The 110,322-nt window shown below is 64.0% G+C and carries 114 protein-coding genes and 6 pseudogenes (1 of these 120 only partly in view); 60 read left to right on the plus strand and 60 right to left on the minus strand.

The annotated features are described in order from the left end of the window. Together O7A60_RS23275 and O7A60_RS23280 are read right to left on the minus strand one after the other, a co-directional pair. Window positions 1-215: PAS domain-containing protein (locus tag O7A60_RS23275; protein ID WP_337108173.1), on the minus strand; the 215-nt coding region annotated here is incomplete at its 3' end. Between the two features lie 270 nt (window positions 216-485). Next, window positions 486-1,952, minus strand: coding sequence for a coiled-coil domain-containing protein (locus tag O7A60_RS23280; protein ID WP_337108174.1), 1,467 nt, complete (start codon window positions 1,950-1,952; stop codon window positions 486-488). Between the two features lie 206 nt (window positions 1,953-2,158). Here O7A60_RS23280 and O7A60_RS23285 point away from each other — a divergent pair, with 206 nt between their 5' ends. Further along, complete coding sequence (locus tag O7A60_RS23285; RefSeq protein WP_337108175.1) at window positions 2,159-2,806, plus strand: sulfotransferase family protein; 648 nt, start codon at window positions 2,159-2,161, stop codon at window positions 2,804-2,806. Window positions 2,807-2,890: 84 nt separating this feature from the next. Here the strand turns inward: O7A60_RS23285 and minE are convergent, their stop codons facing one another. From minE to O7A60_RS23345, 12 genes are all read right to left on the minus strand, one after another. Further along, window positions 2,891-3,163: a cell division topological specificity factor MinE gene (minE, locus tag O7A60_RS23290; protein ID WP_027144293.1), complete on the minus strand. Its 273-nt coding sequence runs from the start codon at window positions 3,161-3,163 to the stop codon at window positions 2,891-2,893. Beyond that, entirely contained in the window at window positions 3,160-3,975 is an 816-nt protein-coding gene (minD, locus tag O7A60_RS23295) for a septum site-determining protein MinD (protein WP_027144292.1), read from the minus strand. The genes minE and minD overlap by 4 nt, the downstream gene beginning before the upstream one ends. Before the next feature lie 158 nt (window positions 3,976-4,133). Further along, the gene (minC, locus tag O7A60_RS23300) at window positions 4,134-4,976 is read right to left on the minus strand and encodes a septum site-determining protein MinC (RefSeq protein WP_337108176.1); all 843 of its coding nucleotides are present in this window, start codon (window positions 4,974-4,976) and stop codon (window positions 4,134-4,136) included. Between the two features lie 211 nt (window positions 4,977-5,187). Next, a complete protein-coding gene (locus tag O7A60_RS23305) occupies window positions 5,188-6,951 on the minus strand; it encodes a retron Ec67 family RNA-directed DNA polymerase/endonuclease (RefSeq protein WP_337108177.1) in 1,764 nt (587 codons plus the stop codon). A 309-nt stretch (window positions 6,952-7,260) separates the two neighbouring features. Then, window positions 7,261-7,410 carry a hypothetical protein gene (locus tag O7A60_RS23310; RefSeq protein WP_140509404.1) on the minus strand — a complete coding sequence of 50 codons (150 nt, stop codon included), beginning with the start codon at window positions 7,408-7,410 and terminating at the stop codon, window positions 7,261-7,263. A gap of 54 nt (window positions 7,411-7,464) precedes the next feature. Continuing rightward, window positions 7,465-7,752, minus strand: coding sequence for a hypothetical protein (locus tag O7A60_RS23315; RefSeq protein WP_027144288.1), 288 nt, complete (start codon window positions 7,750-7,752; stop codon window positions 7,465-7,467). Between the two features lie 241 nt (window positions 7,753-7,993). Beyond that, window positions 7,994-8,317 carry a DUF2934 domain-containing protein gene (locus O7A60_RS23320; protein WP_027144287.1) on the minus strand — a complete coding sequence of 108 codons (324 nt, stop codon included), beginning with the start codon at window positions 8,315-8,317 and terminating at the stop codon, window positions 7,994-7,996. A 116-nt stretch (window positions 8,318-8,433) separates the two neighbouring features. Further along, a complete protein-coding gene (locus tag O7A60_RS23325; protein WP_337108178.1) occupies window positions 8,434-9,033 on the minus strand; it encodes a BA14K family protein in 600 nt (199 codons plus the stop codon). 107 nt (window positions 9,034-9,140) lie between these two features. Further along, window positions 9,141-9,650 carry a DoxX family protein gene (locus O7A60_RS23330; RefSeq protein WP_337108179.1) on the minus strand — a complete coding sequence of 170 codons (510 nt, stop codon included), beginning with the start codon at window positions 9,648-9,650 and terminating at the stop codon, window positions 9,141-9,143. Window positions 9,651-10,006: 356 nt separating this feature from the next. Next, window positions 10,007-10,486, minus strand: coding sequence for a tetratricopeptide repeat protein (locus O7A60_RS23335; RefSeq protein ID WP_337108180.1), 480 nt, complete (start codon window positions 10,484-10,486; stop codon window positions 10,007-10,009). Window positions 10,487-10,516: 30 nt separating this feature from the next. Further along, window positions 10,517-11,488, minus strand: coding sequence for an MBL fold metallo-hydrolase (locus tag O7A60_RS23340; RefSeq protein WP_337108181.1), 972 nt, complete (start codon window positions 11,486-11,488; stop codon window positions 10,517-10,519). 121 nt (window positions 11,489-11,609) lie between these two features. Beyond that, complete coding sequence (locus O7A60_RS23345; protein WP_337108182.1) at window positions 11,610-12,050, minus strand: DUF680 domain-containing protein; 441 nt, start codon at window positions 12,048-12,050, stop codon at window positions 11,610-11,612. Between the two features lie 63 nt (window positions 12,051-12,113). Between O7A60_RS23345 and O7A60_RS23350 the strand changes: the two genes are divergently transcribed. From O7A60_RS23350 to O7A60_RS23365, 4 genes are all read left to right on the plus strand, one after another. Further along, a complete protein-coding gene (locus O7A60_RS23350; protein WP_337108183.1) occupies window positions 12,114-12,251 on the plus strand; it encodes a hypothetical protein in 138 nt (45 codons plus the stop codon). 201 nt (window positions 12,252-12,452) lie between these two features. Next, a complete protein-coding gene (locus O7A60_RS23355) occupies window positions 12,453-16,571 on the plus strand; it encodes a Pls/PosA family non-ribosomal peptide synthetase (RefSeq protein ID WP_337108184.1) in 4,119 nt (1,372 codons plus the stop codon). A 26-nt stretch (window positions 16,572-16,597) separates the two neighbouring features. Then, window positions 16,598-17,044 carry a GNAT family N-acetyltransferase gene (locus tag O7A60_RS23360; RefSeq protein WP_415926847.1) on the plus strand — a complete coding sequence of 149 codons (447 nt, stop codon included), beginning with the start codon at window positions 16,598-16,600 and terminating at the stop codon, window positions 17,042-17,044. Further along, window positions 17,041-17,685 (plus strand): 4'-phosphopantetheinyl transferase family protein, encoded by a 645-nt coding sequence (locus O7A60_RS23365; RefSeq protein ID WP_337108186.1) that lies wholly within the window; start codon window positions 17,041-17,043, stop codon window positions 17,683-17,685. The genes O7A60_RS23360 and O7A60_RS23365 overlap by 4 nt, the downstream gene beginning before the upstream one ends. An 8-nt stretch (window positions 17,686-17,693) precedes the next feature. Here the strand turns inward: O7A60_RS23365 and O7A60_RS23370 are convergent, their stop codons facing one another. The 3 genes from O7A60_RS23370 to O7A60_RS23380 all read right to left on the minus strand — a co-directional run bounded on the left by O7A60_RS23370 (window position 17,694) and on the right by O7A60_RS23380 (window position 19,975). Continuing rightward, on the minus strand, window positions 17,694-18,794 hold the full coding sequence (locus O7A60_RS23370) for a KamA family radical SAM protein (protein WP_337108187.1): 1,101 nt from the start codon (window positions 18,792-18,794) through the stop codon (window positions 17,694-17,696). Window positions 18,795-18,899: 105 nt separating this feature from the next. Next, window positions 18,900-19,796, minus strand: coding sequence for an NmrA family NAD(P)-binding protein (locus O7A60_RS23375; RefSeq protein ID WP_337108188.1), 897 nt, complete (start codon window positions 19,794-19,796; stop codon window positions 18,900-18,902). Beyond that, window positions 19,793-19,975 carry a DUF1127 domain-containing protein gene (locus O7A60_RS23380; RefSeq protein ID WP_337108189.1) on the minus strand — a complete coding sequence of 61 codons (183 nt, stop codon included), beginning with the start codon at window positions 19,973-19,975 and terminating at the stop codon, window positions 19,793-19,795. The genes O7A60_RS23375 and O7A60_RS23380 overlap by 4 nt, the downstream gene beginning before the upstream one ends. 215 nt (window positions 19,976-20,190) lie before the next feature. Here O7A60_RS23380 and O7A60_RS23385 point away from each other — a divergent pair, with 215 nt between their 5' ends. Continuing rightward, complete coding sequence (locus tag O7A60_RS23385; RefSeq protein WP_337108190.1) at window positions 20,191-21,102, plus strand: transcriptional regulator GcvA; 912 nt, start codon at window positions 20,191-20,193, stop codon at window positions 21,100-21,102. A 71-nt stretch (window positions 21,103-21,173) separates the two neighbouring features. On the opposite strand, the gene O7A60_RS23390 is transcribed toward O7A60_RS23385, so the two are convergent. Beyond that, window positions 21,174-21,626, minus strand: coding sequence for a winged helix-turn-helix transcriptional regulator (locus O7A60_RS23390; protein ID WP_337108191.1), 453 nt, complete (start codon window positions 21,624-21,626; stop codon window positions 21,174-21,176). A gap of 114 nt (window positions 21,627-21,740) precedes the next feature. Here O7A60_RS23390 and O7A60_RS23395 point away from each other — a divergent pair, with 114 nt between their 5' ends. Next, a complete protein-coding gene (locus O7A60_RS23395; RefSeq protein WP_337108192.1) occupies window positions 21,741-22,037 on the plus strand; it encodes a YciI family protein in 297 nt (98 codons plus the stop codon). Between the two features lie 48 nt (window positions 22,038-22,085). Then, on the plus strand, window positions 22,086-22,901 hold the full coding sequence (locus O7A60_RS23400; protein ID WP_337108193.1) for an oxidoreductase: 816 nt from the start codon (window positions 22,086-22,088) through the stop codon (window positions 22,899-22,901). A 169-nt stretch (window positions 22,902-23,070) separates the two neighbouring features. On the opposite strand, the gene O7A60_RS23405 is transcribed toward O7A60_RS23400, so the two are convergent. Continuing rightward, a complete protein-coding gene (locus O7A60_RS23405; RefSeq protein ID WP_337108194.1) occupies window positions 23,071-23,283 on the minus strand; it encodes a tautomerase family protein in 213 nt (70 codons plus the stop codon). 76 nt (window positions 23,284-23,359) lie between these two features. Next, on the minus strand, window positions 23,360-24,115 hold the full coding sequence (locus O7A60_RS23410; protein WP_337108195.1) for an SDR family oxidoreductase: 756 nt from the start codon (window positions 24,113-24,115) through the stop codon (window positions 23,360-23,362). Window positions 24,116-24,219: 104 nt separating this feature from the next. Here O7A60_RS23410 and O7A60_RS23415 point away from each other — a divergent pair, with 104 nt between their 5' ends. From O7A60_RS23415 to O7A60_RS23440, 6 genes and pseudogenes are all read left to right on the plus strand, one after another. Next, window positions 24,220-25,113 (plus strand): LysR family transcriptional regulator, encoded by an 894-nt coding sequence (locus O7A60_RS23415; protein WP_337108196.1) that lies wholly within the window; start codon window positions 24,220-24,222, stop codon window positions 25,111-25,113. Window positions 25,114-25,260: 147 nt separating this feature from the next. After that, window positions 25,261-25,708: pseudogene (locus tag O7A60_RS23420) on the plus strand (AMP-binding protein); the annotation flags it as partial. A 170-nt stretch (window positions 25,709-25,878) separates the two neighbouring features. Beyond that, window positions 25,879-26,619 (plus strand): ATP-binding cassette domain-containing protein, encoded by a 741-nt coding sequence (locus tag O7A60_RS23425; RefSeq protein ID WP_337108198.1) that lies wholly within the window; start codon window positions 25,879-25,881, stop codon window positions 26,617-26,619. A 55-nt stretch (window positions 26,620-26,674) separates the two neighbouring features. After that, complete coding sequence (locus O7A60_RS23430) at window positions 26,675-27,736, plus strand: ABC transporter permease (protein WP_140508635.1); 1,062 nt, start codon at window positions 26,675-26,677, stop codon at window positions 27,734-27,736. A gap of 52 nt (window positions 27,737-27,788) precedes the next feature. Further along, complete coding sequence (locus tag O7A60_RS23435) at window positions 27,789-28,793, plus strand: sugar-binding protein (RefSeq protein ID WP_027144265.1); 1,005 nt, start codon at window positions 27,789-27,791, stop codon at window positions 28,791-28,793. Between the two features lie 54 nt (window positions 28,794-28,847). Further along, the gene (locus O7A60_RS23440) at window positions 28,848-29,597 is read left to right on the plus strand and encodes a glucose 1-dehydrogenase (protein ID WP_140508690.1); all 750 of its coding nucleotides are present in this window, start codon (window positions 28,848-28,850) and stop codon (window positions 29,595-29,597) included. Between the two features lie 60 nt (window positions 29,598-29,657). Here O7A60_RS23440 and O7A60_RS23445 read toward each other — a convergent pair. Further along, window positions 29,658-29,890: pseudogene (locus O7A60_RS23445) on the minus strand (LysR family transcriptional regulator); the annotation flags it as partial. Between the two features lie 118 nt (window positions 29,891-30,008). Here O7A60_RS23445 and O7A60_RS23450 point away from each other — a divergent pair. Next, on the plus strand, window positions 30,009-30,548 hold the full coding sequence (locus O7A60_RS23450) for a hypothetical protein (protein WP_337108199.1): 540 nt from the start codon (window positions 30,009-30,011) through the stop codon (window positions 30,546-30,548). A gap of 712 nt (window positions 30,549-31,260) precedes the next feature. Here the strand turns inward: O7A60_RS23450 and O7A60_RS23455 are convergent. After that, window positions 31,261-32,151 carry a LysR family transcriptional regulator gene (locus tag O7A60_RS23455; protein ID WP_337108200.1) on the minus strand — a complete coding sequence of 297 codons (891 nt, stop codon included), beginning with the start codon at window positions 32,149-32,151 and terminating at the stop codon, window positions 31,261-31,263. A 192-nt stretch (window positions 32,152-32,343) separates the two neighbouring features. On the opposite strand from O7A60_RS23455, the gene O7A60_RS23460 reads away from it, so the two are divergent. Both O7A60_RS23460 and O7A60_RS23465 read left to right on the plus strand, forming a co-directional pair. Further along, on the plus strand, window positions 32,344-33,285 hold the full coding sequence (locus O7A60_RS23460) for a DMT family transporter (protein ID WP_337108201.1): 942 nt from the start codon (window positions 32,344-32,346) through the stop codon (window positions 33,283-33,285). 42 nt (window positions 33,286-33,327) lie between these two features. After that, window positions 33,328-34,050: a haloacid dehalogenase type II gene (locus O7A60_RS23465; protein ID WP_337108202.1), complete on the plus strand. Its 723-nt coding sequence runs from the start codon at window positions 33,328-33,330 to the stop codon at window positions 34,048-34,050. Between the two features lie 53 nt (window positions 34,051-34,103). On the opposite strand, the gene O7A60_RS23470 is transcribed toward O7A60_RS23465, so the two are convergent. Then, on the minus strand, window positions 34,104-36,113 hold the full coding sequence (locus tag O7A60_RS23470; RefSeq protein ID WP_337108280.1) for an ABC transporter ATP-binding protein/permease: 2,010 nt from the start codon (window positions 36,111-36,113) through the stop codon (window positions 34,104-34,106). 174 nt (window positions 36,114-36,287) lie between these two features. Here O7A60_RS23470 and O7A60_RS23475 point away from each other — a divergent pair, with 174 nt between their 5' ends. The 6 genes from O7A60_RS23475 to O7A60_RS23500 all read left to right on the plus strand — a co-directional run bounded on the left by O7A60_RS23475 (window position 36,288) and on the right by O7A60_RS23500 (window position 43,522). Then, entirely contained in the window at window positions 36,288-37,172 is an 885-nt protein-coding gene (locus O7A60_RS23475) for a hypothetical protein (protein WP_337108203.1), read from the plus strand. Between the two features lie 214 nt (window positions 37,173-37,386). Next, the gene (gene htpG / locus O7A60_RS23480) at window positions 37,387-39,279 is read left to right on the plus strand and encodes a molecular chaperone HtpG (RefSeq protein ID WP_337108204.1); all 1,893 of its coding nucleotides are present in this window, start codon (window positions 37,387-37,389) and stop codon (window positions 39,277-39,279) included. Window positions 39,280-39,543: 264 nt separating this feature from the next. Beyond that, a complete protein-coding gene (locus O7A60_RS23485; RefSeq protein ID WP_337108205.1) occupies window positions 39,544-40,380 on the plus strand; it encodes an ABC transporter permease in 837 nt (278 codons plus the stop codon). Window positions 40,381-40,393: 13 nt separating this feature from the next. Beyond that, window positions 40,394-41,236: an ABC transporter permease gene (locus O7A60_RS23490; RefSeq protein ID WP_337108206.1), complete on the plus strand. Its 843-nt coding sequence runs from the start codon at window positions 40,394-40,396 to the stop codon at window positions 41,234-41,236. Further along, complete coding sequence (locus O7A60_RS23495) at window positions 41,233-42,375, plus strand: ABC transporter substrate-binding protein (protein WP_027144254.1); 1,143 nt, start codon at window positions 41,233-41,235, stop codon at window positions 42,373-42,375. The genes O7A60_RS23490 and O7A60_RS23495 overlap by 4 nt, the downstream gene beginning before the upstream one ends. Beyond that, complete coding sequence (locus O7A60_RS23500; protein WP_337108207.1) at window positions 42,368-43,522, plus strand: ABC transporter ATP-binding protein; 1,155 nt, start codon at window positions 42,368-42,370, stop codon at window positions 43,520-43,522. Before O7A60_RS23495 ends, O7A60_RS23500 begins: the two co-directional genes overlap by 8 nt. 19 nt (window positions 43,523-43,541) lie before the next feature. On the opposite strand, the gene O7A60_RS23505 is transcribed toward O7A60_RS23500, so the two are convergent. Continuing rightward, entirely contained in the window at window positions 43,542-44,522 is a 981-nt protein-coding gene (locus O7A60_RS23505; protein WP_337108208.1) for a GlxA family transcriptional regulator, read from the minus strand. Between the two features lie 497 nt (window positions 44,523-45,019). Between O7A60_RS23505 and O7A60_RS23510 the strand changes: the two genes are divergently transcribed. The 3 genes from O7A60_RS23510 to O7A60_RS23525 all read left to right on the plus strand — a co-directional run bounded on the left by O7A60_RS23510 (window position 45,020) and on the right by O7A60_RS23525 (window position 47,324). Beyond that, window positions 45,020-45,724: a hypothetical protein gene (locus O7A60_RS23510; protein WP_140771349.1), complete on the plus strand. Its 705-nt coding sequence runs from the start codon at window positions 45,020-45,022 to the stop codon at window positions 45,722-45,724. 647 nt (window positions 45,725-46,371) lie between these two features. Continuing rightward, a complete protein-coding gene (locus O7A60_RS23520) occupies window positions 46,372-46,812 on the plus strand; it encodes a lipid-binding SYLF domain-containing protein (RefSeq protein ID WP_027144247.1) in 441 nt (146 codons plus the stop codon). 74 nt (window positions 46,813-46,886) lie between these two features. Then, a complete protein-coding gene (locus O7A60_RS23525) occupies window positions 46,887-47,324 on the plus strand; it encodes a nuclear transport factor 2 family protein (RefSeq protein WP_337108210.1) in 438 nt (145 codons plus the stop codon). A 33-nt stretch (window positions 47,325-47,357) separates the two neighbouring features. Here the strand turns inward: O7A60_RS23525 and O7A60_RS23530 are convergent, their stop codons facing one another. Beyond that, window positions 47,358-48,980 carry an ABC-F family ATP-binding cassette domain-containing protein gene (locus O7A60_RS23530; protein ID WP_337108211.1) on the minus strand — a complete coding sequence of 541 codons (1,623 nt, stop codon included), beginning with the start codon at window positions 48,978-48,980 and terminating at the stop codon, window positions 47,358-47,360. A gap of 272 nt (window positions 48,981-49,252) precedes the next feature. On the opposite strand from O7A60_RS23530, the gene O7A60_RS23535 reads away from it, so the two are divergent. Next, on the plus strand, window positions 49,253-49,567 hold the full coding sequence (locus tag O7A60_RS23535) for an EthD family reductase (protein WP_015316871.1): 315 nt from the start codon (window positions 49,253-49,255) through the stop codon (window positions 49,565-49,567). 130 nt (window positions 49,568-49,697) lie between these two features. Beyond that, window positions 49,698-50,009, plus strand: a complete 312-nt coding sequence (locus O7A60_RS23540) for a hypothetical protein (RefSeq protein ID WP_337108212.1) — start codon at window positions 49,698-49,700, stop codon at window positions 50,007-50,009. A gap of 94 nt (window positions 50,010-50,103) precedes the next feature. Here O7A60_RS23540 and O7A60_RS23545 read toward each other — a convergent pair whose 3' ends face one another. Together O7A60_RS23545 and O7A60_RS23550 are read right to left on the minus strand one after the other, a co-directional pair. Then, complete coding sequence (locus tag O7A60_RS23545; RefSeq protein WP_337108213.1) at window positions 50,104-51,228, minus strand: transporter substrate-binding domain-containing protein; 1,125 nt, start codon at window positions 51,226-51,228, stop codon at window positions 50,104-50,106. 219 nt (window positions 51,229-51,447) lie between these two features. After that, complete coding sequence (locus tag O7A60_RS23550) at window positions 51,448-52,140, minus strand: SDR family NAD(P)-dependent oxidoreductase (RefSeq protein ID WP_337108214.1); 693 nt, start codon at window positions 52,138-52,140, stop codon at window positions 51,448-51,450. A 171-nt stretch (window positions 52,141-52,311) separates the two neighbouring features. On the opposite strand from O7A60_RS23550, the gene O7A60_RS23555 reads away from it, so the two are divergent. After that, complete coding sequence (locus tag O7A60_RS23555) at window positions 52,312-52,941, plus strand: glutathione S-transferase family protein (RefSeq protein WP_337108215.1); 630 nt, start codon at window positions 52,312-52,314, stop codon at window positions 52,939-52,941. A 5-nt stretch (window positions 52,942-52,946) separates the two neighbouring features. Here O7A60_RS23555 and O7A60_RS23560 read toward each other — a convergent pair whose 3' ends face one another. Next, window positions 52,947-53,546, minus strand: coding sequence for a YdeI/OmpD-associated family protein (locus O7A60_RS23560; protein WP_337108216.1), 600 nt, complete (start codon window positions 53,544-53,546; stop codon window positions 52,947-52,949). 197 nt (window positions 53,547-53,743) lie between these two features. Between O7A60_RS23560 and O7A60_RS23565 the strand changes: the two genes are divergently transcribed. Further along, a complete protein-coding gene (locus O7A60_RS23565; protein WP_140713916.1) occupies window positions 53,744-54,088 on the plus strand; it encodes a VOC family protein in 345 nt (114 codons plus the stop codon). 26 nt (window positions 54,089-54,114) lie between these two features. On the opposite strand, the gene O7A60_RS23570 is transcribed toward O7A60_RS23565, so the two are convergent. Then, window positions 54,115-54,588 (minus strand): cupin domain-containing protein, encoded by a 474-nt coding sequence (locus tag O7A60_RS23570; protein WP_337108217.1) that lies wholly within the window; start codon window positions 54,586-54,588, stop codon window positions 54,115-54,117. Window positions 54,589-54,653: 65 nt separating this feature from the next. Between O7A60_RS23570 and O7A60_RS23575 the strand changes: the two genes are divergently transcribed. Together O7A60_RS23575 and O7A60_RS23580 are read left to right on the plus strand one after the other, a co-directional pair. Then, window positions 54,654-55,109 carry a MarR family winged helix-turn-helix transcriptional regulator gene (locus O7A60_RS23575; protein ID WP_337108218.1) on the plus strand — a complete coding sequence of 152 codons (456 nt, stop codon included), beginning with the start codon at window positions 54,654-54,656 and terminating at the stop codon, window positions 55,107-55,109. A 129-nt stretch (window positions 55,110-55,238) separates the two neighbouring features. Continuing rightward, complete coding sequence (locus O7A60_RS23580; RefSeq protein ID WP_337108219.1) at window positions 55,239-55,967, plus strand: SDR family oxidoreductase; 729 nt, start codon at window positions 55,239-55,241, stop codon at window positions 55,965-55,967. Here O7A60_RS23580 and O7A60_RS23585 read toward each other — a convergent pair. Next, a complete protein-coding gene (locus O7A60_RS23585) occupies window positions 55,964-56,950 on the minus strand; it encodes a LysR family transcriptional regulator (RefSeq protein WP_337108220.1) in 987 nt (328 codons plus the stop codon). The genes O7A60_RS23580 and O7A60_RS23585 overlap by 4 nt on opposite strands. Window positions 56,951-56,972: 22 nt before the next feature. Beyond that, window positions 56,973-57,878, minus strand: coding sequence for a S1C family serine protease (locus O7A60_RS23590; protein ID WP_337108221.1), 906 nt, complete (start codon window positions 57,876-57,878; stop codon window positions 56,973-56,975). A 248-nt stretch (window positions 57,879-58,126) separates the two neighbouring features. Between O7A60_RS23590 and yghU the strand changes: the two genes are divergently transcribed. After that, window positions 58,127-58,993: a glutathione-dependent disulfide-bond oxidoreductase gene (yghU, locus tag O7A60_RS23595; protein WP_337108222.1), complete on the plus strand. Its 867-nt coding sequence runs from the start codon at window positions 58,127-58,129 to the stop codon at window positions 58,991-58,993. A 77-nt stretch (window positions 58,994-59,070) separates the two neighbouring features. On the opposite strand, the gene O7A60_RS23600 is transcribed toward yghU, so the two are convergent. Then, window positions 59,071-59,370: a DUF1236 domain-containing protein gene (locus O7A60_RS23600; RefSeq protein ID WP_027144231.1), complete on the minus strand. Its 300-nt coding sequence runs from the start codon at window positions 59,368-59,370 to the stop codon at window positions 59,071-59,073. A 527-nt stretch (window positions 59,371-59,897) separates the two neighbouring features. After that, complete coding sequence (locus O7A60_RS23605) at window positions 59,898-60,143, minus strand: exopolysaccharide production repressor protein (protein WP_337108223.1); 246 nt, start codon at window positions 60,141-60,143, stop codon at window positions 59,898-59,900. 216 nt (window positions 60,144-60,359) lie between these two features. Here O7A60_RS23605 and O7A60_RS23610 point away from each other — a divergent pair, with 216 nt between their 5' ends. Further along, the gene (locus O7A60_RS23610; RefSeq protein WP_337108224.1) at window positions 60,360-61,100 is read left to right on the plus strand and encodes a sulfotransferase family protein; all 741 of its coding nucleotides are present in this window, start codon (window positions 60,360-60,362) and stop codon (window positions 61,098-61,100) included. A gap of 1,165 nt (window positions 61,101-62,265) precedes the next feature. Here O7A60_RS23610 and xth read toward each other — a convergent pair. Together xth and O7A60_RS23620 are read right to left on the minus strand one after the other, a co-directional pair. Then, window positions 62,266-63,036, minus strand: a complete 771-nt coding sequence (gene xth / locus O7A60_RS23615) for an exodeoxyribonuclease III (RefSeq protein WP_337108225.1) — start codon at window positions 63,034-63,036, stop codon at window positions 62,266-62,268. 6 nt (window positions 63,037-63,042) lie between these two features. Then, entirely contained in the window at window positions 63,043-63,687 is a 645-nt protein-coding gene (locus O7A60_RS23620; protein ID WP_337108226.1) for an alpha/beta hydrolase family protein, read from the minus strand. Window positions 63,688-63,922: 235 nt separating this feature from the next. Here O7A60_RS23620 and O7A60_RS23625 point away from each other — a divergent pair, with 235 nt between their 5' ends. Next, window positions 63,923-64,882: an IS5 family transposase gene (locus tag O7A60_RS23625; RefSeq protein ID WP_337108227.1), complete on the plus strand. Its 960-nt coding sequence runs from the start codon at window positions 63,923-63,925 to the stop codon at window positions 64,880-64,882. A 148-nt stretch (window positions 64,883-65,030) separates the two neighbouring features. On the opposite strand, the gene O7A60_RS23630 is transcribed toward O7A60_RS23625, so the two are convergent. The 7 genes from O7A60_RS23630 to O7A60_RS23660 all read right to left on the minus strand — a co-directional run bounded on the left by O7A60_RS23630 (window position 65,031) and on the right by O7A60_RS23660 (window position 74,108). After that, a complete protein-coding gene (locus O7A60_RS23630; RefSeq protein WP_337108228.1) occupies window positions 65,031-66,164 on the minus strand; it encodes a tetratricopeptide repeat protein in 1,134 nt (377 codons plus the stop codon). After that, window positions 66,161-67,066 (minus strand): non-homologous end joining protein Ku, encoded by a 906-nt coding sequence (ku, locus tag O7A60_RS23635; RefSeq protein ID WP_337108229.1) that lies wholly within the window; start codon window positions 67,064-67,066, stop codon window positions 66,161-66,163. Before ku ends, O7A60_RS23630 begins: the two co-directional genes overlap by 4 nt. Before the next feature lie 266 nt (window positions 67,067-67,332). Continuing rightward, a complete protein-coding gene (gene ligD / locus O7A60_RS23640) occupies window positions 67,333-69,828 on the minus strand; it encodes a DNA ligase D (protein WP_337108230.1) in 2,496 nt (831 codons plus the stop codon). 248 nt (window positions 69,829-70,076) lie between these two features. Beyond that, window positions 70,077-70,301, minus strand: coding sequence for a hypothetical protein (locus O7A60_RS23645; RefSeq protein ID WP_337108231.1), 225 nt, complete (start codon window positions 70,299-70,301; stop codon window positions 70,077-70,079). 109 nt (window positions 70,302-70,410) lie between these two features. Further along, on the minus strand, window positions 70,411-71,631 hold the full coding sequence (locus O7A60_RS23650; protein ID WP_337108232.1) for a GNAT family N-acetyltransferase: 1,221 nt from the start codon (window positions 71,629-71,631) through the stop codon (window positions 70,411-70,413). A gap of 9 nt (window positions 71,632-71,640) precedes the next feature. Next, window positions 71,641-72,942: an MATE family efflux transporter gene (locus O7A60_RS23655; protein WP_337108233.1), complete on the minus strand. Its 1,302-nt coding sequence runs from the start codon at window positions 72,940-72,942 to the stop codon at window positions 71,641-71,643. Further along, window positions 72,939-74,108 carry a glycosyltransferase gene (locus O7A60_RS23660; protein WP_337108234.1) on the minus strand — a complete coding sequence of 390 codons (1,170 nt, stop codon included), beginning with the start codon at window positions 74,106-74,108 and terminating at the stop codon, window positions 72,939-72,941. The genes O7A60_RS23655 and O7A60_RS23660 overlap by 4 nt, the downstream gene beginning before the upstream one ends. Window positions 74,109-74,549: 441 nt before the next feature. Between O7A60_RS23660 and O7A60_RS23665 the strand changes: the two genes are divergently transcribed. Both O7A60_RS23665 and O7A60_RS23670 read left to right on the plus strand, forming a co-directional pair. After that, window positions 74,550-75,719, plus strand: coding sequence for a glycosyltransferase (locus O7A60_RS23665; protein ID WP_337108235.1), 1,170 nt, complete (start codon window positions 74,550-74,552; stop codon window positions 75,717-75,719). Next, entirely contained in the window at window positions 75,716-76,984 is a 1,269-nt protein-coding gene (locus O7A60_RS23670; protein WP_337108236.1) for a glycoside hydrolase family 5 protein, read from the plus strand. The genes O7A60_RS23665 and O7A60_RS23670 overlap by 4 nt, the downstream gene beginning before the upstream one ends. Before the next feature lie 8 nt (window positions 76,985-76,992). On the opposite strand, the gene O7A60_RS23675 is transcribed toward O7A60_RS23670, so the two are convergent. Further along, window positions 76,993-78,339 carry a VpsF family polysaccharide biosynthesis protein gene (locus O7A60_RS23675; protein ID WP_337108237.1) on the minus strand — a complete coding sequence of 449 codons (1,347 nt, stop codon included), beginning with the start codon at window positions 78,337-78,339 and terminating at the stop codon, window positions 76,993-76,995. Between the two features lies 1 nt (window position 78,340). After that, window positions 78,341-80,485 carry a GumC family protein gene (locus O7A60_RS23680; protein ID WP_337108238.1) on the minus strand — a complete coding sequence of 715 codons (2,145 nt, stop codon included), beginning with the start codon at window positions 80,483-80,485 and terminating at the stop codon, window positions 78,341-78,343. Between the two features lie 283 nt (window positions 80,486-80,768). Between O7A60_RS23680 and O7A60_RS23685 the strand changes: the two genes are divergently transcribed. The 7 genes from O7A60_RS23685 to O7A60_RS23715 all read left to right on the plus strand — a co-directional run bounded on the left by O7A60_RS23685 (window position 80,769) and on the right by O7A60_RS23715 (window position 87,232). Beyond that, complete coding sequence (locus O7A60_RS23685; RefSeq protein WP_337108239.1) at window positions 80,769-82,292, plus strand: glucosamine inositolphosphorylceramide transferase family protein; 1,524 nt, start codon at window positions 80,769-80,771, stop codon at window positions 82,290-82,292. A gap of 98 nt (window positions 82,293-82,390) precedes the next feature. Further along, the gene (locus O7A60_RS23690) at window positions 82,391-83,599 is read left to right on the plus strand and encodes an NAD(P)/FAD-dependent oxidoreductase (RefSeq protein ID WP_337108240.1); all 1,209 of its coding nucleotides are present in this window, start codon (window positions 82,391-82,393) and stop codon (window positions 83,597-83,599) included. A gap of 205 nt (window positions 83,600-83,804) precedes the next feature. Then, window positions 83,805-84,008, plus strand: a complete 204-nt coding sequence (locus O7A60_RS23695) for a hypothetical protein (RefSeq protein WP_140508552.1) — start codon at window positions 83,805-83,807, stop codon at window positions 84,006-84,008. Window positions 84,009-84,074: 66 nt separating this feature from the next. Continuing rightward, a complete protein-coding gene (locus O7A60_RS23700; RefSeq protein WP_140508676.1) occupies window positions 84,075-84,269 on the plus strand; it encodes a hypothetical protein in 195 nt (64 codons plus the stop codon). A 351-nt stretch (window positions 84,270-84,620) separates the two neighbouring features. Continuing rightward, complete coding sequence (locus tag O7A60_RS23705) at window positions 84,621-85,652, plus strand: hydroxyacid dehydrogenase (RefSeq protein ID WP_337108241.1); 1,032 nt, start codon at window positions 84,621-84,623, stop codon at window positions 85,650-85,652. 195 nt (window positions 85,653-85,847) lie between these two features. Continuing rightward, window positions 85,848-86,225: a hypothetical protein gene (locus tag O7A60_RS23710; RefSeq protein WP_337108242.1), complete on the plus strand. Its 378-nt coding sequence runs from the start codon at window positions 85,848-85,850 to the stop codon at window positions 86,223-86,225. A 332-nt stretch (window positions 86,226-86,557) separates the two neighbouring features. Further along, the gene (locus O7A60_RS23715; RefSeq protein WP_337108243.1) at window positions 86,558-87,232 is read left to right on the plus strand and encodes a GntR family transcriptional regulator; all 675 of its coding nucleotides are present in this window, start codon (window positions 86,558-86,560) and stop codon (window positions 87,230-87,232) included. A 48-nt stretch (window positions 87,233-87,280) separates the two neighbouring features. On the opposite strand, the gene O7A60_RS23720 is transcribed toward O7A60_RS23715, so the two are convergent. Then, the gene (locus O7A60_RS23720; protein ID WP_337108244.1) at window positions 87,281-88,282 is read right to left on the minus strand and encodes an NADP-dependent oxidoreductase; all 1,002 of its coding nucleotides are present in this window, start codon (window positions 88,280-88,282) and stop codon (window positions 87,281-87,283) included. Window positions 88,283-88,436: 154 nt separating this feature from the next. On the opposite strand from O7A60_RS23720, the gene O7A60_RS23725 reads away from it, so the two are divergent. From O7A60_RS23725 to O7A60_RS23735, 3 genes are all read left to right on the plus strand, one after another. Next, complete coding sequence (locus tag O7A60_RS23725) at window positions 88,437-89,072, plus strand: TetR/AcrR family transcriptional regulator (protein ID WP_337108245.1); 636 nt, start codon at window positions 88,437-88,439, stop codon at window positions 89,070-89,072. Window positions 89,073-89,414: 342 nt separating this feature from the next. After that, a complete protein-coding gene (locus O7A60_RS23730) occupies window positions 89,415-89,717 on the plus strand; it encodes a hypothetical protein (protein WP_337108281.1) in 303 nt (100 codons plus the stop codon). Between the two features lie 199 nt (window positions 89,718-89,916). Beyond that, window positions 89,917-90,252, plus strand: a complete 336-nt coding sequence (locus tag O7A60_RS23735) for a hypothetical protein (RefSeq protein WP_027144208.1) — start codon at window positions 89,917-89,919, stop codon at window positions 90,250-90,252. Window positions 90,253-90,334: 82 nt separating this feature from the next. Here O7A60_RS23735 and O7A60_RS23740 read toward each other — a convergent pair whose 3' ends face one another. The 3 genes from O7A60_RS23740 to O7A60_RS23750 form a co-directional block, all read right to left on the minus strand. Next, on the minus strand, window positions 90,335-90,928 hold the full coding sequence (locus O7A60_RS23740) for a DUF6456 domain-containing protein (protein WP_337108246.1): 594 nt from the start codon (window positions 90,926-90,928) through the stop codon (window positions 90,335-90,337). Between the two features lie 80 nt (window positions 90,929-91,008). After that, window positions 91,009-91,314, minus strand: a complete 306-nt coding sequence (locus O7A60_RS23745) for a hypothetical protein (protein WP_337108247.1) — start codon at window positions 91,312-91,314, stop codon at window positions 91,009-91,011. Further along, window positions 91,235-91,885, minus strand: a complete 651-nt coding sequence (locus O7A60_RS23750) for a YdaU family protein (protein ID WP_337108248.1) — start codon at window positions 91,883-91,885, stop codon at window positions 91,235-91,237. The genes O7A60_RS23745 and O7A60_RS23750 overlap by 80 nt, the downstream gene beginning before the upstream one ends. 92 nt (window positions 91,886-91,977) lie before the next feature. Between O7A60_RS23750 and O7A60_RS23755 the strand changes: the two genes are divergently transcribed. After that, a complete protein-coding gene (locus O7A60_RS23755) occupies window positions 91,978-92,259 on the plus strand; it encodes a DUF982 domain-containing protein (protein WP_140508531.1) in 282 nt (93 codons plus the stop codon). Window positions 92,260-92,352: 93 nt separating this feature from the next. Continuing rightward, window positions 92,353-92,661: a DUF982 domain-containing protein gene (locus O7A60_RS23760; RefSeq protein ID WP_032935350.1), complete on the plus strand. Its 309-nt coding sequence runs from the start codon at window positions 92,353-92,355 to the stop codon at window positions 92,659-92,661. Window positions 92,662-92,776: 115 nt separating this feature from the next. On the opposite strand, the gene O7A60_RS23765 is transcribed toward O7A60_RS23760, so the two are convergent. Continuing rightward, window positions 92,777-93,412: a GcrA cell cycle regulator gene (locus O7A60_RS23765; RefSeq protein WP_337108249.1), complete on the minus strand. Its 636-nt coding sequence runs from the start codon at window positions 93,410-93,412 to the stop codon at window positions 92,777-92,779. A gap of 584 nt (window positions 93,413-93,996) precedes the next feature. Between O7A60_RS23765 and O7A60_RS23770 the strand changes: the two genes are divergently transcribed. The 3 genes from O7A60_RS23770 to O7A60_RS23780 all read left to right on the plus strand — a co-directional run bounded on the left by O7A60_RS23770 (window position 93,997) and on the right by O7A60_RS23780 (window position 95,384). Next, a complete protein-coding gene (locus tag O7A60_RS23770) occupies window positions 93,997-94,692 on the plus strand; it encodes an XRE family transcriptional regulator (RefSeq protein ID WP_027144203.1) in 696 nt (231 codons plus the stop codon). Between the two features lie 93 nt (window positions 94,693-94,785). Then, window positions 94,786-95,076 (plus strand): ribbon-helix-helix domain-containing protein, encoded by a 291-nt coding sequence (locus O7A60_RS23775; protein WP_337108250.1) that lies wholly within the window; start codon window positions 94,786-94,788, stop codon window positions 95,074-95,076. Continuing rightward, complete coding sequence (locus tag O7A60_RS23780; protein ID WP_337108251.1) at window positions 95,073-95,384, plus strand: type II toxin-antitoxin system RelE/ParE family toxin; 312 nt, start codon at window positions 95,073-95,075, stop codon at window positions 95,382-95,384. Before O7A60_RS23775 ends, O7A60_RS23780 begins: the two co-directional genes overlap by 4 nt. A gap of 22 nt (window positions 95,385-95,406) precedes the next feature. Here the strand turns inward: O7A60_RS23780 and O7A60_RS23785 are convergent, their stop codons facing one another. Continuing rightward, window positions 95,407-95,709 carry a hypothetical protein gene (locus O7A60_RS23785; RefSeq protein WP_337108252.1) on the minus strand — a complete coding sequence of 101 codons (303 nt, stop codon included), beginning with the start codon at window positions 95,707-95,709 and terminating at the stop codon, window positions 95,407-95,409. A 180-nt stretch (window positions 95,710-95,889) separates the two neighbouring features. Between O7A60_RS23785 and O7A60_RS23790 the strand changes: the two genes are divergently transcribed. Continuing rightward, the gene (locus O7A60_RS23790) at window positions 95,890-96,252 is read left to right on the plus strand and encodes a hypothetical protein (RefSeq protein WP_337108253.1); all 363 of its coding nucleotides are present in this window, start codon (window positions 95,890-95,892) and stop codon (window positions 96,250-96,252) included. A gap of 100 nt (window positions 96,253-96,352) precedes the next feature. On the opposite strand, the gene O7A60_RS23795 is transcribed toward O7A60_RS23790, so the two are convergent. The 4 genes and pseudogenes from O7A60_RS23795 to O7A60_RS23805 all read right to left on the minus strand — a co-directional run bounded on the left by O7A60_RS23795 (window position 96,353) and on the right by O7A60_RS23805 (window position 100,146). Continuing rightward, entirely contained in the window at window positions 96,353-97,369 is a 1,017-nt protein-coding gene (locus O7A60_RS23795; RefSeq protein ID WP_337108254.1) for an ABC transporter permease, read from the minus strand. Further along, window positions 97,366-98,454: a sugar ABC transporter ATP-binding protein gene (locus O7A60_RS23800; RefSeq protein WP_415926848.1), complete on the minus strand. Its 1,089-nt coding sequence runs from the start codon at window positions 98,452-98,454 to the stop codon at window positions 97,366-97,368. Before O7A60_RS23800 ends, O7A60_RS23795 begins: the two co-directional genes overlap by 4 nt. Before the next feature lie 42 nt (window positions 98,455-98,496). Continuing rightward, window positions 98,497-98,877, minus strand: a pseudogene (locus O7A60_RS31995) (ATP-binding cassette domain-containing protein); the annotation flags it as partial. Window positions 98,878-99,198: 321 nt separating this feature from the next. Continuing rightward, window positions 99,199-100,146: a substrate-binding domain-containing protein gene (locus O7A60_RS23805; RefSeq protein ID WP_337108256.1), complete on the minus strand. Its 948-nt coding sequence runs from the start codon at window positions 100,144-100,146 to the stop codon at window positions 99,199-99,201. A 306-nt stretch (window positions 100,147-100,452) separates the two neighbouring features. Between O7A60_RS23805 and O7A60_RS23810 the strand changes: the two are divergent. Beyond that, window positions 100,453-100,853 (plus strand): annotated as a pseudogene (locus O7A60_RS23810) (type II toxin-antitoxin system HicB family antitoxin). Between the two features lie 128 nt (window positions 100,854-100,981). Here O7A60_RS23810 and O7A60_RS23815 read toward each other — a convergent pair. Further along, the gene (locus tag O7A60_RS23815; RefSeq protein WP_337108257.1) at window positions 100,982-101,869 is read right to left on the minus strand and encodes an SDR family oxidoreductase; all 888 of its coding nucleotides are present in this window, start codon (window positions 101,867-101,869) and stop codon (window positions 100,982-100,984) included. 90 nt (window positions 101,870-101,959) lie between these two features. On the opposite strand from O7A60_RS23815, the gene O7A60_RS23820 reads away from it, so the two are divergent. Next, the gene (locus tag O7A60_RS23820; RefSeq protein WP_337108258.1) at window positions 101,960-102,808 is read left to right on the plus strand and encodes a helix-turn-helix transcriptional regulator; all 849 of its coding nucleotides are present in this window, start codon (window positions 101,960-101,962) and stop codon (window positions 102,806-102,808) included. Between the two features lie 220 nt (window positions 102,809-103,028). Continuing rightward, window positions 103,029-103,460 carry a YybH family protein gene (locus O7A60_RS23825; protein ID WP_337108259.1) on the plus strand — a complete coding sequence of 144 codons (432 nt, stop codon included), beginning with the start codon at window positions 103,029-103,031 and terminating at the stop codon, window positions 103,458-103,460. Between the two features lie 377 nt (window positions 103,461-103,837). Here O7A60_RS23825 and O7A60_RS23830 read toward each other — a convergent pair whose 3' ends face one another. Next, window positions 103,838-104,134, minus strand: a complete 297-nt coding sequence (locus tag O7A60_RS23830) for a DUF1236 domain-containing protein (RefSeq protein ID WP_027146294.1) — start codon at window positions 104,132-104,134, stop codon at window positions 103,838-103,840. 896 nt (window positions 104,135-105,030) lie between these two features. Between O7A60_RS23830 and O7A60_RS23835 the strand changes: the two genes are divergently transcribed. Continuing rightward, on the plus strand, window positions 105,031-105,258 hold the full coding sequence (locus O7A60_RS23835) for a hypothetical protein (RefSeq protein ID WP_027146293.1): 228 nt from the start codon (window positions 105,031-105,033) through the stop codon (window positions 105,256-105,258). Between the two features lie 113 nt (window positions 105,259-105,371). Continuing rightward, window positions 105,372-105,593, plus strand: a complete 222-nt coding sequence (locus O7A60_RS23840) for a hypothetical protein (RefSeq protein ID WP_027146292.1) — start codon at window positions 105,372-105,374, stop codon at window positions 105,591-105,593. A 91-nt stretch (window positions 105,594-105,684) separates the two neighbouring features. Here O7A60_RS23840 and O7A60_RS23845 read toward each other — a convergent pair whose 3' ends face one another. The 4 genes and pseudogenes from O7A60_RS23845 to O7A60_RS23860 form a co-directional block, all read right to left on the minus strand. Continuing rightward, on the minus strand, window positions 105,685-106,305 hold the full coding sequence (locus tag O7A60_RS23845) for a GGDEF domain-containing protein (protein ID WP_337108282.1): 621 nt from the start codon (window positions 106,303-106,305) through the stop codon (window positions 105,685-105,687). A 24-nt stretch (window positions 106,306-106,329) separates the two neighbouring features. Further along, window positions 106,330-106,407 (minus strand): annotated as a pseudogene (locus O7A60_RS23850) (hypothetical protein); the annotation flags it as partial. 104 nt (window positions 106,408-106,511) lie between these two features. Then, a pseudogene (locus O7A60_RS23855) lies at window positions 106,512-107,597 on the minus strand (PAS domain-containing protein); the annotation flags it as partial. Between the two features lie 161 nt (window positions 107,598-107,758). Then, complete coding sequence (locus O7A60_RS23860) at window positions 107,759-108,664, minus strand: LysR family transcriptional regulator (RefSeq protein ID WP_337108260.1); 906 nt, start codon at window positions 108,662-108,664, stop codon at window positions 107,759-107,761. Between the two features lie 93 nt (window positions 108,665-108,757). Here O7A60_RS23860 and O7A60_RS23865 point away from each other — a divergent pair, with 93 nt between their 5' ends. Continuing rightward, window positions 108,758-109,639 (plus strand): aldo/keto reductase family oxidoreductase, encoded by an 882-nt coding sequence (locus O7A60_RS23865; protein WP_337108261.1) that lies wholly within the window; start codon window positions 108,758-108,760, stop codon window positions 109,637-109,639. Between the two features lie 193 nt (window positions 109,640-109,832). Then, window positions 109,833-110,322: the 5' portion of a pseudouridine synthase gene (locus O7A60_RS23870; RefSeq protein ID WP_337108262.1), read on the plus strand. 263 nt of this gene lie beyond the right edge of the window; only the first 490 of its 753 coding nucleotides appear in the window; it begins with the start codon at window positions 109,833-109,835; its stop codon lies beyond the right edge, outside the window.

A 110,322-nucleotide genomic window follows, 5' to 3' on the forward strand; every position in this document is an offset into this window, starting at 1 on the left:
TTCTGGGCGAGCTTGGCCGCCTTCAGACCGGACAGTTTCTCGAACTCCGGATTGGCATAGACGACACGTTCCTGCCCGCTGACATCCGAAACGGCGATTGCAATTGGCACCTGGTCGAGGAACTTCTTGAACTGTTCGCTTTCAAGCGCGCTGGCAAGGTCCGGCGTTTCGAGCAACTGCTCGACCGTCTCCGCCTTATCTGAATTCGATGTCATCTGCTCATCCAGGAATTTTCTGATGCTATCAATATCAGCGAAGTATTGCGCGGGCTATCGCCAAAGCGGCATTGCCACTGGCACAATGAGCAGGCCGGCACCAGCCTGGTCTCACGCAACGGTAGCGCCATGGAGCGCGGTCAATACCGAAGACCGGTAGGTGATGAAATACTGGTCGCGATGCGCCTGGCGGCCTCGACGGCCGCTTTCGACTGCCCGGCAGCGCACGCTGAGCCCGAAGCGCTGGGGCAACGAGAGCTGCGAAGCTAGCTACGACGTGGCGCGCAGGTTCCTGCGGATGGGCCGCCTGCCCGTTGCACGGGCTTTCTCGGCCACCACGGCGGCGATCTCGACCACCTCGCCTTCGCGCGGTTTGCCGTTGGTGGCCTTGTGGAGCCGCTCGTAGGGCAGCAATTCCTTGATCCGGGCATTGAGCGACGCGATTTCGGCCCGCAGATCCTCGCATTCCTGCCGTTGGACATCCCGTTGTATGTCCTCCGACGCCTGCTGCAGCGTGAGCTGCGAAAGAGTGGCGTTCGCCCTGGAAAGGCTCAGCTTGTCGGCTTCGTTCTCATCCGTGAGCGCGGACAATTTTTCACCGGCGATCTTCTTTTCGGCCACTGCGTCGTCCAGCTCGGTCTTGAGCCTGGCCATCTCGGCGGCGGCCGCGCTGTTCTCGTTCGAGACCCGCTCCAGCCGCGATTCCAGATCTTGTATCTCGGAACGCAATCCGCGCATTTCCGTCTGGCCGCGAGCCCGTTCGGCTTCCCAGTCGCCTTGCATCATGCTGGCCGACTCGGTCTTTTCCGCCAGCTTGGCCTGTGTGGCCTCGAGCGCCTTCTGCAGCCGGATCTCCTCTTTCTCGCTCTTGCCGAGCGCCGCCATCAGTTCGGCAAGGCGCGCCGCTTCGCTGGCGTGGATTGTCGAAAGCTCGTCCAGCCTGTGGCGCGCCTGGGTCTCCCGCTTCAGCACCTTGTCGAGCTCGGCTGACAGGCTGACATGTTTTTCCCGCAGCATCTTGCTCTCGCGCAAGCGCCTGTTGGCTTCGACCGTCCTGGCCGTCAGCCGGTTGGCGATGTCCCCGAATTCGGCGTCGCGTTTGGCGCTGGCATTGGCCGTCTCCGTGAGCTCGAGCCTTACCGCCGCGAGCGTTGCGCGAAGCGTCTCCCGGTCCTGGACCAGGCTTGTCTCGCGCTGCTGCAGCAATTCGCACGCGCCGTCACGCTCGCGCAGCTTTGCCGCCGTGTCGTGCAGCTTGTCCGACAGCGTCCTTTGCTCCGCGACCAGGCCGGCATTCGCGAGCTCCAGCTCGTTGGCGCGAAGAATGTCGGTGTGGAGGATGTTGAGGAATTCGCGCGTCAGATGGTGCGAAGTCGAGATCTCCGACAGTTTGCCGTTGATCTCATCCAGATAATCCCTGGCGTCGTGGAACATCCCTTCGAAGGCATTCAACGCCGCCAGCCGGGTCTGGGCATGGGGGGTCAGTCGCGGCGCGGTTTTGGCGGTTTCGGCATTGCCCGCGTCATCCGGATTGTCCGCGGCATCCGCGTAATCGGCATCTGCTTGTGGTGGCGAGGCATCGGCGCCTGACCCGGCATCGGGGACACCGTCGCCCTTTGGCGGTGACTCGAATTCGCTGTCGAGGCTGGCATCCAGGGCGTCCGCAAGATCGTCCTGCAACTCCTGGAGGGCATTATCTACGTCTTCAGCACGCTTGATCAGGCTCTTGAAGTTCATACGGAACTCCCTCTTACGCAACCAAAACCGGATATTTAACAAACTGCTAATATGCATCCTTACATCCGCTTATTCCGCAGGGGAAGCCCCCCTTGGAAAATGTAAATTTCCGACATTGGCGATTTGGATGCCGCAGGCAGCCAGTGCCGAGCCTCCGGCGCGGACCGCGGCGTTCGCGACGGTGTGAAGGTGGTGTGCGGCCTGATATGCTGCCGGCAAACGGCTTGCAGGTCGAACGGGAGGGCGTGGAGATGTCGATCAAGGTGATCGGAACCGGCTTCGGCCGAACGGGCACGGATTCGATGCGCGAGGCGCTGGCCATTCTCGGCTTCGGCCCCTGTCATCACATGCATGAAGTGAACGGCAACGAGGAGCAGAAACGGATGTGGCGCGCGCTGGCCCAAGGTGCCACGCCGGACTGGAACCAGCTGCTCTCGGGCTATGTCTCCTGTCTGGACTGGCCCTCGGCGTACTACTGGCGCGAACTGATCGAATTCTATCCGAATGCCAGGGTGATCCTGACCTACCGTTCGGCCGAAAGCTGGTGGGAGAGTTTTGAAAAAACGATCGCGGCGGGACTTGAGCAAAGCGTGGATCAGGAATCGCTGGGCCTTGCCCTGATCGCCAGGCAGGTGTTCGGCGGCCGGCCTGGCGATCGAGCGCATGCCATTGCCTGCTACGAGGCCAATGTCCGTGCGGTGTACGCCGGGGTGCCACCGGAGCGGCTGCTGGTCCACGCTCTTGGCGATGGCTGGGAACCGCTGTGCACCCATCTCGGCGTTGCGATACCGGATCAGGACTATCCCAATCGCAACAACGCCGCGGGCTTCAGGTCGAGATTTTCGCTGAACTGATCTGGACGAATACCCGCGGTGCCGGCCCGGCAAAATCCGGGTTCCTCGCCCTCTGGAGTGGGGCGAGGAAAAAGCGCGGCGTTTTTACCCGGCCATGGCCAGCGGCACGGCGCTCTTGTTGGGGATCTGGATGTCGATTTCCAGCGTCGACATGGTCTCGCCGCGGTCCATCGAGACCTGGAGGTAGTCCTGGTCGATCTGCACATGCCTGGCGATCACAGCCATGATCTCCTCGCGCAGGATGGAGACGAGATCGGGCTGGCCACGGCTGCGGCGCTCATAGGCGAGCAGCACCTGCAGCCGCTCGCGCGCCACCGGCGCGCTGGTGCGCCGCTTGAAGAGGTCGAGGATGCTCATGCGGCCCTCCTTCCGAGCAGACGGTCGAGAAAGCCCTTGCGTTCGAAGGGCACCACCACCGGCAAATCTTCGCCTTCCAGCCGCCTTGCCGCTTCGAGATAGGCTTTGGCGGCGTTGTTGAGCGGTTCCGACAACGTCACCGGCGAACCGAGATTGGAGGCGCGCAGCACATCCTGGCTTTCCGGGATGATGCCGAGCAGCGGCACCGACAGGATTTCCAGCACGTCGTCGATCGAGAGCATTTCGCCGCGCGCGGCCCGCGCCGCGTCATAGCGCGTGACCAGCACGTGCTTGGCGATCTGCTCGCCTTGTTCGGCGCGCATGGTGCGGGCGTCGAGCAGGCCGATGATGCGGTCGGAGTCGCGCACCGACGACACTTCCGGATTGGTGACGATGACCGCCTCGTCGGCGAAGCGCATGGCGAGCTGCGCGCCGCGCTCGATACCGGCCGGGCTGTCGCAGAAGACATAGTCGAAGACCGATCGCAGCTTGTCGATCACTTCGCCGACGCCCTGCTCCGTCAGCGCATCCTTGTCGCGCGTCTGCGAGGCCGGCAGCAGGAACAGCGTGTCGACGCGCTTGTCGCGGATCAGCGCCTGCGACAGCTTGGCTTGACCCTGGATGACGTTGACGAGGTCGAACACCACGCGCCGCTCGGCGCCCATGATCAGGTCGAGATTGCGCAGGCCGACGTCGAAATCGACCAGCGCCACCTTCTTGCCGGTCTTGGCGACCGCGGCACCCAGCGCGGCCGTCGAGGTGGTCTTGCCGACGCCCCCCTTGCCCGATGTGACGACCACTACCTTGCCCATGGAAAAAGCCTCCGTTGCCTGTTGTCGTTTGTTATGCCGTGCGCCGCACGGTCAGAGCCTGCCATCATGCCATCCCAAACCGGTCCGAAGCTTGCGCGCGGTGCCTCGGCGCTTGTCCGGACCGGAACCGTGAAACCGGGTGTCAGCATCGCGCCGCCCTAGTTCAGCGGCACAACGGCGAGCATGTCGCCTTCGAGGAAGGCCTGCACGGCCTTGCCGCGCGAGACGCCTTCCATCTCCTCGGCGGTCGTGTACCAGCCGTCGACCGAGATCAGCTCCGCCTCGTTCCTGCGGCAGAAGATGCGCGCCGACCGATTGCCCTGCGAGCCGGCGATGGCGCGGCCGCGCAGCGTGCCATAGACATGGATCGAGCCCGCCGCGATGATCTCGGAGCCGGACGCGACCGAACCCAGCACGATGACATCGCCATGCGGATGGAAGATCGACTGGCCCGAGCGGATCGGCGACTTGACCATCAGCGTGCCGGCCTGGACCGCTTCCACCACGCGGGCTTCCGCCGCCTTGGCAGCCTTGCCCTTGCCGGCTTCGGCCTTGATTTCGACCGGCTTGCCCTCTTCGGGCTTGCCGGCATCCTTGCCGCGATCCGAAAACACCGTCTCCAGCTTGCCGGCTTCTTCCAACGCCTCCGCCTTGCCCTTGCGGCCGGAAAGCAGGCCGTCCGAAGTCGCCTCCTTGGCGCCGGTCAAAAGCGGCGGCAGGTCAAGCCCCAGCGAAGCCCCTTCGAGCTCGATGGCATAGACCCGGATACCGCGCGCACCAAGCGAAGCGACCAGCAGCGCGATGTCGGCGACCTCGGGCTTCAGCACATTCAAATCGAGCACCACCGGCCGCCCGGCAAAATACCCCGGCGAATTGCCGATCCAGTGATCCAGCCCCTCCAGCCAGGCCGAAATCGGCGCCTCCGGCGTGAGCGAAAAGGCCACGAAAGAACGGGCGCGAAAACGAATGGATTTTGTTTCAACGGGGGCGGCAAAGGTCACGGCCAGCGAATCCTTACTGAGAGGTAAACGCTAGCGAGGGAATGGTTAACGAATGGTTAACGGACAACTCACCAGACGCGCGAAATAGTCGAGGAGGAATAGGCGCCATCGGCCAAGCGGGCTCCGGAGCGCGACGATGGTGCCGGGCGAAGTTCTACACCGCTCGGGCGCGCGGTCGACACAGTGTGGTCATCACCATTGATCCACGAGACTATGGGGCTTTAGCCGCCACCGGCGCAACGGCTGCTGCGAAGGGCAATGCCGTTTTGGTCTTATGGTGTTCAATCACTTCAACAACGGTCGCCAAGAGAGGGTCGAAGCCGCTGAAGTTGATCGTACCTTTGTTGGCAGCGACAACTTTCGTTGCAAATACCTTCTTGCCGAAGAACTTAGACCCGTCCTTTTCGGAGTTTGTTATATCGAACGCCTTTCCATCGAAGGGCGCGTCGAGGAGCGCTTGGGGAAAGAGGCGCTCAATCGGCGTATCGACCCCGCCCACTTTCGGAATCGGGACGATGTAGAGATTTTTGTCCCAGTGAAACCACGGCTGGGTGTCGATCTTCTTGCCAGTCTTTTTCTCGACCTCCTTGAAGATGATTTTCGAACCTTCGTCGAAATCCACGATTACGATAAGGGGATGTTTGCCGCCCGCTTTAAAATTTTTCGTACGCAGATGGTATTTCGTGATGAGCTTGAGCAGTTCCCCGCTCCCTCCGCCCAATTGCTGCACTGCCGTCGAGGTTTTGGTGTACTTGAAAAGCTTGACCTTAAGTTCTCCGGCGGGACTGGTGAGAGTAGGGTAGGCAACGGCGAGAGCCTGAATCGCTGACTTGATGTAGATGTTGTCGGTGACGCCCTCGCACAGGACGAGAGGGCGGTCGACCGCGTACAGGTCGGCGTAGTTCAGGAAACGCTCGAATAGATTGAAGCTGGCCCAAAATTTCTGGGTGCCTTTCAGTTCCCCATCCTCGCCCTTTTGTATGACTTTTGGCCCCTTGCCGCGGACTTGATAGATGTAAGCTAACCGACCCCGCAACTTCTTGATGTGAAACGGCTGCTTTGTGCCTGAAATCTTGGTGAAGCACTCGCCATCCATGAAGAGGTGGTGACACATGGCGGCGACTTCGGCGTAGTAATCCGCAGCGATGTTCACCTTCTGATTGACGACTACGCCGGTCACTTGCTGTCGGGAATAACTGTGCTGCATACGTGTCTTAGTCGGGTTCAGCTCGAATCCCGCACGCTGAATGACCTTCAATAGCTTCGGTCCTGCTTCCCAAAGGTTGATGCTCTCGAGTTCGCGCCGGCCTATCGCGGTGGGGAAGTTCCGTTCGCTGGTCGAGAACGTGATGTCGTCGGCATACCGCGTGTAGGTGCAGTTATATCGATGGGCCAATTCGTTGAGCCGTACATCGAGAACGCTAGCGATGAGGTTGGAGATAACAGGCGAGCAGGGACTACCCTGAGGCAGTTCGTTGTTGTGACAAGCAATCTGCGCAAGGAGCGTGGCGACAGACTCATGCAATTCGAAAGCCTCGTGCTTCATGAAGAAGCCGCGAACCCGGCCGAAATTGATGGTCGGGAAGAAGTCTTTCAGGTCAATATTGAACACGTGCCGGCGATGACGATGGTTCTCTCCATTGGTCATGATGGAGAGCTTTTTCTTGAAGCCGTGTGCGAGGACGCAGTCCGATTTTTTTATCCGCGTCGCTTCGAGCTGTTGCTCTATCATCAGGAGGTCTTGAGCCAATCGCTTCTGGACCGCCTTTAGGGCCTTGTGGGGGGCTTTGATGGTGCGTACGCCACCAGCTTTCTTGGTTATACTAAACTCACTATATTTCGGCGCGAAGCCGGGTTTGTCGAGCTTGTACAGCGCAAAAGAGATATGCGCCGGCTCCAATGCCAGAATATGAGCGATATCAATGAGGTTGATTGCCTTCCGGTATTGCTCAAGTTTCAGCGATACGATGCTCATAGGCGGCTTGCGGATACTCCTACGCGAATTCGCGTATTGCCATTATACCGTTGTATGCTGCTTCTCGTCGTCGCATTCGGGCAGCACTAAGGCCGTGTTGGTTTCACCTGTGAGGAACCCCCACAGAAAAATCTATCCGCAAGCCAATGTTGGTTGAGCAAACCGCAATTTCCAATGCAAGAGAATATGTCTACTTATCAACAGGCGTCTGCTAACAGCCATAAATCTGAATGCAATCACGTCTTAGCCATGAAGCGCGTCGTATACCGTCATCGCCGCCACAGACCCTGATAATACAAACAATTTTCCTCATCCCCTCTTGAAATACTGCACCTCCCGCTCATGCTTCTCCGCCGCTTCCCGCGTATCAAACGTCCCCAAATTCCGCCGCTTGCCCGTCTTCTCGTCCTTCTTCCTTGAATAAAGCCGGTATTTTCCGTCTTTCAGCTTCCTGATCATCGGTCTCTCCTTGGAAAGACGAAGGGTCCGGCGATCGCCGAGCCCTTCCTGTTGTCAGTCGCGGTGTTCGGGCATGGCTTTCAGCTGGTCCTTGGTCCAGCTGGTCACGGCGTGGACGTCGCCGTCCTCGTCGCGCATGAAATCGAGTTCGTTGGCGGCGACGGCGACCGGTTTGGCGCCGATGCCGAGGAAGCCGCCGACATCAATGACGACCTGGCCGCTGCCATGCATATGGTCGACGGAGCCGATCTTCTCGTCGTTGGGGCCGTAGATGGTCGCGCCTTCAAGCGTGTCCGGCGTCAGTTCGGCGGGGCGGAGCCTTACGTGGTTTGCGTGGTCCATGAGTGCATCTCCTCTGGGGGTTGGGACAGGGTGAACCTCCGAGGCGGCCAAGGGTTCCGACATTGCCGCGGATGACGGAAGTAGCGGGCGCAGATGACGGAGGACAGCGCTCTACCCCCCTCTGTCCGGCAGGACAGAGGGGGGCGTCGTAGAGAACCGCCTTCGCGCATTTCGAGGGCCGGCTCGATGAATCATCTTCTCATCAAGCCGCGCCAACGCATTGTCTCGAAATGCCTCGCGTTCAGCGCCTGCGCTTGGCCTTGAGGTTGCGCGCGGCCTGCTCGATCGCGGCGCGGTCGGTGCCCAGCCTGTCGATCAGCTCCTGCGCCTCGTCACCCGATATGCCCGTGCGGGCCGCCAGCGCTTCAACCTGCAGAACGTCGGAGCTGGCGATCTCGCCGGTCTGCGGCAGCGCGTCGTCGGCCGTCAGCGGCAGGGCGGCTTCGCGGTCGATCTCCATCTCGGCCTGGCGCCAGTGCCGGTCATGGTCGCCATGCGCGCCGCCTTCGCGCTGCCAGATCTCGTAGGCGCGGTTCCTGATCTTGTCGTCGCGGTCGTCGCTCATATCCATTCCTCCACTCATGTGAGGCATGAACGCCGCGCTTATCCGAACGATCCAAAAAATCTGCGTGATAGGTGAGGTCACAAGTCGCCGCCCTTCAGCCGCCCCGCATCCGGCGGCTATTCGCACTGGCGCCTGGGTCCGCCGGAATAGGGCTGGTAGCTGTTGTCCTCGGGCCGGTAGGAGCGGTAGCGGTTGAAGCAGGAATCGACATGGTCGGCGGAAAGCCCCGCCGTGGCGGTGGAAACGGCGTCGCCCGTTTCGGCATAGCTGACTTCGGCTGAAGGCTTTGCGCCCTGGTCGGCGCCGGCGTCGAGATAGGGCGAGACGCAGGGGCGCAGCCGCCCGCTATAGGACAAGTAGCTGTTGTCGTCGGGATGGTAGGAGCGGTAGCGGCTGGCGCACCACTGGAGATGGGACGCCGGCAGGACCGCGTCGCTTGCGGCGGGCTCGATCGAGCCAGTCGCGGCCGGATCGGGTGCCGGCTCCTTGGCGGCGATGTCGGGCGGGGCGGGCTGGTCGGCCGGCAAGCGTTCGAGGTTCTGCCCCGCCTTGTTCACCGGCCGCGCGTTCCTGGTCCAGAGCTCCGCCACGCTGACGGTCGGCCTTGCCTCATGCGCGGGCTTGGCGGCGAGCAGCCACGCGGCAAAGGCGAGCCCGCTGCCGAAAACCGCCAGCGTCAAAACGAAGCCGCTGACCAGTGCCAAGATCGCTTTCACGTCACGCTCCTTCAGCCCCTGCTTATAGAATGCGGAGCATCAAGGCTGGTTCCAGCAAAGTGCGTGTCGCAAGCGTGCTTGGACGAGGCGCGCGGGCTCGGCCCCGCTCAAACCGGCAGCCTCAGGGAAAACTGGTTCTCCACCGCCAGCAGCGCCGCCACCATATCCTTGTCGCGCCGCCGCTGCCGCAGGTAGCCGGCCAGGAGCCAGTCCAGCGAGAACCTGCCGGCGCCGACCGCGGCCAGCACGAACATGCCGCCTGATATGGCCAGATCCTTTTCAAAATGCAGCAGTTCGTTCTGGCTGGCGAAGTCGGTGTGGAACAGGGTTGCCGTGGCAAGGCAGAACAGGCCGAGCCCGACGGCGCCCAGCCGCGTCAGCAGGCCTGTTGCGACGGAAAGCCCTGCCCCCAGTTGCAGGGCCACGGTGGCGATGAACAGCGGCAGGCCGACGCCGAGGGCCGCCATCGCCTTGGGGGCGCCTTCGAAATGGGTGGCCAGCGTGACGCCCTCATGCAGGAAGATGAGGGAAAGCAGCAGGCGGCCGGCGAGCAGCGCCACGTCCCTCAGATACAGTCTGGTGGCGAGCAGCTTCGCGGCGCGTTCGTTCAGGATCATGGTCGGGCTCCGATATTTCTGGCACAGGACGCCGCGCGGGGTGGCGCCTGCCGAATGTGATGTTTGAAAGGGCCGGAGCCGGCGCGAGGGAGAGGTGCCGGCTCCGGCAATGGGCGCCAGCCACGAGCGCCCGAACTTGGTTCATTTCGCGTTGAGGTTGGCGCCAAGGCCCCTCATCCGGCCGCTGCGCGGCCACCTATGCCGGGGCGAGTCACGGGCCTCGCCCGTCCTTCGGACCCCCGGCGGGGAGAAGAGGCAGGCGCCAACGCTGGCCTCCTCCTCTCCCCTCGGGGAGAGGTCGGATTGCCCCGAATTGCCCTTCGCAATTCGGTTGGCAATCCGGGTGAGGGGGGAACTTACTTCGTCACCTTGGTGTCGATGGCCTTTTGCAGGTCGGAAAGCTCCTCGCAGCCGGCGGGGCAGAGTTTCTGCAGCGACGCCAGTTGCTGACTGGCCTTGGCCATGTCGCCGGTCTCGACATAGAGCTCGCCCAGATATTCGCGGGCGGCCTTGTGGTCTGGCTTCAGCTCCAGCGCCTTGTTGTAGTAGGTCAGCGCGGTGTCGAAATCGCCGGTCTTGCGCAGTGTGAAGCCGAGCAAATTATAGACGTCGGCCTGCTGGTTGTCCTGCGCGAGGTCCCGCAGGTCGGCCAGCGCGCCCTTATAGTCCTTGGCGTCGAGCTTGGCCTTGACGGCGGTGAGATCGGGCGCATCGGCCCCCTCGATGTCGTCGACCGCAAAGGCCGGCATGATTGTGGCGACGGGAACCACGGTCAGCACGGCAATCGCGCCGAGCAGGCCGAACAGGGCGTTTCTGCCCAAAAAGGATTGTTTCATTGTCTGTCTCGCTTGGTTGAGTGCTGGCGCTCAAATCTGGACCGGAGTGAAGCCATAGGCGCTGCCGTCCTTCACAAAGACGCCGGTGCCGGGGAACGGGAAGTGCGAGCCGGAAATGCGGATGTTGTCCGCGATCACCCGGTCGATGATCTTGTGGCGCGTGGCGATCGCCGTCGGCCCGTCCTGGTCGTAGGCGCCCTGCCACTCCGGGTGCGGCGCCAGCAGCGCCGGCACATACATGGTGTCGGCCGAGATCATCAGTTGCTCCTTGCCGGAGTTGGCGAGGTACACCGAATGACCCGGCGTGTGGCCCGGTGCGGCGATGATCTGGATACCGGGCACGACCTCGGCGCCGTCCTCGACCAGCTTCCAGTTCTTCCATTTCGGGAAGTTTTCCGCGATGCGCTTGCCCGCCGGCTTGCGGCCCTCGGGCAGCTTGGCCAGACGGCTGGGATCGGTCCACCAGACGTACTCGGTGGCGTTGACGATCAGCTCGGCATTGGGGAACACCGGCGTGTTGGTGCCCTTCTCCATCAGGCCCCAGACATGGTCGGGGTGGAAATGCGAGATCATGATGGTGTCGATCGCCTTGTAGTCGATGCCGGCGGCGGCCATGTTGGCCGGCAGATGCGTGGCGTTGGCCTGCCACTGGCCGACGCCGGAGCCGGCATCCATCATGATCATCCTGCCGCCCATCTTGAGCACGGCGACGGTGAGCGGAATGGGCATGAAGTCGGTGGTCAGCCCGGCCTTGGCGAGTGCCGCCTTGGTGTCGTCGACCGAGACATCCCTGATGAAGGCCGGGTCATGCGGCTTCTTCCAGATGCCGTCATAGATGGCGGTCACCTCGATGTCGCCGACCGAGTATTTGTAGAAGCCGACGGTGGGCTCCACCGACGTCTGCGCGAAGGCGGGCCGGGTGAATTCCAGCTTGCCGGCAAGGCCAAAGGCGGCAGCGGCGGCGGCGGATTGAAGCACTGTGCGGCGTGACATGCTGAACATGGTGATCTCCTCTGTTGAGTTGTGGCTGCTTTTGAAGGAATGACGGAGGGTCGCTGGCCCTCCGTCGCTGACCGCGGATTGGCGCGGGCACCGTCGGGATTCCGCCGCCGGCCCCATGAACTCAGCGGCCCCAGATGCCCTGACCGGGTTCCTCCGCATCAGATTTCATCGTCGCCTGCACGCCGTGGCGGACCATGTCCGGCTTGGCGGTAGAGGCGGTGTAGGTGTTGTCGACCGTTACGGAGGCCGGCGTGAGGGCGCTCGTGCCGAAATGGTCGCTGCCGGCAAAGGCAGAACTCGAGGCGAGCAACATCGCAGCCACGCTGAAGGCGAGCTTGGTCATTTCGGTAAATCCTTGTTTCGTTTTCCAGGGGTCGCGGCCGCAAGATTGCCCCGCTTGCAGAGAAGACCCGGAAGGGCCGTGCTTTATTCCCGGGGGCGGTGAGATTTTTCTGGAAGGGCCGAAACCGGCGGCAGCGGCCATGCGGAAGGGCGCACCCAGACACAATCCAGAAACAAGTTTCAACAGTTCGGAAAAACTGGCGAAAAGATCGGATGGCATAAGCATTCCTCAACGGCCGGAAATCCGGCCGCCGCACAGGCATACGGGGTTTGGATACGGGCGATGCAACGAGGTTCGAACGGAGGGATGGGTGCCCTGCCCGGCATGTCGCTCGCCGCCGGCAGCGCCCAGGCGATGCGCACGCCTCCGCCCCGAGCCGATGCTCCCGAACATGTGAAGACGGAGCGGTCGATACTGTGATAACCGCCCGGCCAAAGAGGACCCGGCGGTCAGCGATCGCCGGTCGGGATACCGGAATCTTCCATTTTGGAAGCTTCGGTCATTCCAGCTCCATCAACAACGATCAAATTGCAGTGGCGGCGCAGCCGACAATGCCTGCTCGAGCGGCGGCATGATCGAGATGTGCCTGTGAAAGCTTCGCCAGGACGAGAAAGTTTGGACATGGACCACGGTATCGATATCGCCGAACTGGACAGGGAAGCGGCAAGATCGGGCGGAGAGCCCGCGACCAGCCCCGACAGCGCCGATGCACTTGCAGAAGTTGCCTCGGTAGCGCGCAGCCAGGTCCTGGTGGGTGCCGATTTTGCCCGGGCAGGTCAGCCGGGCGAGCGGCTCGACAAGGTCTTCGAGCAACTCGCCGAAACATTCGCCACGCTGCCGGCGGTGATCTCCGAGGGCCGCGGCTGGACCTATCAGGAGCTGGACAAGCGCGCCAACCAGTTCGCCCGCCTGCTGGTCAAGCGCGGCGTGCGACCGGGCGACCGGGTCGGCCTCATCCTCGACCGGTCCGCGGAAACCTACGTGGCCCTGCTCGCCGTGGTCAAGGCGGGGGCCGCCTTCGTGCCGCTGGCCACCGCCTTTCCCGAAGAGCGCATGGCGCTCATCATCGAAGACGCCAGCGTCAGCCTGATCGTCACCATCGCCACCTACGCATCGCGGGCCGACCAGCTGCCGGTTCCGCATCTGTTGATCGACAGCGCCGCCGCCGAAATATCGGCCCAGTCCGACGCGCCGCTGAAGCCGCCCAAGGCGCCGGCCCCCACTGCGATCGAAGACATCTGCTATATCCTCTATACGTCGGGCACGACCGGCCGGCCCAAGGGCGTGGCCATCCGCCACCAGAGTTTTGTCAACTTTATCCGCGTCGCCGCCGCATCCTACGGCTACCGGCCGGGCGATCGCGTCTACCAGGGCATGACCATCGCCTTCGACTTTTCCTCCGAGGAGATCTGGGTGCCGTTCGTCGCCGGGGCGACCGTCGTGCCCGCACCGGGCCAGATGCCTCTGGTGGGCGAAGAGCTCGCCGATTTCCTGCGCCATCACGACATCACCTGCATGGCCTGCAGCCCGACGCTTCTGTCGTCCATGACATCGGACGTGCCCAGCCTGCGCACGCTGCTGGTGGGGGGCGAGGCCTGCCCCCACAATCTGGTGGCGCGCTGGTCGAAGCCCGGCCGGCAGATCCTCAACACCTATGGCCCGACCGAGGCGACCGTCACGGCAACCATGGGTGCGCTGACGCCGGACCGGGCGGTGACGATCGGCGCGCCGCTGCCCACCTATTCCATCGTCATTCTCGACCCTTCGCTGCCGCAACTTGCCGAGCCTGGTGAACTGGGCGAGATCGGCATTGCCGGCATCGGGCTGGCGGTCGGCTATCTCAACAGGCTAGACCTGACCGAACAGAAGTTCATCGCCGATTTCCTCGGCCTGCCGAACAACCCGTCCAAGCGCATCTACCGCACCGGCGACCTTGGCCGGATCAACGACGCCGGCGAAATCGAGTATGCCGGGCGCATCGACACCCAGGTGAAGATCCGCGGCTATCGCATTGAACTCGGCGAGATCGAGGCCGTGCTGCTGGACCAGCCTGAAATCGCGCAGGCCGCCGTCACCACCTGGGAGATCGAGCCCGGCCGCGTCGAGCTCGTTGCCTATTACGCGCCCAAGGCCGGCCAGCCGGCGCTCTCGCGCGCCGACATCGCCCAGACGATGAAGCGGCGGCTGCCGGACTACATGGTGCCCTCCTATCTCGAGGAACTGCCGGCGATCCCGATGACGGTCTCCAACAAGGTCGATCTTCGCCAGCTTCCCAAACCGACGACCGTCCGGCTTTCGGCCGACCGCGCCATGGTGCCGCCCGGCAACGACGACGAGCGTTTCCTGGCCGACGCGCTATGCGCCGTGCTGAGATTCGACGACGTGTCCGTCGAGGACAATTTCTTCGACGATCTCGGCGCCAACTCGCTGCTCATGGCGCATTTCTGCGCCCGCGTGCGCACCCGCAAGGAATGGGCGACGACGTCCATGCGCGACATCTATCTCTATCCAACCGTGGCGCGCCTGGCCAAGCACCTCAGCGTGGCGGAAGAGATGACGACGGCCACCAACGAGCCAGTTCTCACCCGCCAGGCGTCCAACCTCGTCTACTGGACCTGCGGCGCGGCGCAGCTGCTGTTTTACGCACTCTACAGCTACGTGGCGCTGTGGGCGGTCAATGACGGCCTCAACTGGGTCTATGACACGCTCGACGACCCGCTTCAGCTATATGTCAGGTGCGTGGTGCTCTCGGCCGGCGTGTTCTTCGGCATGTCGGGCTTCGCCGTTGCCGCCAAATGGGTGCTGGTCGGCCGCTGGAAGGCGGAAGCGTTCCCGATCTGGGGCCTGCGTTACTATCGCTTCTGGGTGGTCAAGACCTTGATCCGCACGGCACCTGTCGTGCTGTTCCGCGGAAGCCCGCTCTACAGCCTGTACCTGCAGCTTCTGGGAACCAGGATCGGCAAGAACGTGGTCATCGAATCCCGTGCCGTGCCCGTTTGCACGGACCTGATTTCGATCGGCGACCGTACGATCCTGCGCAAGGAATCGCTGATCCTCGGCTATCGTGCCCAGGCCGGCTATATTCACACCGGGCCGCTGACCATCGGCCGTGACGCTTTCGTCGGCGTCGGCTGCACGCTCGACATCGACACCGCGATCGGCGACGGCGGGCAGCTCGGCCATTCGTCCTCGCTGCAGCGCGGGCAAAGCATCCCGGACGGCGAACACTGGCACGGATCGCCGGCGGTGCCGACCACGGCGGATTATTGCAAGGTGCGCAACGTCAACCCTCCCCGCATCCGGCGCTTCCTCTACGAAGCCGTGCAGCTGATAGGGCTGTTTGCCATCGTCACCCCGCTGCCGCTTTTGTTCCACAGCTATTGGGAGAATGTCGGCGACGACTATCAGGAGACGATCGGCATTGTGGCGATCGGCACCACGGTCACGCTTTTCGGCTACATCGCCTCGGCCTTCCTCGCCGCCACGGTGGTGCCGCGCCTGTTCAGCCTGATCCTGAAACCCGGCCGCACCTACACGCTTTACGGCTTCCGCTACTGGCTGCAGACGGTCGCCGAGTTCTCGAGCAACTCACGCGTGCTCGGGCTGCTGTTCGGCGACAGCTCGGCCATCGTCCACTACATGAGCGCCATCGGCTGGAACCTCAACAAGGTGGTGCAGACCGGCTCCAATTTCGGCTCCAACCAGCAGCATGAAAACCCGCTGCTGTGCGAGATCGGCACCGAGACCATGGTGTCGGACGGGCTTTTCATGATCAACATGCACAAGTCCGCCTCCGCGTTCCGGCTCGAGCCGACGCGGATCGGCGAGCGCAACTATCTCGGCAACAACATCTACTATCCGCCGGATGGACGCACGGGCGACAACGTCCTGCTCGGCACCAAGGTGATGGTCCCGATCGACGGGCCGTTGCGCGAGAATGTCGGCCTTCTGGGTTCGCCGCCCTTTGAAATCCCGCGCATGGTGAACCGCGACAAGGAACTCATCGCCGGCATCGACGAGGCGGACCGGCGCCAGCGCATCCCGCTCAAGAACCGTCACAATCTGGTGACGATCCTCCTGTTCATGGCCACGCAATGGGTCATGCTGTTCGCCACGCTGGCGATCTGGGACCGGGCGCTCAACTATTATACCGAATGGGCGGAAATCGCCCTCTTCGCGGCGGTGCTTCTGACCTCGGCGATCACCATTCCGTTCTACATCTTCGTCGAGCGGGCAAGCCTTGGTTTCCGCAAGCTGAAGCCGCGGATAACGACGATCTACGACGTCACCTTCTGGCGCCATGAGCGCCACTGGAAGTTGGCGGATTCGCCTATCGTGCGCCTTTTCGCCGGCACGCCGTTCCGGCCGATGATCCTGCGCATGCTGGGCGTCAAGGTGGGCAAGCGCGTCTATGACGGCGGCGCCAATCTGACAGAGCGTTCGCTGGTGGAGATTGGCGACGATGTCACGCTCAACGAGGGCTGCGTCATCCAGGCCCATTCGCTGGAGGAAGGTGCGTTCAAGTCCGATTTCATCCGCATCGGCGATGGCTGCACGCTCGGGCCATCCGCCTTTGTCCATTACGGCGTTGTGATGGGCAGGGGATCGATGGTCGATGCCGATTCCTTCGTGATGAAGGGCGAAGAGCTGGAGCCAAACTCCATCTGGCGCGGCAACCCGGCCAAGCTGCACCGGTTCGTCGAGCCGATCAATGAGGACTCCGGGGCATCGGCGTCTTGAAGGGCGGCGCGCCTGGCACAGTGGACATCCGTATCGCTCCCGTGACCAAGGCCAATCGCGCTTTGGTCACCGCGTTGCGGCTGGCGCCGGAGCAGATGGATTTCGTCGCCAGCAATGCGGATTCCCTGCGCGAAGCCAGATCCGATCGGGACGCGCGGCCGCGCGCGGTGACGGCCGGGGACCAGCTTGTCGGATTCCTGATGTACGAGGCGCCGCGGGACGACGACGAGGCGCGCATCTACCGCTTCATGATCGACCGCGCCTGGCAGGGCCGGGGCTACGGCAAGGCGGCGCTGCGGGCGGTGCTGGAGGAAATCCGCGGGCTCGGCCACATCAGGCACGTGTCGATATGCTACGAACCGGAGAACGAGGCGGCACGGCGGCTCTACCGCAGCGCCGGTTTCGTCGAGGAGGGGCTCGATGAGGACGGCGAAATGATCGCCGATCTCGTTCTCCCGACCGGCGACCGATGACGCCATCAGCCGATCCGTCCGAGGAAACCGCCCTGGCGCGCGCCATGGCCGCCATGGCCCCGGCCGGGGTCCGCACCGGCTGCCGGCTGATCCACGAAGGTGACGAGGCCCATCTGTTGCCGGCGGAGGCAGGCTCCATCCCCGCCCGCCAGCCGGCCATGCGGCGAGCCAGCGGCGCGGCGCGCTGGATCGCGCACCGGCTGCTGGCGGACGTCGGCTTCGACGGTTTCGCCCTCTTGCGCACGCCATCAGGTGCACCCGCATGGCCGGAGGGGATAACGGGCTCGCTCGCGCATGATGACGACATGGCGGTGGCGGCGGTCGCGCCCGTTGCCGGCATCGGCTCGCTCGGCATCGATGTCGAGCCGACGCTGCCCCTGCCCGACGACATTTTCTCGCTCGTAGCCATTCCCGCCGACCGGATAGGTGCAGCCGACCGGCAGCTCGCCGGCCGCATCCTCTTCGCCGCCAAGGAAGCGGTCTACAAGGCTGCCTATCCGCTGGATCGCGAGGTGCTGGGCTATGAGGACATCGCCGTGGACCTCGAAACCGGCCACGCGACAACGAGGATGCGCCGCAAGGTCAGCATCGCATACTGCATCGCCCCGCGCGTGGTCGTGCTGGCATTTATTGCAGAATAGGCATCGGCCTATTCGCCAACTATCTCGCGATAATCCCTCACCTCGCCGTCCAGCCCGCGTATCCGCCAGCTCTGCCCGTCCTGCCCCTCGACATGGCAAGGTCCGAGCGGCACCTTGCCTCCCCCATCCGGCAGGTCGATGACATAGACCGGATTGCAGATGCCCGACAGGCGGGACCGCAGCGCTTCCACCAGCGCCTGGCCTTCGGCGATCGTGGTGCGGCGGTGCGCCATGCCGCGCGCCAGGTCGCCATGGTGCAGGTAATAGGGTTTTATCCCCAGCCGGTACATCAGCTCGCGGCAGAGCTCTTCCAGCACCTCGACCGTATCGTTGACGCCCTTGAGCAGAACGCTCTGGTTAAGCAGCACGAAGCCCGCCTGCCGCAAGGTGCGGCAAGCCGCCTCAGTCGCGGATGTGATCTCGCGCGCGTGGTTGAAGTGGGTGACCACCGTCACCATCAGCCGGCCCTGCAGTGCCGCGACGAGCCCTGGCGTGATGCGCGAAGGCAACGCCACCGGCACACGCGTGTGGATGCGCAAGAGCCGCAGATGGGGGATGGTCTCGATGCGGTCACGGATTTCGGCAAGCGCCGCATCGGGCAGCGACAGCGGATCGCCGCCGGTCAGGATCACCTCGCGGATTTCGGGGTGGCCGGCGATATAGGCCAGCGCCGGCTCCAGCGCCTCGCGCGTATAGCCCCGGCCGATCGAGGTCAGCGATTCCTTGCGGAAGCAGAACCGACAATAGACCGCGCATTGATAGGTCGGGAATAAAAGCACCCGGTCGGCATGGCGATGCGTCAGCCTGGGCACCGGACTGAATTCATGGTCGGCGATCGGGTCGCCAAGCTCGCCCTCCGTCTCGTCCAATTCCCCAGGCGACGGGATCACCTGCGCCCGGATCGGATCGGCGGGATCGTTCCAGTCGATCAGGTCGAGATAGCTCTTTGGCGCGCGCACCTTGTGGAGCGTGGCGGCGGCCTGCGCGGCTTCGCGCTCGGCCGGCGAGAGCGGCAAGGAGGAGAGGTCGCGCACATGGCGCACGCCGGCGCGGACATCGTCCTGCCAAGCGGTGTCGGCGGCGCGGGTTGCATCTCTGAGGTTTGGCATCGGCAGGTCTCGGGCTGTTCGCGCGGACCTATCGGCTGGATGGGCTGTCGGGTCAACCGCCGAAGCCAACGACACCCGCCGCGCCGTAGAGCACCGCCTTTGCCTTCACAACCTCCGCCCACCCGCGCCCGCCATCGCCACAAAGGCGCTTTCTATGCTTTCGAACCTCAGCTCCGGATAGAGCGTCCTGGCTTCAGGCGTGGCCGTCTCAAGCGCGGTCTCGCCGCGGATCCAGAATGCCCGCAGCAATCCAAGGCCGGGAACCGCCGCGATCAGCGCCTCAAGCTCCTCGGGGCTCATCTGCTTGACGCGCGGCGAGCGGCCGCTCACTTGCCGCCACAGCTCGATCATCGCACTCTGCGTGATCTTGTTCTGCGCGATCCGGATTTCGCCGCGAACGGCGTCGGGATCCTCCAGCGCACGCAAGGTGACCGCCGCGATATCCTTCTCGCTGACAAACGTCGCCGGCACATTGCCTTCGCCATAAAGCGTCACCTCGTCGGGCGGCAGCGGCGACGAGCCGAAGCGCGTGAGGTCGCCCAGTGTCGCCACCCAGGTCGAGAAGAAGCCGTTGGTGTAGATCACCGTATAGGGCAGGTCGGCCTCCCTGACCGCGTCGAAGACGGCCCGCTTGATGTCGAGCGGTTCGATCGAGCCGGGTGCGGCGGCGGCAAAGTCGAGGCCGAAACCGGCGGACGGCACATAGCGGGAGACGCCGGCATCCCTGACGGCGCGCACCAGCGTCATCTCGCTGGCCGACCCGACATGCACCGAACTGATGACCCGATCGACCTTGCCGACAGCGCGCACAAGGCTGTCATAATCGTCGAGATCGCCGACATGCACCGTGGCGCCGAGCTCCTTCAGCGGGTGCATCCGCGCTCCATTGGCCGATGTGGCGGGCCGGACGAGGACGTGCAGGCTGTCGCCATTGCGCGCGCTGGCCTTCGCCATCTCGCTGCCGAGAAGTCCGGTCGCGCCGATGATCAATGTGCTGGTCATATTCCCCTCCCATTGCCGAGAATGGAACCGTCCCAGTCGCGTTCGAGGCCGATGTCATGCAAACGGCGATCGGAAAGCCGGGAGATCTGGCGCAGCGTGCGGCGGCGCTCGAACGCTGCCGCGCCTCGCATGGCAAGGCCGCTCATCGCGGCCCCGATGGGTCGAAGGGTCAAGGTCATAATCCGTCTCCTGTGTTTCACTGGGCGCAAGTCTGCCGATGTCGCCCGGGCGGGGCGAGCATGACGATTGCTCACACTTGTCTGGTCAATTCGGCGCATCGATGAACCGGAAGTCCGGTATGGATGCTTGGTACGCCTGAATATTGGGTCATTCGCGGCTAGACGACAAACGACTCTTTGTGCAGGATTTGTGAGCAACGCTCACAGGTCGAACCATGCCGCGCAGATTGCCGCCCCTCACCGCTTTGCCCGCCTTCGACGCGGCCGCGAGACATTTGAGTTTCTCCAAGGCCGCCGAAGAGCTCAACCTCACCCATGGCGCGGTCAGCCGCGCCATTCGCAACATCGAGGACAGGCTGGGCATCCAGCTCTTCGATCGCGGCACGCGCTCCGTGCGCCTCACCGCTGTCGGCGCGGCCTATGCGGCGGAGGTCGGCAAGGCGCTCGACCAGATCGCCGCCGCCACCATCGCCGCCACGCCCGACCGCTCGACCCGCGTCCTCAACGTCAGCACATCGGACGGCTTCGCTGGCCGCTGGCTGGTGCCGAGGCTGCATCGCTTTCATCGCGCCAATCCCGACATCGACGTGCGGCTGGCGACCTCCGGCGTGCTGGCCGATTTCGTCAGCGACGGCATCGACATATCCATCCGCTACGGCCGTGGCGGCTATACCGGGGTGACGGCGGAATTCCTCGCTGATGAAGAGGTCTTCCCCGTCTGCAGTCCCGAACTCCTGGAAGGCGACCATCCGCTGCGACAGCCCGCGGATTTGAAGCACCACAAGCTGATCCACGATGCCTTCCGCATCGACTGGGCGACATGGCTTGAACAGGCCGGCGTCGAAGGCATCGACCCCAAACGCGGCGTGCGCTTCGATTCCGCCACCTTCGCCGTCGAGGCCGCCGTGCATGGCGAAGGCGTGTTGCTCGGCCGCAGCGCGCTGGTTTCGGCCGACCTCGCGGCAGGCCGGCTGGTCCGGCCCTTCGACCTCGCGTTGAAATCAGCGGCCAGCTACTACGTCGTCTATCCCGAAGGCGCGCTGCGCCAGAAGAAGATCAGGGCCTTTCGCGACTGGCTGTTCGCCGAGATCGCGGTCGACTGGGTCGGCGCGAAGAAGAGCGGCTGATCCGAACGCCCGCCTTCCCTCTTACCGGCGAGATATCGCCGTCCGTTCCGGAGCGGAGGCTACGCAGCCAGTCAGTCCGACGGCTCGTCAGGCCGCTTGGGCATCACGATCTGGATGGGACGGCTGCCTATCGGCGCTCCGGTCCCGCGATCGATGCTGACCGGGTCGATTTCGGTTCCTGTCTCGGCGTCGAAGAACCGGGTGAAATTGCCACCGCCCCGGTGCCTTGCCCCCCATGCGGCGAGCGAAAACAGCACGGGAAGCAAATCCTGACCCGCCTGGGTCAGCACATATTCATCGCGTGGCGGCCGCTCTGAATATCGCCGTTTCTCCAGCAGCCCTTCCTCCGTCAGGGTTGCCAGCCGGCTGGTCAGCATCGTCGGGGCGATGCCGAGGTTCTTGCGAAATTCGTCGAAACGGCTGAGCCCCGCATGGGCGTCGCGCATGATCAGCATGCTCCACGTGTCGCCCACCGAGCCGAGGCTGCGGGCGATCAAACAGGGCTGGTTGGAAAGATTCTTCACGTCGATACCATTTTGATAGTGACTTACTACTAATTTGATAGTATCTGATCCCGCCAGGCCGTTCCACCGAAAAGTGAAGGTGACGGCGGGACATCGCGCCGCTGGAGTTCCCATATGAAGTTCTATCTGTGCAAGTACATCCCGCCCCGCGTCGACTTTCTCGCGACCATGACCGGCGACGAGCGGGAATGGATGAAGCAGCATGGCGCATTTCTGGACGAACTGCTCGATCGCGGACTGATCGTCGCCCATGGTCCGGTGATGGATCCAGGCGGCGGCTATGGCCTGTCGCTCTACCGGATCGCCGAGGACCAGGACATCCAGGCGATAACCTCGCAAGACCCCATCGTGAGGAATGGCGCCGGCCATTACGAACATCACCCCATGCTTCACCTGAGCGTGCGCGGCTGACAGGTCCGTCAGCACAAGCGCCATGACCATGCATCTAAGGATATTGAAATGAGTACCAAAAATCGCGGCGTTGCCGTCGTCACCGGGGCAGCCGGCGGTATCGGGCTTGCAACGGCCAAGGCCCTTCTGTCGGCCGGCTACCGCGTCTTCGGCACGAGCCGGAAAGCCACAACCGGGTCGCCGGCTGGGATCACCATGCTGAGCTGCGACGTGACCGATGCGGACTCCGTCGCACGCATGGTGTCGGAGGTCGTAAGCCAGGCCGGGCGCATCGACCTGCTCGTCAACAATGCCGGCAATGCACTGATCGCGGGCGCCGAAGAATCGTCGGTCGAACAGGCAAAGGCCCTTTTCGACGTCAACGTCTTCGGTCTCATCCGCGTCACAAACGAGGTCCTGCCGATCATGCGGCGCCAGGGCAGCGGCCGGATCGTCAACATCAGCTCGGTCCTCGGCTTTGTCCCCAGCCCGTTCAGCGCGCTCTATACATCCACAAAACATGCCGTCGAGGGCTATTCCGAATCGCTGGATCATGAGGTCCGTCCCTTCGGTGTTCGCGTCCTGCTGGTCGAACCGGCCTTCACCCGCACCGCTCTCGATCACAATGCGACGAAGCCGGACAGGATGATGAGCGTCTATAATCAGGCACGGGCAACGGCGACCGCGGTCTGGAACAGTGCGATCGAAGCCGGCGATGCTCCCGAGATCGTCGGCCAGGCGGTCGTCACCGCGGCCACCGCGACATCGCCGAAGCTGCGCTATCCCGCCAGCAAGCAGGCGCGCCGCCTGTACCTGCTGCGACGGTTTGTTCCCGCGAATGCTTTCGACAAAAGCCTTCGAAAACAGATGAACCTGCCGGCGTGACAAACGCCACCGTTCGGCGGGCCAGTTTTGAGACGCCGCCCTGAACGAAGCGAGACAGGTGGACAGCCAAGAGCTGCCCACCCGGCCCCCGCCACCATACCCCCACGAACGGGCGGACGTTGGTGCGCGCGGCCACAGTCGTCATATGACGGGTATCGCGTTCGGAGGCCTATTGCTTGGCGCGAAAAGCTTCCGGCACGATGAAAACCTCATCGGCGCGGCCATAGCCGCCGTCGGCGACTTCCTCCACCAGCACCATCGTGTAGGGCCGCACGCCCTCGCCGAAAAAATCGACGAACATGGCTGTGGTCCGATGGATGAGGTCTTCCTTCTGCGCCTTGGAGAGGGCCGCCTGCGGCATCTTGATATTGGCGAACGGCATGATCGTTCCTTGTTTCTGGAGGTTGGTTTGAGGTTTTGGGATGGAGCCGGTCGGCAGGCAGCAGCGGCCCGCCGCCTCAGATCACGCCGCCATTGGCGCGGATGATTTGTCCGTTGACCCAGCCGCTGTCCGGCCCGGCTAGGAACGAGACCACGCCGGCAATGTCGTCGGGCTGGCCGAGCCTGCCGAGCGGGATCATTTTGGCCGTGACCTCGATCTGCGCCGCGCTCTTGCCGTCCGTGAACAGCGCCGTCTCGACCGGCCCGGGCGCCACCGCGTTGACGGTGATAGCGCGCGCGCCAAGCTCCTTAGCCAGGATGTGCGTCATCGCCTCGACGGCCGCCTTGGTGGCGGCATAGACGCCGTAACCCGGCTGGTAGAGGCCGACGACGCTGCTCGAGAAATTGACGATGCGGCCGCCATCGCGAAGGCGTTTTGCGCCTTCGCGCATGCCACGGAACACGCCGCCGAGATTGATCGCGACCTGGGTGTCGAAGAAGGTGTCATCGGCCTGTGCGATCGGCGAAAGCTTCATGATGCCGGCATTGTTGATAAGGATGTCGATGCCGCCGAACGCCTTCTCGCCGGCATCGAAAAGGCTGGCGATGCCGGCCGGATCGGCGATGTCGGCCTGCACGGCGATCGCCTTGCCGCCATCGGCTTCGATGGCGCGCACCAGCGCCTCGGCCTCCGTCTGTCCGCGCGCATAATTGACGACGACGGCGATACCGTCGCGGGTGAGCCGCCGCGCGATCGCCGCACCGATGCCCTTGGAGGCGCCGGTCACGATCGCCGCCCTGGTTTGTCCCGTACTTGTTTGGTCAGAAGTCATGGAAGTCTCTCCGTTTTCTCGGTGAGACGGATATAGGCGAGGCCAATTTCCGGATAATCAACCATCTCTTGACATAACTATTCGGAAACTGCGAACAAAGGCCCATGGATCGGCTCGATATGATGCGGCTCTTCGTTCGCGTGCTGGAACGGCGCAGCTTCACCGCTGCCGCCGCCGATCTCGGCCTGCCGCGCTCGACAGCGACGGAAGCGGTCCGGCGGCTGGAAGAGCACCTTGGCGCCCGGCTGCTGGAGCGCACGACGCGCCAGGTGAACGCCACGCAGGACGGCGAGGCCTTTTACCGGCGCTGCCTGTCGATCCTGGCCGAGATCGAGGATGCCGAGGCCGCCTTCCGCGATGCCGAGCCGTTCGGCCTGCTGCGCATCGACGCCAGCACGCTGCTCACCCGCACCTTCCTGTTGCCGCGCCTGCCGGAATTCCTCGTCCGCTTTCCCCGCATCGATTTGCAGATCGGCCAGAGCGACCGGCTGGTCGACCTCGTGCGCGAGGGTGTCGACTGCGTCATCCGCGTCGGCGAACCGCCCGACAGCGGCATGATCATGCGGCGCCTTGGCATGATCCGCGAGATGACCTGCGCCAGCCCCGCCTATCTCTCTCGCCACGGCACGCCCGCCTCCCCCGACGCGCTGGATGGCCATCAGGCGGTCGGCTTCGTCTCCTCGCGCACCGGCGAAGTGCTGCCCTTCGAATTCACCGTCGGCGGTAAGACGCGCGAGGTCAGGCTGCCCGGCCGCGTCGCCGCCAACAATTCCGACACCGCCGCCGACTTGGCGCGGCTCGGCCTCGGCCTCATCCAGGCGCCGCGCTATCGCTTCGAGAAGGACCTCGCCGACGGCACGCTGGTCGAAGTGCTGGCCGAGTACCCGCCTTCGCCCACGCCATTGTCGGCGCTCTACCCGCAGAACCGGCAGCTCTCGCCGCGCCTGCGCGTTTTCCTCGACTGGGCGGCAGGCATCTTCGCCGAGGCGAACTTGTAAGAGCAATTCCAGGAAAAGTGTGTAGCGGTTTTCCGTCCGGAATTGCGTCAACACAAAGGAACAGGCACCCATCGTTGCCCATCGGCGCCGTCTGGTGTCAATGTCGCCGTGACAGCGCGCCACGGGACATGGAGCGCCGCCAGGAGGATTTTCATGAGCACGACACAAGCCGGCTTGCCGCGCTATGACGATGCCGTTGCGGGCTTTCGTATCAAGGATGAGATCGCCAGACTGCGGGGTGACCCTGCGACCGGCATCAACGCCTATGTCGAATGCTGCGGCCGGCACACCGGCGCGTGTCGGCACTGAAGCGGTTGGGCGTCGGCCCGGCGATGTCGTTGCCGGCATGCTGCCGCGCATTCCCGAACTGGTGGCGCTGATCCTCGGCGCCTGGCGCATCGGCGCCGTCTACCAGCCTCTGTTCACCGCCTTCGGCCCGAAAGCGATCGAGCATCGCCTGGGCTACAGCGGCGCAAAGCTGGTGGTCACCAATCCCGCCAATCGCGGCAAGCTCGACGAGGTCGCGAACCCTCCGCAAATCGCCACCATCCTCGGTGCGGGCGATGCGGTGGCTGAAGGCGACATCGATTTCCGCACCACCCATGGGCTGAAATCAATCCGCCAGACCGAACCTCTCCCGCCGTCTCAGTTAAGGTGATCGCCGGAAATCCTAATCCAATAAATCATTGTGTTGAAAGCGTTTCGCTGATTAGCTGTCCTGCATATGGCCGGGACAATTGGCAATGTTGTCCGGAGAGGACCGCGATGCCGGTACTTGAGGTTCGTCACGTCTCCAAGAATTTTGGGGCCATCCAGGCCCTGACGGACGTTAGCTTCCAAGTGGAGCGAGGCGAAGTCGTGGGGCTGATGGGGGACAACGGTGCCGGCAAGTCGACGATAGTCAAAACGGTGGCCGGGAATTTCCCGCCGAACGACGGCGAAATTGTCGTGGACGGCGAGGTTTGTCACTTCCATAAACCCGTCCAAGCGCGGGCCAAAGGTATCGAAGTCGTCTATCAGGATCTCGCGCTCGCCGACAATTTGACGGCCGCGCAGAACGTCTTTCTTGGCCGCGAGATGAAGAAGGGCTTCTGGCCAATCAAGGTGCTCGATAAACAGGCGATGATCGAGCGTTCGGCATCGCTGTTCAAGGAACTGAAATCGGAAACCCGGCCGAGCGACCTCGTTAGGAAGATGTCGGGTGGGCAGCGTCAGGCGGTAGCCATCGCGCGGACACGGCTTTCAAACGCCAAGCTGGTGCTGATGGACGAACCGACCGCCGCTATTTCGGTGCGTCAGGTGGCGGAAGTGCTTGAATTGGTCCGACGCCTCAAAGCGCAAGGGGTTGGCGTCATGTTGATCAGCCATCGCATGCCTGACGTTTTCGCTGTCTCAGATCGTATCATTGTGCTCAGGCGGGGTTCGAAGGTTGCCGACAAGGATGCCGGCGACACATCACCCGAGGAAATCACTGGACTAATAACGGGGGCCATCCGTGGCGAATAGTGCTCGGGAGTCAGTTAGCGTCAGGGAGTCCGCCCGGGAAACCAGCCGACCGGGCATGTCTGAGTTCGTCCCGACCAAGGAAAAGACCGCGCTCCAAAGTGTGATGTCAAGTCAGCCCTTCTGGGTGACGATCGCGCTCATTGCACTCGTCACCTGGATGACTGCCATGGAACCGAGCTTCGGGACTTCCGAAAACGCCGCCAACGTCACGCGCAACTTCGCACCTTTCGGCATCATGGCGCTCGGCATGACGGTGGTGATCATTACTGGTGGCATCGATCTGTCGGTCGGCTCGATCATGGGCCTCGTGGTCATTGTCGCCGGCCTGTTTCTGACCTGGCACTATCCCTGGTACGTGGCCTTCGCCATCGGCCTTTTCGCCGGTATGGCTTGCGGCGCGGTCAATGGTTTCTTCGTCGCTTATGTCGGAATGCCATCCTTCGTGGTCACCCTGGGCATGCTGTCCGCGGCGCGCTCGCTCGCCGTCGTATTTTCGGCCAACCAAATGCTCTACCAATTCGGCCCCGATGCTCCAATCGTGAAAGCGATCGGTCAGTGGAGATGGCCGCTGCATGGGCCCGAGCACTGGGCACCGCACTGGATACCAGAACTGTCATCGCAATTCTGGACCATGGTGGTTCTGGCCCTGATCGTCGGCTTCGTGTTCAATTTTACTGCCTGGGCCCGGCATCTCTTCGCCATCGGCGGCAATGAGGACGCGGCACGGCTCACCGGCGTTCCGGTCGACTGGATCAAATTCGAGGCCTACGTCTTCTCGGCTTTCACCGCCTCGCTCGCCTCTCTCCTGCTCCTCGGCTACAACGGCTCAGCCATCAACGCCATGGGCCAGGGGTACGAACTGCGCGTGATCGCCGCGACAGTCATTGGCGGCGCCAGCCTCATGGGCGGCGCCGGCACGGCCTTCGGCGCGATCATCGGTTCAGCCTTCCTGGAGGTGATCAGGAACGCTCTGCTGATGGCCGGCATCGATTCAAATTGGCAGGGTGCCTTCGTCGGCGCCTTCATCGTTCTTGCGGTTCTCCTGGGCATGCAAACCGGCGGCAAATCCATTCTCGCCAAGTCGCTGGCCGTCTTGATGCCCAAGAAAAGCCGCTAGAAACCCGCCGGCGGGAGGCCTGCGGGACGTCCAGCTAGGAGGAGAACGTGACATGAAAAAACATCTGCTGACGGCGGCCGTGGCGCTTGGCGCAATGGTGCTCGCCGTTTCCGGCGCCCAGGCGAAATATACGTTCGCCCTGGTACCGAAGAACATGAACAATCCCTTTTTCGACCAGGCACGCGACGGTTGCAAGAAAGCCGAAGCTGAATCGAAGGGCGCCGTGGAGTGCATGTATATAGGCCCCGGCGAGCATGGCGGCGGCGACGAGCAGGTTCAGATCGTGCAGGATCTCGTAGCCAAGAAGGTGGACGGCATCGCCGTGTCGCCATCGAATGCCGCGGCGATGGCGGTTGCGCTGCAGGCCGCCAAGGAAGCCGGTATCCCGGTGCTCACCTGGGATTCCGACCTCCTGCCCGAGAATAAGGAGCTTCGCGCCGCCTATATCGGCACCCACAATTATGAGATCGGTGTGAACCTTGCCAAGCTGGCCATGCAGGTCAAGCCCAAGGGGGGCACGATCTGCATCCAATCGGGCGGCGCGGCGGCGGCCAACCACAATGAACGCATGCAGGGCATTCGCGATACGCTTTCGGGCACCAAATCGGCCGCCTCACCCGGGGACCGGCTAACCGGCCAGAACGGCTGGACCGAAATCGAAGGCTGTCCGCTCTATACCAACGATGATTTTCCTCTTTCGGTGCAGCAGTTTGAAGACATCATGGCGAAGAACCCGAATCTCGACGCGTTCATCCCAACCGGTGGTTTCCCGCAGTTCATCCCCGACGCCAACCGTGCTGCGGTCGCACCGTACAAGGACAAGATCGCCAAGAAGGAACTGGCGCTGGTCGTTGCCGATACCTTGCCCACCCAAATTGAACAAATGAAGGAAGGATACTCCCTCGGGCAGGTTGGCCAGCGCCCGTTCGAAATGGGCTACAAGACGATGATGGCACTGAAGGATATGAAGGACGGCAAGGCTCCGCCGGCTGACCCGACCTACACGGGCCTCGACGTTTGTACTCCACAGACAGCGGATACCTGCGTCGCCAAATAGTGCTTTTGTCTAAAGGGCGGGAGGAAGCTCCCGCCCCTTGCTACAGGAACCTTTATGTCGCAATTGTTCTCGCTCAAGGGCCGTGTCGCATTGGTGACGGGCGCTTCGCGTGGACTCGGCTTCGCCATGGCCAAGGCACTTGCCGAGAACGGCGCGACGGTGATCGTCAATGCCCGCGACATCCACGCCCTGTCAGCAGCGGCGGAAAGGATCGGTGCCGAAGCCCTGCCGTTCGATGTCACCGATGCGGCGATCTCGAAGGCATCGCTCGAAGGAATGGTCGAACGCCATGGCCGTCTGGATATTCTGATCAACAACGCTGGCATCCAGCATCGCAGGCCGTTGGTGGAATGGGAGGACGAGGATTTCGACAGGGTGATTGCCGTCAATCTTTCGTCCTGCTTTCGAATGATCCGCGACGCCGTGCGCTTGATGCTGCCCAACAAGTTTGGGCGTATCATCAACACCGGATCGGTTGCAGGGATCCTTGGCCGTCCCACCATTCATGCCTATGTGGCCGCGAAGGCGGGCCTGCATGGATTGACACGCTCCACTGCAGCTGAGATGGGCCGTCACGGCATCACGATCAACGCGATCGCGCCCGGGTATTTCGCAACGGAACTCAACACCGCGCTAATGAACGACGAAGCCTTCACCAAATGGGTCGAAGCGCGGACCCCTGCAGGCCGCTGGGCCCGGGCTGAGGAACTCGGTGGAGCCGCGGTGTTTCTCGCCTCAGATGCTGCCGCCTACGTCAATGGACATGTATTGGCCGTCGACGGAGGTCTATCGGTTTCGCTCTGAACCGCTAGCTGCTTTCACCATCTGTCGGGGCGTGTGCCAGGGCGATAGAGATCGCCTGCCACTAAAAATTGCCGAAGCCCTCGAACATTCGAACACCGTTCCCTCGTCCTGGCCGAGATCGAGACCCCATCGGCGATAGAAGCAGTTGTCGAAAGACAGGAACAGGAACGGGTCCCCTTTCGCCAGGATCAGCTCGGGCGACTTCACCCAATGCAGGCTCTCGCGGAAGAGCAGGATGTCGGTGGGCCGGACCTCATGCTGAACACCTGGATGATGGCCGCATCGAGCGCCCCCCAACAGGAAACTTCCGAGACCGCAGAGAGCGCGGCATCATCATGATTGCGATCGGAAGGAACAATGCGGAAAGGGCCTCGTTGGTGGGGTGGCACGTTTGCTTGTAGGTTGCTGCCGATGAAACTCGAGGACGAAGCCCGCCACAAATCCGAAGATGTGGACAATGCAGTCCTCACAGACGTCGTGCTTGCCTTGCAGCGGCGGGTCGAGGTGAACCACGATTTCGATATCCCTTATCTTGCCGGTTACAGCGAGGATGGACGAACCGTCTATATCGACCGCCACTTACCGCGCACCATGGCGTCGCAAGGCCGGGCCGTAAGGCTTGCGCCCTTTTTGGTCACGCATGAAGTGGTCGAGAAATCGCTCTTGGACAAATTGCGACTTCACTATCTGCATGCCCACCAAATAGCGCTGCGGACGGAGCGAGATGCCGTCCGCGCAGCCCGTGTTTCATGGCAGGCCTACCAGGCCCTGATGAAGAGCAACGAGAAGCCCATCGACGCGGAGAAGGTGAAGGCCGTCCCTCACGACCTCGACCTGACGCCCTATCGAGATTTGAAAGATTTCCCAGTGCTGGATCGGTTGGTCAAAGCGGCCCAGGGATCGAAAGGCATGGACAGATCGCAGCCGTCCGCGAAGAACCGCGCCAGATGATGAGCGGGTGAATAGGGAGGGCTTGACCTCCTTCCCTGCCAACGCGCCTGACAGGGATCGTCGACCTGACCAACGGCTCAACCGTATCTACCGATAGTAGTGCCTGTGATGTCGTCTGTGGTGGTGATGCCGGTGCGGGTAATAGTACCGGTGATAATACCTGTGGTGGTATCGGAAGTACGGTCGATATGGCTGATAATACGAGCCGTAGTATGGGCCGTAATACGGGTTGTAATACGGATTGTAATAGGGTCGGTAGGGGAATGGCGGGCCTCCGAAACCACCAAAAAAACCACCGAACGGTGAGAACAGAAATTGCGCCTTGGTTGGTGAAGTCACAGCGGCTGTGGCAGCAAGCGCGAGCACAGATGCCAATATCAGCTTTCTCACGGTTACCTCCATTAGTTCGAGATTAAATAACGCGAACGCCGGCTGACTCGTTCCTTGCGTTCCGCAACCCATCCCAGCCGCTGCCGTGTGAAATTCAAAAGGCCGCCACCGCAGGAAGCGGGCTATTGCGTCGGATTGACCGAGGCGGCGCGGGCAAGGCGTTGAGGCGCCACGCTCCCGTTTCGCCGACAGCTCGGATCAGCGATTGACATCGCGCATGTCATGGATGCGGCACAAAAGCAGACGTCCAGCATCGATCGGCTCATGGAGGGAAAAGCAAGACTTTCTTGAATCCAGAACGCCACGCCTCTCCGCCATCCCCTCACACCGCGATCTGCAGCGTCCCGTGGCGTCTCACCTCGGCCTCGATCTCCTTCACCAGCGTCTCCAGCGCGGGGTTGCGGGGGTTGCGGGCGCGGCGGATGACGTAGGCGAGGTCCGGAGGCTTGGGGAACTGCGTGTCGGCGATCTCCATGCCGGGCTGCAGGTGCCGCTGGCTGAGCAGCGCGACGCCGAGCCCGGAGGTCACGCCGGCGATGATGCCGGCGGCGCTCGAACATTCGAATACGATCTCGAACACCGTTCCCTCGTCCTGACCGAGATCGAGGCCCCAACGGCGATAGAAGCAGTTGTCGTCGAAGGACAGGAACGGGACCGGATCCCCTTTCGACAGGATCAGCTCGGGCGACTTCACCCAATGCAGGCTCTCGCGGAAGAGCAGGATGTCGGTGGGCCGGACCTCGTGCTGGAACACCTGGATGATGGCCGCATCGAGTGCCCCCTCGCCCAGCAGCTTCTGCAAGGCCAGGCTCATGCGCACTTGCGTGCGCACGCTCACCTCAGGGTAGAGCCGGCGAAACCGGCCAAGAATGCGCGACAGGTCCGTGCAGGTCGTATCCTCGGTCATCCCCAACGCGATCTTTCCTTGCAGCGTGCTTTTCGACAGGCTCAGGATCGCCTCGTCATGGATGCCCAGGATGCGCCTGGCATAGTCCAGCAGATCCTGCCCTGAACTGGTGAACATCGGCGCATTGGCCTTGCGGCTGAGGATTTCGCAGTCGAGGCTCGCTTCCAGCCGCCTGATCTTGTGGCTGACAGCCGACTGCGACAGGCCCAGCACCTCGGCCGCGCGGGTGACGCCGCCATGTTTCTCGATCGCCACCATCGCCCGCAAGGCATCGACATCCAGGCGGCGGCTCGTCACTCCAGCCATGACAATCCTCGTTTGAAACGAAAGCGGCGCTCCCAAATCCTCGCGCAGAACCTGTCCGCAGGCAAATTGAAATGCCAGATTTAGTGGCAATTTCATGGATGCATCGAAATTTGTCATGTGCAAACGCGTGCGCACCGCCATAAGTCCGCCCCGGCACGCATTCAACCCCGGACCCATTCAACGAATGACCGCATGACGCTCCCGAAACATCAGCCCCATCGCCTGGCCTGGCCGCTTATGGCGGCCGCGCTGGTCGTCAGCTGGAGTTCCGGCTTCGTCGGCATCCGCTACGCCAGCGAGAGTGCCGACGTCATGCTGGTGCTGTTCTGGCGGACCTTGATGTCGGGACTGATCCTTCTGCCCTTCGCGCTCATGATCGGGCCGCGCATCGGCGCACGCGCCCTGATGCGGCAGATGGCGTTCGGCGTGGCGATGATGTTCCTCTATCTCGGCGGCTTCGCGCTTGCCATCGGCCAGCGCGTACCGACCGGCCTGGTCGCGCTGATCTCGGACCTCGTCCCCCTCGCCATCGCGGCACTGTCGCAGCCCATCCTGGGCCACCGGCTGACATCGAGGCAATGGACCGGAACGGCGCTCGGGGCGCTGGGCGTGCTGATCGTCTCGCTCAACAGCCTCAGCTTCGGAACGGCGCCGGGCTGGGCATATATGGTGACCATCGCGTCCATGATGGTTTTCGCCCTGGCGACCGTGCTGCAGAAACGGATGGGGACGATCGACATGCCCATCCACCAGGGCCTGTGCATCCAATGCCTGACGGCGGCGATGCTTTTTGCCGCCTGCGCGGGCTGGAATGGCGGGCTGATGCCGCCGCTTGATGGCCGGTTCGGGTTCGGCATCGCCTGGCTGGTGCTGTTTTCGACCTTCTTCTGCTACGGCGTCTACTATGTGAGCCTGCGCCTCCACAGCGCCGCGCAGGTCAGCAGCGTGATCTATCTCAGCCCGCCGGTGACGATGCTCTGGGCCTGGCTGCTCTTCGGCGAGCCGCTTTCGGCGGCGATGTTCCTCGGCCTTGCGGTGACGCTGTTCGGCGTCTGGCTGACGTCGCCGCGCGGCACGGTATCCAAGGGCGAGACAAGTCTAGGCCCGATCGGGCAACCGGCCGATTTGTCGTGATCCCGCACCAAACCAACCATGGACCCCAAGGGAGTGAACCCCATGAAGCTGACTGATTTCAAGGCCCTGACCTTCGACTGCTACGGCACCCTCATAGATTGGGAATCCGGCATGATCGAAGCCCTGAAGCCGCTGACCGGACGGGTTGGCCGCGGCCTCGGCCGCGACGAGATCCTGCAGGCGCATGCAAGGCATGAATCCAGCCAGCAGAACTGGACGCCGCAAAAACGCTACTGCGATCTTCTCGCTGTCGTCTACAAACGGCTCGCCGAGGAATGGGGCGTCGTGGCCACGCCGGAGGAATGCATCGCCTATGGCCAAAGCGTGAAGGATTGGCCGGCCTTTGCCGACACCGCCGCCGCCCTGCAATACCTCAAGAAGCACTACAGGCTGATCATCCTCTCCAATGTCGACAATACGAGCTTCTCCTTCAGCAACAGGAAGCTCGGCGTCGATTTCGATGCGATCTACACGGCGGAGGACATTGGCTCCTACAAGCCGTCGCCCCGGAATTTCGACTATATGCTTGAAAAGCTTGCGACGCTCGGGATTGGCGACAAGGAGGTCCTGCACACGGCCGAAAGCCTGTTCCACGATCACACCGTCGCCAACCGGCTGGGCCTGGCATCGTGCTGGATCCACCGCCGGCACGCCGATCAGGGTTTTGGGGCCACGATGCATCCCGGCGACATGCCGAAGGTGGACTTCCGCTTCGACAGCATGGCCGACCTCGCGGAGGCGCACAGGGAGGAATTGCGTGCCTGATGGAAGGGCGCGCCGGCCCCATCCCGGCGGAAGCCCAACTCGCCTGACGGCCATCAAGTCTTTTTACGGTCGGCGCCGCGCTTTTCGGCCCGCCCACCGGAACCCCACAAGGCGCGGCCGAGCAAGCCCCTGCGCCGGCGCGGGACAAGATCGATATCGCTGACGAGCTTGGCGCCGCCCTTGCGCCGCTCGAGCGTGATCTTGCGGCTGTGGAACGCCTCCAGTTCGGCCCGGTGCGCCACGCTCAAGATGGTCACATTGGGCAATTCCTGGATGATGGTCTCCATCATCCTGTCCTGGCTCTTCTCGTCGAGTGCCGCCGTTGCCTCATCCAGCACGATGATGTCGGGCGCGTGCAGGAGGAGCCGCGCGAAGGCCAGCCGCTGCTTCTCGCCGCCCGACAGGGTCTGGTCCCATGGCGCCTCTTCGTCGATCCGGTCGCCGAGATAAGCGAGCCCCACCTTGTCGAGGGCGGCCCTGATCTGTGGAACCGTCCAGTCATCGGCGGCACCTGGATAGGCGGCCGCCCGGCGCAGCGTGCCCGAAGGAATGTAGGGGCGCTGCGGCAGCATGAACAAGCGCTTGCCGGGGTGGAAATCGACGCTGCCGCCACCCCACGGCCACAGCCCCGCTATCGCCCGCACCAGCGTGCTCTTGCCCGTACCGGATTCGCCGGCCACCAGCAGCCGCTCGCCCGGTTGGATCACGACCTCGGTTTCCTTGACCACGGCGGTGCCGTCATCGAGCGACACGGAGAGATTGTTGAGGCTGAGCATCGTATCGTCCTTGGTCTGGCCGCGAGTGATGCGCCCGAGCGCGTCGCTCTCTTCCGCGCGCTCGAGCCCGTCGAGCGACATCATCAGCGAGGCAATGCGCCGTGCCGAGGCGTTCCAGTCGGCAAGACGCGGGTAGTTGTCGACCAGCCATCCGAACGCGCCCTGCACGATGGCAAAGGCCGATGCCGCCTGCATGACCTGCCCGAGCGACATCGAGCCCTCGAGGAATTTTGGCGCGCACAAAAGCACCGGCACCACGGGCGCGAACAGGCTCGATCCTTGAGAGACCAGCGCCGTGCGCATGTGCTGGCCCGCAAGCATCGCCCACCGCTTCAGCACGCCGGCGAAAGTCCTGTCGATGCCGCTGCGTTCCTCCTGCTCGCCGCCGAGCAAGGCGATGCTCTCGCCGTTTTCGCGCACACGCATCAGCGTGTAGCGAAATTCCGCTTCCGCCTGGTTCTTCTGCTCGGAGAGTTCGACGAAATGCCGGCCGATGACCACCATCGAGGTGGAGGTGATGGCCGCATAGATGACCGCGGTGATGACGAGGAAGCCTGGAATGGTGATGTTGGCCCCGCCGATCGGCAGCGTCAGCGCGCCGCCGATCGTCCACAGCACGACGATGAAGGTCGAGGCCGCCAGGAAGGCGTTGAGCACGCCGGAGACGAAATCGACGGGCGATTCGGTGGCGATCCGCAGATCGTCGGCGATGCGGGCCTCCGGGTTCTGGTGATCGCCGCTGACGAGATTGAGCTGGTAGTAGCGGCCATTGGTGAGCCAGCGGCCGATGACCGATGTGGTGAGCCAGGAGCGCCAGCGCCGCTGGATGGTCATGCGCAGGTAAACCTGCGCGACGACGAGGCTGGCGCTTCCAAGCACCAGCGGCACGAACACGGCGCTCAGGAAATAGACGGTCGGTGCATTGCGCTGTTCGATGGCATCGAAGATCGAGCGGTTCCAGACATTGATCCCGTACTGGAAGCCGACATTGACGCAGATCATAATCAGGAGTCCGATCGTGAATGGCCAGGCGAGCTTGTCGCCGCGGCGGCTCCAATAACCGCGCGCGCTGATCCAGAAACGCTTCAGCAGATATTTCTTGCGCGCCTGCTCGGCCTGTTCGGGGCTCAGTTGCGGATCGGGTTCCCCCGCCGCTGGCGGCGGTGCGGCCTCGCCCACGACCTCGGAGGCGGCCTCGACATCGGGTGCCTTCTCCCGGCGGGGCTTGCTGGCACCGTTTGGCTTGGCGCCGCCGGCCGGCTTCGGTTTGGGTTTGATGTCTGCCACAACGGCCATAACGGCGTGGAAATCGGAAGGTTTCATTGTCCTTCTCCATATGACGGCCTCCCACCGTGCGAAGGCTGTCCTGGTACTCCGATATCTGCAACGCCTCGGCAGGCATCACCGCCGCACAATCGCCACCAAGCCACGCGAAGAGCTTGTAAAAACGGAGGTTCCACGATGCGTCTGGTCTGGACTTTGGTGTTCGCGCTGGCAGGCGGTGCGGCCTATGCCGCTTCGCCGGAGGACGACTACATCGCCGCGCGCGATAAGGCGGTATCAGCCATCGCGGCGATGGAAAGCGCGAACGCTCCCGTCGAGACACTCGATGCTGCCAGTGAAAAGGCCCGCGCCGATCTCGAGCAGCGCCTTTCGGCACTTCTCGGGCCTTTCACGGTCAAGGGTTTTCCGGCGGCCGGCACGATCAACATCGAAAGCCTCAGTTCCTCCGATGTCGGCTTTGGCATGCTGGACGGGCTGCGCCACGGCACTGAGGACGGCCCCAGCATCGTGGTATCGACGCGCGGGCTGGTCGAGCGCTGGCTCCAATCGCGCGCCGCCGAGACGGATGCCGATCTCAAACTGCCCACCAGCTTCGACGCGGCGCTGAAGCTCGATGCCTTCTACACCCAGGCCATCGGCAGCGACGCCGCTTTCACCGGCACGCTCGACTTCATCCTGAAGACGCCCGATGGCGCCGACATGGCGATTGCCCGCCTCGGCGGCTGGGCACAGGATGTCGGGCCGAACTACGACCAGGAGGTCGTCGTCACGCTCGTTAGGGGCAACAGCGTCATGATCGCCGAGGCGCCCGCGACGCCCCCCGTCCCGAAGATCGCGGCCTGCGACGCGGTCTGGACCGCCGCCGACGCCGCCGCGCAGAAACTGGTCAAGCAAGCCACCGGCGACGGCGACGACAATACATCCGATGCCGCCGACGCCGCCTGGGCAAAAGGCGACAGCGACTTCCGCGCCTGCATGGCCAAGAACCTGCCCGACAACCCCGTCTTCCCCGCACTGCTTGCCCAGGCGCAGACGCTTGCCGACCACATGGCGGGCAAGTAGGGCGCGGAAGCTGCCAATCTCCCCCACGGGGGGAGATCGGCTATTTCGCTGTCAGCGCCGTTTCCGCCCCCTTGCGGCCCCCGCACCCCATGACGATATTGTCGGCGCGCTGGCCTTGCTGAACGCGGTTGCCAGCACGGTTGAAAATGGTTGAAAGGAAGTCCTGAACGCGCCATGGCGCGGCGGGCGGATGAACAGCGTGGGAAACTCGGCAATGACGACAGACACAAAAGCGACGGAAACCAAGGCATTCGAGGCGGATGTTTCGCGGCTGCTGCACATGATGGTGCACTCGGTCTATTCCGATAAGGATGTCTTCCTGCGTGAACTGATTTCCAACGCCGCTGACGCCTGCGAGAAGCTGCGCTTCGAGGCCGTCAGTCATCCGGAATTGCTGGCCGACGATCCGAAACCCCGCATCTCGATATCGGCCGACGCCGACAGCAAGCTGATCACCGTCGAGGACAACGGCATCGGCATGAGCCGCGACGACATGACGGAGGCGCTGGGCACGATCGCGCGCTCGGGCACGCGCGCCTTTATCGAGCGCGTCGGTGCGGGCAATGCCAGCGAAGACACGCAGCTCATCGGCCAGTTCGGCGTCGGCTTCTACTCCGCCTTCATGGTGGCGACCCGGGTCGACGTCATCAGCCGCCTGGCGGGAAGCGACGAGGCCTGGCGCTGGTCGTCCGACGGCAAGGGTTCCTACGAGATCGCGCCCGCCCCGCTCGAAGCGGCACCCAGGCGCGGCACCCGCGTCGTGCTGCATCTGATGGACGATGCCGTGTCCTACACGGGATCCTACCGGCTCGAGCAACTGGCCAAGTCGCAGTCGGGCCACGTGCCGGTGCCGATCACGCTGATCGAGAAACCCGGCGCCGAGGCGCGCGACATTGCCGATGGCACGGCGCTTTGGGTCAGGCCGAAGAGTGAGATCAAGCCCGAGGAATACACCGATTTCTACCGTGGCCTCTCCGGCCAGTATGACGAGCCGGCCGCCACCATCCATTTCCGCGCCGAAGGCCGGCAGGAATACAGCGTACTGGCCTTCGTGCCCGGCTCGCGTCCCTTCGATCTCTTCGACCAGGACCGCAAGGGCCGTATGAAACTCTATGTGCGCCGCGTCTTCATCACCGACGAGGCCGATTTGTTGCCGCGCTACCTGCGCTTCATGCGTGGGCTGGTCGATTCCGCCGACCTGCCGCTCAACGTCTCGCGCGAGATGATCCAGGAAAGCCCGCTGCTGGCCGCGATCCGCAAGGGCCTGACCAACCGCGTCCTCGGCGATCTCGCTAAGCTGGCGGAGAACGAGGCCGAGGCTTATGCCAAAATCTGGGAGAATTTCGGCGTCGTCCTCAAGGAAGGGCTCTACGAGGACCATGAGCGGCGCGAGCAGCTCTTGAAGCTCGCCCGCTTCCGTTCGACCACCTCGGGCGAAAATTGGCGCGGCCTTGCCGACTATGTCTCGGCGATGAAGGAAGGCCAGAAGGCGATCTTCTTCATGGCCGGCGACGACCGCGCGCGGCTCGAAGCCTCGCCGCAGCTCGAAGGTTTCAAGGCACGCGGTATCGAGGTGCTGCTGCTCACCGACCCCGTCGACAGTTTCTGGACGTCGATGGCGCCGGAGTTCGACGGCAAGCCGTTCAAGTCGGTGACGCAGGGCGTGGCCGAACTTTCCGAGATTCCCTTGCTCGATGATGCGAAGAAGCCGGACACCGCGGCGACGCCCGAAGTCGATGGCTTCCTGGCCTTCGTCAAGGCGGCGCTTGGCGATGCCGTCTCGGATGTGAAGCCTTCCGACCGCCTGACCGAAAGCGCGGTCTGCCTGGTGGCGCCCGAACATGGTCCGGACCGGCAGTTCGAGCGGCTGCTCAACGCCGCCGGCCGCCTCGACAAGACGGCCAAACCGATCCTCGAAATCAACCCGCGCCACGAGCGCGTCCTGGCGCTCGCCGGCCTCGGCGACGACGAACAGGCCTTCAAGGACGATGCCGCCCACCTTCTCTACGACGAGGCGCGCGTGCTCGACGGCGACAAGCCGGCCGACGCCAGGGCATTCTCGGAGCGCCTTGCCCGGCTGATCGCGCGCGGCATCTCGAAGGGCTGAGGCGCGCCGACCAGCCGTCCTCGGCGTGTTTGTCGATCGAGCTTGCAAGACGGGGTTGCACGGCGCCCCGTCTACCGACAAATTTCGACGTCTCTCGCAGCCGGCGAGGCGTTGAAGTCCACTGGCTCAATCGCCGACTGTAGACATCGGGCCCGCAATCACCCAATCTTGGCCTCGGGAACAAAATAGCGCTTCGAAGAAAGCGCGGACGTCCGGGTGCTCATGAAACGACGATGGACTTTGTATGATCCACGGCTGGCCTGGATGCTCGTCGCACCGGTGCTCCTGCTGCTGATCTTTTTCCTGGTGCTGCCGATCGCCGTGATGGGCGCCTACACCTTCTTCACCTTCGTCACCGCCGGCGTGGAAACGAGCGCGTTGACGACCGCGAACTGGCATGAATTCCTCACCGACAGCTACTATCACGGCTTCCTTCTGAAGACGTTGAGGGTTGGGGCCATGACGGCGCTGCTCTGCGGCGTGCTCGGCTATTTCCCCGCCTATTTCATCTGGGCCACGACCTTCAAGCACAAATGGCTGCTGCTGCTTTTGCTGATCGTGCCGTTCTGGATCAGCTTCACCATCCGCACCTTCTCGTGGATCAACATCCTGGGCGAACAGGGCGTCATCAATGTCGCGCTGCTCAAAATGGGCATCATCAACGAGCCGTTGCCGATGCTCTATAACGAGGGCGCGGTCATCCTGGGCATGCTGCATTTTCTGCTGCCCTACATGATCCTCAACGTCTACGTCAGCCTGGAGAGCATTGATCGCACGTTGATTTCGGCGGCCCGCTCGATGGGCTGCACGAGCGCGCAGGCGTTCCGAGAGGTCACGCTGCCGCTGTCGCTGCCCGGCCTTGCGGCGGGCCTGCTGCTCTGCTTCGTGCTGGCCGCCGGCAGCTATGTGACGCCGCAGCTTCTCGGCTCGGGCCGCGACGCGCTGTTCGGCAACCTGATCTACGACACCATCATGGGCGAGCTGAACTGGCCGATGGGCGCCACGCTTTCGATCGTGCTGTTCGTCGTGCTCGGCTTCTTCGCCGCCGTCTACACGCGCTACATGGGCATGTCGCAGATCGTCAAAGGGCTTGGCGGATGACGGGGCTTGGCGGATGAGAGGAACACGGCGCAAGCAGGAAGGCAGATGGGCCTGGCGGCTGACCGGCTTCGTCACGGTCTGCGTTTACATCTTTATGTTCGCGCCGATCGTGGCGACGGTGATCCTGTCGTTCAACGCCTCGATGTTCGGCGGCTTCCCGATGACCGGCTTCAGCCTGCAATGGTACGGCAAGCTGATGGCCAACGAGGCGGTGCTGGCCGCCTTTCGCACGTCCTTGTGGATCGCCTTGGTCACCGCGATCGTCACCACCGCCGTCGGCGTCACCACGGCGTTTGCCTTGGTGCGCTTCGATTTTCGCGGCAAGCAGGCGCTGAGCACGCTGGTGATCCTGCCGGCGCTGGTGCCCGAAACCATCCTCGGCGTCGGCCTGCTGGTGCTGATCAAGGCGGTCGACCAGCCGAGGACCATGCTGCTGCTGGTGCTCGGTCATATCCTGCTTGCCGTGCCCTATGTGGTGCTGATCGCGCAGGCGCGCATGATCGGCATCCGGCGCGTCTATGAGGAGGCGGCGCTGTCGCTCGGCGCCTCGCGCTTCTCGTCCTTCCGCGAGATCACGCTGCCGCTGCTCATTCCGGCCGTGGTGGGCGGCGCGCTGCTCGCCTTCACCATCTCGTTCGACAACACCTCGGCCAGCCTGTTCTGGCGGCCGGCCGGCGTCGAGACCATGCCCACCCAGATCCTTTCCATGCTCAAGATCTCGATCAGTCCGGAAATCAACGCGCTCGGCACCGTGATGATCCTTGTGACCGTCGGCATCCCGCTGATCGGCGGCCTGATCGTGCAAAGCCTGACAAAACTGAGAAGACGTGGCGAACCAAAGGAGGAAACACAATGAAACTCACCACCACGAAGCGGCTGGAACGGCTGCACGACCGATACGCCAATGGCGACCTGAGCCGCCGCACTTTCCTGACACTGACCGCCGCCGCGGCGGCATCGGCGGGCCTTTCCATGCCATGGATGGGCCGGGCGCTCGCCGCTGTCCAGGAGGTTCGCTTCGATGGCTGGGGCGGCACGGTGCAGGACGCGATCGACAAGTTCGCCTTCCAGCCCTACACGACCAAGACCAAGATCAAGGTGGTCCAGGGCACGTTCGGCGACGAGGACGAGATCATCACCAAGATCAAGACCGCCAAGCCCGGCGACTACCAGGTCATCCATTCCTCGGGCGTCAACTACTACATCAAATATGTGAACGCCGGCCTGACCTCGGAGATCAACGAGGCCAACATTCCCAACATGGCGAATGTGCTGCAGCCGATGATCGAGCCGTTCCGCAAGCTGACGCCAAAGCTTTCGGCCATACCCTACGACTACGGCACGACGGGTATCGCCTACAACACCAAGGTGATCTCGCCGGAGGAAGCCAAGGAAAAAGGCGCGGCCCTGCTTCTCGACAAGAAATATGCCGGCAAGGTCGGCGGCTATTCCGACATGACGACGCGCGTCTGGTATGCGGCGCTTGCCACCGGGCAGGATCCCAACAACCTCAAGGACATGGATGCCATCTGGGCCAAGGTGCGCGAGACGCGCGACCTCGCCAAGAAGTTCTGGAGCTCCGGCGCGGAACTGATGGACCTGCTTTCCAAGGGCGAGATCGTGGTGACCGATGCGTGGTCGGGACGGGTCGCCGCGCTGCAGGACCAGGGACATCCGATCGGCTATCTCGATCCGGCCGGCTCCTATGCCTGGATGGAGGACATGCTGATCCTGAAGGGCTCGCCCATGGCCGAGTGCGAGGAGCTCATCAACTTCATGCTCGACCCGGCGACCTCGATCGCGGTGGCCGAGGGCCAGAGCTATCCGCCGTCGCTCGACCCGAACAAGGTCAAGCTGACCGAGAAGATCGAGAAGCTGCCGGCGTTCGACAAGACCGGCACGATGAAGTCGCTGACCTTCGCCGATCCGACCTACTGGGCGACCAACGAGGACGCCTGGACCAAGCAGTGGAACAGGATTTCCAAAGGTGCCTGAAAGCCAGGGCACGACACTCCATCCCCGGCCTGTCCTGGCCGGGGCAGCCGGCGCGAGCGCGGCCGCCGAGGCGAACAGCCCGGCGGTCGAGTTCCGCGACATCGACATCGCCTACGGCAAGTTCGTCGCGGTGCGCGATTTCTCGCTCTCGATCCGCAAGGGCAGCTTCGTCACCTTGCTCGGCCCCTCGGGCTGCGGCAAGACCACGATCCTGCGCTCCATCGCCGGCCTGGTCGATATTTCGGGCGGCCAGATCATGATCGATGGGCGGCGGGTCGACGACGTCCCGATCTACAAGCGCAACATCGGCCTGGTCTTCCAGAGCTACGCGCTGTTCCCGCACAAGAACGTGTTCGACAACGTCGCCTTCGGCCTGAAGTACCGCAACGTGCCGAAGCCAGAGATCGCCCGCAAGGTCGGCAAGGCGCTCGAAATGGTGCGGCTGCCGGGCAGCGAGAAGAAGCTGCCGTCGCAGCTGTCGGGCGGGCAGCAGCAGCGCATCGCGCTTGCCCGCGCCATCGTCTTCGAGCCGCAGGTGCTGCTGCTGGACGAACCGCTATCGGCGCTGGACGCCAACATGCGCGAGGAGATGCGCGTCGAGATCAAGAAGATCCAGAAGGAAACGGGCATCACCGCCATCTTCGTCACGCACGACCAGGAAGAAGCGCTCTCCATGTCGGATCGCATCGTGGTGATGAACGCCGGCGCGGTGGAACAGATCGGCACTCCGGAGGAGGTCTATGAGACGCCGGCCACGGCCTTCGTCGCCGACTTCCTCGGCAAGGCCAACATGCTTGCCGGGACCGTGAGCAGGTCCGGCCAAGCGGTGGTGCTTGCCACCGGCCAGACGATCGACGTGGCTTGTCCAAGGCCGCTTGGCGACGGCAGCAAGGTCACCGTCGTGGTGCGGCCGCAGAAATTTTCGGTCGGTGCTGGAACGAGCGTCAACCGGCTCACTGGCCGTGTCGTCTCGGCCTCGTATCTGGGCGGCAGCGCAATCTACGAGATCGACATCGGCGGCAAGATCAGCCTCCGCGCCAACGCGCCGATCAATGGCCGCGTCCTTCGCGAAGGCGAGACGGCCGACTTCGGATTCGATCCCGAGGGCTGCGTTCTGCTCGACGAGGACGGCCAGCGGATTTCATAGGCGCCGCACGTAGCGGACTTCATTGTATCGTCGCGCCGCCGGGCCTGCGGTTGGGATGCCTGAGATAGGTTGGCGTGGTGCCGGTCTGCTGGCGGAACACGCGGCTGAAATGGCCGGCATTGGTAAAGCCGCAGCGGTAGGCGATTTCGCCGATCTGCAGGTCGCTGCCTTCGAGCAGCGACTTCGCATGCTGCACTCGTAACGCGAGATATGCCGCCATCGGGCCGATGCCCAATTCCAACCCGAAGAGCCGTTCGAGCTGGCGCCGCGAGCAGTTCAGGCGGGTCGCGATCTCGGCGACCGACAGCGTCTCCTGGAGATTGCTCTCCATCAACAGCAAAGCGCGCTTCACCGCCCGGCTCGACGCCTCCGGAAACAGGTCGCCGACGGGCTGCACATCCCTGCTGCTTCTGATCCGGTCGAGCACCAGGATCTTGGCGGCCTTTTCCGCCGCCTTCTGGCCGATGAACTGGGACACGAAATGGCCTGCAAGGTCGGCGGCACCCGTGCCGCCCGCGCATGTCGAGCGGCCACGGTCGACGGTAAACAGGCTGTCGGCATGGGCGTTGACCTCCGGGAACCGGCTGCGGAAATCCTTGATGTGGAACCAGCTGACGGCGGCGCTATAGCCATCGAGCAGGCCGTAGCGCGCCAGCACGAAGCTGCCCGTGCAGAGCGCCGTCAGCGGCACGCCCTTCCCTGCGGCCCGCAACAGGAAGGCCTCCTTTTCGGAACTCAGGCTGCGGTTGGTGTCGAGCAGGCCGCCGACCACGACGACATTATCGAAATCCTCGGGATTGCCGATCCCCCCGGTCGGCAGCAGTTCGACGCCGCAACTTGCCCGGATCGGCAGACCGCGTTCGCCGACGATCTCCCAGTCGAACTCTATCCTGCGGCTGCGATCGCCCTCATCGCCCGCCAGCCGCAGCGTGTCGATGAACAGCGACAGCGGCGACAGCGTGAAGTCGCGCACCAGGAGAAACGCAAACCGCCTAGCCATTGTTGTTCGGAACCGCCTTGTCTCAAGCTTATTCGCCAGCACAATATGCTGGAACACCGGATGATGTGTTTGCCAAAAGCGGCACCGGACTTCTTGCTTATCGACGGCGGCCCAGTCCAGGGCGCCCTCGCCCAACACATGCCATCACGGCCTTGAGGGTAATAGGATCGCCCGCCGATTCGGACCAAGTGCAATTCCAACGGTCGATCAGGCGTCGGTGGGACGAAGAGAGCTGTGGTCAGCGCCTCGGGAATTTCAATTTCGCAACGATCTGACCTGTCGTTGTGGGCAAGCGCTCCTTGCGAAATCCGTGACGCAATATTGGAACCACCCTGCGGTTCGTTGGACCACCTGTCCAGGGCCGCTTGCATGGAGGGTTGCCCAGATGAAGTCAATAGTCCTCCGCCTGCGCATGCCTAGGGAACTGTTCGACCCTGATTTCGGTTGTCCGCTGTGCGAACGCTTCCACGAAAGCACTCGATGAGCGAAAACGAAACATGGCGGACAAGAAGCGCGGCTCCATTCGGAAGATCCTGAGCGGCATCGCGGCGAAAATTGCCACCGCCCCTGATCGCACGGCCGAGCAAGGCACGGGCACCGCGTCAATGGTCGCCGAATGGCTGCTGCCGCCAGCGGCGACGCTTGGATCTTCCTTGCGCCTGAAGGGGATCGAACGCGAAGTTCGGGCCCGCCTGCCGTGGACGGTGCGGAAATTTGCCAAGGCCGAGACGGGCCGCGTCGTCTTGCGCATGATGCGAACCGACGCGGATGCGTTCAAGACCGCCTCGGCAACCATCTCCAGGACGCTGGAGGGAATCGAGGCACTGCCCGTGCTTCCGCGAGAGGCAGAGGACATCCTCACCATCTCCTCCCGAGAGCGGCACAAATGGCTCAGGGATGGTCGCCTGAAAAGCATCGGCACGCGTACCGTGAAGATGCGCGGGCGATCCAAGGCCGTGACCTTCCACGTCTTCGATCCACGCCACATCGAGGACGTTCTCGATCGCGACCTGGCGACCGCCTGGCGGGAGGAGGATGCGCTGGAAGTGTCCGAGAACAGACGGCGCGGGGCCGGCAAGGCCGCACTGACGCGAGCAGGCAAGCGGACGGGCAACGCCCGCAAGACCAGAAATGCGGGAAAGGACGATGCGCCAAAGCTCGAAGGTTGGGACACATTCGAGGCGGACGGATTGCTGCGTTAGAGCAACTCCAGGGAAAAGCGTGTAACGGGTTTCGTCGAGGGTCGCATCCGCACCGGTTCGCGGCTATGGATATTTCGCCGGACTGGCAGGGCTCAAATCACCTTGCAATGCCTTTGGCAGGGGTAGGCTCGAACATTGCAGATGCACGTCGCGGGCGAGCAGCTTTCGTTGCTTCTGCTCGTGCTCCTTGGTCGCCGCTATGATCCCCAACCCGTAGGGACCAAGTGCGACGAATTCCCAACCCGGGTGCTGTTTTTCGCGGACCGCGTAGTCCGAAGCCGCCGCCCGGGCTTGCTGGCATCGCGGCGTCGCCCACTTCTGGTCCTGCTGCGAAAGCGAGGCTCCATAGTCGACCGGAGACGTCGCGCATCCAGCCATTGTCGCGGCCAATGCGGACATTGCAAGCCCCGTCGCAATTCTCATCCCCAACCCCTTTGCCAACCGCCGTGGAGCGTACACCGACGTCTCCATCCCACAAGAAGACCGCCGCGACCAGAGAGCCTGGCTCTTTTCGTGGCGGCCTTCCCGCCGCCAGATTCAGACCGCCGCCTGGAACAAATGATGGGCGAGACTGTTCAGTTGTAAGTTGATGCGATGCCGACATTCTTGCCGGCGAGCAAGGCAGCCACCCTTCAGGAGCTCCCATCATGACTATTTCCTCCGGATTTCGTTCAATCGCCGTAGCCGCCATCGCCACGGTAGGCGTCAGCCTTGCCAGCGCCGCGCATGCCGACAGCGGCACGATCCGCTTCTCCGTCTACAAGGCGGCCTTCTTCGTCGGCGGCTCCGGTGGCGAGGGCACGCTGACCTTCCATGGCCGGAAATATCCGATCTCGATCGGCGGGGTTTCGGGCGGCCTCGCCTTCGGCGTCTCCAAGACCTATTTCCAGGGCACCGTGCGCCACATCAGGCGCGCCCGGGACGTGACTGGCGTATACGGCGCGGCCGGCGGCGGCGGCGCGCTCGGCAGAGGCGCACAGGTGATCGTGATGACCAACGACAAGGGCGCCCAGCTCCAACTCACGGGCAGACAGGTGGGCCTGCAAGTGAACGCGGATCTCAGCGGCATGAGCATCGCGCTGAGGTAGGCGCGTCACCCCTCGGAGCGGTTCCCGGAGAAGTGTGAAGCGGTTTCCCGTCCCGTTCAGGGGAGAGGAAGACGATGATCGTCAAAGCCGAGGTCGCGAAATTCTTCGAGGCCTATGCGAAATTCTACAATGACGCGCTCTTGTCGGATGCCGGTTTGAAGGATGTCGCCGACATCTATTCGTCCGCTTTCATCTCAGTCACCCCTGGCGGGGTAATGGCCGGCGAAAACGGCAAGCAACTGATCGAAATCATGAAGAAGGGCTTCGAGGGCTACAGGGCAATGGGGGCCGGGAAGATGATGTGCAGGGACGTATCCGTGACGCCGTTCGATCAAAACCACTGCGTGGCAAAGGTGCAATGGGCCGGGGAGTACCAGAACAAGAAGGCGGCGCTCATCACCATTGATTTCGAGGTCAGCTATCTCCTCGAGAGGCGTGACGGGAAGCTGAAGGTGTTCGGCTGGATCAGCGGGGACGAGCAGGCCGAATTCAGGAAACACGGCCTGCTTTAGGTCTCCGCTCGGAGAACGGCGACCCCTACCCGTTCAGCTCCTTAGCCCCGGCGCTTCCTGTCCCGTGCGCTCGACATATTCCGTATAGCCGCCGCCATAGGTGTGGATGCCTTCCGGCGTCAATTCGAGAACGCGGTTCGACAGCGCTGCCAGGAAATGCCGGTCGTGCGAGACGAACAGCATCGTGCCTTCATATTGCGACAGCGCCTCGATCAGCATCTGCTTGGTGGTGATGTCGAGGTGGTTGGTCGGCTCGTCCAGCACCAAGAGGTTGGGCGGGTCGAACAGCATCAGCGCCATCACCAGCCGCGCCTTCTCGCCGCCCGACAGCACCCGGCATTTCTTCTCGATCTCGTCACCGGAAAAGCCGAAGCAGCCGGCGAGCGCCCGAAGCGGCGCCTGGCCGGCCTGCGGGAAATTGTCTTCCAGCGTCTGGAACACGGTGCGCTCGCCTTCCAGCAACTCCATGGCGTGCTGGGCGAAATAGCCCATTTTCACGCTCGGGCCCCGCGCCACCGTGCCTGTATCGGGATCGGAGGCGCCGGCCACCAGCTTCAGGAGCGTCGACTTACCCGCGCCGTTGACGCCCATGATGCACCAGCGCTCGCGGCGGCGGACCTGGAAGTCGAGCCCTTCATAGATGGTGCGGCTGCCATAGGCCTTGTGCACGTTCTTCAAGGTGACGACGTCCTCGCCGCAGCGCGGCGCCGGCTGGAACTCGAAATTCACCACCTGACGGCGCTTGGGCGGCTCGACGCGGTCGATCTTGTCGAGCTTCTTCACCCGGCTCTGCACCTGGGCTGCGTGCGAGGCGCGCGCCTTGAAACGCTCGATGAAGGCGATTTCCTTGGCCAGCATCGCCTGCTGGCGCTCGAACTGCGCCTGCTGCTGCTTGTCGGCGATCGCCCGCTGTTGCTGGTAGAATTCATAATTGCCGGAATAGGCGGTGAGCGATCCCGCATCGATCTCGACGATCTTGTTGACGATGCGGTTCATGAACTCGCGGTCGTGCGAGGTCATCAGCAGCGCGCCGTCATAGCCCTTCAGGAACTGCTCAAGCCAGATCAGGCTTTCGAGGTCGAGATGGTTCGACGGTTCGTCGAGCAGCATGACATCGGGGCGCATCAGCAGGATGCGAGCCAGCGCTACGCGCATCTTCCAGCCGCCCGACAGCTTGCCGACATCGCCGTCCATCATCTCTTGCGAAAATCCGAGACCATCGAGGACCTCCCGCGCGCGTCCGTCCAGCGCATAGCCGTCGAGTTCCTCGAAGCGGTGCTGCGCCTCGCCATATTGTTCGATGATCTCGTCCATCCGGTCGGCCTGGTCGGGATCGGCCATGGCCGCCTCGAGTTCCGCCATCTCGGCCGCCACGTCGCTGACCGGTCCGGCGCCGTTCATCACTTCGGCCACCGCGCTGTGGCCCGCCATGTCGCCGACATCCTGGCTGAAATAGCCGATGGTGACGCCGCGATCGACCTGAACCTGGCCCTCATCGGGCAGTTCCTGCCCGGTGATCATGCGAAACAGCGTCGTCTTGCCGGCACCGTTGGGGCCGACGAGGCCGGTCTTCTCGCCCCTCTGCAGGGAGGCCGACGCCTCGATGAAGACAAGCTGACGGCCGTTCTGCTTGCCGATGTTTTCAAGTCTGATCATGATGTTCCGGGGGTATCGATGCGGAGTTGGAATTTTCCCGCGCCCTTACGCGAATGACGGTGCCGGGGGAAGAGGCAGAAGCGCCGCAGATGCCCGCGGGAGCGCGAGGCGCCGGTCTCCTCAAGTCGGGAAATCGGCTGTCGCATAGCCCGAGCTCCCGGCCCGCGCACATAAAAATCGACCGGCGGTCGAAATCCGCCAATGTCGAACGACTTCGGTTTGGCGGCCTGCACGGCTTGACCATCGACATCAACAGGACAGGAATACGGGCAATGGCCAAGATGCTTGTGATCTACAAAACCCCGGCCGATCCGGCCGCGTTCGACCGGCACTATTTCGATGTTCATATACCGCTCGCCAAGAAGCTTCCCGGCCTGCGGCGCTACGATGTCAGCAGGCGGCCCATCGTCAAACTCTCGGCGGGCGAGATGCCTTACCTTGTGGGGACATTGTATTTCGACAGCCTCGACGACATCCGCGCCGCGTTCGCCAGCGAAGTCGGCGTTGCCTGCGCCGCCGACCGGCGGATATTGGCCCCGGGCGACGACGATCTGACGATGCTGCTGTTCGACGCCGACGAAGTGTGAACCCGGCCCCAGACACACTCCAGAAACAAGATTCAACATCCGGGAAAAACTGGCGAAAAGATCGTCTGCGATAACCATCCCGTGGCAGCCGGGCAGCGGCGGCCGGACACGCCAAGGGATAGTGCCTGCAATGCAACGACGTTCGGCCGGATGGATGGGTGCCCTGACAGGCATTTCGCTCGCCACGCTTGCGGTCGTACAGTCGGACGCGGAGGCGGCGGTCACCCGGACCGAATATTGCAGCCGGCTCGGCCTTCAACTCGACGGGGCCATCCAGGCCAAGGCCAAACCGGGTGCCAGTGCGAGCCAGATCGCCGAGGTAACGGCACTGCAGGACAAGGCGAACCGGTTCTGCGCCGGGAGCAAGCAGGCGCAAGGCATCCGGATCTACGCCAACGCCCTGAAGCTCCTCGGGGTGACCCCGGTCGACCTCGATCAGTGACGACAGCCATCACCCGAAGACCCGTCCTGAAGCGGGCGGCTTTTTCTTGCGCGCAATGCCGCGAGCTGTCCGTCCCCGCTCTCATGCCGATAGCCTATTTCTCGCCCAGATACTGGAAGACCGCCTGTTTCCACCAGTCGCTTTCCATGGTTTGCAGCAGGGCGACATCAAGAGGCTTGCGAAGCCTACTGCCGAGCGGCAGGGCGATGGCATATTGCTGCTGGTCGAAGGTCGCGTCGAGGACCCGCAGGCTCGCGCCGTAGTTCTGTCCGACCAGCCAGCCAAGCAGCGGCTTGTCGTGGACCAGCGCATCGATCTTGCCGGCGCGCAGCGTGTCCAGGCCCTGCTGGACGGTGGCAAAGTCCCGATGGCGGATATGGGTGGAATCCAGGTAGGACGCGGTCGAGGAATTCTGCACGGCGCCGACCCGGACCGTGGCGAGGTCGCTTTCGCCCTGCACCATGCCTTCCATCTGCGTCACGGTCAGCACCGATGTGACGCCGGCGGTGAACACCGCGATGGCGATGATCGATCCCATCATCCACAGCGCGGCCAGCACACGCCCCGGCACGGTTCGCGGACCGAAATCGCCGGTGCTGGCCTGGGTCGCGGCAATCGTCGACCACCACATGCTTGAAAACAGGCCCTTGGCGACGCCGCCGCCGAAATCCTCATTGTGGCGGCGTTCGAACATCCAGATCAGGACGCCGACCACGACCGAGATGACGATCAGTGCCAGCACGGCCTGCAGGAAGCCGAACGAGGTCAGCGCGTGCAAGATCGGCCGCCATGACCGCTGGCTGTTGAGCGGTGTAGCGATGCCGAGCCCGGTCGTGAAAAAGGGCTGCGTGAAATCGACGGCCTTTTCGCGGTCTGCCGTGACGGTGATCGCGGCCATCGCCACGTCGAATTTGCCGCCGGCGACGCCGTCGATCTGGTCCTGCACGCCAGGCACTTCGACATAGTGGAAGCGAAGGTTGAGCCGCCCGGCCATCTTCTGCCAGAGGTCGATGCTCAATCCCGACCAGGTGCCGTCCTGCAGCTTGAAGGCGACGGGCGGCGCGGCCTTTACCCCGACCGATATGTCCTTCGACGACACGTCCGACGGCAAAGGCAGCTCGGCAGACGTTTGTGTCTGGGCGACGGCGGCGCCAGCCCCGACGCACGCGGCGACGGCAACGAGGATCAGCGCCATCGTCCACGAAGCAATCCTTCTCAACGGCAACAACTCCCGGCGACCGATTGCGCCGCGCGATCTGGTCGCGGGCTCGAAAAAATAGCCGCCATGCCGGCCTTCGTCCACCCGCCATGGAGGGGGTGATGCAGGGATGTCCGGCGAGATTGATGCGAAAACAATCGTTTGGCACAATTTCCCGATTCAGATGCTGAACGCCGTTACGCAATGCCGGGCGCCGCCGAACCTGCCCGCGTCTCGCCGTCACCACGGCAGCCTCTTGCCATCGCGAAAAAAGCCGCCGGTCGGGCCGTCGTCGGGCAAGGTCGCGGCCCACACGATGCCCGCCGCCCCTTGCGCCACCGGGCGCCCGCCCGGCCCGCCCATGTCTGTGGCGACCCAGCCCGGGCAGATCGCGTTGACCAGCACGCCCGAGCCGCGCAGTTCGGCCGCCAGCACGCGGGTCAGTGCATTGAGCGTCGCCTTCGAGGTCGAATAGGCTGGCGCGCCCGCGCCCATCGAGGCCAGAGAACCGCCTTCGGAGGAGACGTTGACTAGCCTGCCATGGCCGCCCGCCCCGAGCAGCGGCGCGAAGGCGGCGGCCACCCGCCAGGCGCCGAAGACATTGGTCTCGAACGCCTCGCGGATGACAGTCCAGTCGGCCTGCAGGGCGCGCGAGCCGGTGTCGTAGTGGATGGCGGCGTTGTTGATCAGCACGTCGAGCCGGCCGAACCGGCGCCGCACGTCGTCGGCTGCTCTCGCCGCCGCGTCGGGCGCGGCGACATCGAGCGCGATGGCCTCGACATGGCCATCAAGCCCTTTCGCCGCCGCCTCGCCCTTGGCGAGATCGCGCACGCCGAGCAGAACGGTGAAGCCGAGCGCCGCGAGTTGCCGCCCGGTTTCAAGCCCGATGCCGCGATTTGCGCCGGTGACGAGGGCGACTTTGTGGGTGTTCATGGGAAGCCTCTTTGTCGGTCATCTCGGGGCAAAATGGCACGGGTGGACCTGTTTTATTAGAGGGAGGAGATAGCAGTCATCATGCGATGACGCGCGTGAGTTGGTTGCGCGGGAATCGGGTGTCGGCGGGCGCAGCTATATGCGATCGTTCACCCATCAAGAGGACCGGTCATGCTCACGCTTCACGATTATCTGCCGTCGCAGAACGGCTGGAAGATCCGGGTCCTGCTAGGGCTGCTGAATATCCCTCACGTCACGCACCCCGTCTCGATTTTCGAGGGCGAGAGCCATACCGACGCCTTCCTGGCGCTCAACCCGGCAGGCGCGGTCCCGGTCCTTCAACTCGAGGACGGCAGCGCCATCGCCGAATCCAATGCGATCCTCACCTACCTTGCCGAGGGCACGCCCTTCCTGCCGTCGGACCGCTACCGGCGTGCCAAGGTCATGCAGTGGCTGTTCTTCGAACAATATAACGTCGAGCCCGTCATCGGCTCGCTGCGCTTCTGGACCCTGACCGGACGGCTCGACCGTAACCAGGCCATGGTTGCCGGCAAGCGCGAAGCCGGAGCCCGTACGCTTGCCGCCCTGAACCGCAGCCTTGGCGAGGCACCGTTTCTCGCCGGCAGCGACCTCACCATCGCCGACATCGCCGTCTATGCCTACAGCCACCGCGCCGGGGATTGCGGCTTTTCGCTCGCGGACTATCCGGGGTTCGCAGCATGGACCAACCGCGTATGCGATGCCATCGGACCCGGCTACCCCGTCCATCCCTACGGCATCGACCCGCATTCGGGCGCCTGAAGGGCCTACTTCTTCCCCTGTGGATGGATCGTCTCGCCGCGCTTCAGCATCGCGACGAAGGCTTCGATCTTCTTCTTGCGGCCAGCCTCGGTCTTCATGTTGTGGGTGCGGAAGGCGAGCGCGAAGCGGTTCTGCGCGCTGAGCCTTTCCAGCATCGCCTTCGCCGCCGGCTCGGCGTCGATCGCCGCCTGCAGATCGTCGGGGATTTTCATCTCCTTGCCGCTGCCATAGGCGCGCGCCCAGCGCCCGTCGGCCTTGGCCGCCTCGACCTCTCTCAGCCCATGCCCGGTCATGCGGCCCTCCTCGACAAGGCGCGCCACATTGTCGACGTTGATCTTGCTCCAGATGCTTTTTTTGCCGCGCGGCGTGTAGCGCTGCAGGAAACTGTTCTCGTCCAGCCCCTTGCGCACGGCATCGATCCAGCCGAAGCACAGCACGACATCGATGGCCTCCTTCGGTGTGATCGACTTCAGTCCCGACCCCACCTTATGCACCTTGATCCACACTTCGGTTTCCGTGGCGTGGTGTTCGCCGAGCCAGGCGTAAAAGCTCGTCGCGTCGGGAAATTCCCGCACCTTGTCGGGGTCGACCTTGACGGGTGCCATCAGTGCACCTGCCCGATCAGTGTCGTTGTCGCTGGCGTCGCCCTCATCCTGCCTCCGGCATCGTGCGATTCCCCGCATCATGATGGCATGTTTCACTGCCAATTTTCGTCAGCAGTGGGGCACGCTGCTGCCGGGCAACGGAACACACCATCCATGGCCGCGGTCCGACAAGAGTGCAACCGCCATGGAGGATCGCGATGGCCGTGCAGACCGTTTTCGCCCATGTCAGCTGCTCCGACCTCGAGCCCAGCATCGACTGGTATGGAAAACTGTTCGGCAAGCCGCCGCTGCGCCGGCCGATGCCTGGCCTTGCCGAATGGCAGTTCACGGAAAGCGCCGAGGTGCAGCTCTTCGAGGACAAGGAAAAAGCCGGCACCTCGACGCTGACGCTCGGCGTGCTGCCCCTGGCGCCAGAACGGCAGAGACTGGTGGATGCGGGCCTCGAACCCGGCCCGATCGAGAAGGCCGGCCGTTCCTGGATCATGCGCATGCGCGATCCCGATGGCAATCTGGTGGTGTTTGCGAGTGCGGAGCGGGAATAGAGCCGCCGCAGCCCAGCGCTCGTGTTCTACGCCGGTGTCGGTGCCGCCGGCGTCAGCCCGTGGCGACGCATGATCTCCATCATGCTGGCCTTGTCCGGCGGGCCGCCGGCGGCGGCATGGAATATTGCGAAAATCTCGCGGAAATAGTCCGGACCGATCGCCGCCGGGGTCACGATACACAGTACCGTCGCGTCGTTGACGCCCTTGTTGTCGAACCGGTGGACGGCGCCGCGTGGAATGCATAGCGCCTCTCCCGCTCCGACATCGAGCGCCTTGCCGTCTACGGTCCAGGTCAGCACCCCGTCAACGCCGTAGATCGTCTCTTCATAATGATCGTGGCTGTGCGCCGGCGCCAGCAGCCGCGATCCGCCAGCCACTTTCAACTCGAAGGCGGCGACGCTGCCGTTCGAACTGTCGCCCGTCACCAGGAAGCGAATCGATAGCATCTTGTCGCCGATGGCCTCTTCGGCTGGATTGACCTGAAGATTCATGGATGACATTGCGCAAACCCCTCCGGTAAATTACATTTACTAGCAATCAGTAAACTCAATTTACCGGATCGTCAATGGCCACGTCCACCGAAGTTCTGCAGACCAAGACCGAGGACCTTTTGATCGGCGCCCTGTTGCGCGTGCCGGCGCAGGCGATCCAGCGCCGGCTGATCAAGGAGCTCAACGACGCGGGTTTCGACGAATTGCGCCTGCCGCACATGGCCGTGCTGCAGTTTCCCGGCCCGGACGGGGCGCGGCCCGGCACGATCGCCGAGCGGGCCGGCATGAGCAAGCAAGCCATCAACCAGTTGCTCAGCAGTCTGGAAGGCTACGGCTATCTCGTCCGCTCCGACGGTGAAGGCAGCGCGCGCGTGGTGCGCTCCACCGAGCGCGGCCACGCCGCTTTCTGGAAAATGGTCGACATATTGCGCGACATCGAGGCGGAGTGGCGCACCGAACTCGGACCGCAGCGCTTCGCCCAGTTAAAGGCGCTGTTGTTCGTCGTTTGGGATAGCCCTCTGGTACGCTGACGGGACGAGGCTCATATGGGCTGGCATAATCGGCCCGTCCGATGACACCATCGGTTTCTTCCGTTTTCGCTTTCCGCATCGAGCTGCCAATTCCCTGCCCTTGTCCAACCAAACGAAGGCAGAGCGGATATGAGCATTTCGAACCAAAAGATCCTGATCGTCGGCGGAGGATCCGGCATGGGCCTGGCGCTTGCAAGGCGCTGCCTCGAAGCCGGGGCCGAAGTCATCATCGCCGGGCGCGGCGAAGACAGGCTGCGGCAGGCCTGTGAGGCGCTGGGCAATAGCGCCGCCCTCGAAACAACCACTGTCGACATCACGCGGGAAGATCAGGTCGCGGCGTTGTTCGCCGGGATCGGCGGCCTCGATCATATCGTCAGCACCGCCGCCGACATCGACGGCGCCTACCGGCTGCTGCCGGAGCTCGATCTCGCGGCGGCGCAACGCGTGGTCGACAGCAAGATCTTCGGCCCGCTGCTGCTCGCCAAGCACGGCGCGCCACGGCTGGCAGTGGCCGGCTCGATGACCTTCGTTTCCGGCATCGCCGCCTACCGGCCGGCCGCGCGCGGCTCGGTCGTTGCCGCCGTCAATGCCGCGCTCGAAGGGATGGTGCGGGCGCTGGCGGTGGAACTCGCGCCGATCCGCGTCAACGCCGTCTCGCCCGGCTGGGTCGATACCGAGATTTGGGCGCAGGTGGCCGGCGACAGGAAAGCAGAGACACTTGCGGCGATGGCCGAGCGGCTGCCGGTCGGCAGGATCGGCCAGCCCGACGACATCGCCGACGCGATTTTCTTCCTCATGGGCAATGGTTTTACGACTGGCACGACGCTGCATGTCGAGGGCGGGCATCGCTTGGCCTAGCTGACGACGGCTTTCCCGGAATTGTTTGGAAACAAAGCCTTGGAGCGGTTCGCCGATTCAGATCCTGAGCCGGTTCCGGAGTGCGGCGGCGCCAGTGTGTCGCGCGCGGCGGCAAGCAGGTGCCGGAGTGCCGGCGGCTGGACGCGCCGGCGCCGCCAGATCATCGTCAGCGGCGCCACTTGCGCTCGGCCAGGCCATGGCAGTTCGATCAGCTCACCACGCTGAACCGCGTCGCTGACGGCCAGACGTGGAACGAGGCCCAGCCCCGCGCCGGCCGCGACCAGCCGGGCAATGGCGCCGATGCTGCCGACTTCGGCGGCAAATCCCGAGGCTCCGATGCCCGCCTCGGCGAAGGCGGTGTCGAACATGTGCCGGTAGATGCATCCAGGCTCCGTTGCCACGAAACGTTTTGCGGCAAGGGCGGCCAGATCGCACGGAACCAGGTTCTGCCCCGGCGCGGCGATCAGCACCAGCGGCTCGGCCGCTATCGTCTGCCTGGCGAAGCGTTGATCGGCGCCGCCATTTGGAACATCGCGGCGATTGAAGCAGAAGGCGACATCGATGTCGCCGTCCTCCAGCTGGCGCAGCAGCGTGCCGCTGTCGGTCACCTTCATCCGGACGGCGATGTCGGGGTGGCTGGCCTGGAACCCCGGCAGCCAGGGCGCCAGGCGGGCCGAGGCGATCGTCTCCAGCGCACCGATGGTCAGAACGCCGCTGGTCTGGCCAGACGCCGCCTGAACGGCGGCACGCGCCTCGCCGTCCAGCCGCAGCAGCTCTTCGGCGATGGGCCTCAGCGCCAGCCCCGCCGGCGTCAGCTCCAGCCCTGATTTCGAGCGCGTGAACAAGACAGCGCCCAGCTCGGCCTCCAGCGACTGGACCTGGTCGCTGACGCTCGACTGGGCGAGATGAACCATCTCGGCGGCGCGCGTGATGTTGCGGCTGCGCGCCACCGCGAGGAAGGTCTTGAGCAGTCTTGGATGCATGGGCTGGCCGAAATCGCCGGGCCTACTGCAGCTGCGGCTTTTTCAGGAAACTGCCGCGGTCGGCGGATTTGACGCGCAGCCAGGTCTCGCGGCCGTCGCGCACCACCCGCATCGGGATCTCGGCACCGGCCGAGCCGCTTTCCCAAAGCTTGCGATAGAAATCGGCGAGCCCGTCGACCGCACCGTCGCGGACCTCGGAAATGACGTCGCCTTCGCGCAGGCCGGCTTTGGCCGCCGGGCCGCCCTCGGTCACGCTCATCACCACCACCTTGCCGTCGCTTTCGGCCGACAGCGCGCCGAGCCACGGGCGCGGCGGCTTGGCCACGTGGCCACGCGTCAGCAGGTCGTCGAGGATCGGCGGCAACAGGTCGATCGGAACCACCATGTTGATATCGGCAACCTCGCCGGCGCGGCTCATCTGCAAGCGCAGCGAACCGATGCCGAGCAGCGCGCCCTCGGCGTTGAACAATGGCGCGCCGCCCCAGGACGGATGCGCCGGCGCGATGAAGATCGCTTCGTCGAGCAGATACTCCCAATAGCCGGCGAATTCCTGCTTGGTGACGATCTTGGCCTCGACCGCCCGGCCGATGCCGTCGGCAAGCACCACCGCGTCGCCGATCCTGGCCTTACCGGCATCACCCAGCGCCACGGCCGGCAGACCGGTCGGCGCCAGCGCCTGAACGAGGCCGAAGCCCGATTCCTGGTCGTAGGCGAGCGCGTGAGCGGGGATGACGCGGCCGTCATGCGAGGTCAGCCAGACCTCCTCCGCCTCTGTGATGAGATAGCCGATGGTCAGCACCAGCCCGTCACTGCGGATGACGACGCCGCTGCCTTCCCTGAGCGTGCCCAGTGCCCCGGCCGTGAAGGCATCCTCCGGAACGGTCGCCCGCACGGCAACGACGGAACGCGGATTGGGATTGATGGTCATGATTTTGTCCTGCGATGCGAATGCCTGGCGGCTTCTTCTATAGGTATGCCACGGGGGAGATGCTGCAAGGGGGGTGAGACGGTGGCCATAGGGCAGGAAAAGCCAACTGCTCGGCTTTTCGAATTTCGAACGCCCGGCAGGCGATGCGTCGCGCCCCGCATTGACAATAGTTCAACACAAGTTGAACTTCCCTCTCCGCAGCCCTAGCTATGGGTGACCTGCCATCCTCCCACGATACGAGAGCCGACATGACCGAATATACCCCGCCGAAAGTATGGACCTGGAACAAGGGCAATGGTGGCGCCTTTGCCAGTATCAACCGGCCGATCGCCGGACCGACGCACGACAAGGAACTGCCGGTCGGCAAGCACCCGCTGCAGCTTTATTCGCTGGCGACGCCAAACGGCGTCAAGGTGACGGTGATGCTCGAAGAGCTCCTGGCGCTTGGCCACAAGGGCGCCGAATACGATGCATGGCTGATCCGCATCAACGATGGCGACCAGTTTGGCAGCGGCTTTGTCGAGGTCAACCCCAATTCCAAGATCCCGGCGCTGATGGACCACAGCGGCAAGTCCCCGGTGCGCGTCTTCGAATCCGGCTCGATCCTGGTCTATCTCGCCGAGAAATTCGGCGAATTCCTGCCGGCCGAGCAGCCGGCGCGGGCGGAAGTGCTATCCTGGCTGTTCTGGCAGATGGGCTCGGCCCCTTATCTCGGCGGCGGCTTTGGCCATTTCTACGCCTATGCACCGGAAAAGATCGAATATGCCATCGACCGCTTCTCGATGGAGGTGAAGCGCCAGATGGACGTTCTCGACCGCCGTCTGGCCGAAACGGAATATCTTGGCGGCAAGGATTACACCATCGCCGACATGGCGGTCTGGCCCTGGTATGGCGGGCTGGCGCTCGGCCGGCAGTATAATGATTCCGCCACCTTCCTGTCGGTGCACGAGTATAAAAACGTGCAGCGCTGGGCGAAGGCGATCGACGAACGACCTGCGGTAAAGCGTGGCCGCATGGTCAACCGCGCCTTCGGCGAACCGGCCATGCAGCTGCACGAACGCCATGACGCCAGCGACTTCGACACCAGGACGCAGGACAGGCTCGCCGCCGAGTAGATTCAGGAAAGCTCCGTCAAAAACCCATCACCGGCGTTAAACCGGTGATGGGCTTTTTGCTTGATGCGTGAGACGGATCAGTGAAGAACTTCCACGATCTGACGGGTGTCGGGATCCACCAGCACGGTCTGATCATTGATCACCGCGACGCGATACCTGACGTTGGGTACTTCACGCAGTTCGACCTTGTCCGGTACCGAGGAGCCGAGCTTGAGTTCGACGCCCAGAAGGTTCACCGACGCCAGCGGCTCCCTCTTGATATATTCGCGAACGACCGTCTCCTGTTCCGGCTGGACCACGATGGTGTCCGCCAGAGCCGCGCCGGCGCCGCCCAGCAGGACGATCGCAGCCGCAGCACTCGTAAGATAATGTTTCATGACAACCTCCATGATTGGCTATTCGCTCCGCCTGATGGGAAACTCTCACGCAAGTCGGAGGTTCCATATCTGCTTGTGAAATAAATGAGGCGCTTAACCAACAATATGCCACATTTTGTTACAAATATAAGTGAAGATATCAACACTAGCATGCTTTGCAGGTCTAATAAAACTTCTTCTGGATTGCGGGACAATCAAGGCATATCGGCTTGCAAAGGCAAGAACTGACGCCTCTTTCTAGGGCTATCTAACGTATAGCGAGGGGTGTCGTTCCCGTACTTTACCTCGTCTCCAAAAAAGGCCCGCCCTGCCGGGAGCAGGAGCGGGCCTCCAACGGACCGGTGGAGGTGGCGCCTCACCGATCGAGGTAGGAAAACGCACCCACCGCGGCTTCGTTCCACCGTGGCCGCCGCGATTTACCGGAAGTGCGCCCCGGGCGAATTCCGCGCGATGCTGAATACTCTGGCCAGCAAGGCCCTGAGAGATTCTCCCGGGGGCTGAGGGATAGCGAGCCGCGGGTGGCGCCGTTAATGCCGGACGCCGTCCCGGTGTAACGGCGGCACCGGGTCAACTGCATCCTGGCCCATCGCGGTGTCTTGTGCGCGCCTGTGGATCAGCCCCAGGACGAGCACGAAGTAGCCGACCTGCAGGACGACCAGGACCACCGCTGTCCAGGCAAGCGCCTCCCACAAGGAACCGGTAGCAATATAGGTCCAGACCGCGACAAGGATCGTGGTCGCCGACATTCCGACGAGAAATGGCCCAAAATACATCGACCTTCAAGATCGCCCAACCCGTCCCGGTCCGGGCGACTCCCTGCCCAAATCTCCGCATCCGCGCACAGGTTTTCATTATTTTAGCAACTACGCAAGTACGCGGTGTCCAGCTCGACATCCCCTTAGAAATTTGTTGCACGGTGGCGCTGGCAGGAGCAGTTTGGTGCTCACGGACTGCGGTAATCGGGAAAAGAAGTCCGGGGGGATTGGGGAATGACGCTTAAATTGATCGGGGCCGGTTTCGGCCGCACCGGCACATGGTCGACCTTTGCCGCGTTGAACAAGCTCGGCCTGCCCTGCTATCACATGCAGGAAGTGATCATGAACAAGGCCAACACAGGCCATCTCGATTTCTGGCGCAAGGTGGCCAACAGCCCGCCCGGTTCGCAGCAGGACTGGGGCAAGGTGTTCGCCAATTACACCGCCACGGTCGACAATCCAGGCTGCTGCGTGTGGCGCGAACTGATGGTGGCCTACCCCGATGCCAAGGTGCTGCTGACATTGCACCCACGCGGTGCCGAGGCGTGGTACGAAAGCACGATCGACACCATCTACTTCACCGAGAACCTGTGGCAGTTCAAGATCCTGGAATGGCTCACCCCGTTCGGCCGGAAGTTCGGCGACATGTCGCGCAAGCTCATCTGGGGCCGCACATTGGCCGGTGTCATGGGCGACCGGGATAGGGCGGTTGCCCGCTACAATGCCTATGTCGACGAAGTCAAGGCAGCCGTGCCGCCGGAAAAGCTGCTGGTGTTCAAGGTCAGTGAGGGCTGGGCCCCGCTCTGCCATTTTCTCGACGTGGCGCAGCCGAACGAACCCTTCCCAAACCTGAACGACCGCGAAACGATCAAGAAGATCATCCGCGACATCATCACGGGCTCCTACATCATGCTGGGACTGACGGTGGCTGCCATCGCGGCGGCGATCGCGGCATTGTGGTGGTGGCTGGGCTGACGGCAAGCCCAAGCGCGCCTGCCTGCGTGGAGCGGGCCGAGTTTTCCGCTCCCGAAACAGACGATCGACTGCCAGCTTTCGGTCGGGCAGGCTGACTAGCAACTGCTCTCGTTGGAATTTTGCGCTTGCCTTCCCTGCCGGACGGGTCACCAGTTCATGGCCGTTCGACCAGGCTTTTGCCCCTTCTCAACCCCGCTGCAAAGCCGCATGATTATATCTCGATTGGATGAAATAGCGGAACATCCAATGGACATTGCCGGAACCGAACAGGGCCCCTCGGACTTTTGCGCGCACCACCCAAGACCTTGGTCCTACAACGGAAACCGGATGGTTCGATCCGCGACGCGCAGGCAACGCGCGCCGGTCGGTCCAGAGGCGCCGGCCCTTTGCCATCACGCGTCATCGCCATGCCCGCAATGCCGCCTGATGATTGGCCGATTGTGCCCGGCTAGAATGCAGGGCCTTGCAGCCCCTGCCTATTCCGCTTTCGCGGAAGTTTCGGACATATAGGCGATGTGCGATGATGTTGTTGCGGCGGTACGAGCCGCCCTGGTTGGCGCGGGCGCCGAGCACACCCCGACAATGCGCCCCCCGTCCGCGTCGACCATGGCAAGCGCCTGGATGCCACGGCTTTGCTGCCAGCCCGCTGGGCCGCCAGCTTAGCGCGAGAGATGACTTGCGGAAAAGGGTCGCGTGCGACCGTCAGGAGTGACGACAAGGACGCGGGCGCGGTATCCGCTGGGCTAGGGAGAGATGGGCAGCCTGGCCGAAGAGCCTGGCTCACCGGTGGGCGTCGCAGATGGCTAACCGGTTACGACCGGCAGCAAGATGTAGGTGCCGCAGAGACAGAGCGATAGTATCAAGCCGGCCGCAACTACTCCTGCGTAGGCGGCACCCTTATTCTCGTTCAGGCGCTGTGCCTTGGTTGGCCAGAGACTGTAGACCAGCCAGCAGGCAAATAGCGTCAAGACCACGGAGCCGCCGAACATAAATAACTCAAAAGCGCGAAAATTATATCGCCTGAGAATCGTACCCCCTATGACAATGGGCAGTGCGATCAACACTCGCATCTTGAAATGATGCCACAAGTCGGATTTCGCCATCGTATATGATTGTTGCCGTTGCTATTCGCGATTCCTAGCCTCTAAAAGCTTAAAGTTTCTGCTCACCCCAGTTCCACCCAGACCGGCGCGTGATCGCTGGCGCCGTCCTGCCCGCGCACGTCGCGGTCTATGCCCGCTCCCTTCAGCCGGCGCACGAGCGCCTTCGACAGCAGGATATGATCGAGCCGCAGGCCGGCGTCACGCTCCCAGCGGTTCCGGCGATAATCCCAGAAGGTGTAGAGCGTCTCCTTCGGATATTTCTTCCGTAACGCATCGGTCCAGCCTTGTTCCAGCAGCGCGGCGAAGGCAGCGCGGCTTTGCGGCTGCACCAGCGCGTTGTCGTCATAGGAGCGGGTGGCGTAGATGTCGCGCGGCTCGGGCACGATGTTGTAGTCGCCGGCCAGCACCACAGGCAGATCGGTTTCGAGAAGCTGTTCGGCATGCGCCTCCAGCCGCGCGTGCCAGGCGAGCTTGTAGGTGAATTTTGGCCCCGGCTGCGGATTGCCGTTCGGCGCATAGAGACAGGCGATAACGATGCCGTTCACCGCCGCCTCGATATAGCGGCTCTGCCGGTCGGCATCGTCGCCGGGCAAGGCATCGCGGGTCAGCACCGGCTCGGCACCGCGCGCGAGTATGGCGACGCCGTTCCAGGTCGGCTCGCCCTTCCACACCGCACCATAGCCGGCATCGGCAAGCGCGGTACGCGGAAACTGCGTGTCGCGCGCCTTCAATTCCTGCAGGCAGACGACATCGGGTTTTGCGGTGGCGAGCCACGCCAGCAGCTTGTCCAGCCGGCTGTTGATGTTGTTGATGTTGAAGCTGGCGATCTTCATCGGGAATCAGGGGGCGATCCTGCCCACCCACGCCTTCACCGTCTGCGCCAGCGTCGTCAGATGATCCGCCGTGGAGAAGCCCGAAATGCTCTTGCGCGGCTTGAGATCATGGTCGCCGTCCTCCAGCCAGATCACTTCGATCGCATCGGAAAGGCCGTAGGTCGCGACCTCTTCCTTCGTGCCGAACTCGTCGCGCGTCCCTTGAAAAATCAGCGTCGGCGTCTTCAGCCCCGCGAGATGTTTTGTCCGCAATTGCTCGGGCTTGCCAGGCGGATGGAAGGGATAGCCCAGGCAGACCAGCCCCGATATCTCGCCCTTGGAAAACATCTCGTCGGCGACCATGGAGGCGACGCGCCCGCCCATCGACTTGCCGCCGATGATGAGCTTGCCGGTCACGCCCTTGCCCCTGAGGTCGGCGATCGCCTTGATGTATTCCGGGTTCACCGTCTCGGCGCGCGGCGGCGGCTTGCGCTGGCCATAACGGCGGGCCGCCATGTAGTGGAATTCAAAGCGCGCGACCTGGAAGCCCACGGCGGCGAATGCCTTGGCAGTGGCGGTCATCGAGGGCGAATCCATCGAGGCGCCGGCGCCATGCGCAAGCAGGATGGTGACGGGAGCGGTGTCGTCGCCATCGAAGAGGAAGGTGGTCATGGAATAGAACTCCCGTGGCTCGGCCTTGGTGACTCCTTCTCCCCTTGTGGGACAAGGTGGATCGGCGCGTAGCGCCGAGACGGTTGAGGGGTGTTCCAGCGAAGTGAGACGTTGGCGTTCCCTGGAACACCCCTCATCCGACCTCGCTTCGCGAGGCCACCTTCTCCCGCAAGGGGCCTGTTGCGCAATTCTGGCATTGTGATTTCACTTCGATTATTGCTCGGAGGGATTTGCGATGGCGGTGAAGCGGACGGGACAGATGAGCTTTGTCGAGGCGTTCCTTGGGAACAAGGCGGTTGGCTCGTCGGGAATCCTGGATCGGATCGAGTCGCTGGTGAAGTGGTACCGTTTCGAGAAGCTGCTTGGCGGGCTCAATCATGGTGGTCCGGGCCATCCCGGCTGGCCAGCGCTGGTTCTCTTCAAGGCCCTACTCTTGCAGTCGCTTTACGGGCTGTCGGACCGCGAGTTGGAGGAAGCGCTCGCCGACCGGCTGTCGTTCCGCCGCTTCGTGGGGCTCGCCCTCGACGAGACGGTGCCCGACCACACGGTGCTCAACCGCTTCCGCAATCTTTTGATCGAGAAGGGACTTCTGGACAGGCTGTTTGGCGAACTCGACCGGCAGTTGGAGAAAGCCGGCGTGATGCTGAAGCGCGGCGCGATGCTGGACGCGACCCTGATCGAGGCGGCCTCGGCGCCGAGCTCCGGCAAGCGGGCCTCGCTCGATCCGGACGCTGCTTTTGGCGGGGCCAGGAAGAAGGGCGGCTTCACCTTCGGCTACAAGGCCCATGTCGGCGTGGACGAGGGTTCGGGCCTGATCAGGACTGTGATCACGACGCCGGCCAACGTCAACGACACCGAGCCAGCCGACGGCCTGATCGTCGGCGACGAGAAGGTGGTATGGGCGGATGCAGCCTACCACACCCACGCCCGCCAGGCGCGGCTCAAGGCGCGCGGCATCAAGGCCCGGCTCGCCCGCCGGCCCAACAAACACCATCCCGAACTGCCGCCCCGCCTCAAGCTCTACAACCGCTTGATCGCGCGGCGCAGGGCGGCGGTGGAAACCACATTCGCCACGCTCAAGAACCGCATGCGTCTCACCCGCATCCGCTATGTCGGCCTCGTCAAGGCAACGGCCCAGATCATGCTCGCCACCATCGCCTTCAACATGAGACGATGGGCGGCGATCACGCCATAGCTGCGCCCGAAATCCGCCAAACGCCGCAAAGGCGCGGCTCCCAAACCCCGAAAAGCCTCCAAAGCAACGAAAATGGCCGCCCTCAATCCTCACAACACGCCTCCCGCAATATTGCGCAACAGGCCCACAAGGGGAGAAGGAAAGACCCTCACCCCGCCGACCTCGCCAGCTGCATATCCACGAACTGCACGCCCCTGGCCGCCACTCCAGCCCATTCCGATGCCGCGTCGAGCTCCAGATACCGCACCCACAGCCGTCGCGCCTCAAGCAGATTGCCCGCGTCAAACTCCAGCCGCGCCAGGTTGAAGACAGGATCGGCATAATTCCTGTCGAGCCCGATCGCCTTCTGCAAGTGCCTTCGCGCCGAGGCGTCGCGGCCTTGCTCGCTCATCAGGCCGGCGAGGTTGAACCAGGCCTCGACGAAGGCCGGGTCGAGTTTGATCGCCCTGGCATAATCGTGCGCGGCTTCCGCCACGCGCCCGGACCCGCGCAAACAGTTGGCGCGGTTGAAGGCGGCGATGGCGTCGGTCGGATCGATGGCGAGGCAGCGCTGGTAAAGTGCCGCTGCATGGTCATGGTCGCCGCCCTCTTCCGCCGCTTCCGCCTCGGCGAACAGATCTTCCAGCGTGTCGTCGCCTTGTGCCGCCGCGCCCAGATCGAACAGCAATTGCCCGTCGACTTCGCTCTGGCCGCCTTCGAGGTAGATGGCGTCGGGCCGGCCATGCTGCGAGCCGACATTGAGCGACTTGGCGGTGAGCGAAGCGACGGGGCCGGAGCGGTGGACGGAGCGCGCGATCGCGCCCCATGTGGCGCCGCCGGCGGTCAGCCCGGCATATTTGCGCGCCAGGATCAGGTCGCGGAAGGAATAGGGCTCGCCATCATGCTCGAAGGCATCGAACAGGCTGAGCCGGTCGAGATCGGCGCCGGACAGCCTGGACTGGTCGATCAGCGACTGGCGCGACAGCGACGACGCCTCGGGCGTCTTCATCAGCCCGAGCAGCCGCAGGAAACCGTTCTCGCTCAAGAGAATGCGCCCGGCCGCACGCTCGGCGCCGAGGCGGCGTTCGATCTCGCCGTCGCTATTTTTGGTCAGTCCGGCCTTCGCCAGCCCGGCCTTGGCCAGCAAGGTCCGTCCGAACACGACATGGGTGGTACGCCTGGTGACGCCGCGCCTGAGCTGGCCGTGCTGGCGCTCCACCTCGCGCGCGGCGAGCCTGAGCGGAAACGCCGCCAGCGCGCCGATCGTACCAAAGACAGCCCCCGGAACGGCCGGTGCCGTCATTTCTTGCTCTTGCCGACCGCCTTGAGCAGGTTGGCCTTGAGCGGATTTTCAGGCGCACCACCCGCTGCCGCCTTCTTGGCGACGGGCTTGGCGGCCTCGTCGGCCTTGCTCTTCGACTTGGCCGGCGGCTTCGACTGCGACAGGCTGGCCTTCAGCGCATCCATCAGGTTGATGACATTGCCGCGTTCCGGTGCCGCCGCGATGATCGGCTTGTGGCCCTTCAGCTTCTCGCGGATCATCGACATCAGCGCGACTTCGTAGCGGTCCTCGTAATTCTTCGGATCGAAGGTGGTTTCCTTCTGCTTGATCAGCGCTTCGGCAAGCTGCAGCATTTCCGGGTCAGGCTTCATGGCCGGAATGTTGCCGAAATATTCAGCCGTGCCACGCACTTCGTTCGGGTTCCTCAACGTACACACGAACATGCCGTTCTCGCGCGCGCCGATTGTCACCACGCGCTCGCGGCTGGACAACACCAGCCGGGCAATGGCGAGCTTGCCGGATTTGCGCATCGCCTCGCGCAGCACGGCGAAGGTCTCTTCCGCCATCGCCCCGTCCGGCGCCATGTAATAGGGCGCGTCCTGGTAGATGACGTCGACCTCGTCCTCGTCGACGAAGGCCTCGATGTTCATCGTGTGATTGGATTCGATGCGCACCGCGTCGAGGTCGGCATCGTCGATGATGATGTACTGCTTGTCCTCGTACTCATAGCCCTTGACCAGATCCGCGCGTTCGACGAGCCCCAGTTCAGGGTCGACCGGCTTCATGTTGATGCGGTTGTGGGTCTTCTTGTGCAGCTGGTTGAACGAGATGCGTTCGCTGGCGCTGGTGGCGGGGTATAGCCGCACCGGACAGCTGACCAGACTGAGTTTGAGGTAACCTTTCCAACTTGCCCTGGGCGCCATGATGACTCCTACGCGGCCACGCGCTGACAGTTACTTCGCAGCGCTTCGTCCGAAGGACGAACAAGGCTGCGCAAATCCTACACCGACCCGGCACAATATCGGCAAATCCCTGACGAAATCTTCCCGCCGGTTTTCGGGGGTCACGGGCGGAGAATAATTCAAATTGTCGGAAGCGTCGATGGAGATGATGTGGCTCTGGCCGTTAGCCTGGGCGGGCATGCCTTGTTCCTACGGCGAAGCAAGGAGCGGAGCGACACGGCGACGACCTAGGAAAGGGAGGCGGGCAAATCCCGCGCGAACTCGTCAATCTCTGCCCACGGATCGCCCGATGTCTCCAGCAACCCCGGCAGCGACGCGTAATTCAAATCCTGCGGCGCATCGATCGCCTCCAGATCGCTCCAGCTCACCGGTGTCGAGGCCGGCAGGTTGGTGCGGGCGCGCAGCGAATAGGGGGCGGCGGAGGTGTGGCCGCGCGCGTTGCGGTGATAGTCGATGAAGATGCGCCGCTTGCGGTTTTCCTTGCCCATGGTGGTGGTGAAGGTGTCTGGCGCGGTGGCCGTAAGATGCGTCGATATCGCGCTGGTCGCCTGGTGCAGCTTCTTCCAGTTCTGCTTGCCGGTCACCGGAACCGTGATGTGGATGCCGCTGCCGCCCGAAGTTTTTGCGAATGGCACCAGCCCCAGCCCCTCCAGCTCGCCCTTGATGTGAACGGCGGCCTCGACCACCTCGCGCCAGGAAATCCCCTCGCCCGGGTCGAGGTCGAAGACGATCTGGTCGGGCTTGTCGAGGCTGGTGCGATGGGTGCCCCAGGTGTGGAACTCGACGACGCCGAACTGCGCCAGCGCCAGATAGCCCTTGGCGCCCTCGACGGAGAGATAGGACTTGGTCTCGCCCTCGGAATTGGTCGCCTGGAACGTCACCACCGAAGGCGGCATGCCGGTGAAGGCGTGGCGCTGGAAGAAGCAATCCTTGGGCAGGCCGGTCGGGCAGCGCACCAGCGACACCGGGCGGCCAAGGATGTGCGGCAGCATGAAGTCGCCGACCAGCGCGTAATAGACGGCGATGTCGAGCTTGGTCGGGCCGTTCCTGCCGAACAGCCGCCGCGTCGGGTTTGTCACCCAGATGGTGGCAAGGTCGGCTTCAGCGATCAGCCGCTTGCGTTTTGCCGACACCGGAGTCGACAGGCCGACGTCACGCAGACCGCGAAACACACCATGGCGCAGCGCATTGTCCGCCGTGCGGTTCGCAAAATGGATGCGCGCCGAAAACAGAGGCTTGACCCATTTCATCTCGCGCATGATCTCGCGCGGCACACCTTCCGGCGGCGTTGCGCCGGACGTGAGCGGCTCCAGCCGGGCCAGCAGGTCGGCCGCGGTCGCGGCATCGAAGCCGGTGCCAACCTTGCCGCGATAGTGCAGTTCGCCGTCCACCCACTCGGCCATGCCGAGCGCGGCCAGCCCCTCGGCCGCGTCCGAAGTGGTGTAGCCGGCGATGACGAAATCGCCCTTTTCGAGCGCCTTGGTCTTGGTCCAGCTCTTGGTGCGGCCGCTCTGATAGATCGCGGTCGCGCGCTTGGAAACCACGCCCTCCAGGCCGAGTTCCGTCACCTGGTCGTAGAGCCCCTGCCCCGAACCCTCGACATGGTCGGAGAACTGGATGGCGGAGTTGGCACCAAGCCCGCCAAGCAGTTCGGCCAGCAGCGCCTTGCGCCGGATGAGCGGCACCTTCATCAGGTCCCAGCCATCGAGTTGCAGGAGATCGAAGGCGTAGAAGTGCAGCTTGCTGCCGGCGCCCTCCGCCAGCGCGTCCTGCAGCAGCGCAAAGCGGGAAATGCCCTTGGCGTCGAGCACGACGATCTCGCCGTCGATGATCGCCTCGCGGCACGGCAGCTTGGCGAACGCATGGGGAAGGTCGCCATAGCGCTTCGTCCAGTCGATGCCGCCACGGGTGATCAGCCGGACCTCCCCGTCGGAGACATGCGCCATGGTGCGGTAGCCGTCGAATTTGATCTCGTGCAGCCAGAGCTCGTTGGTATTGTCGGCAAGGCTTTCGCCACCCGGCGGCTTCGGCACCTGCGTGGCCAATTGCGGCTCGATACGGCTCAGTGCCGGCGCCTTGGCCGCGCCCGGCAGGTCGCCCGGCCTCAACGACCCAGGCTTTGGCGCGGATTTCGCGGCCGGCTTCGGCGGCGCCACCAGTTCCTCGATGCGCAGGCCGGATTTCACGCTTTCCGGTCGCGCTTCGAGGATGTTCAGCGCCGTGTCGGCGGCGAGGTCGCGCTCCTTGAACAGCAGCCAGTTCTTCTTGTTCTCGTCCTCGCCCGGCTTGGGCTTCAGGCGCGTCAGCATCCAGCCGCCATTGAGCTTTTCGCCGGCCAGCCGGAACTTGAAGGCGCCGGTGCGCAGGCTTTTGTCGACATCGTCCATCGGCGCCCAGATGCCGGTGTCCCAGACGATCATCGGCCCGCCGCCATATTCGCCCTCGGGGATGACGCCCTCGAAATCGGTATATTCGAGCGGATGATCCTCGGTCTCCACGGCCAGCCTTTTGTCGGCAGGGTTGAGCGAGGGCCCGCGCGGCACCGCCCAGCTTTTCAAGACATCGCCGACTTGCAGGCGCAGATCGTAATGGTCCGCCGTCGCATGGTGCTTATGGATGACGAAGCGGTTGCCGTCGCCGGCCATCGACCCGCCGGCCGGCTCCGGCGTCTTCGAGAATTCGCGCTTGGCGCGATAGGTTTTGAGTTTGGCGGGCGGTGGCATGTTCAGGCGACGATAAGCACGGCTTGTCGGCGCCGCGTTCCTTCACGCCCCCCTCTGTCCTGCCGGACATCTCCCCCGCAAGGGGGGAGATTGGCAGCTTTCCTGGCCGCGCCTGTCTTGCAACCTTGACGATTGGCGAAAGCGCCGGCGACATCTGATCTCCCCCCTTGCGGGGGAGATGTCCGGCAGGACAGAGGGGGGCGCCGTAGGGCGCTACGTTTGCACCATTCGCGATTTTTCACTTGGTCTCAATCGTCAATCGCCGGCGTCAGTTCCAGCTCGGCCGGCGACAGCCCCTGCTGCAACTGGCTCAAGCGGAATTCGTCGACCCAGTAGGCCTCGCCGTCGACTAGCACGCGCGCACTGTAGGTGCCATCGGAGAAACGCTGCGCGGTAATGTAGACCTTGTGGCGGTCGAGCGCCTTGCGCACCGCGGCGCGCATGGAGTTCTGGCTGTTCACGGCAGTGGACATGCGCTTCGCCCTCGGTCGCCTGACACGGAACTCGGCCGTTCCTGGCGGCCCGGCGACTGCCCCCAAGGATGGCGGAGACGCGCGGCCCTGTCAATTTCGCGGGCGTCCTTCAGGTCTTCAGCCGCCGCAAACGGCGCATCACGCCCTGTACGGCCTTGTAAAGCCCCGGCTTGGTGCGCACGAAAGCCTCGGCCCGCCTGCGGAACTCGATGACGGCATTGGCCACGCTGCCCCGCATCGTGAACCCATGGCAGAGTTCGACCAATTCCGAGCCCTTTGCGCCCATATGTTCCTTGTAGCCCTGGTTGCCGACGGACAGGTCGAAATACCCAAAGCCCTGTTCGCGCCCCCAGCCGATCAACCTGCCCATGATTGCAAGCCCTGGTGAGACATTGGGCGCGACGCTCTGGTCCATCGCTATCAGGAGAGCGTGGACGGTCCCTTGATGAACCAGCAGATATTGAACCGCGATCAGGGCCTCGCCGACGCGCAGCCCGAAAAGCCGCACCGAGCCATCCGACAGGCCCTGAATGGCCGCGTTTCGATAGAAATCGACGATCTTCTCCTGCGTCAGCAAGTCGAAGCGACCAAGCTCGCGAAAGCGATCGAGCCGCATCCGCACCAATTCAGCGAAGATGCGCTCAACCTCGGCCGGCGCGTCGGCCTCGACCAGTTCCACGCTGCCAAGCCGTTCGAGGCGACGCCAGTCCTTGCCGAATTCCTTGACGAAGGATGGCCTGCAATGACGCTTGAGGACTGTTTCGGGGTCGCCGTCGATGGCGAGGCCGAAGGCGGTCTGGATGGAATCGCGCGTGTCCGGGAGCAAGGCCAGCGGATTGGCGACGCCGTGGATCTGTCGCGGAATTCCCACGATGTGGACGCGGTCCGACGGCGGCAGCGCCGAGCGCACCGCCGCCCACGCAGCCTGCGCGGATTGCCTGGTCCACGGGGTGGCATCGGCCAGCAGCGGCGCCGCGTAGTCGCAGACACTACCGCTCAACCATTCGACCACCCAATGCTGGAACGCCCTACGCCGCATCAGCGGCACCAGCATTCTGGGTTCGCCGGTCGCGGCGTCGCCCACCTCCACGATGAGGAGTTCCGCGCTTTCCGGCAACAGCCGCGCCACGATCCCTTCCGCCCAGGCGAAAATCTGGTGGCCGGTGCACACGCCATCCGCCTGGAGGCGCAGCCAGAGCGGCCTGACCGCTTCCAGGCTGGTATGCAGTTTCGCCGTATAGGTGCCGTTCGCCGCGATCGCGGCGGGATGCCGAACCTGCCCGCCGGGCAAGTCCGTCACCGCAGCAATTTGCACTGCCTGGCCTGACACATCTCTCTCCTATCGTCTTGCCGCGGCGAACGAAACCGCCCGCCGCCACGAGCCCAGCCGGCTGTCGTGCTGCTGGTCCGGGTGTTCGATGTTCCACATGCGGTGATGCACGAAGTACCACGATGCCACGAGCACGAAGATCTCGGAGACCGCGGAACCCGCCAGCGACCAGGGCGGAGACGCGACCACCAGCAGGATCGCGATCAACGCCAGTCCGACAATGGCGCCGCCCAAGGTGATGAACGCCACGATGCGGAAGTCACCCATTATCTCGAGCACGACGCGGGGCATGATGTAGAGCATGATCGGGACGAAATTCGCGATCACGAAAAGCCCGATGAACCCCACCGAGGCATCCTGGAGAGCCTGGGACTTTATCATCGGCAGGACGAACATGATGGCGCATCCATAGGCCACCGCGCCGAACCCCATGACGACAGCCCACAGCTTTGCCTGCGCCCAGACACGGCGCGTTTCGTTGCTGCGCATCAGCTTGGCCAGTTCCGGCTGCGTCATGTTCACGAAGGCGAGACTGATGATGCGCAGCGGCGCGAACAGCACGAGCACCGCCGCCAGCGGCGCATAGGCGGCCGGCCCGGCAATGCCCGCGACCAGCAGCGCCAGGCATTGCCCCTGGATGTTGGTGGTGGTGGCGCTGAAAGCCGACCAGCAGAGCTGCGACCAGAGCTTTGCATAGCGCCGCCGCGTCGGCATGCGGAAGCTGATGCGCATCGTGCGGCGCGCCAGCCGAACCAGGACGAAGATGCCAAACAGGTTGGCCGCAGCAAGTGCATAGAACACGCTCTGCAGCGCATCCCTGGCCAGCCAGATCGCAAGGCCGGCCATGATGGTGCCGGCGATCGTGAAAGCAGCATCGCTGATGGAGACGATCACCTGCTGGCGGCGCGCGAAGAAGGCCGTGCGCATGTGGCTGCGCAGCGACCATGCGCCGACGAAACAGCCGGCGGCAATTCCGCTGGGATCGCCCAAAAGACGCATCACGATCGCCGTGCAGATGGCCATCAGCAACGCAACGACCAGCGCCGCCGTCCCGAAGGCCACGTCATAGGCATTGACGCCGGCGCTGTTGGTGCTCTTGCTCATCCATATCGAGGCGGGAACGGCGGTGAGCGACCTGATGTAGGACAGGCCGACGCCGCCCATCACCATGCCGATGGCGAAGAGGCCGTAGCCTTGCGCCGACAGCATGTGCAGCAGCGCGATGTTGAGGGCAAAGTGGAAGCCGCTCTGCATCGCCTCGCCGCCGATCATCAGCACGAGGCGCCGCACCAGATGGCCAGGCAGTTTCACGGCCGTGTCTCCGCCTGGCGGGCGGTTGCCGTCCGGCCCGGCTTGGCGATGGCCGCCTTCAGCTTGTCCGCGGCTATTGCCGCGATCGCCGCGGCCGCGACCGGCTCGCTGAAGACCGCCTCGTAGCGTGCCCGCCCGGCGGCGACAAAGGAGCGCCATGCCTCCGGCCGCAGGATGATTTCCTCGAGTTTGCCGGCAAGGGCGGCGGCATCGCCGGGCGGAACATGCCAGCCGGTTTCGCCTTCGGCGACCACCTCGACCAGCCCGCCGATCGCCGACACCAGCGGCGGCCGGCCATAGGCCATCGCCTCGATGGCGACACGGCCGAGCGATTCGGGACGCCGCGACGGTACGGTGACGATATCGGCCCAGCGATAATGCTCGGACGGGTCGGGGATGAAGGGCAGCACGCTGACGCGTCCCGTGAGTCCCATGCTCCCGACCAGTTCGGCGAGCGCGCGTTCGCGTTCGACGCTTTCGAAGGCCCCGCCGACCAGCCGCACCTCGATCCTCGACTTGAGTTGCGCCGGCAGCGAGGCGATCGCCTCCAAAAGCACTTCCTGGCCCTTGATCCTGTTGATGCGGCCAAGCAGCAGCACCTTGAGCGGGCGCTTGCCGTCATAGGTCGTCGCTTCGGCCGCGGCCGGGCCGGCGACGCCGTTATAGATCACATGGGAGCGCGCGGATCTGGGCTCGCCGAACGCGGCGCGGGTGGCGCGCGAGTTGAAGATGAGATCGGCATGGCTCCAGTGCATCAGGCCGACAAGGATCCTGCGCATGGCGCCTTCGGGAATTTCGTGGATGTGCAGCACGGCCTTGTGCGGCAGAAGGCGCGCGGCCAGCGCGTAGTCGGCCACGATCGAGGTGTTGACATAGGTGAGATCGCAATCCCTGAGCCGCCGCCAGGCCCTCAGCACCGCGACCGGCAGCCGCGCCATCTCGATCGTGGCAAGGCGCGCAACGGCCTGGCGCCTCAGCACCCAGAGCGGCTCGAAGACGATCCGGGTCGCATGCGGTTCGAGAATCCGTACGATCGGTCCGCCGCGCGGCAGCACCACTTCGATGTCGGCTGACGGAAACGCGGCGCGCAGCGCGGCCACGCTCTCCGCGAAGCTGCGGTCGGAACCATAGAGTTCATAGCCCTGATGGACGCATGCAATCCGCATATTCCCATGCATCTTTCTGCCAGGGGTAGTTTGATGATCCCGCCACCTGACGGATCAGGCGACTGGAAATTTCAAGCCCAACACCCCCTTTGGACTTCACTTATAGCCGGCATGGTGACGAGCGGATGTGGAACCCGGATCACCATGCCAATGCTGCACGTCCTCCGCCGATGTGGCGCACAGAAGTCCATGAGCAAGGATCATGCCGGCCCTGACTTGACCGTCTGCTGGTCGCCAGGTCGCGGCATTGCCTTGTTTCGATACACATACGCCGGGATAGTTGACCGATAGTGAAACAACTCCGGCCGCTGGAAGAAATATTTTACATCCCGGTGCCATAATGGGCGGAACTGAGTCTGGCATGGATATCGCTGGACTGTGGTTTCCAGACGAGACGGCCCGCGCATTGCGGAGCGAGCGGATTTGAAAGCGCCACCAGCCATGAAACCGGAAACGCCCACCATCCTGATCCTCGGGACGCGCGGCATTCCCGCCGCCCATGGCGGCTTTGAAACCTTCGCCGAGAAGGTGGCGCTGTTTCTTGCCGGGCGCGGCTGGAAGGTCGGCGTCTACTGCCAGGATGAAGTCGAGCGGGTCGACCAGAGGGTGCGCGTCGACACCTGGAAAGGCATCGAGCTCATCCATGTCCAGGTCGCCTCGAAGGGCCCGCGCGCGACGCTGGAATTCGACTGGCAATGCGTGCTCGACGCTGCCCGTCGGCCCGGTGTCTGCCTGGTGCTCGGCTATAATGGCGCGGTCTTCCTGACCTGGCTGAGGCTGATGCGGCGCAAGATCATCACCAACATGGACGGCATCGAGTGGCGCCGGCCCAAATGGGGTGTGGCGGCGCGCACATGGTTCTGGCTCAACGAGTGGATCGGCGCCTGGGCCTCGCACCGTCTGGTCGCCGACCACCCCGTGATCGCGGAACACCTTGCGACGCGCCGGCCGCGCAGCGCCATAGCCACCATCACCTATGGCGCCGACCCCGTGACATCGGCACCGGAGGCGCCGGTGCGCGCGCTCGGCCTCGAGCCCGGCAAATATCTGATCTCGATCGCGCGCATCGAGCCCGACAACAGCATCCTGCCCATCGTCGAGGCCTTCTGCAGCCAGAAGCGCGACATGAAGCTGGTGGTTCTGGGCACGCTTTCCGACCAGATCCCTTATCATGTCGCCGTTCGCAAGGCGGCGAACGCCTCGGTGGTGTTGCCCGGCGCCATTTACGATCAGGCGGCGGTGAAGGCGCTGCGTTTTCACGCGCGCGCCTATCTGCATGGCCACACGGTCGGCGGCACCAACCCGTCGCTGGTCGAGGCGCTGGCCGCCGGCAACATGGTGATCGCCCACGACAACCCCTACAACCGATGGACCGCGAGTGCGGCCGCCATCTATTTCACCGATGCGCGGAGCTGCGCTGAGCGGATGCGGCAGGCGATGGAGGATGACGCCCTGGTCAGGACCTGTGGCGAGGCCGCAAGGGCCCGCGCCAACGAAGCCTTTCGCTGGGACGACATCCTGCTTGCCTATGAAAGCGAAGCCTATCGGCTTCTGGGTGTGCCCGCCGCTGCGGCCATGCCGGTCGATCGCCCCTCGCCCGGCGCCGTATGACAGGTTGGTCGCGACGGCGGCTGCTGAGGACCGCGCTGTCGACGGCGCTGGTGCCCGCCACGGCGGCACTTTCGACCGCAGCGCCCGCGCTGGCCGCCACTGGCGAATGGCGCTTTCGCCGCGGCGTCAATGCCTGGCCCTGGTTCGCGCTGACACGCGAATTTCCGGCGCCGCGCACCGATTATGACTGGCCGCCCTTCCAGTCGCAGCGGCCGGTGCCGACACCGGACGACCTTCGCCGGCTGCGCCGGACCGGGCTCGATTTCATCCGCCTGCCCGTCGATCCCGGCCCCTTCCTGGCCGCCGACGCCGCCACGCGTGCAAAATTGCTGACGATGCTGGACGATGCTGTGGCGGCCGTCATCGATGCCGGTCTGGGCATCATCGTCAACGTGCAGGCCAACGGCGCCACCCATTACTGGACTCCCGACCGCATGGTCTCCAGCACCGCCGCGCCGGAATTCGAAGCCTATCGCGCGCTGGTCGGCACGCTTGCCGGCAGGCAGCAGCGGTTCGCACAGGGCATGGTGGCGCTGGAACCCGTCAACGAGCCGCCGCAATCCTGCTCCTCCAATGTCTGGTCGAACGTTCAGGCGGCCCTTTTGACGGCGGCCAGGGCATCATCCCGGACCTTGCCGCTTGTCGTCACCGGCGGCTGCGGCTCGATGGTGAGCGGGCTCGCCGCGCTCGATCCGGAACCGCTGGCGGCCTTCGAGCCGATCCTCTTCACCTTCCATTTCTACGAACCCTATCTGTTCAGCCATCAGGGCGCGCCCTGGATGCGCGAGCCCGTCTACCGCGCGCTCAACAACGTGCCATGGCCGGCCTCCGCCGGCTCGTTGGAACAGACGCTGGCCTCTGTCAGGGCGCGCATGGCTCAGGACACCAAGACCTCCGAAGCGGACAAGCAGGCCGCCTATGCCGAGACCGAACGCGTGCTGAAGGTCTATTTCGACGCCAGGCCCGACCGCTGGTTCATCGACAAATATCTGAGCCAGGCGCGCGATTGGGCCGACAGCCACGGCATCGCGCCGCAGCGCGTCATCATGGGCGAATTCGGCGCGCTGCGCACCGACGCCCGCTACGTCGCCGCCCCGAACCCCGACCGCGCCCGCTACATATCAGATGTCAGGCAGAGCGCCGAGGCATCAGGCTTTCCCTGGGCCTTCTGGGACCTCTTCGACGGCATGGGCATGATGGACGACACGACGCGGGCGCTCGACCCTGCGATGGTGGATGCGCTGGGGTTGAGGATGCCGGAGTAGAGAGAGCGCTACACTCGCGGCGCTTGCGCCGGGCGTCGTACCCCCACCCTCACCGGCCGGTACAGCGCCAGCGCGATCACCACGAACTTGGTCATCAGCGTCGTCTTGGACGCCAGGCTTTCGGAGGTGTTGAGCAGGATCAGCCAGCCCAGCATCGTCAGCCAGATGCCGGGATGGCAGCGGCGCGCCACTTCGTGCATGAACAGTGCGAAGCCCAGAAACAACAGCAGGGTGAAGAAAGCGCCCTGATAGAGGAGCAGGCGGATGATCGGGTTCTCGATGCCCTGTTCGAGGCCGTTGATGCGGCGCAGGCTTTCGATGAGATCGATATCGGGCCCAACGATCAGGTCGCGCAGTTCGAAATGCTTGAAGAGCTCGAACATTTCGACGCGGGCATTGGCGCTGCCGCTGTCCGACACGAAGCGTTCCAGCAGCGCGTCGAAGAATCCGTAGGAGAACAGCATGGCGAGCACGACTGGCAGCAGCGAGGCGAGCATGACCGCAAGGGCGGCACCCGGCAGGCTGATGCGTCCTCGCCGCAGATAAGCGACGCCGCTGAAAAGCAGATAGATGCCGCCGAGCGCGATCGTCGTCACCATCGCCGAGCGCCCGCCGAACACGACCAGCGCCGCGCATTGCAGGCCGATCAGCCCGAGCCGCAGCGGCATGGACAGCGATCGCGAACCCGAAAGCAGCGCCAGCACGTAGATCGAGGTGATCGTGGCGTTGGACAGCGGATGCCCCTGAAGCGCCGTCGAGCGCAGGTCGTTCATGAACACCACGCCGTCGAGCCGGTAGGGAAAGACCAGCGTCTTGGTGGCGAACTCGAACAGCGCCAGCAGCGCGTTCACCGTCATCACCGCGTGCACCACCGTTTGCATGCGGGCGAATATCTTTTCATCGGCCTCGGCCAGCATCATCACCAGCAGCGCCGGCGCCGCGAACGTGTCGATCATCCCGGCCATGCCGGGGCGCTGCCTGATGATGACGATGACCAGCAGCATGATCGACATGATGGCCAGCAGCGCGCTCGCCGGCCGCCTGTCGGCGATGGCCAGCGTGTAGCCGACCGGGTTGCCGAACGTGCAGGCCCGCCAGGCAAACATCAGCACGAGCAGATAGGTGGAAGGGTGGATCTTGGTCGCCGGATTGCCGGTCAGCCCGTCGTAATTGTAGCCCACCAGCCACAGCATGCCGCCCGAGATGCTGAACAGCAACGCCACCACCGCAACCAGGCCATAGCCGGTCACCCAGTCGAGTGAATTGCCGGTGCGGCGCGCGGTCGCTGCATGACCCTGGCTGGCCCAGCCGGCTGCCGGAGTGGCGGACCGGGCGGCACCCCGAATGGCAGACATGTCAGGCCGCCTCGTCGACCAGCAAGGCGCCGGTCGGCAACCGCCCCATGACGGAAATGGCTTGCGAGGCCGCCGTGACATCGCGCATCGGCGTCGCGTTCAGCGTGGCGACAAGCACGATCTCGTCGACCATGGCGACCAGCGGCGAGGCGTTGAGATTGTCGGCCAGCGCGCCGCCGTCGACGATGACGAGTTCGAAATTGCGGCTCGCCTGGGCCAGCATGTGCTGCGTGTAGTAGACGCCCTGCGCCTCGGAGAAGGCAGCCTTTGGCCGCCCCTTGCCGAGAACCGCGACGTTGCTGCCGGGCACGTATTGGCTCAGCGCCTCGAAGGCATATTCGCCGCGCAGCACGTCGAGCAGGCCGGGCTGCGGTTCCTTCTGGCCCTTGCCGGCATTGGTGTCGATGAACAGGACACGGCTGCCCCTGGCAGCCGCAGCGTTGGCCAGCAGGCGCGCCACCCGGCCCCGTTGCGCGGCATCTTCCGGTGCCGACGTCAGCAGGATGGACGGCACCAGCGGCCAGTCCGGCGGACGCCGGCTGGAGGAGAACAGGCGCCTCAACGCCAGGCCGGCGACGGCGTCCATCCTCTGTCCGGCCTGCGCGGCGGCGCCGCCGAAAGGCCACCAGCGGCGGCGCGCCGATTTTGCCGGCAGCACGCCCACCACGGGCGCGTCGATCGCCGATTGCATCTGCCCGCTGGAAAGCACCGTCGGCGATGAATATTCCGCGATCAGCGCCATGCCGGTGCCGAGCCCCAGCCCGCCGAAGAACGCGCCGAATACCAGCAGCAACAGCGGCGGCCAGCTCTTCTTCAGGGCCGGCATGGCGTCGGAGATGATGCGCGCATTGGTGCTGTCGACATTGACCTGCTCGCGCGTTTCCTGCGCCCGCTGCAGGTAGGTGGCGTAGACCGAGCGCACCGCCTCGAGATCGCGCTGCAGTTCGCGCAGCTTGACCGAGGCCTGGTCGGTGTCGAGCGACTTGCTCTTCATGCCCGCGACCTTGGCCTCCAGCGCCTGCTGGTTGGCCAGTGCCCGCTCATAGTCGGTTTCGGCGGCGGCGCCGATGCGGCCGAGTTCGCGCGCGATGAGCGCGCGCGTGTCGCGCAATTGCTGCTGGGCCGCCATCATCGAGGGATGGCGCGGCCCGAGTTCCGTGCCGAGCTGCGAGACCTGGTCGACGAGCGTCGCCTCCTGTGCCCGCAGGCTCGAAATCACCGCCGAGCGCATCGCTTCCGAGGTCGCGTCCGGTGCGCCGCCGGACCGGCGCAACTGGTCGACCTGCGCCTTCAGCGTCGCGGTGCGGCTTTGCGCGGCCGCTAGCTGCGTGTTGATCTCGGTCAGTTCCTGGTCGCTGACCAGATTGCCCGCGGCCATCACCATGTTGTTGGCGGACTTGTAGGCCTCGACCGCATTCTCGGCCCGCTGGACGCGCTTGCGCTGCTCTTCCAGCCGCGCGGTGATGGAGTCGGAAGCGTCCGTGGCCATCTTCGCGCGCGCGGCGGCCTGGTCGGCCAGGTAGGCCTGCGCGATGGCATTGGCGAGCTTCGCCGCCTTGTCGGCGCTCTTGGCGGTGACGATCACGTCGAGGACCAGCACCTTGTCGGCCCGCTTGACCGCCAGCCGCCGGCGCAGTGCATCGAGCGTCGTCCCCGTCTTGTCGGTTTCGCCCGTCTTGTCGGTCTCGGTCGACTCCGAGCCCAGCACGCCGCCGAGCAAACGGCTCAACAACCCACCTTGCCCGTTGAATTCCGGATCCTCGGTCAGGTTGGTCGCCGCGATAGCCCTGAGCAGCACGCCGCTCGACTGGACGACGGCAACCTGGCTTTCCACCATGGTGATGCCGCCATCGGGCGGAACCCGGCTCGGATTGACGTCGTTGGTGACCACCTGCAGGTCTTGCGGATCGACGATGATCTCCGCCACCGAGCTGTAGAGCGCCGGCGTGAACAGTCCATAGAGCAGCGCTGCAAGGGTCAGCAGTGCGGCTGTGGCGAGGATCAGGAAACGGCGGCGCACCAATATACGCTTCAGGTCACCCAGCTCGACGGACGAGGATGGATACGACGCGCCCGGAGGTGGCTCCGGCGCATATTGCACCTGCGGACCGTGTTGTTGCGGCAACGAGAGCAGGGATGATTGCAACGGTCGCTCCGACAACACTCCATATGCCTCAAAAGACTAAATTGCGGCTTCAGCCTAGCTATTACTCCAACTGTTAAAACACTATTAATTATGTTGGGAGCTCTTCTGATTTTTGGCACGGAGTTTGCGTAGCAAAGGCACGGGCCGTGTTGACAGGGCGCAAGCGAGCGGGAAACGAATGGAAATGGAGCAACATCTCCCTCCAGTCCGACCGTCGCCCACCTATCGTGCCCAAAAATCGAACGCCGGCCGTTACCGAAAATCAGAATTCTAGGGGTGCGACATGCAGGTCAGCCTGCGCCTGGACAGCGACTGCCTCCGTGCTTTTCACCTGCTGCTGCTGCAGCGCCTGGCCGCGCTCGCCGATGTCGAGGTCAGCGTCGACGCATGCCCGGCCGGGACCGGCATTCCAGGCAGCATAGCCGCGCTGTTCCAGCTTGAAACGGTCATCCACGGCTTGCCCGCGGATGGGTTGGCCAAGCGCCTGCCGCTGTCGGCGCTGGCACCCTTCCAAACGCGGACGCCCGTCTCGCCGGACCTCGTGCTCGACCTCTGCGGGGACGTGCAAGTGGAGGGAACACGCGTCTGGCGTTTGACCTATGACGGCGCCTGCGGCGAAGCCGCCCTGCTGGCGTCGATCCTCGATGGCCGGACCCCGCTGGCCCGCGTCGAGGAGAATGGTGCCGTCGTCGCCGAAGGACGGCTGGGCACCGAATATGGCGGCATCGCGCTTGCCGCCTTCCAGGACATGCTGGCGCGCACGGCAAGCCTGATCCTGGCGGCGGTGACGGGTGCCGCACGCGGCGCCCTGCCCGTCCTGCCCGAGCCGATGGACGGTAGGGGTGCGCCGTCGCTGCCCTCGGCCGGCAAGCTCGGAGTCAGGGCGGGCAAGGCGCTGGCGCGGCGCATCGTCCAGAAGATCTACCATCTCTGCTACAATGCCCCGCACTGGAAGGTCGGCTGGCGCGAGACCGGAGGGCGGGATCTGTTCGACCTGCGCGCACATCCGGCATCGGGTTGGCAAGAGCTGCCCGACGACGGCAGCCGCTTCTACGCCGATCCGTTCCCGATCCTTTGCCAGGGACAGGTAACCCTGTTCGTCGAGGACTATATCCACCGTCTGGGCCGAGCCATCATCTCCGCCGTGCCGTTCGGCCCGTCGGGGCCGATCGGCCGCCCGGAGCCGGTGCTCGACCTGCCCTATCACCTGTCCTACCCCTTCGTCTTCGAGCGCGACGGCGAGGTCTGGATGGTGCCGGAAAGCTGCGCCAACCGCACGGTGGATCTCTACCGCGCCACCGCCTTCCCCGGCGGATGGGTCAAGGAAGCGACGCTGCTGTCCGATATCGTCGCCAGCGACGCCACCTTGGTCGAGCATGGTGGCTCGTGGTGGATGTTTGCCACCGTCCGGGACGGTGAAGGCACCGCCCGGGACGGAGGCGGCGCTTTCTCCGACGCGCTGCATCTGTGGTCGGCGCCGGACTTTCGCGGCCCCTGGACGCCGCATCCCAAGAATCCGGTGCTGATCGATATCGCCTCGGCGCGGCCGGCCGGACGCATGGTGGAGCGCGGCGGCCAGTTGCTGCGCCCGGTGCAGGACTGCCGCAGGAGCTACGGCGGCGCCCTTGGCATCGCACGCGTCACTCACCTTGATTTGAACGGCATGGACCAGCGTGTCGAGACGATCTTAACCCCTGGCGCGCTATGGAGCGGGCGTAAGCTGCACACGCTCAACGAGGCGGGCGGCCTGGAGTTCATCGATGGCTCGGCGATCGCGCCGCGCTGGAAACAGAAGCGGCGACCGTAGTTAACCTAAACATTTGTTACTACCAGCCACCCGCGCTGGTTGCTTGAGGTTGATACGGCCCGGAAGATATTTTCCACCACACTTTGTGGAGACAGAAGATGACTGGCATGAAGGGCAGCGAGATGACCACCGTCGAGGCTGTCCCGGCCGAAGTGGACGTGGCGATCGTTGGCGCCGGAATGGCCGGCACCACGCTGGCCACCGCCTTGGGAAAAGCCGGCCGCAAGGTGGCGCTGATCGACCCGCACCGGATCCATCACGACGAGTTCCGGGCCGAGAAAATCGGTACCGACCAGATACGGCTGTTCGAGAAGCTCGGCCTAGACAAAACGATCATGCATCTCGTCACACCGTTTGACGACATTCACGTCTTCCGCCTCGGCCAGTTGTTCGCGCGTGAGCGCAGGCCCGAATACGCATTTTCCTATGGCGCGCTGATCAACGGGCTTCGTGACGCCCTTCCCCCGCAAGTGCCGCTAACGGTCGGCAAGGTCGTCGAGGTCTCGACCGGACCGGACCGGCAGCGCCTGGTGCTGAGCGACGGCAGCGTCATCATTGCCCGCCTGCTGGTGGTCGCCACCGGCTACGGCGAAGCGGTGCGGCGCGCCATCGGCGTCGAACGCATCGAGCAATCGAAAGCCCATTCGCTGTCGATGGGTTTCGACCTCGCCGTCTCCCAGCTCGACTGCGGCTTTCGGGCCGTCACCTGCTACGGCAGGCGGGCCAGCGACCGCGTAGCCTACATCAGCATCTTCCCTCTCGGCGACAAGATGCGGGCCAACATGTTCGTCTATCGCACCGTGGCCGATCAATGGACGAGGGATTTCCGGGCCGATTCGCAAAAGATGCTTTGCGAGCTGATGCCCGAAATATCGGCGCAATGCGGCAACTTCGCTCTCGCAAGTCCCGTCGAGGTCCGGCAGGTCAATCTGACCACGACGCAAGGCCACCGTCGCGACGGGGTCGTCTTCATTGGCGACGCGTTCTGTACGACATGCCCGACGCCGGGCGTCGGCATAGGGCGGGTCATGATCGACGTCGATCAGCTCCATTCCGTCCACATTCCACGCTGGCTGGAAACACCAGGCATGGCGGCTGACAAGATCGGCACCTTCTATGACGATCCGGTCAAGGTAGCTTCCGATGAGGCAGGCATGCGTGTGAGCGTATATGCCAAGCGGATCACCACCGAAACCGGACTGGAATGGCGCGCGCGGCGCCTGCGCAACAACATGGCACGCCGGCTGGTGATCATCGGCCGCAAGGTGCGCCATTTGGGACTGCGGCGGGAGCCGGGCATAGCATGAGGGCCTCCCGCCCTCTATCGTCAGAAGGCGCTTCCCTGGTGCTGTCCCAAAGACAGCACCTCTACCTTGTCCCTCCCTTGCGGCGGACGGGGAGCGCCGGAGCGCTTCCCCAGGACAATTACAAGCGCTGAAAAAAAGCAAATCCAGTGCCGTTCAGCCGGAACCAGCGGCGCGCAGACAGGTTATGCCCGCAGGAGATCCTGTCATGGTCAAGAACATCGACCGAGCGTTGCAGGATGCCATTCTGGCGATGCGCATCCTTCGCAAATCCATCATTGATCATGGGCACATGGAAGCCATGGCCGAATTTGACGGCTTGATGAGCGTGACCATATCCGAGGCCGAGCGCCAACTCACCAGCTGGCAGACCGGTCATCGCGCCGAGCGATCAGGCCAGGCAAAATCCTGACGCGATCGCTCGCAGCCGGCATCCGGCGGAACCTTGCCGCACACGATTGGTTTTATGGAATGCGACATGCCGCCGGAGAACGAAGTGGCCCGATTGGTCGACAAGAAAAAGCTTGAGAGAGCGGATCGCGAGTCGCGGATCATCCTCGACGCCGAACGGCAGGCCCGCGACGCAAAGACAGCCCGCCTTCGCAAGCAGCGGCTGTCCGCCGAGCCAAGCGGCGAGGAACAGAAGCCCGCACCGCCGAAGCCGCGGGGGTGATGGCGTGCTTTTCCCAAAGCAAACGGCGCGACCGGTCGCGCCTTTGTCACGGCTAGCGAATGCCTTCAGGTCAGCGTTACCGAAACTACAACGGCGGCAGTGACGGCCGAAAGCCGTTCGCGCTTCCGCCAGCTTGGCTTCTCGTATTTCTTCATCAGCTATTCCCCCTTGTTGGATACCGCAGAGAAGACCGGCTTTGCCGCAATGTCAATCGTGCCGGGACGGCTCTCTGATTTGAGCGAAACGCTCCTGCGCCGAGTAAATCGGTCTACCGTGCTTTTTTAAATCCGCTAGTCCGGGATAGATTTAGGACCGAGAAAGCGCCACAAGCCGTTTCGGGAGGAGCTTGCCATGTCAGAGACCGCCTTGCCGCTGGTCATCAGCGCGCCCGAGCCGCGCACGCTCGAGCTGATCTTCACGCCGCCGCAGCTGGCGCGGCTCAAGGCGCATTACCGCATCGTCGAGACGACGCCGGACGGCGTGGCGCGACTGCCGGCCGAGGTGCTGGCCGAGGCCCGCTACATCGTCGGCCAACCGCCGATCTCGCCGGAGACGCTTGAAGCAATGACGGCGCTGCGCTGCGTCTTCAATGTCGAGAGCAATCTCCTCGACAACATGCCCTATGAAACGCTTTTTTCGCGCGGCATCCATGTCGTCACGACGGGCCTGGTCTTCGCCGAGCCGGTGGCCGAACTCGGCCTGGCCATGGCGCTCAACCTTGCCCGCGGCATCGTCGACGCCGACCTCGCTTTCCGCCAGGGGCAGGAACTATGGGGCGGCGACGGCAACCAGACGGCGCGGCTGCTTTCGGGCGCCGATGTCGGCATCATCGGCTTCGGCGATCTCGGCCGCGCGCTCAACCGCCTGCTGTCGGGCTTCCGCACCCGCACGAAGGTGTTCGACCCCTGGCTGCCGCCGTCGATCCTCAGCGAGAATGGCGTCGAGCCGGCCTCGCTGGACGAGGTGCTGTCGCAAAGCGACTTCGTTTTCGTCGTCGCCTCGGTGACCTCGGAGAACCAGGGCTTTCTGGGCGCCGATGCTTTCGCCAGCATGCGCAAGGGCGCTGCCTTCATCCTGCTCAGCCGTGCCGGCGTGGTCGACTTCCCCGCCTTGATGGCGGCGGTGAAGAGTGGCCATATCCTCGCCGCCAGCGACGTCTTCCCCGAAGAGCCGCTGGCGGGCGACCATCCCGTGCGCACGCTGCCCGGCTTCCTGCGCTCCGCCCACCGCGCCGGCGCCCTCGACATCGCCTTCAAGCGCATGGGCGACATGGTGCTGGAAGACATGGACCTGATCGATCGCGGCCTGCCGCCGCTGCGCTCCAAACGCGCCGAGCGCGAGACAGTGTCGAGGATGCGCTCGAAGCCGTCGGACAGGAACTGATGCATGTCGCCCAGGGGCTGACATGGTCGTCGGGACATTACACCCGACCAAAGCGGGCGTCGCCGTTGCGCACGCCTGCGCTGTTCGGGCCGGTCCGTTCAATACTCCGCCGAGCTTCCCCTCGTACCAAATCGTACGTGAATCCCCTTTGAGATACCCCTTCGGAGGAGTAAATTAGTCCTGAGGGAGGTAGCGATGGTTGAAAGCCATATAGACATGGCGCAGGCAGCTATCGAAGCCAGCTTCCTGTTACGGCATCGTTCCATTGCTGGAAAAGCCGCCTTTCGCCGCGATTTGGACCATTCCCGGCGCGCGATCGCGCAATCACGCGAGCTTCTGGAACGGCTTCGCCGCCGCCATCGCGATGACACCGGCCAAGCCTGGGAAGACGCGGCTCCCGTTGCCGTCTCCGCGTTCGATGCCGACATTCTCCGCGCTGTATTTCGAGATTTGGTCAGGGAAGCGAACCTGCCCGAGTGTCAATGGCGCGATCTGGCCAAAAACCTGGTGTCCGAGTTTACCGGCTACGAGCGGGTCGAGACCGGCTTGATAGAATGGCTCATTCACAAATAGGCCGACGCTTTTGGAAGCGTGAGACTGTCGGCGGTTGCCGCGGATAGCTGCACCTCCGCAAGGCCCGTTCCCCCCGGGGTAAGCTTCCTGTTGTGATGGAACGATCGCGCCGCCGGCAGGTTTTGCAAATGGCCGGGCGGTGGGAAGCCCGGCGTACTCCAGAAGGCCCGTCACGAGTCGCGTCGGTGGCGGGCCTTTCCCTGTCGGCCCGCAAGCAGCGAACAAAGGGATGGAGCATCCTGTTTTCGCCGGAAATGCTCTAGAGTGGCTTGCGGCCAATGAGAAATTGGCCGGGGTCAATCCTCATTGGCCGGACCAACAAGAGGGTCGCGATGCTCAACACGGTCGACTATGGCGGCAAGGAAGCCGATATCGTCCACGCGCTGGAGGAAGACATCATCTTCGGCCGGCTGGCGCCCGGCACGCGCCTGGTCGAGGACGTGCTTCTGGCCCGTTTCCCGGTCTCGCGCCACACCATCCGCCAGGCCCTCTACCAGTTGGAAAGGCTCGGCGTCGCCACGCGCGAGCGCAACAAGGGCGCCATGGTGCGCCGGCTCGCGCCCGAGGAGGTCCGCCAGATCTACGAGGTGCGCGAGATGCTGCAGCGCCAGGCCGCGCTGATGATCCGCCTGCCGGCGAGCGACGCGTTGATCGGCGAATTGACCGAGATCCACCACGTCTACAGCGCCCATGTCGACGCCGGCTATCTCAGAGGCATCCACGAGGCCAATGACCGTTTCCACCTCACCATGTTCTCGGCCTGCGGCAATGCCTATCTGGTGTCCTCGATCGAGCACTATATGCGCCTCAGCCTGCCGGTACGGGCCAATTCGCTGGCCGACCGGGACAAGCTCGACATCTCGCGCCAGCACCACCTGATGATGATCGAGGCGCTGAAACGCAGCGACAATTGGGTGCTGGCGCAGCTCTGCGTCGACCATCTGCAGCCGAGCAAGGTTTTTTATCTTCAGGAGATCGAGACAGGGCCGGCGGTTAGCGCCGGCTAGCGAACCGGCCGTCGCCGCGACATTGGGTCCTGCGGCTCCCGGCCATCCTTATCTGACCTTCACGACCACCTTGCCCTTGGCACGCCCCGTTTCGACATAGGCCAAGGCTTCGTTGGTCTGTTCGAACGGAAAAGTCCGGTCCATGACGGGACGTATGACGCCGGTTTCGATGAGCGACGTGATCCGGCTCAGCTGGTCGCCCTGCGCCCACATGAACAGGAAGGAATAGTCCACACCGGCGCGTTTGGCCTTGCGGCGTATGCCGAGACTGAGCAGCCGCAGCACCAGCTTCAGCACGACGTTGAGGCCTTGCTTCCTGGCGAACCCGGGATCCGGCGGACCGGAAATGGATATCAGCTTGCCGCCCGGCTTCAGCACGCGCAGCGATTTTTCGAGCGTCTTGGCATCCTGGCTGTTCACGATGACGTCGTAGCCCTGCAGGACCTTCTCGAAATCGTCCCTACGATAGTCGACGACGACATCGGCGCCGAGACTTTTCACTAGGCCCATGTTCGCCGCGCTCGCCGTTGTCGCAACCGTCGCGCCGAGATGCTTCGCCAGTTGGATGGCAAACGTGCCCACCCCGCCGGAGCCGGCCTGGATAAAGACCTTCTGGCCTTTCCTCAGCCCTGCCCTTTCGACCAGCACCTGCCAGGCGGTCAGACCAACCAGGGGAATGGAAGCGGCTTCCTCCATGCTGAGGTTTTTTGGCTTCAGGGCGACGTCGGCCTCATCCATGGCGATGAATTCGGCGAATGTCCCGATCCGTCCGTCGCGCGGCCTCGCATAGACTTCGTCGCCGGCTTTGAACTTGCGGACCTTCGATCCGGCCCGCACGACAATGCCGGCCACGTCATGGCCAAGGACGAAGGGTGGCCGATAAGGCACAATGAGTTTGAACTCCCCGTCCCGGAGCTTTGAATCCAGAAGGTTCACGCCGGCGGCGTGGACCTCGACCAGGACATCATTGTCTCGCAATTCCGGTTCAGGCATGTCGGCGAGCCGCAGCGCGCCTTTCTTCGCATATTTGTCGGCGACAAAGGCTTTCATCATATTCGCTCTTTCACGATCGCGGTCTTTCCCGAATGCGCTTTCATTTTGAGGCTCCGGAGCCCGTCAGGGCTAGCTTTCTTCCAAGCGTTGAATTATGTTCGTAATATCAGATTATGATCATAATTCAATAGAGGCTTGGGAAGGACAGGACATGCGTTACGAAAAGGGCCGGAAGGACGCATCGCGCAGCCGGATCATGGAGGTCGCCACACAGCGGTTCCGGGGCGATGGCATCGCCGCCTCGGGACTGGCAAGCATCATGAGCGACGCCGGGCTGACCAACGGCGCCTTCTATCCGCACTTTCCCTCCAAGGCGGCACTTGTCCGGGAATGCGTGGCGGCGGCGCTGGAGGGTCAGTCGGGTCAGATCGCGCAGGCGCTGGCCTCCGGCGGCCTGGCAACGGCCGTAGATGCCTATCTGTCGGCGCAGCACCGCGACAATCCGGGCACGGGCTGCGCTTCCGCCGCCCTGTTGCCGGAAATCGCGCGGGAGCAGCCGGAAACGCGACAACTCTACACCGAACGCTTGATGACTTTGGTGCGCCAGGTGTCGGCCGCTCTCCCGCCGCATACAAGCGATCCGGAGGCGGTGGCATTCGGTATCTTCGCGACGCTCATCGGCGCGCTTCAACTGGCCCGCGCGGTGGAGGGTGCGGACCTGTCGGATCGCATCCTGGCGGCCGGAGCGGATGCGGCACGGTCGATGGCGCAGCCGCGCGGGGGCGCCGGGCAGGAGCCGGCTGAGACCGGCGTAACCATCGCTGCGAAAACAGAGAGGGAGCGCTGAAACGTTCCGCGAGCCGGCCCCGTTGCTGCGTGATCGCCTCCCGGGCGAGACCCTCCAATCAATGCCCCGCTGGCTCGCCGGCGGGCCTTTTTTTGCCGAGCCGAGACCGCCTCCGGAACCATCCGCAAATCGCGAAACTGGGAGAAGGTTGGCGAAGATAACAAAATCCTGGACCGCTCTGCCCTGCGTTCGAATTTCTCGAACGTTTAGGATTTTCTGGAATATGTTTTGGCTTGTTTGAGCAATTTTGACCTGACAATCCGGAACTTCCGGGCAAACTGTTTCGTTAAAAAGCTTGATCGTTGCTTCGACGGTCACAAAGCAACAGGGAAGGACCCCACGATGAACATCAAGATGATCTGTCTTGGCGCGATGGCGCTTTCAATGGTCACCGGTTCGGCTCTCGCGGGATCCAGCAAGGGAACGTCCGCTCTCGATGATCCTGCCAAGATGAAGCCGTTCTACACGGACTCCGGCATGAAAACGATGGTCAGCAACGACGCCTTCACGAGAGCCTGGAAGGCGCTGACGCCCGAAGACCAGACGGCGATGAGAACCGCCTGCGCTGACGAGGTCAAGAACGCCAACCCCACCAACACGCATCCGGAATTCTGCAGCAGCGTGAAATTGATTGGCGGCAGCTGACAACGAGTCGCGGCCATGGAGACAGCCCCGCTAGCGGGGTTGTCTTTTTTGTGACCGCCGACAGGTGCGGCCAGGCACCGCCCAGCGGCAGGTGCTTTCGCCGCCACGGTACACCGCTCGAACCATCGATTCAGCGATTTATGGGAACAGGGCTGCGACCTCAGCGTTTATTAGACACACCTTGAAAGAGGAGGTTGTCATGAAAAAACTCTTGCTCGCTTCTGTGATCGCGGTTGCTTCGGCGGTGGCGGTGATGGCCCCGGCAAATGCCGCCAGCATCACGCTCGGCATCGGGAACGGCTATGATGACGATTATTACGTTCCCAGACATCGCGACTACTATGGGGACTATTACCGCGACTACTCCGACTATGGCCCCTATTACGGCCGTCACCACTACCGTTACAGCATGTACGATAACGGCTATCGGCCGCGCTATTACGGCATGCACAGTCGTCGCTGCCACACCGAGGTGGTGAAGCACTGGCGTCATCACCACCGGATCATCGAAAGAGTGCGTGTCTGCCGCTATTGACCGTTCAAATTGATCTGGCCGGCATGCCGTCGGCCGGATCAATCATAGCCGTTGCAGAAGCATTCGGCGGTGTGGGACCACCTCACCGCCCCATCATCATCCCATAATGCACGGCCAGCAGGTCGAGTCCCACCTTCAGCAGCTTCGTCACCACGTCGCGTCCGTCGCCATCCTGCTCGGCCACGGTCTTCACCGGCTGTTCCAGGCACACGACCTTCTGCACGATCGCCGCCACGTCCCAATGCCCGAGCGCCCGTGTCGCGGCGGCATGCGCGCGGCCGGCGTTGAGCACGCTATCGGCGATGCCGCCGCCGATGCGACCGCCGTCGACGCGCTCCGTCCAGCGCATCGGCTTGATATCAGCCCGCTGGCTGGACTGGAAATGCTCGCGGTAGCGCAGGCCGGCCTCGCGCTGCTGCCGCGATAGCGAGGTGATGCCCAGGAGCGGGTCGACATTGCGCACCCGTACGATGCCGCCGGTGGAAGTGTGGCCGTCATTCGACACCTCGTAGACGCGCCGCGCCTCGGCCGTGCCTGATGTCAGCCGCTTGCGGCCGAAGGCATCGTCCTTCAGCGCGAAATCATGGCCGACCTCGCGGCGGATGCGCACCTGCTCGGCCTCGCCCCTCGGCAGTTTCGGCGCCTGCGGCCTGGCGGCTTTGGTTTTCTTGGGCATGGATGTGGCTCCTGTTGGGGGTCGGGTGTGTTTCCTTGGAAGGTCGCGATCCTTCGCGCCGACCTGTCGATCGAAACTCCTCATCGCTTCGCCAGCTTTGCGGCCGCCTCCACGCCGCGCCGCGCCAGCAGCTCCCGCATCAAGCGCCGCTCGCGCACTTCGATGCAGAGCTGCGCGCTCGAAGGGCAGAACTGCGCGTTGCCGCTCTTCACCTCGCCGCGCACGAAGCGCTGGATGGCGGCCTGCAAGTCACCCAACTCGGCATCGCTGACGGCCCCGAGATAGCCGCGCAGCTGCATCTCGACATCAGTCAGGGCGGATTGCGGGAAGCAGGAGAACATTGCCGCCAGCGCCTTCGTCGCCTGCTGCAGTTCGGCCGTGGTCATATCCGCGGATCTCCTCGATGATGGCGTTGGCGGCGTCGCTGTGGGTCTTCGGCCTGATCCAGCCCTGCGGTTTTTGGGGGCCGCGCGATCCCGACGTCGCCTCACCCCCAATCGAAGTCCCCGGTCTTTCGCGCGCCTCGCGCGCTGAAAAAGCGGGAGCTTTTTCCATCTGGTTTCTGGATTCTGGAGAATGCCGCATCAAAACATCGGCATTTGCCCCGGCATGTGCCTTTGTTTTCAAGGCGGTGGCGGCTCCGCCGCGCGCGCCCGCGGCCGCCCTCGCCTCGCTCTTGAGCCGCGCCTTGCTCAGCTCCTTCGTCAGCCTTTTGTGGCCGATCTCGCCGCTCTCGCGCTCGAAGAAGGCCAGCAGCTCGGCGCTGATCGCCCGCCATCGTTTCAACGGCAGCCGCGCCACGCGCGCCAGCCTGGCATCATCGTCGGGCAAGCCGCCGCCGGCATTCCACATTGCCATCAGCAGCAGCATGTAGGCGCCGATCTGCTCGGTGGAGAGCTGCAGCGTGTCGCCGACGAAATCAGAGACGTAGAGCTGCATGAAGGGCCGTTCGCTCATGCCGCGCTCCACGCCGTGCTTCCAGCCGCGCTGATGGAACCAGCCGCCGGTCCGCACGTTATGACGCGTTCCTGCGAACGGGAGGACCGCCCATGACGGCTTTCATGCCGGTGACCCTGCGTTTTTGCGACAACAAGACCATGCTGGTCGGCTCGGTGGCCGATGCGGCAACGGCGCTTCGTCACCAATGGCCCGACAAGACCGCGCCGGCCTATCTCGAGGCGGCTCGGCTCATCCGGCTCGCGGTCGAGGGTACTTGCTGCCCGCGCCCCGCCTTCGAGGCCTTTCGAGAGGCGGCAAGGCAACAAGGCATATTGGTAGCCAAGCCAAGAAGCCGCGCGCATGAGTGGCTCGACGCCGCGGCGAGCCCCTGAGAGGGCGGCGATGCAACCGCTTGCCGGCCTTGTGCGTTTATGAGCGTCGGCTTGAATGCCGCGCCTGGACCGAAGGTGAACGCCGTGGGTACAATGAAAACCGGAGTACCGCTCAAAGTGTCCCTGGACGGACATGTCGAGGAGATCGAAAACGTCAGCGATGCCGCCGATTTCCTGCAGCGTTGGCCGATCGAGCGGCGGGGCCACGTCTATCGTAGCGCGCTCAACGCCTGCAGCGCGGCCATCGCGGCGCAGATCTCGCAGTCCGATGCGATAAAAGTGTTCACCGGCTTTGCTCGCGTTGCCGGCATCCTGGTTGCCGGCGGCGGCCCGGCGACGGTGCTGGAGCAACGAACGGTGCAGAGCCGCCTGCCCAAACAGGGCCGCCAGATACCGAAATAGCGGTGCGGCGCGATAGCTGTTCAAAGCAATTCTCCCAATATTTCGCGGCGATCGGGACTGGCGATGGCACGCAGGAGCGACTTTCTCCCCGTAAACTGGAAGTAGGGACCAAGCTTCAACCGGCTTCGCAAACACGGCGCTGGAAGCGCGCCTGATGATAGGTGCAGTAGCTTTTCATGGCCCTGGTGCGCATGCCGCAGCACAGCATGTCCTGGCCCGGCCGCCCGCCGGGCGCACCATTTTGAGGGTCTTCCTCCAGCGACAGGTCGAGCGGCGCTCGGCAGCGGCTGAACAGGCAGTCGATGAAGCGCATGGCCACGCCATGCGGCTGTCGGCCGATGGGACCACGTGGCGGTGCGGGTACCTTGAAACGGTAGGTTTCCCCATCGGCGATCAGCACGCCCGCCTCGCGCTGGAAAAGCCGTGGCCGAACGACAGAAGGAGCCCGCTTCGGCCGCGCGGCGGGTTTGGCCGGCTGCAGCGCGGCCCCGGCACGTTCGATTGTGGTTTCCGCCTTGGCGGCGCGGCGCGCTGCCTTGGCCGTCGCCGCACCGGCCGCCGGCAGGCCCTTGCCATTGGCAAAGCCGATCGCGCCCAGCATGCCGTTGCGGTGGACGATGCCGATAATGGCGTTGCGCGATACGCGCGCGCCACGCTGTGCGCTGAACGCGGCCGCGATCCTCGATGCCGAAAGCCCGTCCTTCAGCCAAGCGGCAATCGCCTGCAATTCGCTGTCGCTGTAGCCTGCCATGTCCGTCTCCATTGCGCGGCCAGCGGCCGCCGCGCACGGCACCGTCAGGCAAGCGTCGGGTTCGCCCGCAGACGCGATGGGCGCTGCCGGGCTTGGTCTGGCCTGTCGGCCGCTGGGATTGCCGTGGAAGGGCTGCTGTCAGCCCCGGCGGTCGGTCGGCGCGGCGAGGCGCGCAAACCGCGCCCGCGCCATGTCCCTGTCAGGGGCGGCGACCGCCCTGCCCGTCTTGGGCTCGTCAGGGGATGACGGTGCCGTCCTGGGTGCGGATCAGGGAACAACCTGCGGCCGGGTAGAATGGCGGGCCGGAGCCGCGGGGAGCGGCGGCTCCGGCCGTTCCGGCCGCCAGTGACGGGCGGACCGGGCGCGAGGCCGATGCACCAAGGCAATCGGCTTCGCGCTGCGCCCCGGCCGGGGAGGAGGCGGCCGGGGCGGAAGAGAAAGGGCAGCCCGGCAAGGCCGGGCTGGAGGCGCTGTCGACTCTGAGGGGGTTGAGCTTTTGCATGAGGTGATATAAGCATAACTCAAACATTGATGCAAGCCATTCTTTCATGGACGAAAGCAGGGCTTGTTGGTCACATGAGGCCATGGTGAAAACGCAACTTTCGATCAGGGTCGGGGCCGCGATCCGCCAGGCACGCAAGCAGCGCGGCCTGGTCATGCGCCACATCGCCGAGCACAACGACACCGATGTCGCCGCCGTCGGCAACTGGGAAACCGGGCGCAACCTGCCCAAGACCGAGAACCTGTTGAAGACCGCCGCCTTCCTGCGCGTCGACCCCGTGGCGCTCGGCAAGGGCGAGGTCGTTTTCCTTGACGATGCCGGCCCGGTGGCGGACGCCGAGATCGTCACCGATGCCGGCCCCCTGCCGGCCGGAGCCATGGATATTCCGGTGCTCGGCGCCGCCGTCGGCGGCGATGACGGCGACTTCACCTTCAACGGCGAGCCTGCGGGATACGTCCAGCGTCCGCCAGGGGTCCGCAACCTGCCGAAAGTGTTCGCGCTGCATGTGCTCTCGGATTCCATGGTGCCGCGCTACGAGCCCGGCGACATGATCTATTGCGGCGGCCGCGACGCGGTGCCGGGCGACCATGTGGTGATCGAGACCTTTCCGGAAGAGAACGAGAAGAACGGCAAGGCCTTCATCAAGAAACTGGTCCGGCGCACGGCGGGCGAGCTGGTGGTCGAACAATACAATCCGCCCAAGACGCTGACCTTCAACCGCTACGCCATCAAGCAAGTCTGGCGCGTCATCCCGCTGAAGGAACTGCTGGGGTATTGAGGCTCGCCATGTGCCAAGCCGCCAGCTCACTAGCGGCAGTTCGCGAAAAAGCGTATGATTAAGTCACACATCAAATTTGCTTCGGGAAACCACATGCGCAGTACCCAGCCCCTGACTATCACCTTGCCGCTCGAGATGGCGCGGATGGTGAAGGACAAGGTTTCATCAGGAGAATACGCAACCGAAAGCGAAGTTATCCGCGATGGCCTGAGAACTCTCGCCGCGCGTGACGCTGCGGTCGATCGCTGGTTGCATGAAGAGGTTGCACCGACGATGGACGCACTCCAGAAGGATCCTTCACTCGTTGCGCCTCTCGAGGAAGTGCGCGCGCGACTGCACGGCCGCATTGACGAGCTAGTGAGCAAACCCTCCCGCAAAACATGACGTACAGGGTTGCCTTCAGCAAGGCCGCGGAGAACGATCTGGCGGATTTGCTGTCCTATCTGGTGCCCCAGGCAGGCGAGCGGATTGCGCGAATCTATGTCGATCGCCTGATCGACTATTGTGCGGAATTTGACATTTTTCCTGAGCGCGGCACACGCCACGATGACATTAGACCGGGCCTGCGGACCGTGGGCTATCGCCGGCGGGCCACGATAGCATTCAGCGTCAAGGACAAGACCGTGACGATCTTGCGAGTCTTTCATGGCGGGCGAGACGTTGTTCTCTTCGACGAAGACGACGTTTCCTGACAACTCTGCCAGTCAGCGCTTCTCAAGCCCGCCTCGAGCCTGCCAGCGGCGCTTCGCGATCGCTCAGCATCCGCGCTTCCGAGCGCACGCGCTGGCGCTCGTCGATGAACGCGGCCTGGATCGAGACCGCGGCCCCCGGCAGCCCGTCGGCGCGGCAGGCCGAGCAGACGATGCGACCCGACAGCGCGGCCAGCGGCGTGTTCCCGTTCACCCCGAAGCGCTTCAACTCATCGGGTCGCCACCACCTGTTGCGGCCGCAATCGGCGCACTCGACCGACAACGAGGCGACCTGCGCGATCACTGCTTCCCTGCCCGGCAACGCCATTAGCTCTCCGTCCTTTTGTTCGTGATTTGTTCACATCTTCCCGTGTTTTGAAGCAGGAGTCGAGTCGCAGTTTCCAAACTCCTCCAAAAGTCTCTCTTCTATGTCAGTTTGAGTTATGCTTATATGCAACTTGCAAATATGAGTCGGCGCGGAATTGCACGCGCCAGATCGGGAGCAAGAATGGATGCCGCCGATTTCGCCCGCGCCTGCGGTTACACCGGCGACAGTCCCGCTTTGCTCGAAGCCTTCGAGGCGATCCGCCGCAACGGCATCGCGCAGGCCCGCCTGGATCATTTCAGGCGCAAGACCGTCATCGACGAATTGAAACAAACGGAGCTTCTGTTCCTGGCCGCGATCGGCCCGGCGCTATCGGCGCACGAAGCCGTCGAGGATGCGATCCGGTTCATCGCCGGCTGGCGAAACATGCCGCGCTGGCGCCAGGAACGGCGCCTGCCCGATCTCGCCAGGGCAAGGCAGCAGCTTCTCATAGCCCGTTTCTTCCGCCGCTACGGCCATGGTTTGTGGGCAAAGCAGGCGGCGTGAGGTTCGACAGCGCCGTTTGCGGGTTTCAGGCGAGGACGTTTTGCAAGCAACGCGGCAGCCGGTGATCCCTTTTCCCCTTGGGGGAGAAGGAGAAACCACCCTATCTCCTCACCCGTGATTTCAGCCACCGGTCGAACGCCACCGCCAGGATCAGGATGAGCCCGATGACGATGCTTTGCGTGTAGGAAGAGACGTTGTTGAACTGCAGCCCGTTCTGCAGCACGCCGATCAGCGCCGCGCCCACCACCGTGCCGCCGACCGAGCCAATGCCGCCGAACAGCGAGGTGCCGCCGATGACGACGGCGGAGATCACCGTCAGCTCGTAGCCGATGCCGGCCACCGCTTCGGAAGAATTCAGCCTCGCCGACAGCACGAAGGCGGCGAGCCCGGCGAAGAAGCCGACGATGACATAGACGGAGACCAGGATGCGGTCGACGCGCAGGCCCGACAGCCGTGCCGCTTCGGCATTGCCGCCGACGGCATAGACGGCACGGCCGTAGCGGGTGTAGCGCAGCACGATGTGGCACAGGATAGCGGCGACGGCGAAGATCAGCGCCGGCACCGGCACCGGGCCGATCAGGCCGGTGCCGAACCAGCGCATCGAGGCGTCGAAGCCGGAGATCGGACCGCCATTGGAGATGGTCAGCGTCAGCCCGCGGAACACCGTCAGCCCGCCCAGCGTGACGACGAAGGGCGGCACTTTCAGCCTTGTGATCGCGAACCCCTGCACGCCGCCGGCCAAGGCGCCCACAATCACGGCGGCCAGCAGCGCCGCGAACCAGCCAAAACCCTGCGTGCCTGACGTCGACAGCGACAGCGTGTTGGCGGTGCCGCCCTTGGCCACCACGGCCGCCACCATGCCGCAGAAGGCCAGCAGCGAGCCGACCGACAGATCGATGCCGGCGGTGAGGATAACGAAGGTCATGCCGAGCGCGATCAACCCGGTGATCGAGATCTGCCTGGTGATGTTGAACAGGTTGATCGGGTCCATGAAGCTCGGCTTCAGCACGGTGAAGACGACGATCAGCGCCGCCAGGAACAGCAGCGGCCCGAAGCTCATCAAAAGTCGGGCGATCATCACGCCGCCGCGCTGGTTCTGTTCCTCGGCGATGCTCATCGTGTCTGCCCTTCCGCATCCTGTGCCGGCGCGTCCTGTCCCGGCGTATCCTGCCTGTCGAGCGCCATCAATTCCATCAGCTTTTCCTCGTTTGCCTCGACGCCCGGCATCTGCCCGGTGATGCGCCCCTTGCGCATGGTGACGATGCGGTCCGACACCGCCAGCACCTCGGGCAGCTCGGACGAGATCATCATCACCGCGATGCCGCGCGCCGCCAGTTGCACCAGGATCTGGTGCACTTCCGCCTTGGCGCCGACATCGACGCCGCGCGTCGGCTCGTCGACGATCAGCACTTTTGGATCGCGCGCCAGCCAGCGCGCCAGGATCACCTTCTGCTGGTTGCCGCCCGACAGGCCTTCGATCACCTGTTCGGCCGACGCCATGCGGATCGACAGCATCTTCCTGAACCCCGACAGCGCGTCGCGCTCGCGCCGCTCGGCCATGAAGCCGAAGCCGTTGCTGAAACGCCCAAGCGAGGCGACCGAGAAATTCGGCAGGATACCAAGCGCGGCAAAAATCGCCTGGTGCTTGCGGTCCTCCGGCACCAGGCCGATGCCGAGCGCGATGGCGTCGGCCGGCGAAGCAGGCGCGATTTCCCTGCCGTCGAGCGTGATCGTTCCCGCAGCGATCCGGTCGGCGCCGAAAATGGCGCGCGCCAGCTCGGTGCGGCCTGAGCCAACGAGGCCGGCGACGCCGAGGATCTCGCCGGCCTTGAGGTCTATATCGACGCCGTCGAGCACGATGGCATGCGGCGCCTCGGGGTCGCGCACGGTGCGCAAGTCGCGCACGGAAAGCACGACATCGCCAGCCACCGCGCGCTGCGCCGGCCGCGCGTAAAGTTCGGAGGCGGCGCGCCCGACCATCTTCTCGATGATGGCGGGCAGCTTGATCGGCCCGCCCTGACGGTCGAGATGCCCCGCCAGCCTGCCGTCGCGCAGCACGGTCATGCGGTCGCAGATGGCGGATGCCTCTTCCAGCCGGTGGGTGACGAACATGATCGCGACATGGTCCTTGCGCAGCCGGTCCATGATCGACAGCAGGCGCTGCACCTCTGTCTCGGTCAGCGCCGAGGTCGGCTCGTCCATGATGATCAGGCGGCTTTTCAAAGACAATGCACGGGCGATCTCGACCAGCTGCTGTTCGGCCACCGACAGCGCCGATACCGGCGTCATCGGGTCGATGGAGAGACCGACGCGGGCAATGATGGCGCGGGAATCCTGCTCCATCTTGCGCCAGCTCACCAGTCCGAGCGGGCCGGTCGGCGCGCGGCCAATGAAAATGTTCTCCGCCACCGTCAGCGTCGGGATCAGGCTGAGCTCCTGGTAGATGGTGACGATGCCGTGCCGCTTGGCATCCTGCGGGCTCGCCGGCTGGTAGTCGGCGCCGTCGAAGGTGATGCGGCCGCCGGAAGGCGGCATGACACCGGACAGGATTTTCAACAGCGTCGATTTTCCCGCGCCGTTTTCGCCGAGCAGGCCGAGGATTTCGCCGGGGCGGACATCGAGCGAGACATCGCTCAGCGCGGTGACGCCGGCGAAATGCTTGGTGACGCCCTCGACGGCAAGCAGGACGGGGGATGCGGCTTCAACTGAAGACAAGTGTGGCTCCCTTGACACGGTTCATGCTGGCCCTGTCGGCGCTTGAACCCCCCTCTGGCCTACCGGCCATCTCCCCCGCAAGGAGGGAGATCGGCAGTGTCGACTGCCGAACGCTGCTTGCGAGGCTGGAGATTGGCGAAAGCAGATACAACAGCCGATCTCCCCCTTTGCGGGGGAGATGGCCGGCAGGCCAGAGGGGGGTGCTGTCCCGCCAGCCTCTCCATGCGAGCCCTACTTCGTCTCGTTCAGCCTTTCCGCCTTGTCGAGATTGTCCTTGCCGATGACGATGGGGGTCAGCAGCACCAGTTTCTCCTTCGGCTCGGTCTTGTCCTTGGCGTAGGAGACCGCGATCTGTACGGCGGTGCGCGACTGCTTGCCGGGGAACTGTTCGACCGTGCCGGCGAGCTTGCCGTCGCGCACGGCGACCAGCGCTTCCGGCAGCGCATCGAAGCCGTAGATCTTGACGTCGCTGAAGTTGCGCGCGGCACACGCTTCGAGCGCGCCCAGCGCCATATCGTCATTGGCGCAGATGATGGCGTCCGGCTTGCCGTTGGCGGCAAGGCCGGCTTCCGTCACCGTCAGTGCCTCGGCGCGGGCGAAGTTGGCGGTTTGCTCATAGATGATCTGGTACTTGTCCTTCAGCGGATCGAGCACATTGTGCACGCCCTTGTTGCGGTCGATCGCGGGACCCGCGCCCGGCTGGCCCTGCAGATGGAACAGCTTGGCGCCATTGGGGAATGCCGCAACCACGGCCTGGGCTTCCGCCTCGCCGCCCTTGACGTTGTCGGCGCCGACATGGGCAAGGATGCCCTGGACACCGTCGACGCGGCGATCGATCGTCACCACGGGAACCCCGGCCTTGACCGCTTCCTCGATGGCTGGCGCCAGCGCGTTGACGTCGAGCGGCGAGATGACGATCGCGTTGACCTTCTGCACCAGGGCAGCCTCGATGTCGGCGGTCTGCTTGGTGGCCGAGTTCTGGCCGTCGCTCTCGGTCAGGTTGACGCCTTGCGCCTGCGCTTCGGCCTTGATCTCGTTCAGCATGTGCACGAAAAACGGAAAGCCAAGACTGGGCACCGAGCCGAGAATGGTGAGTTTGTCCGCGGCGAAAGCCGACCGTGCGGCCAGCATCATGGCGCCCGCGGCCACGGACGTCATCAGGAATTCGCGTCTGTTCATGGGTTCCTCCTCCACAGAAGCGCACGTCCCTAAAAACCGGGACCGGTTTCAGGAAGGATCACGCGCCGGTTAAAGTGTTGGAGCATCCTCCTTGCGCCAAGAACGCATGCCGCTCCAGCTGACCGCCTAAATTCCTCCGATCGGCGTCAACAAGAGGATGCTAACCCAGGGTCAACCGTTTGTGCAACATCGATATAACAGAGCCGGACAGCGACTTGTCGGAATTGGTCGGAATTTAGGATTGTAGGCGGGCCGCTCCTTCGGGGACATCGAAAAGCAATCTGGACTGAAACCGAGGTGACTGACATGAAGCAGTATATCGGACTTATCCACAAGGATGCCGACAACGACTTCGGCGTGTCTTTCCCTGATTTCCCAGCGTGATTACCGCCGGCAAGGATCTGGATGACGCCCGGTCCATGGCCGAAGAGGCCCTTGCCCTCCATATCGAGGGGCTGGTCGAGGATGGCGACGCCATTCCAGAGCCTTCCAGTCTTGAGGCTGTGATGACAGACGCCGACAATCGCGACGGCGTTGCAATCCTGGTCGCGGCAAGGACCGGAGCCAGGAAGGCGGTGCGTATCAACGTGACCCTGCCGGACGACGTTCTCCAGCGGATCGATGCCTTCGCCGAAGCCCATGGCTATACGCGATCCGGGTTTCTGGCGAAGGCAGCGGAGAAGGTGATGGCGCTTGAAGCGGCCTAATGCATGTCGCCCGGAAGTGTGCTCGGTTCCGGGACGACGACATGCATAAAATCAGAAGCTTACAGTAGGTCCGATACTGATGCGCGTAAGAGGCGGCCGTCGCAGACCGTGAAGTCACGCCGGCTATGTCAATTGCCGCGCATGGCGTCGAGATCGGCGATCAGCGTCGGCCCGGTCGGACGCCAGCCGAGCCGCGCCTGGGTCAGCGTGCTGGAGGCCGGCAGGTCCATGGGAGCGAACATCGCCATCCAGCCGAAATGCTCCGCCGCCTTTTCCGGCGCGATCGAAACGGCCGGCAGGTTCAGGCCCCGGCCAAGCGCCTCGGCGATCGCGCGCACCTCGACGCCTTCCTCGCCGACGGCGTGATAGCGGGCGCCCGGCTGCCGCTTTTCCACGGCAAGGCGATAGAGGCGCGCCACGTCGAGGAGGTGGCCCGCCGCAAAGCGATTGCGGCCTTCACCGACATAGGCCGAGACGCCTTTCTGGCGCGCGATTTCGATGAGCGGCGAGATCAGCCCCTGCTTGACCGTGTTATGGACCTGCGGCAGCCGCATCACCGACACGTTGATGCCCGCCTCCAGCAGAGCATTCCCGGCGAGTTCGGTGGCGACGCGCGGATTGGGATGGCTGGGGTTGAAGACGTCCTCGACCGCCAACTGGCCATGGCCGGGGGCGCCCATTCCGGTGCCCGACGTGATCACCAGCGGCCGGTCGGAGCCGGCGAGTGCCTGGCCGAGTGCCGCGATGACGCGCCTGTCCTTTTCGCAATTCTCGGCGAACCTCGAAAAATCATGGTCGAAGGCCGTGTGGATCACCGCTTCCGCCTCCGCCGCGCCGTCGCGCAGGCCCTCGGGATCCTCGAGGGTTCCGCGATACACCTCCACGCCCGCGGCGGCCAACGCCTCGGCGCCGGCATCCGAGCGGGTGACGCCGATTACCTGATGGCCGGCCTGAAGAAGTTCGGGGACAATCGCCGAACCGATGAAGCCGGTGGCGCCGGTAAGAAAGATACGCATGCAAAATCTCCTGCACAGTTGCCCGCGCAGTATCGCTGGTCTATTATTCCATTAAAGTAGTGACTTTATCATGGTATAATGACTAACAGGATGCCCAACAATTCCGCCGGTTCGCTCGCAGCCTTCCTGAAAGACCGGCGCACCCGGCTCGACCCCTCGTCGTTCGGCTTCTCGGGGCGCAGGCGCACGCCGGGACTGCGCCGGGAAGAGGTCGCCCAGCGCGCCAACATCAGCCCGACCTGGTACACATGGCTTGAACAGGGCCGCGGCGGCGCGCCTTCGGCCGACGTGCTGAACCGGATCGCCAAGGGACTGCTGCTGACCGAGGCCGAGCGCGAACATCTTTTCATGCTGGGGCTGGGGCGTCCGCCCGAGGTCCGCTACATCGGCGCCGACGGCGTCAGCCCCAGGCTGCAGCGCCTTATCGACACGCTCGAGGCAAGCCCGGCCTTGATCAAGACGGCGACCTGGGATGTCGTCGCCTGGAACCGCGCCGCGCAAATCGTGATGACCGACTACAGCACCTTGCCCCCGGGTCAGCGCAACATCCTGCGTTTCATGTTCCTGAGCCCCACTATCCGCGCCAAGCAGCACGATTGGGAGAACCTCGCCCGCTTCGTGGTCGGCGCGTTCCGGGCCGACGCGGCACGCGCCGGCGCGGTGTCCGAGGTCGCCCAGCTCGTGGACGAGCTTTGCAGCGCCAGTCCCGAGTTTGCCGCCCTGTGGCGGGAAAACGACGTGCTCAGCCATGGCGACGGGACAAAGCGCCTGAAGCATCCCGAACTCGGCGACATCGAACTCGAATATTCGGCCTTCGCGGTCGACGGCCGGCCGGATTTGAGCCTGACCGTCTACAACCCGGTGGACGGCAAGGTCGCCGACCGAATTCGCGCGCTGGCCCGGCGCCGCCAGGAGCAAGAGGCGGACCCGTCGCGGTGACAGCTACCCCGCTCAGAGCCGTTCGCATACCGGCTTCTGGATCTGCAAGGTCGACCCCTATTGGGCGGATTGACAGACTTTCGCGCGGCCGGCTCGCTTCCGGTATGCTTGGAACCACGCTTGGGGTCTGGCGTCATGTCTCGTGAGACAGATCGAGGGTATTCGATAGCGGAGGATTTTGGTGTAGAGTTCTCTGTTCAGATCAGACGAGGACGGTAAGATGTTAGCTTCCGACCTGACGAAATTTATCGAGCAAGATCATTTGGCTTTGGGTGCTTTCGTGAAGGGCGACCCTGAGCCTCTGAAAAACCTCTACTCGCGACGGGATGACGTGATCATCGCCAATCCGTTCGGTCCACCGGCCAGGGGTTGGATAAAAGCTGCTGAGACCATGGATCGGGCTGCCACCAACTACCGAGACGGCCAGGTCGTCGGCTTTGAGCGAATCGCCGAGTACGCGACGGCGGACCTGGGCTACATCATCGAAATCGAGCGGCTTCAATCCAAGGTCGGCGGCGCCGACAAACTGGTGCCGATTTCTCTTCGGGCCACCACCATCTTCCGGCAGGAGGATGGCGCGTGGAGGATCGTCCTTCGTCACGCCGACCCGATAACCTCAGCGCGGCCGGCGGCGTCCATAGTTGGGCAGTAGAAGGTTTGCTGGCTAGTTGCTAATGCCCACCGGACCTAAAGGCTCCGCGAAGCCAAAGTGACGATCGGGCGGCTTGGCGAAGCGGATATCCAGCAGATGCGAGAACGCCTCATTCGGCGGGGGTGTTCAACGACTAAATTTCAAACTGAGACACTACCCACAGGAGGGTGCCATGCGCGGAGTGGCGGCAGGTGAGCAGCGATGATCCCGAGGTCAAGATCGACGCTCGATGGCGAGATCGAGCTGATGACCATTGGCGAAGCCGCAGCCCTTGCGGGCCGGTCACAAAAAGCATCGGCCCGCGCAAATTCTGATTGCTCAGGCAAGGCACATTGCGCAGTTGGCCCGCCACCAGCCCGGCGGCGGGCCAGGCGCGGTTACTCGATGATCTTGACGATCTTGTGAGTGCCTGGGTCCACGATCACCGTCCGGTTGTCGATCACGGTGTAGCGATATTTGACGTTGGGAACTTCGTGGAGTTCAACGGTATCTGGCAAGGCCGTGCCGATATTGAGTTCCACGCCGGGAACCTTGACCGAAGCCAGCGGCTGCTTCTTCACATATTCCTTGATCACTGTTTCCTGCTCGGGCTGGATGACGACGTCCTCGGCGGCGGCCGCGCCGACGCCTGCGAGCAACAGAACCGCGGCTACGGCGGCAAGATTCTTTTTCATGAGTTCCTCCATCTGAAACCTGCACAGCTACAACATTGTCACCGCGCTGCCGATCGAACTTCAGGCGGGATTGAATGTTCCAGGATCGGGCTTCGGTCCGGCCTGCCCCAGACTTAGGTCCCATCTGAAAACGCAATGGTCCTGCCGGAGCCGCCGCCGGGAACGGCCATCTTTCACGCTCGTTGTTCGCTGCAAGGTCACCGGCAGGTAGCCGGCGAAAGTCGGACTGCGACCGCGCGTGTTTTTTCGAATTGGCGCAGCTAACGTCCCTTCCTGCGCCGAAAGGGTTCGCCCGCTGCTTCCATGCGGTGGGCGAACCCTGAATTCCCCGGTTTCGGGCCGAGATGTGAGGAGATCCTGATGTTCAGCGACAAGGAAAGCCGACTTATGGAGGCGGCGCTGTTGATGGCGGTCCCGTTATCGGCCTTGATCGCCGTCCTGCTCGTCAGCTTTACCGTGAGCTGGTAGCAGCCCTCGTCGTTTTTCACTGGCAATCGTGGCGCCGAGTTGAAACGAGGGGACAGCGGATGCGTCCATACAATCCCTGTCTAACGGGTATCGGCGTGCTTTCCGTCACCCCGCGGATCGGGCTTAGCCGCTGCCGAGGAATCAACGCTCGCCGCTGCCCGCGGAAATCGCGGTCCGTTCATGATGCTTCAGGAGAGGCAGCCCGGCCTGCCTTGGCGGAGGGCTCGGTACGTTGCGAGCAGGCCGGGCCATGCTCCGGCTGCCACCATTGGCGGAGGCTCGGCCGGTGCGCAGGCAGGTTGTGCCTTTATCGTTCGACCCGCAACTCGGACTGAAGTCCGAAGTATCAGGCGCATTGGTCCCACACGTTGAACATAGTCCGCTGGTGCTCGTTGCCCATTGCAGGTGCATGATTTGGAGGAGAGATAATGCAGCTTGGTGAGATCATCGCCAATACCTTGGCCGTCCTCTTGCTGGTCTGTTTTCTCGCCAGCACGTTCTTCCTTTTCGGAAAGCCATTGTGGCCGGAGCAGCATGCCCGCATGGTCATCATCCCGGCGGTCGACAGGATGACGACAGCCTCGACTGCGCCCAATGGCACACCTGTCCTGCCGGACACTTTCGACACCAGCCTTGCCCATCCAAGGCCGTCCTGAAGGTCGTCAAGGGCGCGCGCGGCAGCGAATGCAGCTGCACGCGAACAGCCGGAACCAAAACGACCGGCAACGGTTTCCCACCTGAAGGGACCGTAACCACGGAAACAGCAGTAATGGAACTTCTGACCTTGGAACTGGCCAGGGCGAGGCAGCGACTTAACCGAGCGGAACTCGCCCTCGAACGTGCAAACGCGATGCTGGACGAGGACTGTGGCGTTGGTATCAATCTGAGGCTTTGTGACAGGATACGATCGGCGCAACAACGCGTCGGCGAGGCGAAGGCTCGTCTTGTGAAGCTCGATCCCGCCAGCGCGGATTCAGTTCACAGCGGTTGAGGGTGCCTGGCCTGATCCTCGTTTAGGCAATAGCCAGCTCAGCCTCGATCCAAACTCTACAGGCAGCCCGGCCCCCAGGATTTGGGAAGGCTCAAGTCTTGCGCCGAGAACCGGTCGAGCGTTGGCCGCTGAGGTGCGGACGCCAGCCATGCACCCGGTCCCGCCCCGCGGCCTTGGCGCCGTAGAGCGCCTCGTCGGCGCGGCTCAGAAGATCGGCGATCTCGATGGCGGCGGCGGCCTCGAAGGTGCTGACACCGATGCTGACGGTGACGATGCCTTTTTCGCTGCCGGCATGCCCAATAGCGAGGTCGCGCACCTTGCTCCTGAGGTTTTCGGCGATGACGAAGGCCCCATGCGCGTCGGTCTCGGGCAGGATGAGCCCGAACTCCTCGCCGCCATAGCGGGCGGCGGCGTCTGCCGGCCGGCGGGCTGCCGCCTCGATGCAGCGGCTGACGACGCGCAGGCACTCATCGCCCGCCGGATGGCCGTAATGGTCGTTGAACCGCTTGAACCAGTCAACGTCGATGATGAGCAGGCTGAGCGGCATTGCGTTGCGGCTGGCGCGGGCGAATTCGCGCGCCAGCGCTTCGTCGAAGGCGCGCCGCGTCAACAGTTCGGTCAGGCCGTCGCGGTGCGCCAGGAGGTTCAGCTTCTCATTGGCGGCCATCAGTTCGGCCTCGACCTGCTTGGCCTCGGTGATGTCGGAAAACATGCTGAGGCTTCCGCCATCGCCGGTCGGCCGGGTGCGCACATCGAGCCAGCGCCCGTCGGCAAGCCGGACCTGACGGTGACTGACAAGCTTCTGCGAGGCCATGATTTCGGCGATCCACTCCTCACAGCGTCCGGCGGCGTGATGCCTTCGCCGCGCGCCGCCGAAGCGCGCAAGATGTCGCGATAGTCGGCACCCGGCACTCTTATGTCGGCCGTCTTCGGAAACATGGCGCGGTACCGGGCGTTGCACAGCACCATCTTGCCGTCCAGGTCGAACATCACCAGACCGTCGGCCATGTGCGTCAAGGCGTCTCCGAGCCTTGCCTGGCTTTCCGCCAGCTCGGTCTCGAGCTGCTTGCGCGCGGTGATGTCGCGATTGTGGGTGATCAGGCCGACGACCGCCCCGGTCCGGTCGCGGAACGGAGCTTTCAAGGTCGCCAGCCAGCCATCGGTGCCGTCCTCGTGGTGAAGGTGCTGTTCGATGGTGGACGAGGCCCCCGACGCCAGCACCGCAAGCTCGTCCTCGCGGAAGCCCTTGGCCGTCTCATGCGGAAAGAAGTCGAAGTCCGTCTTGCCGATCAGCGCCTTGGCGTCGGCCGCATGCATCAGTTCCGCCGTTGCCGGATTGGCAGCGATGAACCGCCCGTCGAGATCCTTGACGTTGAGGCAATCCGGAAGTGTCTCCACCACGGCCTTGTAGATGCGCCGGGACTGCAGCGCTTCGAGACGCCGCCGCTCCTGGTAGAGCGTCAGCCCCGATAGCACCACCGAGACAAAGATGAGCAGGGAGGAAGGCAGCGCCACATCAGGCAGAATCCTTTGCAGGACCTCCCTCGGCAGGATGCTAAGGCCAAGCAGTGACGCTGCCGCCGCGGCCGCGCCAAGCAGCATGATGTCGACCACAGTGGGCCGCCGCCCTTTCAGGGCAAGGTTTCCGGCGACACCGACCAGCATGGCGGCCGCGATCCCCACCGCGCCGGCGAAGGCGCCGATGCCGCCCTCGAACGTCCGGAAGGCACCGGCCATGACCCCGGCGACGACGCCGGCGACAGGACCGCCGAAGAAGCCGGCAACGGCAATCATCGTCGCCCTGAGATCGGCGAGTACGCCCGGCTGCAACTGCATGGGCGTCAGCATCAGGACGATGGCGCCCGCGCCCATCAGCACGCCGAAGACCGCTGCCTTCGCGGCGGCCGGCCAGCGATCCAGCCACACATGCGTATGGATCCAGACCGAAACGAACATCGCCACGACCGCGAGGTTGGCCAGCAATTCGGACCAGGGCGAACCCATTGCGCGCCTTTCCTTATCGGGCTTTCGCCGTACCGCCTCCCTGATAGGCCCTCAATGACAACAAAGTGTTACATCGGGGGATTTGGCCTCGGTCGAAGAAGACCTTGGCAAGCAGAGCGAGCAAGAGCCAGCGCAACTCGCAGCACGATATCGGTCCGGGATCACCCCCAGCGCATCCCACCGACAAAATCAATAAACGCGCGCAGCGGCGCTGGCGTCAGGCGGCGGCCGGGATAGTAGAGGAACGGGCCTGAAAATTCCTGCCACCAGGGCTCCAGCACCGGCTCCAGCCGGCCGTCGTCGAAATAGGGGCGCAGCCAATCCTCGAACAGCGAGACGATGCCGCCGCCGGCGACCGCCACCTCGAGCGCAAGCGCCATTGCCGTACCGGTGCTGACCAGCAGCGGGCCGGTTGGGTCGACGCTCACCACCTCACCGTCGCGTTCGAACTCCCAGGGCGGCGTGAAGCCGCTGGCGAAGCGACCGCGCAGGCAGGCATGATCGAGCAGGTCGCGCGGATGGCCGGGCCGGCCGTGCCAGTCGAGATAGGCCGTAGCGGCGGCGGTGGCGAAGCGCTGCCGGCGCGGGCCGATCGGCACGGCGATCATGTCCTGCTCCAGCCGCTCGCCATAGCGGATGCCGGCGTCGCAACCGCTCGCCAGTATGTCAACGAAACTGTCCTCGGCGGTCACTTCCAGCCGGATGTCGGGATAGGCGGCGAGGAAAGGCGGCAAAAGGCGCGGCAGCACCAGTTTCGCCGCGACGACCGGCACGTTGAGCCGCAGCGTGCCCGCCGGGCGGCCGCGAAAGCCGTTGACCACGTCGAGCGCCGCATCGACTTCGCCGAGCGCGGGACCGAGCCGCTCGAGCAGGCGCGCGCCGGCTTCGGTCGGCGCGACGCTGCGCGTGGTGCGGTTGAGGAGCCGCACGCCGAGCGCGCTCTCTAGCCGCCGCACCGTCTCGCTGAGGCTGGAGGCACTGACGCTGCCCACCCGGGCTGCCTCGCGGAAGCCGCCAGCGCGCGCCACCGCCATGAACGCCTGGAGGTCGCCCAGATCCGCCGCCATTGTTCGCCTTTCCGCACAGGCCGTTCCGATTGCGCCATATTATCGTGCAGGTACGCGTTGTCTATATCTGGCTCATCCAAAGGAGATGACACCATGACCGACATCAGCAAGGCCGGAACTTTCAAACTCGGCGACCGCACCGTGAAGCGCCTCGGCTGCGGCGCCATGCAACTGGCCGGACCGGGCGTCTTCGGCCCGCCGAAGGACCGCGACGCCGCACTCGCCGTGCTGCGCGAGGCCATTGCCAGCGGCGTCGACCACATCGACACCAGCGATTTCTACGGCCCGCACGTCACCAACCAGATCATCCGCGAGGCGCTGCACCCCTACCCTGCCAACCTCACCATCGTGACCAAGATCAGTGCCAAGCGCGGGGCGGATGCATCGTGGATCCCCGCAATGTCACCGCAGGAGCTGACGCAGGCCGTACACGACAATCTGCGCAATCTCGGGCTGGATGTGCTCGAGGTCGTCAACCTGCGCTCCATGCATGGGATACACGGACCCGCCGAAGGATCGCTCGAGCCGCAGCTCGACACGCTCGCCGAACTGCAGCGCCAGGGCCTTGTGCGCCATATCGGCCTGAGCAATGTCACGCGCAAACAGATCGCGCAGGGGCGCGGCATGGTCGACATCGTCTGCGTGCAGAACCAATACAACATCGCGCATCGCCAGGATGACGCGCTGATCGACGAGCTTGCCGCCGACGGCATCGCCTATGTGCCGTTCTTCCCGCTCGGCGGTTTCACGCCGCTGCAGTCGAGCACGCTTGCCAACGTCGCGCAAAAACTTGGCGCGACACCCATGCAGGTGGCGCTCGCCTGGCTGTTGCAGCGCGCGCCCAACATCCTGCTCATTCCCGGCACTTCGTCGGTCGGCCATCTCAGGGAGAATCTGGCCGCGGCCGAGCTTAAGCTGCCAGCCGATGCGATCCAGGTCTTGAACGGCATCGCGGCCGAGAAGGCAGCCGCCTGAGGCGGTCGCGGCATCGGCGGAGAGAGCTTGGCTTTCCGAACGACGAACGCCCGGAGCGATAGCGTAGGGCCGGGTCCGGCAGGACAGAGGGGGCGCCGTGGAGCGCGGCGGTGCCGAAACCCACCTCGCCCGGCTTGCGAAGCCGGCGCCGCCTGTGCCATCAGTCGGCCTGAGCGACACCGGCATTACGGCCATGACACCAAGGCACACACACCACACCGGCAGGCCGGCGAGCGCTGGCGTCAGCCTGAACCGCGCGCTGTCAAAACTCGGCCTGTGTTCGCGCACGCAGGCGCAGGTGCTGATCGCGGCGGGCCGCGTGCGCGTCGGCGGCAAGGTGGTGCGCGATGCGGCGTTGCGCGTCGACATGAACCGCGACCGCATCGCCGTCGATGGCGAAGCGGTCGTTGCCGAGCGCAAGGTCTATCTGATGCTCAACAAGCCGCGCGGGCTCGTCACCACCCGCGATGATCCGCTCGAGCGCGACACCGTCTATGCCTGTCTCGAAGGGCTCGATTTGCCTTATGTCTCGCCGGTCGGCCGCCTCGACAAGGCGAGCGAAGGCCTGCTGCTGATGACCAACGACACACGCTTCGCCAACCGGCTGATGGATCCGGCCTCGCATCTGCCCAAGACCTATCACGTGCAGGTCGCCACGGTGCCGGATGAAACGACGCTGGACG

The organism is Mesorhizobium salmacidum (SeqCode), assembly GCF_037179605.1.
Lineage (GTDB): Bacteria > Pseudomonadota > Alphaproteobacteria > Rhizobiales > Rhizobiaceae > Mesorhizobium > Mesorhizobium salmacidum.

Coding starts and splice junctions, on each gene's coding strand:
- O7A60_RS23695 (WP_140508552.1), top strand. CDS start 83,805: ATGGTCAAGAACATCGACCGAGCGTTGCAGGATGCCATTCTGGCGATG.
- O7A60_RS23690 (WP_337108240.1), top strand. CDS start 82,391: ATGACTGGCATGAAGGGCAGCGAGATGACCACCGTCGAGGCTGTCCCG.
- O7A60_RS23415 (WP_337108196.1), top strand. CDS start 24,220: ATGGATCGGCTCGATATGATGCGGCTCTTCGTTCGCGTGCTGGAACGG.
- O7A60_RS23375 (WP_337108188.1), bottom strand. CDS start 19,796: ATGACCAGCACATTGATCATCGGCGCGACCGGACTTCTCGGCAGCGAG.
- O7A60_RS23550 (WP_337108214.1), bottom strand. CDS start 52,140: ATGAACACCCACAAAGTCGCCCTCGTCACCGGCGCAAATCGCGGCATC.
- O7A60_RS23665 (WP_337108235.1), top strand. CDS start 74,550: ATGAAACCGGAAACGCCCACCATCCTGATCCTCGGGACGCGCGGCATT.
- O7A60_RS23755 (WP_140508531.1), top strand. CDS start 91,978: ATGACGGCTTTCATGCCGGTGACCCTGCGTTTTTGCGACAACAAGACC.
- O7A60_RS23570 (WP_337108217.1), bottom strand. CDS start 54,588: ATGTCATCCATGAATCTTCAGGTCAATCCAGCCGAAGAGGCCATCGGC.
- O7A60_RS23395 (WP_337108192.1), top strand. CDS start 21,741: ATGAAGTTCTATCTGTGCAAGTACATCCCGCCCCGCGTCGACTTTCTC.
- O7A60_RS23840 (WP_027146292.1), top strand. CDS start 105,372: ATGGAACTTCTGACCTTGGAACTGGCCAGGGCGAGGCAGCGACTTAAC.
- O7A60_RS23865 (WP_337108261.1), top strand. CDS start 108,758: ATGACCGACATCAGCAAGGCCGGAACTTTCAAACTCGGCGACCGCACC.
- O7A60_RS23410 (WP_337108195.1), bottom strand. CDS start 24,115: ATGACTTCTGACCAAACAAGTACGGGACAAACCAGGGCGGCGATCGTG.
- O7A60_RS23540 (WP_337108212.1), top strand. CDS start 49,698: ATGCAACGACGTTCGGCCGGATGGATGGGTGCCCTGACAGGCATTTCG.
- O7A60_RS23280 (WP_337108174.1), bottom strand. CDS start 1,952: ATGAACTTCAAGAGCCTGATCAAGCGTGCTGAAGACGTAGATAATGCC.
- O7A60_RS23605 (WP_337108223.1), bottom strand. CDS start 60,143: ATGTATTTTGGGCCATTTCTCGTCGGAATGTCGGCGACCACGATCCTT.
- O7A60_RS23365 (WP_337108186.1), top strand. CDS start 17,041: ATGACGCCATCAGCCGATCCGTCCGAGGAAACCGCCCTGGCGCGCGCC.
- O7A60_RS23815 (WP_337108257.1), bottom strand. CDS start 101,869: ATGCGTATCTTTCTTACCGGCGCCACCGGCTTCATCGGTTCGGCGATT.
- O7A60_RS23800 (WP_415926848.1), bottom strand. CDS start 98,454: ATGGACGAGCCGACCTCGGCGCTGACCGAGACAGAGGTGCAGCGCCTG.
- O7A60_RS23460 (WP_337108201.1), top strand. CDS start 32,344: ATGACGCTCCCGAAACATCAGCCCCATCGCCTGGCCTGGCCGCTTATG.
- O7A60_RS23585 (WP_337108220.1), bottom strand. CDS start 56,950: ATGCATCCAAGACTGCTCAAGACCTTCCTCGCGGTGGCGCGCAGCCGC.
- O7A60_RS23400 (WP_337108193.1), top strand. CDS start 22,086: ATGAGTACCAAAAATCGCGGCGTTGCCGTCGTCACCGGGGCAGCCGGC.
- O7A60_RS23340 (WP_337108181.1), bottom strand. CDS start 11,488: ATGTTCAGCATGTCACGCCGCACAGTGCTTCAATCCGCCGCCGCCGCT.
- O7A60_RS23795 (WP_337108254.1), bottom strand. CDS start 97,369: ATGAGCATCGCCGAGGAACAGAACCAGCGCGGCGGCGTGATGATCGCC.
- O7A60_RS23725 (WP_337108245.1), top strand. CDS start 88,437: ATGCGTTACGAAAAGGGCCGGAAGGACGCATCGCGCAGCCGGATCATG.
- O7A60_RS23770 (WP_027144203.1), top strand. CDS start 93,997: ATGGTGAAAACGCAACTTTCGATCAGGGTCGGGGCCGCGATCCGCCAG.
- O7A60_RS23450 (WP_337108199.1), top strand. CDS start 30,009: ATGAAACTCGAGGACGAAGCCCGCCACAAATCCGAAGATGTGGACAAT.
- O7A60_RS23385 (WP_337108190.1), top strand. CDS start 20,191: ATGCCGCGCAGATTGCCGCCCCTCACCGCTTTGCCCGCCTTCGACGCG.
- ligD (WP_337108230.1), bottom strand. CDS start 69,828: ATGCCACCGCCCGCCAAACTCAAAACCTATCGCGCCAAGCGCGAATTC.
- O7A60_RS23765 (WP_337108249.1), bottom strand. CDS start 93,412: ATGGCAGGCTACAGCGACAGCGAATTGCAGGCGATTGCCGCTTGGCTG.
- minE (WP_027144293.1), bottom strand. CDS start 3,163: ATGAGCATCCTCGACCTCTTCAAGCGGCGCACCAGCGCGCCGGTGGCG.
- O7A60_RS23710 (WP_337108242.1), top strand. CDS start 85,848: ATGGTTGAAAGCCATATAGACATGGCGCAGGCAGCTATCGAAGCCAGC.
- O7A60_RS23425 (WP_337108198.1), top strand. CDS start 25,879: ATGCCGGTACTTGAGGTTCGTCACGTCTCCAAGAATTTTGGGGCCATC.
- O7A60_RS23790 (WP_337108253.1), top strand. CDS start 95,890: ATGGATGCCGCCGATTTCGCCCGCGCCTGCGGTTACACCGGCGACAGT.
- O7A60_RS23775 (WP_337108250.1), top strand. CDS start 94,786: ATGCGCAGTACCCAGCCCCTGACTATCACCTTGCCGCTCGAGATGGCG.
- O7A60_RS23530 (WP_337108211.1), bottom strand. CDS start 48,980: ATGATCAGACTTGAAAACATCGGCAAGCAGAACGGCCGTCAGCTTGTC.
- O7A60_RS23535 (WP_015316871.1), top strand. CDS start 49,253: ATGGCCAAGATGCTTGTGATCTACAAAACCCCGGCCGATCCGGCCGCG.
- O7A60_RS23825 (WP_337108259.1), top strand. CDS start 103,029: ATGTTAGCTTCCGACCTGACGAAATTTATCGAGCAAGATCATTTGGCT.
- O7A60_RS23600 (WP_027144231.1), bottom strand. CDS start 59,370: ATGAAACATTATCTTACGAGTGCTGCGGCTGCGATCGTCCTGCTGGGC.
- O7A60_RS23475 (WP_337108203.1), top strand. CDS start 36,288: ATGCGTCTGGTCTGGACTTTGGTGTTCGCGCTGGCAGGCGGTGCGGCC.
- O7A60_RS23310 (WP_140509404.1), bottom strand. CDS start 7,410: ATGATCAGGAAGCTGAAAGACGGAAAATACCGGCTTTATTCAAGGAAG.
- O7A60_RS23510 (WP_140771349.1), top strand. CDS start 45,020: ATGGCGGACAAGAAGCGCGGCTCCATTCGGAAGATCCTGAGCGGCATC.
- O7A60_RS23580 (WP_337108219.1), top strand. CDS start 55,239: ATGAGCATTTCGAACCAAAAGATCCTGATCGTCGGCGGAGGATCCGGC.
- O7A60_RS23760 (WP_032935350.1), top strand. CDS start 92,353: ATGAAAACCGGAGTACCGCTCAAAGTGTCCCTGGACGGACATGTCGAG.
- O7A60_RS23705 (WP_337108241.1), top strand. CDS start 84,621: ATGTCAGAGACCGCCTTGCCGCTGGTCATCAGCGCGCCCGAGCCGCGC.
- O7A60_RS23430 (WP_140508635.1), top strand. CDS start 26,675: ATGTCTGAGTTCGTCCCGACCAAGGAAAAGACCGCGCTCCAAAGTGTG.
- O7A60_RS23830 (WP_027146294.1), bottom strand. CDS start 104,134: ATGAAAAAGAATCTTGCCGCCGTAGCCGCGGTTCTGTTGCTCGCAGGC.
- O7A60_RS23520 (WP_027144247.1), top strand. CDS start 46,372: ATGACTATTTCCTCCGGATTTCGTTCAATCGCCGTAGCCGCCATCGCC.
- O7A60_RS23525 (WP_337108210.1), top strand. CDS start 46,887: ATGATCGTCAAAGCCGAGGTCGCGAAATTCTTCGAGGCCTATGCGAAA.
- O7A60_RS23505 (WP_337108208.1), bottom strand. CDS start 44,522: ATGGCTAGGCGGTTTGCGTTTCTCCTGGTGCGCGACTTCACGCTGTCG.
- O7A60_RS23490 (WP_337108206.1), top strand. CDS start 40,394: ATGAGAGGAACACGGCGCAAGCAGGAAGGCAGATGGGCCTGGCGGCTG.
- O7A60_RS23805 (WP_337108256.1), bottom strand. CDS start 100,146: ATGAACAGACGCGAATTCCTGATGACGTCCGTGGCCGCGGGCGCCATG.
- O7A60_RS23495 (WP_027144254.1), top strand. CDS start 41,233: ATGAAACTCACCACCACGAAGCGGCTGGAACGGCTGCACGACCGATAC.
- O7A60_RS23560 (WP_337108216.1), bottom strand. CDS start 53,546: ATGGCACCCGTCAAGGTCGACCCCGACAAGGTGCGGGAATTTCCCGAC.
- xth (WP_337108225.1), bottom strand. CDS start 63,036: ATGAAGATCGCCAGCTTCAACATCAACAACATCAACAGCCGGCTGGAC.
- O7A60_RS23455 (WP_337108200.1), bottom strand. CDS start 32,151: ATGGCTGGAGTGACGAGCCGCCGCCTGGATGTCGATGCCTTGCGGGCG.
- O7A60_RS23330 (WP_337108179.1), bottom strand. CDS start 9,650: ATGATCCTGAACGAACGCGCCGCGAAGCTGCTCGCCACCAGACTGTAT.
- O7A60_RS23315 (WP_027144288.1), bottom strand. CDS start 7,752: ATGGACCACGCAAACCACGTAAGGCTCCGCCCCGCCGAACTGACGCCG.
- O7A60_RS23350 (WP_337108183.1), top strand. CDS start 12,114: ATGCAACGAGGTTCGAACGGAGGGATGGGTGCCCTGCCCGGCATGTCG.
- O7A60_RS23440 (WP_140508690.1), top strand. CDS start 28,848: ATGTCGCAATTGTTCTCGCTCAAGGGCCGTGTCGCATTGGTGACGGGC.
- O7A60_RS23740 (WP_337108246.1), bottom strand. CDS start 90,928: ATGCCCAAGAAAACCAAAGCCGCCAGGCCGCAGGCGCCGAAACTGCCG.
- O7A60_RS23720 (WP_337108244.1), bottom strand. CDS start 88,282: ATGAAAGCCTTTGTCGCCGACAAATATGCGAAGAAAGGCGCGCTGCGG.
- O7A60_RS23335 (WP_337108180.1), bottom strand. CDS start 10,486: ATGAAACAATCCTTTTTGGGCAGAAACGCCCTGTTCGGCCTGCTCGGC.
- htpG (WP_337108204.1), top strand. CDS start 37,387: ATGACGACAGACACAAAAGCGACGGAAACCAAGGCATTCGAGGCGGAT.
- O7A60_RS23845 (WP_337108282.1), bottom strand. CDS start 106,305: ATGTTTTCCGACATCACCGAGGCCAAGCAGGTCGAGGCCGAACTGATG.
- O7A60_RS23715 (WP_337108243.1), top strand. CDS start 86,558: ATGCTCAACACGGTCGACTATGGCGGCAAGGAAGCCGATATCGTCCAC.
- O7A60_RS23820 (WP_337108258.1), top strand. CDS start 101,960: ATGCCCAACAATTCCGCCGGTTCGCTCGCAGCCTTCCTGAAAGACCGG.
- O7A60_RS23675 (WP_337108237.1), bottom strand. CDS start 78,339: ATGTCTGCCATTCGGGGTGCCGCCCGGTCCGCCACTCCGGCAGCCGGC.
- O7A60_RS23285 (WP_337108175.1), top strand. CDS start 2,159: ATGCTGCCGGCAAACGGCTTGCAGGTCGAACGGGAGGGCGTGGAGATG.
- O7A60_RS23305 (WP_337108177.1), bottom strand. CDS start 6,951: ATGAGCATCGTATCGCTGAAACTTGAGCAATACCGGAAGGCAATCAAC.
- O7A60_RS23575 (WP_337108218.1), top strand. CDS start 54,654: ATGGCCACGTCCACCGAAGTTCTGCAGACCAAGACCGAGGACCTTTTG.
- O7A60_RS23355 (WP_337108184.1), top strand. CDS start 12,453: ATGGACCACGGTATCGATATCGCCGAACTGGACAGGGAAGCGGCAAGA.
- O7A60_RS23860 (WP_337108260.1), bottom strand. CDS start 108,664: ATGGCGGCGGATCTGGGCGACCTCCAGGCGTTCATGGCGGTGGCGCGC.
- O7A60_RS23435 (WP_027144265.1), top strand. CDS start 27,789: ATGAAAAAACATCTGCTGACGGCGGCCGTGGCGCTTGGCGCAATGGTG.
- O7A60_RS23730 (WP_337108281.1), top strand. CDS start 89,415: ATGAACATCAAGATGATCTGTCTTGGCGCGATGGCGCTTTCAATGGTC.
- O7A60_RS23555 (WP_337108215.1), top strand. CDS start 52,312: ATGCTCACGCTTCACGATTATCTGCCGTCGCAGAACGGCTGGAAGATC.
- O7A60_RS23735 (WP_027144208.1), top strand. CDS start 89,917: ATGAAAAAACTCTTGCTCGCTTCTGTGATCGCGGTTGCTTCGGCGGTG.
- O7A60_RS23465 (WP_337108202.1), top strand. CDS start 33,328: ATGAAGCTGACTGATTTCAAGGCCCTGACCTTCGACTGCTACGGCACC.
- O7A60_RS23625 (WP_337108227.1), top strand. CDS start 63,923: ATGGCGGTGAAGCGGACGGGACAGATGAGCTTTGTCGAGGCGTTCCTT.
- O7A60_RS23485 (WP_337108205.1), top strand. CDS start 39,544: ATGCTCGTCGCACCGGTGCTCCTGCTGCTGATCTTTTTCCTGGTGCTG.
- O7A60_RS23405 (WP_337108194.1), bottom strand. CDS start 23,283: ATGCCGTTCGCCAATATCAAGATGCCGCAGGCGGCCCTCTCCAAGGCG.
- O7A60_RS23835 (WP_027146293.1), top strand. CDS start 105,031: ATGCAGCTTGGTGAGATCATCGCCAATACCTTGGCCGTCCTCTTGCTG.
- O7A60_RS23320 (WP_027144287.1), bottom strand. CDS start 8,317: ATGAGCGACGACCGCGACGACAAGATCAGGAACCGCGCCTACGAGATC.
- O7A60_RS23565 (WP_140713916.1), top strand. CDS start 53,744: ATGGCCGTGCAGACCGTTTTCGCCCATGTCAGCTGCTCCGACCTCGAG.
- O7A60_RS23620 (WP_337108226.1), bottom strand. CDS start 63,687: ATGACCACCTTCCTCTTCGATGGCGACGACACCGCTCCCGTCACCATC.
- O7A60_RS23590 (WP_337108221.1), bottom strand. CDS start 57,878: ATGACCATCAATCCCAATCCGCGTTCCGTCGTTGCCGTGCGGGCGACC.
- O7A60_RS23745 (WP_337108247.1), bottom strand. CDS start 91,314: ATGACCACGGCCGAACTGCAGCAGGCGACGAAGGCGCTGGCGGCAATG.
- O7A60_RS23785 (WP_337108252.1), bottom strand. CDS start 95,709: ATGGCGTTGCCGGGCAGGGAAGCAGTGATCGCGCAGGTCGCCTCGTTG.
- O7A60_RS23660 (WP_337108234.1), bottom strand. CDS start 74,108: ATGCGGATTGCATGCGTCCATCAGGGCTATGAACTCTATGGTTCCGAC.
- O7A60_RS23780 (WP_337108251.1), top strand. CDS start 95,073: ATGACGTACAGGGTTGCCTTCAGCAAGGCCGCGGAGAACGATCTGGCG.
- O7A60_RS23370 (WP_337108187.1), bottom strand. CDS start 18,794: ATGCCAAACCTCAGAGATGCAACCCGCGCCGCCGACACCGCTTGGCAG.
- O7A60_RS23685 (WP_337108239.1), top strand. CDS start 80,769: ATGCAGGTCAGCCTGCGCCTGGACAGCGACTGCCTCCGTGCTTTTCAC.
- O7A60_RS23700 (WP_140508676.1), top strand. CDS start 84,075: ATGCCGCCGGAGAACGAAGTGGCCCGATTGGTCGACAAGAAAAAGCTT.
- minD (WP_027144292.1), bottom strand. CDS start 3,975: ATGGGCAAGGTAGTGGTCGTCACATCGGGCAAGGGGGGCGTCGGCAAG.
- O7A60_RS23380 (WP_337108189.1), bottom strand. CDS start 19,975: ATGACCTTGACCCTTCGACCCATCGGGGCCGCGATGAGCGGCCTTGCC.
- O7A60_RS23630 (WP_337108228.1), bottom strand. CDS start 66,164: ATGACGGCACCGGCCGTTCCGGGGGCTGTCTTTGGTACGATCGGCGCG.
- O7A60_RS23610 (WP_337108224.1), top strand. CDS start 60,360: ATGACGCTTAAATTGATCGGGGCCGGTTTCGGCCGCACCGGCACATGG.
- O7A60_RS23645 (WP_337108231.1), bottom strand. CDS start 70,301: ATGTCCACTGCCGTGAACAGCCAGAACTCCATGCGCGCCGCGGTGCGC.
- yghU (WP_337108222.1), top strand. CDS start 58,127: ATGACCGAATATACCCCGCCGAAAGTATGGACCTGGAACAAGGGCAAT.
- ku (WP_337108229.1), bottom strand. CDS start 67,066: ATGGCGCCCAGGGCAAGTTGGAAAGGTTACCTCAAACTCAGTCTGGTC.
- O7A60_RS23750 (WP_337108248.1), bottom strand. CDS start 91,885: ATGAGCGAACGGCCCTTCATGCAGCTCTACGTCTCTGATTTCGTCGGC.
- O7A60_RS23670 (WP_337108236.1), top strand. CDS start 75,716: ATGACAGGTTGGTCGCGACGGCGGCTGCTGAGGACCGCGCTGTCGACG.
- O7A60_RS23345 (WP_337108182.1), bottom strand. CDS start 12,050: ATGCCATCCGATCTTTTCGCCAGTTTTTCCGAACTGTTGAAACTTGTT.